79 protein-coding genes, 2 pseudogenes and 1 riboswitch are annotated in these 85,736 nt (G+C 71.8%); of the genes and pseudogenes, 42 read left to right on the forward strand and 39 right to left on the reverse strand.

Annotated elements, in window-relative coordinates:
• Positions 1 to 54: 54 nt before the first annotated feature.
• The 6 genes from ACWD5Q_RS20255 to ACWD5Q_RS20280 form a co-directional block, all read right to left on the reverse strand.
• Positions 55 to 867 (reverse strand): enoyl-CoA hydratase/isomerase family protein, encoded by an 813-nt coding sequence (locus tag ACWD5Q_RS20255; protein WP_451428394.1) that lies wholly within the window; start codon positions 865 to 867, stop codon positions 55 to 57.
• A 132-nt stretch (positions 868 to 999) separates the two neighbouring features.
• Positions 1,000 to 1,221 carry a helix-turn-helix domain-containing protein gene (locus ACWD5Q_RS20260; protein ID WP_010987827.1) on the reverse strand — a complete coding sequence of 74 codons (222 nt, stop codon included), beginning with the start codon at positions 1,219 to 1,221 and terminating at the stop codon, positions 1,000 to 1,002.
• Between the two features lie 366 nt (positions 1,222 to 1,587).
• Positions 1,588 to 3,186 carry an ABC-F family ATP-binding cassette domain-containing protein gene (locus ACWD5Q_RS20265; protein WP_451428395.1) on the reverse strand — a complete coding sequence of 533 codons (1,599 nt, stop codon included), beginning with the start codon at positions 3,184 to 3,186 and terminating at the stop codon, positions 1,588 to 1,590.
• A 316-nt stretch (positions 3,187 to 3,502) separates the two neighbouring features.
• Entirely contained in the window at positions 3,503 to 4,960 is a 1,458-nt protein-coding gene (locus ACWD5Q_RS20270) for a hypothetical protein (RefSeq protein ID WP_451428396.1), read from the reverse strand.
• A 284-nt stretch (positions 4,961 to 5,244) separates the two neighbouring features.
• Positions 5,245 to 6,372, reverse strand: a complete 1,128-nt coding sequence (locus ACWD5Q_RS20275; RefSeq protein ID WP_451428397.1) for an alpha/beta hydrolase family protein — start codon at positions 6,370 to 6,372, stop codon at positions 5,245 to 5,247.
• Between the two features lie 136 nt (positions 6,373 to 6,508).
• Complete coding sequence (locus tag ACWD5Q_RS20280) at positions 6,509 to 7,246, reverse strand: class II aldolase/adducin family protein (protein WP_451428398.1); 738 nt, start codon at positions 7,244 to 7,246, stop codon at positions 6,509 to 6,511.
• A gap of 382 nt (positions 7,247 to 7,628) precedes the next feature.
• Here ACWD5Q_RS20280 and ACWD5Q_RS20285 point away from each other — a divergent pair, with 382 nt between their 5' ends.
• The 4 genes from ACWD5Q_RS20285 to ACWD5Q_RS20300 all read left to right on the forward strand — a co-directional run bounded on the left by ACWD5Q_RS20285 (position 7,629) and on the right by ACWD5Q_RS20300 (position 10,828).
• Positions 7,629 to 8,978, forward strand: a complete 1,350-nt coding sequence (locus ACWD5Q_RS20285) for an anion permease (RefSeq protein WP_451428399.1) — start codon at positions 7,629 to 7,631, stop codon at positions 8,976 to 8,978.
• A gap of 15 nt (positions 8,979 to 8,993) precedes the next feature.
• Positions 8,994 to 9,206, forward strand: a complete 213-nt coding sequence (locus tag ACWD5Q_RS20290) for a hypothetical protein (RefSeq protein WP_451428400.1) — start codon at positions 8,994 to 8,996, stop codon at positions 9,204 to 9,206.
• Positions 9,207 to 9,460: 254 nt separating this feature from the next.
• Positions 9,461 to 10,318, forward strand: coding sequence for a helix-turn-helix domain-containing protein (locus tag ACWD5Q_RS20295; protein WP_451428401.1), 858 nt, complete (start codon positions 9,461 to 9,463; stop codon positions 10,316 to 10,318).
• 45 nt (positions 10,319 to 10,363) lie between these two features.
• A complete protein-coding gene (locus tag ACWD5Q_RS20300; protein WP_451428402.1) occupies positions 10,364 to 10,828 on the forward strand; it encodes a hypothetical protein in 465 nt (154 codons plus the stop codon).
• Between the two features lie 268 nt (positions 10,829 to 11,096).
• Here the strand turns inward: ACWD5Q_RS20300 and ACWD5Q_RS20305 are convergent, their stop codons facing one another.
• The gene (locus ACWD5Q_RS20305) at positions 11,097 to 11,573 is read right to left on the reverse strand and encodes a DUF397 domain-containing protein (protein WP_451428403.1); all 477 of its coding nucleotides are present in this window, start codon (positions 11,571 to 11,573) and stop codon (positions 11,097 to 11,099) included.
• 33 nt (positions 11,574 to 11,606) lie between these two features.
• Positions 11,607 to 11,749: riboswitch (cobalamin riboswitch) on the forward strand.
• A 106-nt stretch (positions 11,750 to 11,855) separates the two neighbouring features.
• Here ACWD5Q_RS20305 and ACWD5Q_RS20310 point away from each other — a divergent pair.
• The 13 genes from ACWD5Q_RS20310 (at position 11,856) to cobC (ending at position 29,227) form a co-directional block, all read left to right on the forward strand.
• Positions 11,856 to 12,824 (forward strand): cobalamin biosynthesis protein, encoded by a 969-nt coding sequence (locus ACWD5Q_RS20310; RefSeq protein ID WP_451428404.1) that lies wholly within the window; start codon positions 11,856 to 11,858, stop codon positions 12,822 to 12,824.
• Positions 12,821 to 14,329, forward strand: a complete 1,509-nt coding sequence (locus ACWD5Q_RS20315; protein WP_451428405.1) for a cobyric acid synthase — start codon at positions 12,821 to 12,823, stop codon at positions 14,327 to 14,329. The genes ACWD5Q_RS20310 and ACWD5Q_RS20315 overlap by 4 nt, the downstream gene beginning before the upstream one ends.
• A complete protein-coding gene (gene cobN, locus ACWD5Q_RS20320) occupies positions 14,326 to 17,979 on the forward strand; it encodes a cobaltochelatase subunit CobN (RefSeq protein ID WP_451428406.1) in 3,654 nt (1,217 codons plus the stop codon). The genes ACWD5Q_RS20315 and cobN overlap by 4 nt, the downstream gene beginning before the upstream one ends.
• On the forward strand, positions 17,976 to 19,991 hold the full coding sequence (locus ACWD5Q_RS20325; protein WP_451428407.1) for a putative cobaltochelatase: 2,016 nt from the start codon (positions 17,976 to 17,978) through the stop codon (positions 19,989 to 19,991). The genes cobN and ACWD5Q_RS20325 overlap by 4 nt, the downstream gene beginning before the upstream one ends.
• Positions 19,991 to 20,599, forward strand: coding sequence for a cob(I)yrinic acid a,c-diamide adenosyltransferase (cobO, locus tag ACWD5Q_RS20330; protein ID WP_451428408.1), 609 nt, complete (start codon positions 19,991 to 19,993; stop codon positions 20,597 to 20,599). Before ACWD5Q_RS20325 ends, cobO begins: the two co-directional genes overlap by 1 nt.
• A complete protein-coding gene (locus ACWD5Q_RS20335; protein WP_451428409.1) occupies positions 20,599 to 21,954 on the forward strand; it encodes a cobyrinate a,c-diamide synthase in 1,356 nt (451 codons plus the stop codon). The genes cobO and ACWD5Q_RS20335 overlap by 1 nt, the downstream gene beginning before the upstream one ends.
• Positions 21,951 to 22,700 carry a precorrin-2 C(20)-methyltransferase gene (cobI, locus tag ACWD5Q_RS20340; protein WP_451428410.1) on the forward strand — a complete coding sequence of 250 codons (750 nt, stop codon included), beginning with the start codon at positions 21,951 to 21,953 and terminating at the stop codon, positions 22,698 to 22,700. The genes ACWD5Q_RS20335 and cobI overlap by 4 nt, the downstream gene beginning before the upstream one ends.
• Before the next feature lie 212 nt (positions 22,701 to 22,912).
• Positions 22,913 to 23,731 carry a precorrin-4 C(11)-methyltransferase gene (cobM, locus tag ACWD5Q_RS20345; protein WP_451428411.1) on the forward strand — a complete coding sequence of 273 codons (819 nt, stop codon included), beginning with the start codon at positions 22,913 to 22,915 and terminating at the stop codon, positions 23,729 to 23,731.
• Positions 23,728 to 24,969: a precorrin-6y C5,15-methyltransferase (decarboxylating) subunit CbiE gene (cbiE, locus tag ACWD5Q_RS20350; protein WP_451428412.1), complete on the forward strand. Its 1,242-nt coding sequence runs from the start codon at positions 23,728 to 23,730 to the stop codon at positions 24,967 to 24,969. Before cobM ends, cbiE begins: the two co-directional genes overlap by 4 nt.
• On the forward strand, positions 24,966 to 26,648 hold the full coding sequence (cobJ, locus tag ACWD5Q_RS20355) for a precorrin-3B C(17)-methyltransferase (RefSeq protein WP_451428413.1): 1,683 nt from the start codon (positions 24,966 to 24,968) through the stop codon (positions 26,646 to 26,648). The genes cbiE and cobJ overlap by 4 nt, the downstream gene beginning before the upstream one ends.
• Entirely contained in the window at positions 26,645 to 27,229 is a 585-nt protein-coding gene (locus ACWD5Q_RS20360) for a precorrin-8X methylmutase (protein WP_451428414.1), read from the forward strand. The genes cobJ and ACWD5Q_RS20360 overlap by 4 nt, the downstream gene beginning before the upstream one ends.
• The gene (locus tag ACWD5Q_RS20365) at positions 27,226 to 28,164 is read left to right on the forward strand and encodes a sirohydrochlorin chelatase (RefSeq protein ID WP_451428415.1); all 939 of its coding nucleotides are present in this window, start codon (positions 27,226 to 27,228) and stop codon (positions 28,162 to 28,164) included. The genes ACWD5Q_RS20360 and ACWD5Q_RS20365 overlap by 4 nt, the downstream gene beginning before the upstream one ends.
• Entirely contained in the window at positions 28,154 to 29,227 is a 1,074-nt protein-coding gene (gene cobC, locus ACWD5Q_RS20370) for an Rv2231c family pyridoxal phosphate-dependent protein CobC (protein WP_451428416.1), read from the forward strand. The genes ACWD5Q_RS20365 and cobC overlap by 11 nt, the downstream gene beginning before the upstream one ends.
• Before the next feature lie 34 nt (positions 29,228 to 29,261).
• Here the strand turns inward: cobC and ACWD5Q_RS20375 are convergent, their stop codons facing one another.
• From ACWD5Q_RS20375 to ACWD5Q_RS20395, 5 genes are all read right to left on the reverse strand, one after another.
• Positions 29,262 to 30,197, reverse strand: a complete 936-nt coding sequence (locus ACWD5Q_RS20375; protein WP_451428417.1) for an SCO1860 family LAETG-anchored protein — start codon at positions 30,195 to 30,197, stop codon at positions 29,262 to 29,264.
• Positions 30,198 to 30,402: 205 nt separating this feature from the next.
• The gene (locus tag ACWD5Q_RS20380) at positions 30,403 to 31,494 is read right to left on the reverse strand and encodes an amidohydrolase family protein (RefSeq protein WP_451428418.1); all 1,092 of its coding nucleotides are present in this window, start codon (positions 31,492 to 31,494) and stop codon (positions 30,403 to 30,405) included.
• A 22-nt stretch (positions 31,495 to 31,516) separates the two neighbouring features.
• A complete protein-coding gene (locus ACWD5Q_RS20385; protein ID WP_451428419.1) occupies positions 31,517 to 32,308 on the reverse strand; it encodes an amino acid ABC transporter ATP-binding protein in 792 nt (263 codons plus the stop codon).
• Positions 32,305 to 33,141 (reverse strand): amino acid ABC transporter permease, encoded by an 837-nt coding sequence (locus ACWD5Q_RS20390; protein ID WP_451428420.1) that lies wholly within the window; start codon positions 33,139 to 33,141, stop codon positions 32,305 to 32,307. The genes ACWD5Q_RS20385 and ACWD5Q_RS20390 overlap by 4 nt, the downstream gene beginning before the upstream one ends.
• A gap of 4 nt (positions 33,142 to 33,145) precedes the next feature.
• Entirely contained in the window at positions 33,146 to 34,003 is an 858-nt protein-coding gene (locus tag ACWD5Q_RS20395; RefSeq protein WP_451428421.1) for a transporter substrate-binding domain-containing protein, read from the reverse strand.
• Between the two features lie 231 nt (positions 34,004 to 34,234).
• On the opposite strand from ACWD5Q_RS20395, the gene ACWD5Q_RS20400 reads away from it, so the two are divergent.
• Positions 34,235 to 35,341 (forward strand): pyridoxal-phosphate-dependent aminotransferase family protein, encoded by a 1,107-nt coding sequence (locus ACWD5Q_RS20400; protein ID WP_451428469.1) that lies wholly within the window; start codon positions 34,235 to 34,237, stop codon positions 35,339 to 35,341.
• A 224-nt stretch (positions 35,342 to 35,565) separates the two neighbouring features.
• On the opposite strand, the gene ACWD5Q_RS20405 is transcribed toward ACWD5Q_RS20400, so the two are convergent.
• The 4 genes from ACWD5Q_RS20405 to ACWD5Q_RS20420 all read right to left on the reverse strand — a co-directional run bounded on the left by ACWD5Q_RS20405 (position 35,566) and on the right by ACWD5Q_RS20420 (position 39,781).
• Positions 35,566 to 36,651, reverse strand: a complete 1,086-nt coding sequence (locus ACWD5Q_RS20405; protein WP_451428422.1) for an aminotransferase class V-fold PLP-dependent enzyme — start codon at positions 36,649 to 36,651, stop codon at positions 35,566 to 35,568.
• A 63-nt stretch (positions 36,652 to 36,714) separates the two neighbouring features.
• Positions 36,715 to 37,431, reverse strand: coding sequence for a DsbA family oxidoreductase (locus tag ACWD5Q_RS20410; RefSeq protein WP_451428423.1), 717 nt, complete (start codon positions 37,429 to 37,431; stop codon positions 36,715 to 36,717).
• 172 nt (positions 37,432 to 37,603) lie between these two features.
• A complete protein-coding gene (locus ACWD5Q_RS20415; RefSeq protein ID WP_451428424.1) occupies positions 37,604 to 38,212 on the reverse strand; it encodes a DUF1349 domain-containing protein in 609 nt (202 codons plus the stop codon).
• A 39-nt stretch (positions 38,213 to 38,251) separates the two neighbouring features.
• On the reverse strand, positions 38,252 to 39,781 hold the full coding sequence (locus tag ACWD5Q_RS20420) for an aldehyde dehydrogenase (NADP(+)) (RefSeq protein WP_451428425.1): 1,530 nt from the start codon (positions 39,779 to 39,781) through the stop codon (positions 38,252 to 38,254).
• A gap of 141 nt (positions 39,782 to 39,922) precedes the next feature.
• On the opposite strand from ACWD5Q_RS20420, the gene ACWD5Q_RS20425 reads away from it, so the two are divergent.
• The 3 genes from ACWD5Q_RS20425 to ACWD5Q_RS20435 all read left to right on the forward strand — a co-directional run bounded on the left by ACWD5Q_RS20425 (position 39,923) and on the right by ACWD5Q_RS20435 (position 42,749).
• Entirely contained in the window at positions 39,923 to 40,696 is a 774-nt protein-coding gene (locus ACWD5Q_RS20425; protein ID WP_451428426.1) for an IclR family transcriptional regulator, read from the forward strand.
• A gap of 1 nt (position 40,697) precedes the next feature.
• Complete coding sequence (locus ACWD5Q_RS20430; RefSeq protein WP_451428427.1) at positions 40,698 to 41,171, forward strand: GNAT family N-acetyltransferase; 474 nt, start codon at positions 40,698 to 40,700, stop codon at positions 41,169 to 41,171.
• A 120-nt stretch (positions 41,172 to 41,291) separates the two neighbouring features.
• Positions 41,292 to 42,749 carry a peptidoglycan D,D-transpeptidase FtsI family protein gene (locus tag ACWD5Q_RS20435; protein WP_451428428.1) on the forward strand — a complete coding sequence of 486 codons (1,458 nt, stop codon included), beginning with the start codon at positions 41,292 to 41,294 and terminating at the stop codon, positions 42,747 to 42,749.
• Between the two features lie 65 nt (positions 42,750 to 42,814).
• Here ACWD5Q_RS20435 and ACWD5Q_RS20440 read toward each other — a convergent pair whose 3' ends face one another.
• The gene (locus tag ACWD5Q_RS20440; RefSeq protein WP_451428429.1) at positions 42,815 to 44,014 is read right to left on the reverse strand and encodes a hypothetical protein; all 1,200 of its coding nucleotides are present in this window, start codon (positions 44,012 to 44,014) and stop codon (positions 42,815 to 42,817) included.
• Positions 44,011 to 44,952 (reverse strand): 5-dehydro-4-deoxyglucarate dehydratase, encoded by a 942-nt coding sequence (locus ACWD5Q_RS20445; protein WP_451428430.1) that lies wholly within the window; start codon positions 44,950 to 44,952, stop codon positions 44,011 to 44,013. Before ACWD5Q_RS20445 ends, ACWD5Q_RS20440 begins: the two co-directional genes overlap by 4 nt.
• A 302-nt stretch (positions 44,953 to 45,254) precedes the next feature.
• Here ACWD5Q_RS20445 and ACWD5Q_RS20450 point away from each other — a divergent pair, with 302 nt between their 5' ends.
• The 7 genes from ACWD5Q_RS20450 to ACWD5Q_RS20480 all read left to right on the forward strand — a co-directional run bounded on the left by ACWD5Q_RS20450 (position 45,255) and on the right by ACWD5Q_RS20480 (position 52,697).
• Complete coding sequence (locus ACWD5Q_RS20450) at positions 45,255 to 46,064, forward strand: NAD-dependent epimerase/dehydratase family protein (RefSeq protein WP_451428431.1); 810 nt, start codon at positions 45,255 to 45,257, stop codon at positions 46,062 to 46,064.
• Positions 46,065 to 46,371: 307 nt separating this feature from the next.
• The gene (locus ACWD5Q_RS20455; protein WP_451428432.1) at positions 46,372 to 47,142 is read left to right on the forward strand and encodes a DeoR/GlpR family DNA-binding transcription regulator; all 771 of its coding nucleotides are present in this window, start codon (positions 46,372 to 46,374) and stop codon (positions 47,140 to 47,142) included.
• A gap of 104 nt (positions 47,143 to 47,246) precedes the next feature.
• Complete coding sequence (locus ACWD5Q_RS20460) at positions 47,247 to 48,623, forward strand: ABC transporter substrate-binding protein (RefSeq protein WP_451428433.1); 1,377 nt, start codon at positions 47,247 to 47,249, stop codon at positions 48,621 to 48,623.
• Entirely contained in the window at positions 48,620 to 49,558 is a 939-nt protein-coding gene (locus tag ACWD5Q_RS20465; RefSeq protein ID WP_451428434.1) for a carbohydrate ABC transporter permease, read from the forward strand. Before ACWD5Q_RS20460 ends, ACWD5Q_RS20465 begins: the two co-directional genes overlap by 4 nt.
• A complete protein-coding gene (locus tag ACWD5Q_RS20470; RefSeq protein ID WP_451428435.1) occupies positions 49,555 to 50,415 on the forward strand; it encodes a carbohydrate ABC transporter permease in 861 nt (286 codons plus the stop codon). The genes ACWD5Q_RS20465 and ACWD5Q_RS20470 overlap by 4 nt, the downstream gene beginning before the upstream one ends.
• Positions 50,412 to 51,401: a zinc-dependent alcohol dehydrogenase family protein gene (locus ACWD5Q_RS20475; protein ID WP_451428436.1), complete on the forward strand. Its 990-nt coding sequence runs from the start codon at positions 50,412 to 50,414 to the stop codon at positions 51,399 to 51,401. The genes ACWD5Q_RS20470 and ACWD5Q_RS20475 overlap by 4 nt, the downstream gene beginning before the upstream one ends.
• A gap of 90 nt (positions 51,402 to 51,491) precedes the next feature.
• Complete coding sequence (locus ACWD5Q_RS20480; RefSeq protein ID WP_451428470.1) at positions 51,492 to 52,697, forward strand: TerD family protein; 1,206 nt, start codon at positions 51,492 to 51,494, stop codon at positions 52,695 to 52,697.
• Positions 52,698 to 52,784: 87 nt separating this feature from the next.
• Here the strand turns inward: ACWD5Q_RS20480 and ACWD5Q_RS20485 are convergent, their stop codons facing one another.
• Positions 52,785 to 53,351 carry a TetR/AcrR family transcriptional regulator gene (locus tag ACWD5Q_RS20485; protein ID WP_451428437.1) on the reverse strand — a complete coding sequence of 189 codons (567 nt, stop codon included), beginning with the start codon at positions 53,349 to 53,351 and terminating at the stop codon, positions 52,785 to 52,787.
• Positions 53,352 to 53,495: 144 nt separating this feature from the next.
• Here ACWD5Q_RS20485 and ACWD5Q_RS20490 point away from each other — a divergent pair, with 144 nt between their 5' ends.
• The gene (locus ACWD5Q_RS20490; protein ID WP_451428438.1) at positions 53,496 to 53,963 is read left to right on the forward strand and encodes a nuclear transport factor 2 family protein; all 468 of its coding nucleotides are present in this window, start codon (positions 53,496 to 53,498) and stop codon (positions 53,961 to 53,963) included.
• A 218-nt stretch (positions 53,964 to 54,181) separates the two neighbouring features.
• Here ACWD5Q_RS20490 and ACWD5Q_RS20495 read toward each other — a convergent pair whose 3' ends face one another.
• Positions 54,182 to 55,615, reverse strand: coding sequence for a hypothetical protein (locus tag ACWD5Q_RS20495; protein ID WP_451428439.1), 1,434 nt, complete (start codon positions 55,613 to 55,615; stop codon positions 54,182 to 54,184).
• A 404-nt stretch (positions 55,616 to 56,019) separates the two neighbouring features.
• On the opposite strand from ACWD5Q_RS20495, the gene ACWD5Q_RS20500 reads away from it, so the two are divergent.
• Entirely contained in the window at positions 56,020 to 57,846 is a 1,827-nt protein-coding gene (locus ACWD5Q_RS20500) for an endonuclease/exonuclease/phosphatase family protein (RefSeq protein ID WP_451428440.1), read from the forward strand.
• 25 nt (positions 57,847 to 57,871) lie between these two features.
• Here ACWD5Q_RS20500 and ACWD5Q_RS20505 read toward each other — a convergent pair whose 3' ends face one another.
• The 3 genes from ACWD5Q_RS20505 to ACWD5Q_RS20515 all read right to left on the reverse strand — a co-directional run bounded on the left by ACWD5Q_RS20505 (position 57,872) and on the right by ACWD5Q_RS20515 (position 60,475).
• Positions 57,872 to 58,606, reverse strand: coding sequence for an SRPBCC family protein (locus ACWD5Q_RS20505; RefSeq protein WP_451428441.1), 735 nt, complete (start codon positions 58,604 to 58,606; stop codon positions 57,872 to 57,874).
• 26 nt (positions 58,607 to 58,632) lie between these two features.
• On the reverse strand, positions 58,633 to 59,283 hold the full coding sequence (locus tag ACWD5Q_RS20510) for an ArsR/SmtB family transcription factor (protein ID WP_451428442.1): 651 nt from the start codon (positions 59,281 to 59,283) through the stop codon (positions 58,633 to 58,635).
• A 310-nt stretch (positions 59,284 to 59,593) separates the two neighbouring features.
• Positions 59,594 to 60,475: an NmrA/HSCARG family protein gene (locus ACWD5Q_RS20515; protein WP_451428443.1), complete on the reverse strand. Its 882-nt coding sequence runs from the start codon at positions 60,473 to 60,475 to the stop codon at positions 59,594 to 59,596.
• Positions 60,476 to 60,575: 100 nt separating this feature from the next.
• On the opposite strand from ACWD5Q_RS20515, the gene ACWD5Q_RS20520 reads away from it, so the two are divergent.
• The gene (locus tag ACWD5Q_RS20520) at positions 60,576 to 61,055 is read left to right on the forward strand and encodes a MarR family winged helix-turn-helix transcriptional regulator (protein WP_451428444.1); all 480 of its coding nucleotides are present in this window, start codon (positions 60,576 to 60,578) and stop codon (positions 61,053 to 61,055) included.
• A 38-nt stretch (positions 61,056 to 61,093) separates the two neighbouring features.
• On the opposite strand, the pseudogene ACWD5Q_RS20525 reads toward ACWD5Q_RS20520, so the two are convergent.
• A pseudogene (locus ACWD5Q_RS20525) lies at positions 61,094 to 61,336 on the reverse strand (hypothetical protein); the annotation flags it as partial.
• A 107-nt stretch (positions 61,337 to 61,443) separates the two neighbouring features.
• Between ACWD5Q_RS20525 and dapA the strand changes: the two are divergent.
• Positions 61,444 to 62,346, forward strand: a complete 903-nt coding sequence (gene dapA / locus ACWD5Q_RS20530) for a 4-hydroxy-tetrahydrodipicolinate synthase (protein WP_451428445.1) — start codon at positions 61,444 to 61,446, stop codon at positions 62,344 to 62,346.
• A 126-nt stretch (positions 62,347 to 62,472) separates the two neighbouring features.
• On the opposite strand, the gene dapD is transcribed toward dapA, so the two are convergent.
• The 11 genes from dapD to ACWD5Q_RS20585 all read right to left on the reverse strand — a co-directional run bounded on the left by dapD (position 62,473) and on the right by ACWD5Q_RS20585 (position 71,234).
• Positions 62,473 to 63,462 carry a 2,3,4,5-tetrahydropyridine-2,6-dicarboxylate N-succinyltransferase gene (gene dapD, locus ACWD5Q_RS20535; protein WP_451428446.1) on the reverse strand — a complete coding sequence of 330 codons (990 nt, stop codon included), beginning with the start codon at positions 63,460 to 63,462 and terminating at the stop codon, positions 62,473 to 62,475.
• Positions 63,463 to 63,578: 116 nt separating this feature from the next.
• Positions 63,579 to 64,118, reverse strand: a complete 540-nt coding sequence (locus ACWD5Q_RS20540) for a TetR/AcrR family transcriptional regulator (protein WP_451428447.1) — start codon at positions 64,116 to 64,118, stop codon at positions 63,579 to 63,581.
• Positions 64,118 to 64,438, reverse strand: a complete 321-nt coding sequence (locus ACWD5Q_RS20545) for a DMT family transporter (protein WP_451428448.1) — start codon at positions 64,436 to 64,438, stop codon at positions 64,118 to 64,120. Before ACWD5Q_RS20545 ends, ACWD5Q_RS20540 begins: the two co-directional genes overlap by 1 nt.
• 173 nt (positions 64,439 to 64,611) lie before the next feature.
• Positions 64,612 to 64,947 carry a metal-sulfur cluster assembly factor gene (locus ACWD5Q_RS20550; RefSeq protein ID WP_451428449.1) on the reverse strand — a complete coding sequence of 112 codons (336 nt, stop codon included), beginning with the start codon at positions 64,945 to 64,947 and terminating at the stop codon, positions 64,612 to 64,614.
• Complete coding sequence (gene sufU / locus ACWD5Q_RS20555; protein ID WP_451428450.1) at positions 64,944 to 65,411, reverse strand: Fe-S cluster assembly sulfur transfer protein SufU; 468 nt, start codon at positions 65,409 to 65,411, stop codon at positions 64,944 to 64,946. The genes ACWD5Q_RS20550 and sufU overlap by 4 nt, the downstream gene beginning before the upstream one ends.
• Before the next feature lie 16 nt (positions 65,412 to 65,427).
• Complete coding sequence (locus tag ACWD5Q_RS20560) at positions 65,428 to 66,684, reverse strand: cysteine desulfurase (RefSeq protein ID WP_451428451.1); 1,257 nt, start codon at positions 66,682 to 66,684, stop codon at positions 65,428 to 65,430.
• Complete coding sequence (sufC, locus tag ACWD5Q_RS20565; protein ID WP_451428452.1) at positions 66,681 to 67,445, reverse strand: Fe-S cluster assembly ATPase SufC; 765 nt, start codon at positions 67,443 to 67,445, stop codon at positions 66,681 to 66,683. The genes ACWD5Q_RS20560 and sufC overlap by 4 nt, the downstream gene beginning before the upstream one ends.
• A gap of 7 nt (positions 67,446 to 67,452) precedes the next feature.
• Positions 67,453 to 67,782, reverse strand: coding sequence for a non-heme iron oxygenase ferredoxin subunit (locus tag ACWD5Q_RS20570; RefSeq protein ID WP_451428453.1), 330 nt, complete (start codon positions 67,780 to 67,782; stop codon positions 67,453 to 67,455).
• Positions 67,779 to 68,963 (reverse strand): Fe-S cluster assembly protein SufD, encoded by a 1,185-nt coding sequence (gene sufD, locus ACWD5Q_RS20575; RefSeq protein ID WP_451428454.1) that lies wholly within the window; start codon positions 68,961 to 68,963, stop codon positions 67,779 to 67,781. Before sufD ends, ACWD5Q_RS20570 begins: the two co-directional genes overlap by 4 nt.
• A gap of 61 nt (positions 68,964 to 69,024) precedes the next feature.
• Positions 69,025 to 70,446: a Fe-S cluster assembly protein SufB gene (gene sufB, locus ACWD5Q_RS20580; protein ID WP_451428455.1), complete on the reverse strand. Its 1,422-nt coding sequence runs from the start codon at positions 70,444 to 70,446 to the stop codon at positions 69,025 to 69,027.
• Positions 70,443 to 71,234, reverse strand: a complete 792-nt coding sequence (locus ACWD5Q_RS20585) for a helix-turn-helix transcriptional regulator (RefSeq protein ID WP_451428456.1) — start codon at positions 71,232 to 71,234, stop codon at positions 70,443 to 70,445. The genes sufB and ACWD5Q_RS20585 overlap by 4 nt, the downstream gene beginning before the upstream one ends.
• A gap of 161 nt (positions 71,235 to 71,395) precedes the next feature.
• Here ACWD5Q_RS20585 and ACWD5Q_RS20590 point away from each other — a divergent pair, with 161 nt between their 5' ends.
• The 4 genes from ACWD5Q_RS20590 to ACWD5Q_RS20605 all read left to right on the forward strand — a co-directional run bounded on the left by ACWD5Q_RS20590 (position 71,396) and on the right by ACWD5Q_RS20605 (position 75,176).
• Positions 71,396 to 72,187, forward strand: a complete 792-nt coding sequence (locus tag ACWD5Q_RS20590) for an aminoglycoside N(3)-acetyltransferase (RefSeq protein ID WP_451428457.1) — start codon at positions 71,396 to 71,398, stop codon at positions 72,185 to 72,187.
• Between the two features lie 52 nt (positions 72,188 to 72,239).
• Positions 72,240 to 73,163, forward strand: coding sequence for an ABC transporter ATP-binding protein (locus tag ACWD5Q_RS20595; protein WP_451428458.1), 924 nt, complete (start codon positions 72,240 to 72,242; stop codon positions 73,161 to 73,163).
• Positions 73,164 to 73,343: 180 nt separating this feature from the next.
• Positions 73,344 to 74,114, forward strand: coding sequence for an ABC transporter permease (locus tag ACWD5Q_RS20600; RefSeq protein WP_451428459.1), 771 nt, complete (start codon positions 73,344 to 73,346; stop codon positions 74,112 to 74,114).
• 54 nt (positions 74,115 to 74,168) lie between these two features.
• Positions 74,169 to 75,176 (forward strand): COX15/CtaA family protein, encoded by a 1,008-nt coding sequence (locus ACWD5Q_RS20605; protein WP_451428460.1) that lies wholly within the window; start codon positions 74,169 to 74,171, stop codon positions 75,174 to 75,176.
• 57 nt (positions 75,177 to 75,233) lie between these two features.
• Here the strand turns inward: ACWD5Q_RS20605 and ACWD5Q_RS20610 are convergent, their stop codons facing one another.
• From ACWD5Q_RS20610 to ACWD5Q_RS20620, 3 genes are all read right to left on the reverse strand, one after another.
• On the reverse strand, positions 75,234 to 76,340 hold the full coding sequence (locus ACWD5Q_RS20610) for an amidohydrolase family protein (protein ID WP_451428461.1): 1,107 nt from the start codon (positions 76,338 to 76,340) through the stop codon (positions 75,234 to 75,236).
• Between the two features lie 68 nt (positions 76,341 to 76,408).
• Positions 76,409 to 76,765, reverse strand: coding sequence for a hypothetical protein (locus ACWD5Q_RS20615; protein ID WP_451428462.1), 357 nt, complete (start codon positions 76,763 to 76,765; stop codon positions 76,409 to 76,411).
• Positions 76,766 to 76,895: 130 nt separating this feature from the next.
• Entirely contained in the window at positions 76,896 to 77,849 is a 954-nt protein-coding gene (locus ACWD5Q_RS20620; RefSeq protein ID WP_451428471.1) for a heme o synthase, read from the reverse strand.
• 412 nt (positions 77,850 to 78,261) lie between these two features.
• Between ACWD5Q_RS20620 and tkt the strand changes: the two genes are divergently transcribed.
• The 6 genes from tkt (at position 78,262) to ACWD5Q_RS20650 (ending at position 85,270) form a co-directional block, all read left to right on the forward strand.
• A complete protein-coding gene (gene tkt, locus ACWD5Q_RS20625) occupies positions 78,262 to 80,364 on the forward strand; it encodes a transketolase (protein ID WP_451428463.1) in 2,103 nt (700 codons plus the stop codon).
• 33 nt (positions 80,365 to 80,397) lie between these two features.
• On the forward strand, positions 80,398 to 81,516 hold the full coding sequence (tal, locus tag ACWD5Q_RS20630) for a transaldolase (RefSeq protein ID WP_451428464.1): 1,119 nt from the start codon (positions 80,398 to 80,400) through the stop codon (positions 81,514 to 81,516).
• A 4-nt stretch (positions 81,517 to 81,520) separates the two neighbouring features.
• Complete coding sequence (gene zwf, locus ACWD5Q_RS20635) at positions 81,521 to 83,053, forward strand: glucose-6-phosphate dehydrogenase (RefSeq protein WP_451428465.1); 1,533 nt, start codon at positions 81,521 to 81,523, stop codon at positions 83,051 to 83,053.
• A complete protein-coding gene (gene opcA / locus ACWD5Q_RS20640; RefSeq protein ID WP_451428466.1) occupies positions 83,050 to 84,108 on the forward strand; it encodes a glucose-6-phosphate dehydrogenase assembly protein OpcA in 1,059 nt (352 codons plus the stop codon). The genes zwf and opcA overlap by 4 nt, the downstream gene beginning before the upstream one ends.
• Complete coding sequence (gene pgl / locus ACWD5Q_RS20645) at positions 84,105 to 84,887, forward strand: 6-phosphogluconolactonase (protein WP_451428467.1); 783 nt, start codon at positions 84,105 to 84,107, stop codon at positions 84,885 to 84,887. The genes opcA and pgl overlap by 4 nt, the downstream gene beginning before the upstream one ends.
• 86 nt (positions 84,888 to 84,973) lie before the next feature.
• On the forward strand, positions 84,974 to 85,270 hold the full coding sequence (locus tag ACWD5Q_RS20650) for a hypothetical protein (RefSeq protein ID WP_451428468.1): 297 nt from the start codon (positions 84,974 to 84,976) through the stop codon (positions 85,268 to 85,270).
• A gap of 115 nt (positions 85,271 to 85,385) precedes the next feature.
• Here ACWD5Q_RS20650 and ACWD5Q_RS20655 read toward each other — a convergent pair.
• A pseudogene (locus tag ACWD5Q_RS20655) lies at positions 85,386 to 85,736 on the reverse strand (glucose-6-phosphate isomerase); the annotation flags it as partial.

Here is an 85,736-nt window from a genome sequence, read left to right on the forward strand (position 1 = left end):
GCTCCGCCCGGCCCGCCGCCCGGTCCGGTCGGCGGGCCGGGCGGCTGCCGTGTCTCAGTCGCCGGTGCCGGCCAGGTCCCGCAGGCGTCGGGCCTGCGCGGCCCGCTCGGCGGCGCGCTGCTCCTCGTAGGACCGCCCCTGCGCCCCGCGCAGAAGTGCCTTGGTCTCGATGACCGCCTGCCGGTCCGCGGCGAGCAGGGCGGAGACCAGGTCGCGTACGGTGCCGTCGAGTTCCTCCCGCGGCACGGAGATGTTCGCGAGTCCGCTGGCCACGGCCTCCTCGGCCAGGACGAAGCGGCCCGTCACGCAGATCTCCAGCGCACGGGCGTATCCGACCAGGCCCACCAGCGGATGCGTGCCGGTGAGGTCCGGGACGAGGCCCAGGCTGGTCTCGCGCATGGCGAACTGCACATCGTCCGCGACGACGCGCAGGTCACAGGCGAGCGCGAGCTGGAACCCCGCGCCGATGGCATGCCCCTGCACGGCGGCGACGGACACGAGGTCGTTGCGCCGCCACCAGGTGAACGCCTCCTGGTATCCGGCGATGGTCGCGTCCAGCTCGGTGTCGCCGCTGCGCGCGAGATCGATGAAGGTCGGTTCGCCGGCGATCCCCTCGGGCGTGAACATCTGGCGGTCGAGCCCCGCCGAGAACGACTTGCCCTCGGCGCGCAGCACCACCACACGGACAGCGCCCGGCAGCGCGCGTCCCGCTTCCGCCAGCGCCCGCCACAGAGCGGGGCTCTGCACGTTGCGCTTGTCGGGGTTGGTCAGCGTCACCGTGGCCATCGTGCCGTCCACGGTGAGCCGTACGCCGTCCTGGTCGAGTACCGGGCCGTCCTTGTCGAGTTCCGGGTCGAGCGAAGCCATGCGGCGCCTCCGATGGGTGCGGTCAGGAGAGGATGCCGTACGAGGACATCCCAAAGTGACTGCACAGTAACCACCCGGCCGGTCGCCCAACCGACCGGGTGGCCACCGTCGAAGCCGATGAGCCGCCCGGTGTCAGGCCGTCGTGGCCTTCTTGCCCCGTGTCGCCCCGCCACGTCCTCGCAGCGTGACGCCCGACTCGCTGAGCATCCGGTGCACGAAGCCATACGAGCGGCCGGTCTCCTCGGCCAGCGCCCGGATGCTCGCACCGGAGTCGTACTTCTTCTTCAGGTCTGCCGCGAGCTTGTCGCGCGCGGCGCCGGTCACCCGGCTGCCCTTCTTCAGAGTCTCGGCCACCCGTGCCTCCTCATGGGAAGTGCGCTCTGGTCTCCTCATGATCACCCCTCGGGGGCGGGATGGCCACCCATTCGGCAAGGTCCGTGCCACAAGGTTGTGACGACAGGAGCGCATCCCCACGAGCGGAATCCGGGGTTCCGCCCGGTCGCGTCCGTACGCCCGAACGGGTTCATCCGGGAACTACCAGGTCAGCGACGCACAACGGCCGAGCCCTTGGGACAAAAGGGCTCGGCCGTCATGTGCGTGTAGGACACACCCTGGTATGAGGAGATCTCACACAGATGATGGATCACGGATCGGCCGAATGATCCATACGCAGTGGATCATCCGTGCGGTCAACCGGGGCTGACCCCATGGGTGCGGGCGTCAGGCGAGGGTGACGAGGTCGGCGTAGTCGGCGCCCCACAGGTCCTCGACGCCGTCGGGCAGCAGGATGATCCGCTCCGGCTGGAGTGCCTCGACCGCGCCCTCGTCGTGGGTGACCAGGACCACGGCGCCCTTGTAGGTGCGCAGCGCGCCGAGGATCTCCTCGCGGCTGGCCGGGTCGAGGTTGTTGGTCGGCTCGTCGAGCAGCAGCACGTTCGCGGACGACACCACGAGGGTGGCGAGGGCGAGGCGGGTCTTCTCGCCGCCGGAGAGCACAGCGGCCGGCTTGTCGACGTCGTCGCCGGAGAACAGGAAGGAGCCGAGCACCTTGCGGACCTCGACGAGGTCCATGTCGGGCGCGGCGGAGCGCATGTTCTCCAGGACCGTGCGGTCCGCGTCGAGGGTCTCGTGCTCCTGGGCGTAGTAGCCGAGCTTGAGGCCGTGACCGGGGACGACGGCGCCGGTGTCCGGCTGCTCGACACCCGCGAGCAGGCGCAGCAGCGTGGTCTTGCCGGCACCGTTGAGGCCGAGGATGACGACCCGGGAGCCCTTGTCGATGGCCAGGTCGACGTCGGTGAAGATCTCCAGCGAGCCGTACGACTTCGACAGGCCCTCGGCCATCAGCGGGGTCTTGCCGCTGGGCGCGGGATCCGGGAAACGGAGCTTGGCGACCTTGTCGGACTGGCGGACGGCCTCCAGGCCGGCCAGCAGCTTGTCCGCGCGGCGGGCCATGTTCTGCGCGGCGACCGTCTTGGTGGCCTTGGCGCGCATCTTGTCCGCCTGCGCGTTCAGCGCGGCCGCCTTCTTCTCGGCGTTCTGCCGCTCGCGCTTGCGGCGCTTCTCGTCGGCCTCGCGCTGCTGCTGGTAGAGCTTCCAGCCCATGTTGTAGATGTCGATCGCGGAGCGGTTGGCGTCCAGGTAGAACACCTTGTTGACGACCGTGTCCACCAGGTCCACGTCGTGCGAGATCACGATGAAGCCGCCGCGGTAGGTCCTCAGATAGTCGCGCAGCCAGACGATCGAGTCGGCGTCGAGGTGGTTGGTCGGCTCGTCGAGGAGCAGGGTGTCCGCGTCGGAGAACAGGATGCGGGCCAGCTCGACACGGCGGCGCTGACCGCCGGAGAGCGTGTGCAGGGGCTGGCCGAGCACCCGGTCGGGCAGATTGAGCGCGGCGGCGATGGTGGCGGCCTCGGCCTCGGCCGCGTACCCGCCCTTGGTGAGAAACTCCGTCTCCTGGCGTTCGTACTGCTTCATCGCCTTGTCGCGGGTGGCGCCCAGACCGGTGGCGATCCGCTGTTCGTTCTCGCGCATCTTGCGGATCAGCACGTCCAGGCCGCGCGCGGAGAGGATGCGGTCACTGGCCAGCACGTCCAGGTCGCCGGTGCGCGGGTCCTGCGGCAGATAACCGACCTCGCCGGAGCGGGTGACGGTGCCGGCGGCGGGGATGCCCTCGCCCGCGAGGACCTTGGTGAGGGTGGTCTTGCCCGCGCCGTTGCGGCCGACCAGGCCGATGCGGTCGCCCTTGGCGACACGGAAACTGGCGTTCTCGATGAGGATGCGGGCACCGGCGCGCAGCTCGATACCGGAGGCGGAGATCACGGACAGACTCCTGGACTGGCGGTCCCCCGCTCGAACGACGTCGCAGGCGTGGGGAGGGTGGCGGGATGGGCGGCTGAGGACGTTCCCGCCGTCTAATGCGCGAGGAGAATGGCCATGGGCCCCAGTCTAACGGGGACGTGCAAGCGCATTCTCAGTACGCACTCGTTCCGCACTGTGATGCTCGCTGCACGGTGCGGAGACTCCTATGCCCCCGAGGGGCCAGGAGTACGGCTCACGGAAGTGCATGGCCCGCGACGCCGAGGGCACCATCCCGAGCTCCGGCACCTACGCCCCGGGACGGCCGTCCGAGCGGCGGTCAGCTTCCTCCGGTGTGCACCTGGAACGCGGCGCGGCGCACGGCCTTGGCGAGCGCCGGGTCCGGGTGGGCCGCCGCGAGGGCGACCAGGACCTGCACGGTGCGGGGGTGCCCGACCGCGCGGACCTCGTCGAGGAGCGCGGGCACGGTGGGCTGCACGGCGGATTCCAGGTGCCGCACCAGCAGCGGGGCTTCGCCGTGGTCGGCGACCGCCGCGGCGGTGTCGACCCACAGCCAGGTGGCCTCCTCCCGGGTGAGCACCTCATGGGCGTCCTCCGGGTCGGCGCCCTCCTGCTCGGCGAGCCAGATCAGGGCGTAGGGGCGCAGCGTGGTCTCCTCGGCGGCGGCGCGCACGTCGGGTTCGGCCGGCGCCCCGACCACGCGCAGGGCCTCGAAGGCCAGGCCGCGCAGCAGGGCGTCCTCACCGCGGGCGGCGTCCAGGAGTTCGGTGACGGCACCGCCGACGGGGCGGGCGGCGAGCCAGGCGCGGTACTCGGCGCGGGCCGCGTTCGGGCGGAGCCCGGCGCAGCCGCGCAGCATGTCCTCCGCGTTCTGCTCGATGTTCCCGGCGGGGCTCTGCGCGGCGACGCAGATCTGCTCCAGCTTGACCCAGACCGCCCAGCTGCCGAGCGGTGTCAGGGTGGCCTGCCCGTCGGCGCAGGTGAGGGCGCCGACGGAGGCGAGCGCGCCGAGGGCCCAGTCGAGCAGAGGGGCGAGCGGGGTGTCCTCGACGGGCTCCTGGCCCGGTGCCAGGGCCGTGTCGGGCCCGGCGGGGGTGGCGCGGAGCTGCTCCTCGTAGGGGTGCGGGGCGGCGGGCGGGACGTAGGCGATCTCGCACCGTTCGGTGCGCAGCTCGGTGACCCGCTGTTCGAGGAGGTCGAGAAGCTGCTCGACGGGGACGGGGCCCGCGGAGAGCTGAAGGAAGGAGAGCACCTGGGGCATGGCCGAGACGACCTCGGCGACGGCGGCGTGCTCGCGGTCCGCGGGCTCCGGGCAGGCGAGCGACCAGGCGTCGAAGAGGGCGACCCAGCCGCGCAGGACCGCGGAGTCGTCACGGTTCCAGGCGCGCAGCCGCCAGCCGGGGCGGGCGATGTCGCCGTGGACCTCGACGAGACCGGCCAGGCGCGCGGTGTCCCAGTCGGCACGCACCTGAGCGGTGGTCAGGCCGAGGTCGGCGGCGGCCTGTTCGGCGGCCGTGTCGGAGAGGGTGCCCTTGCCGTCGGAGGTCGCGCCGTCACGGCCCGGTCCGGGCGAGGCATCGGCCCAGCGGGCGACACGGGCCGCGCCGGCCAGTACCGCACGGGCCATTCCGGCCAGCTCCGCGGGTGGGGGCGTGCCCTCGGGGGGCCGGGGGGCGGGGCGGCGCGAGCGGCCCTGGGCCACCGCTCGGGGGGCGGCGGCCAGGGGCCGCGGGCGGACGAGTCGGAGCCTGGAGTCGCGCGGGGTACGGGACGTCACAGGTGCAGTCTTCCGGTTGACGGTCCGAAAACCCAAACGGAATGTCACGGGGGGCGACAGGGCTGGCCAACGCACGGGGTCCGGAAACCGGGTATGGCGGGGTTGGGGCCCTGGGTCGGGACCCCTTGGGAGGGGCTAAACGGAAGGGTTGCGGCGGGGCGCGGCGCGGCGGTGCCGCGGGGTGGGCGGGGTCCGTTCGCGGTCGCGGTCGCGGTCCCTGCGCGGTCGCGGTCCCTGCGCGGCGGTGGGGGGCGCGGGTCTGTGCGGCGGTGGTGGGAGCGGGCCTACATCAGCGGGGTCAGGAAGCGCCGCAGGGCCTCTTCGTAGGCCTTGGGGTCCGCGTTCCACATCGCGCCGTGCGGGGCGTCCCGCACGGTGTGCAGCGTGACGAGGTCCGAGCGGCGTTCCGCGAGACGGCGTGAGGGCGCCCAGGGCGCGACGGCGTCGTCGGGGCCGTGGAAGATGAGGGTCGGCACCCTGAGCCGATGCGGGTCGAGGGGCCCGTGGCCGTGGTCGCCGTACAGACCGGTGCGGCCCTGAGCGGCGCGGACGGCCAGCGGCAGCAGCGCGCCCGGAGTGCGGCGGGCCGTGGCGAGGGCGCGCAGCGTGGCCTCCCAGTTGAGCACCGGCGAGTCCAGGACCAGCCCGGAGATCCGCTCGCGCAGCGCGGAGTACGCGGCGGCGCGCAGGGCCATGGTGGCGCCGGTGGACCAGCCGTGCAGGACGACGCGCCCGGCGCCGTGGCGCACGGCGTGGCCGATGGCGGCCTCCACGTCGCGCCACTCGGTCTCGCCGAGGTGGTTCAGGCCGTCCAGGGGGCGCGGTGCCCCGGGGTCGCCGCGGTAGGCGAGGTCGAGCACCGGGAACTGGTGCCGGTGGAGGAACCCCATGACGTTCATCGGGTGTTCCCGGGTGGCGCCGAGCCCGTGCACGGTGATCACCCAGGTGTCGCGGACGCCCGGCACGAACCAGGCGGGCAGCGCCCCGAGTTCGCCGGGCACCTCGACGTCGGCGTGGTCGAGGCCGAGGGCGGCGCCCGGATCGCCGATGTACAGGTTCGGGGTGAGCCACGCCCGGTCGCCGGGTTCCAGCGTGCCCTGGATCACACGCTCCAGACGGCGTACGACGGTGTCGGCGGAGTGGGGGGCGGTGTTCAGCACCGGTCCGACGACGGCGTGGGAGCCGTCACCGGACAGGCCGTAGACGCCGGGGCGCTGGGAGGCCAGGGCGCGGGTGAGCGTGATCCGTCCGGCCGCCGTGGAGTGCACGGTGAGCCGGGGTTCGGTGGGCAGCGGGCGGCCCGGCGGCGCCTTGAGCGCGGCGTTACTGGCGAAGCGTCCGGCGGCGACGCCGGCAGCGCCTGCGGCTATGGCTACGGTGACGGCTGCGGCCGCCGCTTTCACAGTGCGCACTGGTCCAGTCTCCCGTCGGGGGCCGCCCCCGGCCAGCGGGAGGACGGCACGGGCACGGTGCGGGGCGTGCCGCTGCGCGGTCCCGGCAGCGGCCTTCCCGGTGGCCGCCCCCTCTCCTGCCCCTCCTGCCTTCCTGCTACTGCTGCCCGTACCCCCGCAAGCGCCCCTCAGCCTCCGCCAGCTGGGCGCGGGTGAGGAGGGCGGGGGTCAGGCCCGGCACCGACGACGCCGTCAGCCACACCCGGCACATCCACTCCAGCTGTGCCGTGCGGTCGTACGCCTGGGCGAGCGAGGACCCGTAGGCGATCGTGCCGTGGTTCTGCAGGAGGCACGCGGTGCGGTCCGCCAGGGCGCCGAGCATGTTCTCGGCCAACTCCTCGGTGCCGTAGGTCGCGTAGGGGGCCACCCGGACCGCACCACCGAGCGCTCCCGCCATGTAGTGGATCAGTGGCAGCTCCGGTACCAGCGTGGAGACGGCCGTCGCGTGCACGGCGTGCGTGTGGACGACGGCCCGCGCCCCGGTGGCGCGGTAGACGGCGAGGTGCATCGGCAGCTCGCTCGTCGGCCGCAGGGAGCCGAGCACCTGCCGGCCGTCGAGACCGACCCCGACGACATCGCCGGGCGCCAGCCGCTCGTACGGCACTCCGGTGGGCGTGACCAGCACGGTGTCGCCCACGCGGACGGAGACGTTGCCCGACGTGCCGACGACCAGTCCGTCGGCCACGGTCCGGCGGGCTGTGGCGACCAGCTCCTCCCAGGCGCGGGCCGCCTCGTCCGCCGTCCGGGGCACCACCGCCCCCGCTCCCCCGCGTCCGTCCTCCCGCGCAATCCGCGCATCCCGCGTGTCCCGTGCGTCGCGTCGCTGCTCTGCCATGCCGCGATCCTCCCAGGCGGGCGGCCGGGCACGCGTCGTGGATCGCCCGCTGTGGCGGACCGGGCGCGGGGCTCTACCGGCGGGGTGGTCGCCCTGGACGTTCCGGCAGTACGACCACAGCGGCAGCCTGCCGGGTGACCGAAATCTCTTCACCGGCTCGCCGGCCCGGCTGAGGGCGTTCACCCGGAGCGGCCGAGGGCCCACCGGGGCTTCCGCAGGCTGAAATTCCGGCTGTGTTCGAGAACGTGACCGGTGTCACTTCACCTAAACAGGGAAGCGACACGCCGATTGATACACCTTCAGGTATCTGTTAGTTCATCTTCCGTTCATCCAGGTTGCCTACGGTCCACCAGCCACTGACCTCCCATAGAAGCCTGGGTAAATGGAACACATCACGCTCCTCCTCGGAATCGTGATCGCAACCGCTCTCGTGTTCGATTTCACGAACGGTTTCCACGACACTGCCAACGCGATGGCGACGACCATCTCGACCGGCGCCCTGAGGCCCAAGACGGCGGTGGCGATGTCCGCCGCGCTGAACCTCGTCGGCGCCTTCCTCTCCGTCGAGGTCGCCAAGACGATCTCCGGCGGCATCATCAACGAACAGGGCATCCGCGTCGAAGTCATCTTCGCGGCCCTGGTGGGCGCCATCCTCTGGAACCTGCTGACCTGGCTTCTCGGCCTGCCCTCCAGTTCCTCCCACGCCCTCTTCGGAGGTCTGATCGGCGCGGCCGTCTCCTCGGCGGGTTGGTCCGCGGTCAACGGCTCGACGGTCGTCACCAAGGTTCTGATCCCCGCCGTCGCCGCACCGATCGTGGCGGGGCTCGCCTCGTTGCTGGCGACGCGCCTGTCCTACGCCATCGGCAGCCGCGCCGACGACAAGGCGACCGCGAAGGGCTACCGTGCCGGGTCGATCGCCTCGGCCGGTCTGGTCTCCCTGGCGCACGGCACCAACGACGCCCAGAAGACGATGGGCATCATCACCCTCGCGCTCGTCACCGGCGGTGTCGTCGCCCCCGGTTCGAATCCTCCCGTCTGGGTCATCGTCTCCGCCGGCCTGGCCATCGCCCTCGGCACCTATCTGGGCGGCTGGCGCATCATCCGCACCCTGGGCAAGGGCCTGACCGACCTGGCGCCGCAGCAGGGCTTCGCCGCCCAGACCAGCGCGGCGACCGCGATCCTCGCCTCCTCGCACCTCGGCTTCTCGCTGTCCACCACCCAGGTCACCTCCGGTGCCGTCATGGGCGCGGGCCTCGGCCGCAAGGGCGGTGTGGTGCGCTGGTCCACCGCGACCCGGATGCTGGTCGCCTGGGCCCTGACGCTCCCGGCCGCCGGCCTGGTCGGCGCGGGCGCCGAACTCCTGACGAAGCAGGGCACCTGGGGCACGGTCGCCACCGGTGTGCTGCTGGTCGCCGGCGCCGGCGTCATCTGGATCCTGTCCCGCCGCACGCCGGTCACGGTCGACAACGTCAACGACGCCGGCACGGAGCCCGCGGGCGTCGTCACGACGGCCATCGCCGCGGTGATCCCGCCGCCGGCGGGCCAACTCACCACGGCCCACACCGCAACGGCCTCCGATCCGAGTGACCCGAGCGACCCGAGCGACCCGAGCGACCCGAGCGACCCGAAGGCCACGATCCCGGCCCGGTCCACCGGCCCGAAGGCCACCACCCCGGACCAGTCCACCGGCCCTGCCGCGGAGGCGGAGCCGACCCGCCCCGCGACGGTTTAAGGAAGCACACCTCTCATGAAGATCGACTGGGCAGCACTCGGCTCCGTCTTCGGCGTCAGCCTCGCGGTCACCGTGGCCCTGGTGAGCCTGTTCACCCTGGGCGTGGTGGGCCTCACGAAGAAGGAGTCGTCCCAGGGCGGCGGCGTCCTCGCGGTCACCGGCGCGTACGCCTGCTTCGCGGCGTGCGCGGCGGCGGTGGCGTACGGGATCTATCTGATCGTGTCCTGAACCCCGCCCCGACGCGTCCGCCCGCCCGGGCCCCCACGTCAAGCCCCGCAGTGATCCTCACTGCGGGGCTTGTTCTTTGGTGGGAGATGTAACGGTTTGCTACGTTCTAGACCGCATCGCGACCACGTCGAAAAGACAGGTGGCAGAACGCAGGTGTCTGGCCGCCCACGCCCAACTCACCTAGTCTAATGGGTGAGTTGCTGCTCGACGTCGGCCGCCCGACCAGTCGAAGACGACGTGTAGCAGGGAGCGACATGGCCAGGGACATCGATCCGAGCCTGAACCGACGCAGGCTCCGCATCGAACTGCGCAAGGCGCGCGAGCAAGCCGGCCTCACCCAGCGGGACGCCGCCGACGCGCTGGAGTGGTCCCTGTCCAAACTGATCCGGCTGGAGGCCGGGACGGTCAGCCTGAGCGTCACCGACCTGCGCGCCCTGCTCCAGTTGTACGGCGTCACCGACCCCGGGGTGGTGACCGGACTCGAAGAGGCCGCCCGCGGGTCGAAGGGCCCGTCCTGGTGGGCGCCGTACAACGACATGGTGCGACCGCAGTTCGCCCAGTACCTCGGCTACGAGAGCGCCGCGACCTCGATCCGCTTCTACCACCCCTCCGTCATCTACTCGCTGCTGCAGATCGAGGACTACACACTGGCCCAGCTCGCTCCCCGCGAGAACGGGGAGCTGGCCCGTCGCTCGGCGGAGCTGCGCACGACCCGCCAGGAACGGATCTTCGACGGGGACAACGGCCCGGACGTGCAGATCGTCCTGGACGAGGCGGTCGTCCGGCGGGTCATCGGCGGGCCGGGGGTGATGCGCCGGCAGCTGGAACACCTCAAGACGATGTCCCGGCATCCCCGGGTGAGCCTGCGCCTGCTGCCGTTCACGGCCGGCGCGCACTACAGCATGGGCGCGTCCTTCACTCTGCTCGGCTTCACGGACGGCGACGACCTGCTCTACCTCGAAGGCGCCACCGGAAGCGTCGCCAACCGTGACGACCTCGGCCTCACGGCCCGCTACCAGGAATGCTTCGAGGACATCAGCACCAAGGCGTACGAGGGCGACCGGATGATCGAGCTGATCGACGCGGTCAAGGAGAGTCTCGACAACAACTGAAGCCCGGGACGGACAGCCCGGGCGGACAACGGGGAGGAAAGACCCATGGCGGTCCTCGGGTTCTTTGCGTGGTACAGGCAGCTACGCGCGTTCCGCTTCCCGGCGGCGGGTGACCCGCCCGGCTCCCCCGCGGGTTCCGCCCCGGCCGGGGCGGGGCCCCTCGCGGAGGAGAGGGACTCCTCCGGCGAGGGCGGAACACGCCCGTCCGCGACCCGTCTGCTGCTGGGCACGACGTGCGGCAGCGTGCTGCTGCTGTGCGTCGCCGTGTCGGCCCGGGTGGCGCCCCACCTCGGGCCGGACGCCCTGACCCCCCTGACCGAGACGGTGCTCGGAGCGCTCGGCGCGGCCGTCGTCACCGCCCTCGCCGCACGGGTCGGCCGGGCGCTGCGCGGCCGCCCGGAAGCGGCGCGCGTCGCGGAGGTCAGCGGGTCCCCGAGCCCCGTGGACGACCCGTCGCCGCAGCCCGGCCGAGAACGCCGAGAACGCCGAGAACACGGAGACGTTCCGTGACCGGGGTGAGGCCCCACCAGAGACCGGCGCAGGCCGCCGCGACGATCGTCACCACCAGCCAGACGAGGACTCGTGCCGTGGACCCCGGCACGAGCAGTGCGGCGAGCGCGCCGACACCCACCGCGAACACCCCCGTGGTCAGGGAGAAGAGCGCCAGCGGGGCCGCCGCCCACAGCGCGGATCGCGGGGTGCGGGAACCTCCCGCGCGCTCCGGGACTTCCCTAGCACCGTCCCCCATGCGGGTTCCTCCCGTCCTCTGGACGGACCTTCAGAAACCGTCCACTGCCGGGTCCTTAAGTCCAGCCAGCAAACCACACCACGCGGTACGGCGAAAGACGAGCACCGGCCCGGTACGCCGTTTCGAGTCACGCACCAGAACGTGCGCCCCCTGGACGGCCACTTCGACACAGTCGGTGTTGTCACCTCCCGAATGACTGCTCTTGCGCCACACACGCCCCAACGCCACCCTGCCGACCACACCGACCTCCGTCTCACCAGTCAGCGCACCGACACCGGCGTCCTCACCGCGACGCTCCCGAGCGCCGTGCCCCACCGCTGCCGGGGCAGCGAAGGCCGGCCACACCAGGGTCGTCTCCCCGCAACGAATCACCCAATGCCGCTCGTCGGCGCTCTCCGCGTTCGTGCTGCCGTTCCCCTGAGTCTTCCCCGGTTCCCCGCCGGGAAAGAGAACAGATAGCGCCGATTCCAGCGGCTGACGATATTTCAGCGGTGTGGGCCTCGGCACACCGCAGCATCGCAGGTCAAGAGCCAGTTGACGGGTGTTCGGGGGGCGTGGTGGACTGCCGGGGCCACTACGGCGGCAGGAGAGGAAGCCGGTGCGATTCCGGCGCGGTCCCGCCACTGTCACCGGGGCATCCCATGCCCCGGGAGCCAGGAACTCTCACCGCCGGTCTCGTCGAACCAGGGCGTGGACACCCTGAGTGAGGACATATCGCCATGCGCGGCTGCCGTTCGAGGTCCCGTACCCGTACCCGGATTCTGCCCTCCCGCACGCTCGGCTGAGCCGATGGATGCCGATCGCGTCTTCGCGTACGGCGCCGCCGCCGGCCTCCTCGGCGACCTGCTGCTCGGCGATCCGCGCCGGGGGCATCCGGTCGCCGCGTTCGGGCGGGCCGCGGGTGCCGTGGAGCGGGTGCTGTGGCGGGACGACCGGGGATGGGGCGCGCTGCACACCGCCGTGTGCGTGGGAGGTGCCGTGGCGCCCGCGGTGCTCGCCGCGTCGGCCGTGCGTCGCTCCCGTACCGCGTCCGTCGCGCTGACCGCCGCCGCCACCTGGGCCGTCGTCGGGGGGACTTCGCTGGCGCGTGAGGCCCGGGTGATCGGGCACGCCCTCGCGGCCGGGGACGTCGAGGGTGCCCGGGCGCGGCTGCCGCATCTGTGCGGGCGGGATCCTCAGGCGCTCGACGCCGACGGGATCGCCCGGGCCGTGGTCGAGTCCGTCGCCGAGAACACCTCGGACGCCGTGGTGGGCGCGCTGGTGTGGGGAGCCGTGGGCGGGGTTCCCGGGCTGGTCGGCTTCCGGGCCGTCAACACCCTTGACGCCATGGTCGGGCACAAGTCGCCGCGCCACCGGCGCTACGGCTGGGCCTCGGCGCGCCTCGACGACCTCGCGGGCTGGCCCGGGGCCCGGCTGACCGCGCTCCTCGCGGCGGCGACGGGCCCGGACCGGCGGGGAGCCCTGCGCGCCTGGCGAGCGGACGCCGGACGGCACCCGAGCCCCAACGCCGGTCCCGTGGAGGCCTCGTTCGCGGGGGCGCTCGGGGTGCGGCTGGGCGGCACGCTGTCGTACGGGGGGCGCGTCGAGCACCGGCCGCTGCTCAATGCGCCTGGGCGCGCCGTGCGCGCCGACGACATCGAGCGGGCGGTGCGGCTCTCCCGCCGGGTGACCGCGCTCGCGCTCGGCGTCACGGTCGCCGGCCGTCTCGTCGCCCGGCGGTTCACCCGAAGGTTTCTCGCGAAGGGACGTACCTCATGAGCGGCGGTCTCCTTGTCGCCGGCACCACCTCCGACGCGGGCAAGAGCGTCATCACGGCCGGGATCTGCCGCTGGCTGGTGCGGCAGGGCGTCAAGGTCGCGCCGTTCAAGGCGCAGAACATGTCCCTGAATTCGTTCGTCACGCGCGAGGGCGCCGAGATCGGGCGGGCCCAGGCCATGCAGGCGCAGGCCTGCCGTGTCGAGCCGACCGCGCTCATGAACCCCGTGCTGCTCAAGCCGGGCGGTGAGCAGAGCAGCCAGGTCGTGCTGCTCGGCAAGCCGGTCGGCGAGCTGAGCGCGCGCGGCTACCACGGCGGGCGGCAGCAGCGGCTCCTCGGCACGGTCCTCGACTGCCTCGCCGAGTTGAGGGGCACGTATGACGCGGTGATCTGTGAAGGGGCCGGCAGTCCCGCCGAGATCAATCTGCGGCGGACGGACATCGTGAACATGGGCATCGCCCGCACCGCGCGGCTGCCCGTGCTGGTCGTCGGCGACATCGACCGCGGCGGGGTGTTCGCCTCCTTCTTCGGGACCGTCGCCCTGCTCTCCCGCGAGGACCAGGAGCTGGTCGCGGGGTTCCTGGTGAACAAGTTCCGCGGGGACGTCTCCCTGCTGGAACCGGGGCTCGACATGCTGCACGGGCTCACCGGGCGGCGGACGTACGGAGTGCTGCCGTTCCGGCACGGCCTCGGGATCGACGAGGAGGACGGGCTGCGGGTGTCCCTGCGGGGCGCTGTGCGCGAGTCGGCGGTGGCCGCGCCCGTCGGCGAGGACGTGCTGCGGGTCGCCGTGTGCGCGATCCCGCTCATGTCCAATTTCACCGACGTCGACGCCCTGGCCGCCGAGCCGGGCGTCGTCGTGCGGTTCGTGGACCGGCCCGAGGAGCTGGCCGACGCCGATCTCGTCGTCGTCCCGGGCACCCGGGGCACGGTCCGGGCCCTGGAGTGGCTGCGCGAGCGGGGGCTGGCGCAGGCCCTTGCCCGCAGGGCCGCCGAGGGGCGCCCGATCCTCGGCGTCTGCGGCGGTTTCCAGATCCTCGGCGAGCACATCGAGGACGACGTCGAGAGCCGCCGGGGGCGGGTGGACGCGCTCGGGGTGCTTCCCGTGCGGGTGCGGTTCGCCCGCGAGAAGACCCTGGCCCGGCCGGTCGGCGAGGCGCTCGGCGAGCGGGTCGAGGGCTACGAGATCCACCACGGGGTCGCCGAGGTGACGGGCGGTGAGCCCTTCCTGGACGGCTGCCGGCTCGGCCAGAGCTGGGGCACGCACTGGCACGGCTCCCTGGAGTCGGACGGTTTCCGGCGGGCGTTCCTGCGTGAGGTGGCGGCCGCCGCGGGCCGCCGGTTCGTGCCGGCCGCCGGAACGTCGTTCGCCGCGCTGCGCGAGGAGCAGCTCGACCGGCTCGGCGACCTGATCGAACAGCACGCGGACACGGACGCGCTGTGGCGGCTCATCGAGTCGGGCGCGCCGCAAGGACTGCCCTTCATTCCACCGGGAGCGCCCGCATGAGCACAGTGTTGTTGTTGTCGACCGCCGACACCGATCTGCTGGCGGCCCGTGCCTCCGGCGCGGCCTACCGGATCGGCAACCCGGCCCGCGTGGACGTCGCGGAGGAGCTGCCGGGGCTGATCGAGGGCGCGGACATCACCGTCGTACGGCTGCTGGGCGGAAAACGCGCCTGGGAGGACGGGCTCGCCGCCCTCAGGTCCGCCGGCCTGCCGACGGTGCTGCTCGGCGGGGAGGCCGTGCCGGACGCCGAGTTGATGGCCGAGTCGTCCGTGCCGGCGGGCGTCGTGGCGGAGGCGCTGCGGTATCTGGTCGAGGGCGGCCCCGCCAACCTCACCGAACTGGCCCGTTTCCTGTCCGACACCGTGCTGCTGACCGGCGAGGGCTTCGCCGAGCCGCAGAAGATGCCCGAGTACGGCCTCCACGGGGAGCGTGCGTACGCCGAGGGCCGTCCCACCGTGGGCGTGCTCTTCTACCGCGCCCACGAACTCAGCGGGAACACCGCGTTCGTGGACACACTGTGCGACGCGATCGAGGAGCGGGGAGCCAACGCCCTTCCGGTGTTCTGCGGTTCGCTGCGCGGCGCCGACCCGGGGCTGTACGAGCTGCTCGCGAAGGCCGACACGCTCGTGGCCACCGTTCTCGCGGCGGGCGGCACGCACGCCTCGCAGGCGTCGGCGGGTGGCGATGAGGAGGCCTGGGACATCGGGGCGCTCGCCGACCTGGACGTTCCCGTGCTGCAAGGGCTCTGCCTGACCTCGTCCCAGAGCGCGTGGGAGGACTCCGACGCGGCCCTCTCCCCGATGGACGCGGCGATGCAGGTGGCGATCCCGGAGTTCGACGGCCGCCTCATCACGGTCCCCTTCTCCTTCAAGGAGCAGGGGCCGGACGAGGTGGCGGTGTACGTCGCCGACCCGGAGCGGGCCGCGCGCGTCGCCGGAATCGCCGTACGGCACGCGCTGCTGAAGCACAAGCCGAACGCCGAGAAGAAGCTCGCGCTCGTCTTCACCGCCTACCCGACCAAGCATTCGCGGGTCGGCAACGCGGTCGGCCTGGACACGCCCGCGTCGGCCGTACGGGTGCTGGACGCGCTCCGGGACGCCGGGTACGGCCTCACCGAGTACCCGGCGGGCGGCGACGAATTGATCCACCGGCTCATCGCGGCCGGCGGCCACGACGTGGAGTGGCTGACGGAGGAGCAGCTGGCCGCCGCGCCCGCGCGGGTGCCGCTGGCCGACTACCGGGCGTGGTTCGACACCCTCGACCCCGGGCTGCGGGACGCGATGCTCCAGGCGTGGGGGGAGCCGCCGGGCTCGCTGTACGTCGACGGCGACGACATCGTCCTCGCCTGCCTCCGGTTCGGGAACGTCGTCGTGATGATCCAGCCGCCGCGCGGCTTCGGCGAGAACCCGATCGCGATCTACCACGACCCCGACATGCCGCCGTCGCACCACTACATGGCGGCGTACAGATGGCTGGAGAACTCGTTCGGCGCCGACGCGATCGTCCACATGGGCAAGCACGGCACCATGGAGTGGCTGCCGGGCAAGGGCCTCGGGCTGTCGCGCGGGTGCGCGCCGGACGCGGTCCTCGGCGAACTGCCCCTGATCTACCCGTTCATCGTCAACGACCCCGGTGAGGGCACCCAGGCCAAGCGGCGCGGGCACGCCACGGTCGTCGACCACCTCGTGCCGCCGATGGCGCGCGCCGACACCTACGGCGACCTGGCCAAGCTGGAGCAGCTCCTCGACGAGTACGCGCTCGTCTCCGACCTGGACCCGGCCAAGGCGCCCGCCGTACGCGCCCAGATCTGGACCCTGGTCAAGGCCGCGGAGCTGCACCACGACCTGCACGTGGACGAGCAGCCCGGAGACGACGACTTCGACGGGTTCGTCATGCACATCGACGGCTATCTGTGCGAGATCAAGGACGTGCAGATCCGCGACGGTCTGCACATCCTGGGCGGCGGCCCGGTCGGGGAGCCCCGGGTGAACCTCGTGCTCGCCGTGCTGCGCGCCTCGCAGGTGTGGGGCGGGCAGGCGAACGCCCTGCCGGGGCTGCGGGCCTCGCTCGCCGGGCACTTCGGGCTGGTGGAGAAGGAGCTGCTCGCCGAGCCGGGCGCGCCGGTGAAGGTGCCGGCGGAGCTGACGGATCTGGTGGACGGGCCGTCGCGGAGCGCCGCCGACGCCGTCGACCTGCTGGAGCAGCTCTGCCGGCGGATCGCGGAGGGCATGGAGGAGCGTGCCTGGGACGCGGCCGCCGTCCCCGCCCTGGTGCGTGACGTCCTGGGCGCCGAACCGCCGGACGCCGTGGCCGTCCTGGAGTTCGCGTGCACCGAGGTCGTGCCCCGGCTCGCCCGTACCACCGACGAGATCGGCCACATCCTCAAGGCGCTCGACGGCGGCTACGTCCCGGCCGGTCCCTCCGGCTCCCCGACCCGCGGGCTCGTCAACGTCCTGCCGACCGGCCGCAACTTCTACTCCGTCGACCCCAAGGCCATTCCGTCCCGGCTGAGCTGGGAGGTCGGGCAGTCGCTGGCCGACTCCCTGGTCGCGCGGTACCTCCAGGACACCGGCGAGTTCCCCAAGTCCGTCGGCCTCACCGTCTGGGGCACCTCGGCCATGCGGACCCAGGGCGACGACATCGCCGAGATCCTCGCGCTGCTCGGCTGCCGCCCGGTCTGGGACGACGCCTCGCGCCGGGTGACCGGTTTCGAGGTGATCCCCCTGGCGGAGCTGGGCCGTCCCCGGATCGATGTGACGGTGCGCATCTCCGGCTTCTTCCGGGACGCCTTCCCGCATGTGGTCGGTCTCATCGACGACGCCGTACGCGCCGTCGCCGAACTGGACGAGCCCGCCGAGCGGAACTTCGTCCGCGCCCACGCCGACGAGGACACCGCCGAGCACGGCGACCGGCGGCGCGCGACGGCCCGTGTCTTCGGCTCCAAGCCGGGCGCGTACGGCGCCGGTCTGCTGCCGCTGATCGACGCCCGCAACTGGCGCTCCGACGCCGACCTCGCCGAGGTGTACGCGGTGTGGGGCGGCTACGCGTATGGGCGCGGGCTGGACGGGCGGGCGGCGCGCGGGGACATGGAGACCGCGTTCCGGCGGATCGCCGTCGCGGCGAAGAACGTGGACACCCGTGAGCACGACCTCGTCGACGCGGACGACTACTTCCAGTACCACGGCGGAATGGTCGCGATGGTCAGGCATCTGACCGGTACGTCCCCCGAGGCGTACGTCGGCGACTCCGCCGTGCCCGACCAGGTGAAGACCCGCACCCTCGGCGAGGAGACCCACCGGGTCTTCCGCGCCCGCGTGGTCAACCCGCGCTGGATGGCGGCCATGCGGCGCCACGGCTACAAGGGCGCCTTCGAGATGGCGGCGACCGTGGACTACCTGTTCGGCTACGACGCCACGGCCGGAGTCGTCGACGACTGGATGTACGAGAAGCTCAGCGCGGAGTACGTCTTCTCGCCGGAGAACCAGGAGTTCATGCGGAAGTCCAATCCGTGGGCGCTGAGGGGCATTGCCGAGCGCCTGTTGGAAGCCGCGGAGCGCGGCCTGTGGGCGGAGCCGGACGCGGACACGCTGGAGCGGCTGCGCGCCACCTATCTGGAGCTGGAAGGCGACTTGGAGGGCGACGAGAAGTGAGTACCCCCTTTCCGTTCACGGCCGTCGTCGGCCAGGACGATCTACGGCTCGCGCTGCTGCTGAACGCCGTGTCCCCGGCGGTCGGCGGCGTGCTGGTGCGCGGCGAGAAGGGCACCGCCAAGTCCACGGCGGTCAGGGCGCTCTCGGCGCTGCTGCCGCAGGTGGACGTCGTCGTCGGCTGCCGGTTCTCCTGTGACCCCGCCGCACCCGACCCGGCCTGTCCCGACGGGCCGCACGAGCCGGGGCCGGGCATGCGCCGGCCCTCCCGCATGGTCGAACTCCCCGTCGGCGCCTCCGAGGACCGGCTGGTCGGGGCCCTCGACATCGAGCGTGCGCTGGCCGAGGGCGTGAAGAGCTTCGAGCCGGGCCTCCTGGCGCAGGCCCACCGCGGCATCCTGTACGTCGACGAGGTCAACCTCCTCCACGACCACCTGGTCGACCTGCTGCTCGACGCGGCCGCGATGGGCGCCTCGTACGTCGAGCGCGAGGGCGTCTCCGTACGGCACGCCGCGCGTTTCCTGCTGGTCGGCACCATGAACCCGGAGGAGGGTGAGCTGCGGCCGCAGTTGCTCGACCGGTTCGGGCTGACCGTGGAGGTGTCCGCCTCCCGGGAGCCCGAGCAGCGTGTGGAGGTCGTACGGCGGCGGCTCGCCCACGACGACGACCCTGACGGCTTCGCGGCGCGGTGGGCGGACGAGGAGACCGCCGTACGGGCGCGGATCGTGGCGGCGCGCGAACTGCTGCCGTCCGTGCGGCTCGGGGACGGGGCGCTGCGGCAGATCGCGGCGACGTGCGCCGCGTTCGAGGTGGACGGCATGCGCGCGGACATCGTGATGGCGCGTACGGCGACGGCGCTGGCGGCCTGGGCGGGGCGCACCGACGTGCTCGCCGAGGACGTGCGGCAGGCCGCGCTGCTGGCGTTGCCGCACCGCAGACGGCGCAACCCCTTCGACGCGCCGGGGCTCGACGAGGACAAGCTCGACGAGACGCTGGATCAGTTCGGGGACGGAGACGAGGACGGGGACGGCGACGGCCCGGATCCGGACGGGCCCGGCGGCGGGGGCGGGCAGCCCGCGCCGGACGACGGTCCCCACAGCGGCGGTGACACGGCCGCGCGGCCCGAGGCCGGGGAGAGCGGGCAGCCGCAGTCCTCGGGTGCCGGGGAACAGCAGGCCGTGCGGGCGGCGGAGCCCTTCCGCACCAGGGTGCTGACCGTGCCGGGGCTCGGCGACGGTGCCGCGGGGCGGCGCTCGCGGGCGCGCACCGAGCACGGGCGGACCACTGGGGCCCGACGGCCCCGGGGTGCGCTGACCACGCTGCATCTGGCGGCGACCGTGCTGGCCGCGGCGCCGCACCAGCGGGCGCGCGGGCGCTCGGGGCCCGGGCTCGTGGTGCGCCGGGACGATCTGCGGCAGGCGACGCGGGAGGGGCGCGAGGGCAATCTCGTGCTGTTCGTGGTCGACGCCTCCGGATCGATGGCGGCCCGGCAGCGGATGGTCGCCGTCAAGGGCGCTGTGCTGTCGCTGCTGCTCGACGCCTATCAGCGGCGGGACAAGGTGGGGCTGGTGACCTTCCGCGGCAAGGACGCACAGGTCGCGCTGGTGCCGACCTCATCGGTGGACGCGGCGGCGGCCCGGCTTCAGTCGCTGCCGACGGGCGGCCGGACGCCGCTGGCCGCCGGGCTGCTCAAGGCCCATGACGTGCTGCGGGTCGAGCGGCTGCGGGATCCCGCGCGGCGCGCCCTGGTCGTGGTGGTGACCGACGGGCGGGCCACCGGGGGCGCCGAACCGGTGGCGCTCGCGGGGCGGGCGGCCTTGCTGCTGGCCGCCGAGGGCGTCGCGTCCGTGGTCGTGGACTGCGAGTCGGGGCCGGTGCGGCTGGGGCTCGCCGGGCGGCTCGCCGGGGAGCTGGGCGGTACGGCGGTGACGCTGGACGAGCTGCACGCGGACAGCATCGCCGGGCTCGTACGGAATGTGCAGGGGACGCAGAGGACCGCGAGGAGGGCCGCGTAATGCCGCAGGGGCAGCCGAGTGTCGTACCGGACGACGGACTGACGACCCGTCAGCGCCGTAACCGTCCGCTCGTCGTCGTGCACACGGGCGTCGGCAAGGGCAAGTCGACCGCCGCCTTCGGGCTCGCGCTGCGCGCCTGGAACCAGGGCTGGCCGATCGGGGTGTTCCAGTTCGTCAAGTCGGCCAAGTGGAAGGTCGGCGAGGAGAACGCGCTCAAGGTGCTGGGGGCGTCGGGGCAGGGCGGGACCGTCGACTGGCACAAGATGGGTGAGGGCTGGTCGTGGGTGCAGCGCGACCTTCAGGGTGACAACGCGACCAACGAGGAGAAGGCCCGGGAGGGCTGGGAGCAGGTCAAGCGCGACCTGGCCGCCCAGACGTACCGGCTGTACGTGCTGGACGAGTTCGCGTACCCGATGCACTGGGGCTGGGTCGACACCGACGAGGTCGTCGAGGTGCTGCGGGCCCGCCCCGGCACCCAGCATGTGGTGATCACCGGGCGGAACGCGCCCGAGGGGCTCGTGGAGTTCGCCGACCTGGTGACCGACATGTCCAAGGTGAAGCACCCGATGGACGTGGGGCAGAAGGGCCAGAAGGGCATCGAGTGGTGATGTCCTCCCTCTCTTCCGTCCCCCGGCTGGTCATCGCCGCGCCGTCCTCGGGCAGCGGCAAGACCACCGTGGCCACGGGGCTGATGGCGGCCTTCGCCGGGCGGGGGCTCGCCGTGTCCCCGCACAAGGTGGGGCCCGACTACATCGACCCCGGGTACCACGCGCTCGCGACCGGGCGCGCGGGACGGAACCTCGACGCGTATCTGTGCGGGCCGGAGCTGATCGCTCCGCTGTTCCTGCACGGCGCGCGCGGCTGCGACCTGGCCGTGGTCGAGGGCGTGATGGGGCTGTACGACGGGGCCGCGGGCGAGGGGGAGCTGGCCTCCACGGCGCAGGTCGCGAAGGTGCTGCGGGCGCCGGTGGTGCTGGTCGTCGACGCGTCCTCGCAGTCGCGGTCGGTGGCGGCGCTGGTGCACGGGTTCGCATCCTGGGATCCGCAGGTGCGGATCGGGGGCGTGATCCTGAACAAGGTCGCCTCGGACCGGCACGAGGAACTGCTGCGGGACGCGCTGGACGCGTCCGGGGTGCCCGTGCTGGGGGTGCTGCGCAGGGTGGCCCGGGTGGACACGCCGTCGCGGCACCTGGGGCTGATACCGGTGGCCGAGCGGCGGGCGGAGGCGGTCGAGGCGGTCGAGGCGATGGCCGCGCAGGTGCGCCAGGGCTGCGATCTGGACGCGCTGTGGGCGCTGGCGCGGAGTGCGGGTGCGCTGCCGGACGCGCCCTGGGAGCCGCCGGTGTACGACACCCGCGCGCGGGAGGTGGTCGCCGTGGCGGGCGGTCCCGCCTTCACGTTCTCCTACGCCGAGCACACCGAACTGCTCACCGCCGCCGGTGCCGAGGTCGTCGTGTTCGACCCGCTGCGCGACGAGCGGCTGCCCGACGGCACGGCGGGGCTGGTCGTCGGCGGCGGCTTCCCGGAGGTGTACGCCGCCGAGCTGTCCGCGAACGAGCCGCTGCGCACGGCGGTCGCCGAACTGGCGCTCGGGGGCGCCCCGGTCGCCGCCGAGTGTGCCGGACTGCTGTATCTGTGCCGGGAGTTGGACGGGCAGCCCCTGTGCGGGGTGCTCGACGCGAGCGCCCGGATGAGCGAACGGCTGACCCTCGGCTACCGGGACGCGGTGGCCGTGAGCGACAGTGTCCTCGCCGCGGCCGGGACACGGATGCGGGGCCATGAGTTCCACCGGACCGTGGTGGAGCCCGCGGCGGGGACGGCTCCCGCCTGGGGCGTACGCGCCCCCGCGCGGCGCGTCGAAGGTTTCGTACAGCAAGGTGTGCACGCCAGTTATCTGCACACGCACTGGGCCGCCACGCCCGGTGCGGCCCGTCGGTTCGTGGAGAGGTGCCGGACGTCATGAGCAGCAGGCTGATCGGAGTCGGGGTGGGTCCCGGCGACCCGGAGCTGGTGACCGTCAAGGGCGTCAACGCGCTGCGGGAGGCCGACGTGGTCGTCGTCCCCGTGATGGGCGACGCCGACGGGAACGACGGCGGGGAGCGCGGGCGCGCCGAGGCGACCGTGCTGCACTACGTGCCCGAGGAGAAGGTCGTGCGCGTCGTGTTCGCGCTCAACGAGCGCACCGACCGGGCGCGGCGCGAGGCGGCCTGGGACGCGGCCGGGGAGCATGTGGCGCGGCTGCTCGGGCGCCATTCCGCCGTCGCCTTCGCCACCATCGGCGACCCCAACGTGTACTCCACGTTCACCTATCTCGCGCACACCGTCCAGGAGTCGGTGCCGGGCGTCCGCGTCGAGACCGTGCCCGGCATCACCGCCATGCAGGACCTCGCCGCGCGGTCGGGGGCCGTACTGACCGAGGGCACCGAGCCGCTCACGCTGGTGCCCGTCACGGCCGGCTCCTCCGTGCTGAAGGACGCCCTCAGCGGTCCGGGGACCGTCGTGGCCTACAAGTTCGGGCGGCGGGCGCACGAGGTGGCCGAGGCGCTGCGCGAGACCGGGCGCATCGACGACGCCGTGTGGGGAGCCTCGCTCGGGCTGCCGGAGGAGACCGTCCGGCCGGCCGCGGACCTCGACGACGGTCCGCTCCCCTATCTGTCCACCCTCATCTCGCCGGCCCGGCGCGACGGCACCCGCGGCGGCAAGCTGTGACCGGGGGCGGACCGGCCCGCAGGGCCCGCCGGCAGCCACCCGACCGCCGCGCCCCCGACCGTGCGCGGCGGGGTCGTTGAGCCGCGTGGGCGCGACGAAGGACGCCCTGGCCCTTCGCTGTCCGGCCGCCCCCGGCGCGCGCCGGACCGGCGGCCGCGTGCGCACCCGTGTTCCGCACCGCCCGAATTTTCCGTAGGAGAGGACCGATTCCCATGGCCGATGCCCCCACCGGCAAGGTGACCTTCGTCGGTGCCGGCCCCGGCGCCGCCGACCTGCTGACGTTCCGTGCCGCGCGCGCCATCGCCGAGGCCGACATCGTGATCTGGGCGGCCAGCCTGGTGCAGGCGGAGGTCCTGGAGCACGCGCGCGAGGGCGCCGAGATCCTGGACTCGGCGACCATGTCCCTGGAGGACGTCGTCGCCGTGTACGAGCGGGCCCGTGCGCAGGGCCTGCGGGTGGCCCGTATCCACTCCGGCGACCCGGCCCTGTGGGGCGGCACCCAGGAGCAGCTCGACCGGTGTGCCGGGATCGGCATCGAGACCGAGGTCGTGCCGGGTGTCTCCGCCTTCTCCGCCGTCGCCGCGCTCGCCCGGCGGGAGCTGACGATCCCCGAGGTCGCCCAGTCCGTCGTCCTGACCCGGCTCGGCGGCGGCAAGACGCCGATGCCGCCCGGGGAGGAGGTACGCGAGTTCGCCCGGCACGGCACCACGATGGCGATCTTCCTGTCGGCGGCCCGCAGCGGCCAGCTGGTGCGGGAGCTGCTGGAGGGCGGCTATCCGACGACCACCCCGGTCGTGGTCGCCCACCAGGCGACCTGGCCGGAGGAGCTGCTGGTCACGTGCACCCTCGGCACGCTGGAGGAGACCGTCAAGGAACACCGGCTGTGGAAGCACACGCTGTTCCTGGTCGGCCCGGCGCTCGACGCGCACGGCACCCGCTCGCATCTGTACCACCCCGGTCACTTCCACGGTTACCGCAAGGCCGATCCCGAGGCCCGCAAGGTCCTGCGCGCACAGGGTGCGAGCACGTGATCACGGTCGTCGGTACGGGCACGGGGGCGCCCCTTCCCGCCGAGGCGGTCGCCGGCGCGGACCTGGTGGTGGGCGCCCGGCGGCATCTGGCGGCCGCCCGGCTGCCGAAGGACGCGGAGCGGATCGTCCTCGGGCCGCTGGCGCCCGCCCTCGACGCGATCGAGCGGCACCTCGGCCAGGGGCGGCGGGTCGCGGTGCTCGCCTCCGGGGACCCCGCCTTCTTCGGGATCGTCCGCGCGCTGGCCGAACGGTTCGGGCCCGGGCGGCTGGACGTGCGGCCGGGTGTCTCCTCCGTGGCCACCGCCTTCGCACGGCTCGGGCTGCCGTGGGACGACGCGGTGGTGGTGAGCGCGCACGGCCGTGACCTGCGGACGGCGGTGCGGGTGTGCCGGGCGCGGCCGAAGGTCGCCGTGCTGACCGGTCCGGGGGCCGGCCCCGCCGAACTGGGGGCGGCGCTCGCCGGCGGCCCCGGCGGGCGGGTCCTCGTCGTGGCGAGCGCGCTCGGCGATCCGGAGCACGAGCGCGTGGAGCGGGTGACGCCCGCGGAGGCCGCGGGGCGCTACTGGGGTACGGCGGTCAGCGTGGTGCTGTGCCTGGATCCGGCGGCGGCGCTCGGACCGGTCCGCACGGTGGCGGGGCCGGGACCCGGCCCGGTCGCCTGGGCCCTGGAGGAGAGCGCGTTCACCCACCGTGACTCGATGATCACCAAGTTCGAGGTCCGTGCGCTGGCGCTGGCCCGGCTGGGGCCGCGCCTCGGCGATCTGGTCTGGGACGTCGGCGCGGGCTCCGGGTCGGTGGCCGTGGAGTGCGCACGGCTCGGTGCGGCCGTCACCGCGGTCGAGAGGACGGCGGACGGTGCCGCACGGATCCGCGCCAACGCCACGGCGCACGGCGTCGACGTCCAGGTGGTGCACGGCGCCGCACCCGACGCGCTGGCCGGTCTGGACGAGCCCGACGCCGTGTTCATCGGCGGCGGCGGACGCGAACTGCCCGCCATCGTGACGGCGTGCGCGCGGCGGGCCCGTCGGGCGGTCGTGATCGCCATGGCCGCGCTGGACCGCGTCCCCGCGGCGCGCGAGGCGCTCCTCGCGGCCGGGTTCGGCTGCGACGGCGTGCTGTTGCAGTCGTCACGGCTCGCACCGCTGCCGGGGGACGTGACCCGGCTCGCGGCGACCAACCCTGTCTTCCTGCTGTGGGGCACGCGGCCTCCGGCGCGTACCGAAGGAGTTGCTCAGTGATCGGCCTCATTTCCGCCACCGCGGCGGGGGCGGCTGCGCGGGACCGGCTGGCGGCGGCCTGGCCCGGCCGGACGCGGGTGTACGACGGCCCGGTCGGGGACGCCGTACGGGCCGCGTTCGCGGAGTGCGAGCAGCTTGTGTGCTTCCTGGCGACCGGCGCGGTCGTCCGGCTGATCGCCCCGCTGCTGGGGGACAAGGTGTCCGACCCGGGTGTGGTGTGCGTCGACGAGGGCGGGCGGTTCGCGGTGTCCCTGGTCGGCGGCCATGCGGGCGGCGCCAATGAACTCGCCCGCGCGGTGGGGGAGGTGCTGGGCGCCGGGCCCGTGGTGACGACCGCGACGGACGCGGTGGGACTGCCGGGCCTCGACACGCTCGGCTTCCCGGTCGAGGGCGATGTCGCCGGGGTCTCGCGGGCGCTGCTCGACGGGGAACCGGTGGCCCTGGCGGCGGAGGTGAGCTGGCCGCTGCCGCCGCTGCCCCTCGCGGCCGAGGGCCGGTACACGATCCGGGTCACGGACCGGGCCGGCGCGCCCGCCGAGCGCGAGGTGGTGCTGCGGCCGCCGTCCCTGGTCGTCGGCGTCGGCGCCTCCAGGGGCGCTCCCGTCGACGAGGTCCTGGGGCTCGTCCAGGGCGCGCTGCGGGACGCCGGGCTGAGCGCCGCGTCGCTCGCCGCGCTCGCCACCGTCGACGCCAAGGCCGGCGAGCCCGGCATCCTGGGGGCGGCCGAGCGGCTCGGGGTGCCCGTGGTGACGTACCCCGCCGAGGAGTTGGCGGAGGTCGAGGTGCCCAACCCCTCCGACGCGCCGCTCGCCGCGGTCGGCACGCCGTCCGTCGCGGAGGCCGCCGCGCTGGCTCAGGGCGGTGAACTCCTGGTCCCCAAGCGCAAGTCGGCCGGGACTCCGGCGATGGCGACCTGTGCCGTCGTACGCAGACCGGGGCGCGGGCGGCTCGCCGTCGTCGGCCTCGGCCCCGGTGCCCGGGACCTGCTGACGCCGCGCGCGAAGGCGGAGGTGCGGCGCGCGGCGGTGCTGGTCGGGCTCGACCAGTACGTCGACCAGATCCGCGATCTGCTGCGCCCCGGCACCCGAGTCCTTCAGTCGGGGCTCGGCGCCGAGGAGGAGCGGGCACGCACGGCGGTCGCCGAGGCCCGCAAGGGGCATGCCGTGGCGCTGATCGGCAGCGGGGACGCCGGGGTGTACGCGATGGCGTCGCCCGCGCTGGCCGAGGCGTCCGACGACATCGACGTGATCGGGGTGCCCGGGGTCACGGCGGCGCTCGCGGCCGGGGCGATCCTCGGCGCGCCGCTCGGCCACGACCATGTGTCGATCAGCCTCTCCGACCTGCACACCCCCTGGGAGGTCATCGAGCGTCGGGTGCGGGCCGCGGCCGAGGCGGACCTCGTCGTGACCTTCTACAACCCGCGCAGCCGGGGCCGCGACTGGCAGCTTCCGAAGGCGCTCGCGATCCTCGCCGGGCACCGGGCGCCGACGACGCCGGTCGGTGTCGTACGCAACGCGTCCCGGCCGGGCGAGTCGAGCCGGGTGACGACCCTGGCCGGTCTCGACCCGGCGACGGTCGACATGATGACGGTCGTGACCGTGGGCAACACGGCGACCCGTGAGATCGCGGGGCGCATGGTGACGCCGCGCGGCTACCGCTGGCAGGAGGAGTCCCGGTGAACCGTGTGGTCCACCCGATCGAGCAGGAGTCGTTCCGGCGGCTGCGCGCCCGCCTGGACACCTCGCACTTCCCCCCGCTGACGCGGGCGGTGGTGGAGCGGGTCGTCCACTCGGCCGCAGATCTGGAGTACGCGAGCGATCTCGTGCTGGACGAGGCCGAGCTGGTCCGGGCGCACACCGCGCTGCACGAGGGGGCGCCGGTGGTCGTGGACGTGGAGATGGTGGCCGCCGGGATCACCCGGCGCGAGACGGTCTGCCGTCTGAAGGACGCCCGGTCCGGCCCCGGAATGACGCGTTCGGCGCACGCGATCCGGCTGGCGTACGAGGACGTGGGCCCCGGAGCGCTCTGGGTGATCGGCTGTGCGCCGACCGCTCTGGAGGAGCTGCTGACCCTGGACGCCTCCCCCGCGCTCGTCATCGGTCTGCCTGTCGGCTTCGTCGGCGCGGCCGAGTCCAAGGCCGCGCTGCGCGAGAGCGGGCTGCCCGCCGTGAGCAACGTGTCCGAGAAGGGCGGTTCGGCGGTCGCCGCCGCCGCGCTCAACGCCCTGCTGTACCACCCCACTGCGAAGGAGACCCTGTGACCACCCCGCCGCCCGCCCTGCTCATCGCCGGCCATGGCACCCGGGACGAGGCCGGAGCCGAGGCGTTCCGCGACTTCGTGCGGGAGCTGGGGCGCCGTCACCCCGAACTGCCCGTCGCGGGCGGCTTCATCGAGCTGTCGCCGCCGCCGCTGGGGGAGGCGGTGACCGAGCTGGTGGAGCGGGGGGTGCGCCGGTTCGCCGCCGTGCCGCTGATGCTGGTGTCCGCCGGGCACGCCAAGGGGGACATCCCGGCGGCCCTGGCCCGCGAGAAGGAGCGGCACCCGGGGATCTCGTACACCTACGGCCGTCCGCTCGGCCCGCACCCGGCGCTGCTGTCGGTGCTGGAGCGGCGGCTGGACGAGGCGCTGGGCGGCTCGTCCCGCGTGCCCGGGGACCGGGCCGGGGTGACGGTGCTGCTGGTGGGCCGCGGCTCCACCGATCCCGACGCCAACGCCGAGGTCCACAAGGCGGCGCGGCTGCTGTGGGAGGGGCGCGGGTACGCGGGCGTGGAGACGGCGTTCGTGTCGCTGGCGGCGCCGGATGTGCCGAGCGGCCTCGACCGGTGCGCGCGGCTGGGCGCCCGGCGGATCGTCGTCCTGCCGTACTTCCTGTTCACGGGCATCCTGCCGGACCGGGTGCGGCGGCAGACCGAGGGCTGGGCGGCGGCCCACCCGGACGTCGAGGTGCGCTCGGCGGACGTCATCGGGCCGGAGCCGGAACTGTTCGACCTGGTGAGGGAGCGGTACGAGGAGGCGGTGCGGGGGGATCTGCGGATGAACTGCGACTCGTGCGTGTACCGGATCGCGCTGCCGGGCTTCGAGGACAAGGTAGGGCTGCCGCAGCAGCCGCACTTCCACCCCGACGACGACGGCCACCACCACGGTCACGGGCATCACCACCACCACGGTGGGCACAGCCCCTCCCATGCACACTGACCACGACGGTGGCCGGCACGACCTGCGCCACCATGGGGACGCCGAGGTCCGGGACGACGGGGCGGCGCTGACGGATCTCGCGGTGAACGTGCGCGCGGACACGCCCCCGGGATGGCTGCGCGAGGTGATCGCCGGGTCGCTGGACGGGCTCGCGGCGTACCCCGACGGGCGGGCCGCCCGGGCGGCGGTGGCGGCGCGGCACGGGCTGCCCGCCGAGCGGGTGCTGCTCACGGCGGGCGCGGCCGAGGCGTTCGTCCTGCTCGCGCGCACCCTGAAGGTGCGTCAGCCGGTCGTCGTGCACCCGCAGTTCACGGAGCCGGAGGCGGCGCTGCGGGACGCCGGGTATGCGGTGGACCGGGTCCTGCTGCGGCAGCGGGACGGCTTCCGCCTGGATACGGCGCTGGTACCGGAGGACGCGGACCTGGTGCTGATCGGCAACCCGACGAACCCCACGTCGGTGCTGCACCTGGCGGCCTCGATCACCGAACTGGCCCGCCCGGGGCGCACCTTGGTGGTCGACGAGGCGTTCATGGACGCGGTGCCCGGGGAGCGGGAGGCGCTGGCGGGCCGCACGGACGTGCCCGGTCTGGTGGTTCTGCGCAGCCTGACCAAGACCTGGGGACTGGCGGGCCTGCGCATCGGCTACGTCCTGGCCGACCCCGCGACGATCGCCGGACTGCAACGGGCGCAACCGCTGTGGCCGGTGTCCACGCCCGCGCTCGCGGCGGCCGAGGCGTGTGTGTCGCCCCGGGCGCTGGCGGAGGCGGCGCACGCGGCGCACCGGGTGGCGGCGGACCGCGCCCATCTGGTGGCGGGGCTGCGGGAGTTCGGGCCCGACGGACTGCATGTGGTCGAGCCGGCCGAGGGCCCGTTCGTGCTGGTCCGCCTGGCGCGGGCGGCGGCCGTGCGGCGCCATCTGCGCGACCTCGGTTTCGCGGTGCGGCGCGGGGACACCTTCCCGGGCCTGAACGAGGAGTGGCTGCGGCTGGCGGTACGGGACCGGGCGACGGTGAACCGCTTCGTGCAGGCCCTGGACCGTGCGGTGACGCTGGCAGGGCGGTGAAGGCGGCGCCGGACGGGCCGGCGCCGGCCTGAGGTCAGCCGCGACGGCGGCGGCGCGCCAGCGTCACCGCTCCCCCGCCCGCGACGAGCAGCACGACCGCCCCGCCCAGGAGGTACGGCGTCATCGCGCTCCCGCCGGTCTCCGCGAGCCCCTCCTCCTTCACGGGCGCCCCCTGCGGCCTCAGGTTCTCGGCGGAATGCTCGCCGGAGGCGGTGGGGGCCGCCGATGCGCCGCCCGTCGTGGCGGGGGCCGCCGGTGCCTCGCAGGTGACGCCTCCCAGAGTCACCTGCCCCCGCACCTCCGCCACGTTCAGCTTCAGCGGATTCACGGTCACCGTCAGCCGCAGCGCGGCGGCCGCCGCCGTCCGCGAGGTCGTGCTGGCCGGCGACACCTCCAGCCGTACCTCCCCGACACCCGGCACCTTCACGTCCGAGGGGCCGCCCGCCGTCACCCTCACCTTCCGGCCGAGCACCGTCACCGCGCCCAGCAGGTTCGCCGTGGCGACGGGCTTCTTCCCGGCCTCGCACACGGCCTTCGAGGTGACGCCGTCGACCTCGATCAGGGACAGCAGGGGCAGCCCGGGCACATGGACCCGGGCGTGCGCGAGGCGGGTGGAGCCCTCCGCCCTGGTGGCGGACACCTTCGCGCTCGCCGTGGCGACATCGGCGGTGAGCACGGGGAACGGCTGTCCGCCGTCGACGCCGTCGAGACGGGCCGACAGCGCGGTCCGGTCCGCGCTGTCCGGCGCCTCGACGGCGTTGAGGGAGACGGTGAGCGGGACGTTCACGGTCTTGTCGAGCAGGGACACCTCGAGTCCGGTGCGCAGGACGGCGGCGCTCGCCCGCCCGTGGTTCTCGGTGGCGCCTGCGGAACCGGCGCCGGCGAGCACGGTCGGACCGGCGGCCAGCGCGGTGGCCAGTGCGACGGTGGCCAGACGGCGGGCGGGCAGGCGGGAAGTGGTGCCGTTCACGGGTGGGACCCCCAGGGAAGTCGGTCTTGGGACCCGGAAAGAATCGCGGCACCGGAAGCACACCGTCAGCGATACGGCATGACTTCACCCGATCGTGGATCTTTCGTGCACCTTTTCGAAAAGAGCGACACGTCTGTTCACCGGTGTCCCCCGGACATCCCCCACACCGGGGGCGCGAGCGGGGCGCGCGCCGCCCGCCTCGGCACTACCCGACGATCCGCCCGTTCAGCACCACGCGCCGCGGCGCCGCCAGCACCCGGACGTCCGCGCGGGGATCCGTCTCGTACACCACGAGGTCCGCCGGGGCCCCCTCCTGAAGGCCGGGCCGCCCCAGCCAGCGCCGGGCGCCCCACACGGTCGCGGACAGGGCCGCCACCGGCGGGATGCCCGCGGTCACCAGCTCGGCCACCTCGCCGGCCACCAGACCGTGCGGCAGCGAACCGCCCGCGTCGGTGCCGACGTACACGGGGATCCCGGCGTCGTACGCGGCGCGCACGGTGTCGTACCGCCGCTCGTGCAGCCGTCGCATATGGGCCGACCAGCGCGGGAACTTCGTCTCCCCGCCCTGGGCGAGCCGCGGGAAGGTCGCGATGTTCACCAGGGTCGGGACGATCGCGACGCCCCGCTCCGCGAACAGCGGGATCGTCTCCTCCGTGAGGCCCGTCGCGTGCTCGATGCAGTCGATGCCCGCCTCGACCAGGTCGCGCAGTGAATCCTCCGCGAAACAGTGCGCGGTGACCCGCGCCCCCAGCCGGTGCGCCTCCTCGATCGCCGCCTGGACCGCCTCGCGCGGCCAGCAGGCGGACAGGTCCCCGGACTCCCGGTCGATCCAGTCGCCGACGAGCTTGACCCAGCCGTCGCCGCGCCGGGCCTCCCGGGCGACGTACGCGACCAGGTCCTCGGGCTCGATCTCCCAGGCGTAGTCGCGGATGTAGCGGCGGGTGCGCGCGATGTGCCGGCCGGCCCGGATGATGCCGGGCAGGTCGTCGCGGTCGTCGATCCAGCGGGTGTCCGACGGGGAGCCCGCGTCACGGATCAGCAGGGTGCCCGCGTCCCGGTCGGTCAGCGCCTGCTTCTCGGCGACGTCCTCGCAGACCGGTCCGTGGGTGTCGAGGCCGACATGGCAGTGCGCGTCGACGAGGCCGGGCAGCGCCCAGCCCTCGACGGTACGGACGTCCCGCGCCCCGGACGGCCGGTCGTAGGAGATCCGGCCGTCGACCACCCACAGCCCGTCCCGGACCTCCTCCGGCCCGACGAGCACCCGCCCCTTCACGTGCAGCACCGCGCGATCGCTCATGTACCGCACCCTAGTCCGCCGGTTACCCGCCCCGGCCCGCCCGGTCGGAGGTCTCCTCGGACATCTCGGCCATCGCGGGGTCGAGCAGGCGGGAGAGGAAGTGGCGGGTGCGCTCGTGCTGCGGGTCGCCGATGACCTGGTCCGGTGCGCCGTCCTCGACGATCACGCCGCCGTCCATGAAGACGACCCGGTCGGCGACCTCCCGGGCGAAGGACATCTCATGGGTGACGACCATCATCGTCATGCCCTCGGTGGCCAGCATGCGCATGACGGCGAGGACGTCACCGACCAGCTCGGGGTCGAGGGCCGAGGTCGGCTCGTCGAAGAGCATGACCTCGGGGCCCATCGCCAGTGCCCGGGCGATGGCCACGCGCTGCTGCTGGCCGCCGGAGAGGGAGGAGGGGTAGGCCTCCGCCTTCTCGGACAGGCCGACCCGGGCGAGGTTCTCGGCGGCGATCTTGGCTGCGGTCGCCTTGTCCCGCTTGAGCACCCTGCGCTGGGGCAGCGTGAGGTTCTCGGTGACGCTCAGGTGCGGGAAGAGGTTGAACTGCTGGAAGACCATGCCGATGCGGCGGCGTACGGCGTCGATGTCGACGTCCGGGTCGGTGAGCTCGGTGCCGCCGACGAAGACCTGGCCCTTGCTGGGCTCCTCCAGCAGGTTCACGCAGCGCAGCAGCGTGGACTTGCCGGAGCCGGAGGGGCCGATGACACAGACGACCTCGCCCTGGTTGATCTCCAGGTCGATGCCGCGCAGGACGTGGTTGTCGCCGAAGGACTTGTGCAGATCCTGGACACGGATCTCGGGGCGGGTCACCGGATCTCCCTCTTGGCCTTGGACTCCATCCGGCGCACGACGAGGCTGAGCGGAATCGTGATCAACAGGTAGCACAGGCCCGCGACCAGGATCGGCGTGGAGTTCGCGGTCGTACTGGCCAGGTCGTTGCCGAACTTGGACAGCTCGCGCTGCTCCAGGGTGACACCGAGGAACAGCACCAGCGAGGAGTCTTTGAAGAGCAGGACGAGTTCGTTGGTCAGTGGCGGCAGGATGATGCGGAAGGCCTGCGGCAGGATGATGGAGACCATGGCCCGGGCGGGCGAGAAGCCGAGGGAACGGGCCGCCTCCATCTGTCCCTTGGGCACGGCCTGGATACCCGCGCGGATCGTCTCCGCCATGTAGGCGGCGGAGACCAGTCCGAGCGCGACGGCGACCTTGCCGTAGATGCCGCCCGGGTACTGGATGTCCGGGAAGGCCAGTGGCACGCCGGTGCCGACGAAGATGAAGATCAGCAGTGCGGGCAGGCCGCGGAAGATCTCGATGTAGATGCCGGCGAGCCAGCGGTAGGGCCCCACGGACGACAGGCGCATCAGGGCGATGACCATGCCGAGGGCCAGGCCGACGACGAACCCGGACAGCGTGAACAGCACGGTGTTCTTCAGGGCCACCGTGATGAGGTCCGGGAACATCTGCTGCGCGATGTGGGCCTGCGCGAACTGATTCTTCAGCCGCCCCCAGTCCGCGGAGGCCGCGAACGCGATCACCGCGGCGACGAAGACGACGTACTGCGCCCCGCGCGCGAGCCGACGTCTCTGACGGGGCGTCACACCGGTTTTCCCCGGCTGGATGCGTGTGTCCGTGTCAGTGGTCATGGAGTCAGGAAGCCGAGGGGGCCGGGGACGCGACGGAGGCGTTGTACGGGCCGATCCACTGCTCGTAGATCTTCTTGTACGTGCCGTCGGCCTTGGCGTCCCTCAGAGCCTTGTTGATGGCGTCGAGCAGGGCCTTGTTGCCCTTCTTGACCGTGAAACCGTACTGCTCGCCGGTCTTGAGGTTGTCGACGACCTGGAAGGCGTCCGCGTTGGCCTTGTCCTTCAGCCAGCCCTGGACCACCGGGTAGTCGATGATGACGGCCTGGACCTGGCCGGTGCGCAGGCCGTCGAGGACCGCGTCGGAGGAGGCGAAGGAGACCGGGTCGAGGCCCTTGCTCCTGGCGTAGTCCTCACCCGTGGTCTGGGCCTGGGCGCCGAGCTTCTTGCCCTTGGCCTTCAGGTCGGCCAGCGAGGTGACGCCGCTCTTCTTGTCGGCCAGGACGGCCTGGGTGGCGTCGAAGTACGGGTCGGAGAAGTCGACGTTCTTCTTGCGTTCGGCGGTGATGGTCATGCCGGCCGCGGCCAGGTCGCACTGGCCGGAGTTGAGGAACGCGCCGGTCTTGAAGTTCTCGAACGGCGTGTCCAGGATCTGCTGCTTCACCCCGAGGTCCTTGGCGACCAGGTCGATCAGGGACACGTCGAAGCCCTGCACCTTGCCGCCGATCTCCGACTGGAAGGGGGGGTAGGGCAGGTGCGTGCAGGTGGTGATCTGACCCGCCTTGACGAGGTCGACCCCGCCGACGGCCGACTTGCCTGCACTGCCGCCACTGCCGCTCGAGGTGCAGCCGGCCACGAGCACGGCGCCGGCCGTCGCGGTGATGGCGGCCAGGAAGCGGGCCCGGCGCCCGAGGAGCGTCTTCACGGAGGACCTCTCTGAGGGGATGTGCGGTGATGTGCGGATTCTGATTATAAGGAGATGTTTGAGCCCCTCAAATTAAACCGATGGTCCCACAGTCGTCCAACCTAAGAACCAACCAGCTCAAAGAGTGAAACACCCGCCGGTTACCCTCGACTCCGTCCACTGCGCGATCTACCCCGTGATCCGCCCCCCGATCCGTCCCGCGATCCATCCGTGACCAAAGAGAGCACCGCCGTGACGCACCCCTTCCTGGACCTCCCTCCGCTGAGCGCCGCCCGCTTCGCCTCGATCGAGGACCGCGTGGCACGGCTCATGTCCACCGAGCAGGACGTCGTGATCATGCAGGGCGAGGCGCTGCTGCCGCTGGAGGGCGCGATCCGCGGGTGCGCCGGACCCGGCACGACGGCACTGAACGTGATCACCGGCCCCTACGGTCAGACCTTCGGCGACTGGCTGCGGGACTGCGGGGCGACCGTGTACGACCTGGCCGTGCCGTTCCACACGGCGGTCACGGCGGCCCAGATCCATGAGGCCCTCACCGAGCATCCGGAGATCGACCTCGTGTCGCTGGTGCACGCGGAGGCGGCGACCGGCAACACCAACCCCGTCGAGGAGATCGGTGCGGTGGTGCGGGAGCACGGCGCGCTGCTCTATCTGGACGCCGTCGCGTCCATCGGCGCGGAGCCGGTGCTGCCGGACGCCTGGGGCGTGGACCTGTGCGTGATCGGGGCGCAGAAGGCCCTGGGCGGGCCGGCGGGGGTGTCGGCGGTGTCGGTGAGCGAGCGGGCGTGGGCCCGGATGGCGGCGAACGCGGGGGCGCCGCGCCGCTCGTACCTGTCGCTCCTGGACTGGAAGGAGCGCTGGATCGACGGCGGCCGTACGGCGCTGCTGCACGCGCCCGCACAGTTGGAGATGCTGGCCCTGGAGGCGTGTGCGGAGCGGATCGAGGCGGTGGGCCTGGACACCGTGACGGCCAGGCACCGGTTCGCCGCCGCGGCGACCCGGGCGGGCGCGGTGGCGCTGGGCGGGGGCCTGGAGCCGTATGTGTACAAGGACGCGGAGGCGGCTCCGGTCGCCACGACCCTGCGGGCACCGTCGGGTGTGGTCGCGGCGGAGCTGGTCGCCGCCGCGCTGAAGTCGGAGCCCGCCCTGCCGTTGGCCGCGGGCGGGGGCGCGCTGGCGAGGGAGATGATCCGGGTCAACCACTACGGGTCCGACGCGACGCCGGAGGCCGTGCAGGCGAGCCTGGCCGCGCTGGGGGCCGCGCTGCGCCGGTCCGGGGCCGCGGTGGACCTGGACGCGGCCCGGCAGGCGGCCGCCCGGAGCTGGCCGCAGGGCTGACGGCGCGCGGGCCGCGGAGGGCGGGCGTTCACCGCCCGCGGAGCAGACCGCGGGCGGGTGGCACCGCCTCCCGGTCCACCCCCGCGCCACCCCCCGAGGACTTCTTCGCCGGCGCGGGCTCCCTCGACCACGGCCACGACAACCCCGTCGAGTCCGCCCTCGAGCCGGCCCGCAAGGTGAAGGGCCGCGCGTCCGTGGGGGACGACAGGCCCCGGCCCGGTGCCTCACCCGGCCAGCGCCGCCAGCAGCCGGTCGACGTCCTCGGACGTGTTGTACAGGTGGAAGGCGGCGCGCAGACGGCCCGCGCGCTCGGAGACCTCGATGCCCGTCCCGCTCAACTCGCTCTGCCTCGGGCCGAGTCCGGGCACGGAGACGATCGGGGAGGCCGGCGCGGGGAGCGGCTCGTGGCCGAGGGAGGTGAGGCCGGTGCGGAATCGCTCGGCGAGGGCGAGGTCGTGGGCCCGTACGGTGTCCACGCCGAGTTCCTCCAGAAGTCCGAGGGAGTGGCGGGCGCCGGCGTAGGAGAAGAGGGCGGGGCTCTCGTCGAACCGCCGGGCGGAGTGGGCGAGTTCGCCGATCGGACCGTAGGTGCTGTCCCAGGGCCGCTCCCCCGCGACCCAGCCGGCGAACAGCGGGGTGAGGCCGCCGAGGTCCTCCGGGACCACCAGGAAGGCCACGCCCCGCGGGCACAGCAGCCACTTGAAGGCGACGGCGGCGACGTAGTCGTACGCGCTCGCGTCGAAGTCCAGCCAGCCGGCGGCCTGCGACGCGTCGACATAGGTGCGGGCCCCGTGCTCGTGGGCCGCGGCGCGGATCGCGGGCAGGTCGGCGATCCGGCCGTCCGCCGACTGCGCGCCGCTCACGGCGACCAGCGCCGTGCCGGGCCGCACCGCCCCGGCGATCTGCTCCAGGGGCACGGCGCGCACCTTCAGATCGCGGCGGACGTGGAAGGGGTTCACCACGGAGCTGAAGTCGCCCTCGGCGGTGAGCACCTCGGCGCCCTCGGGCAGCGAGGCGGCGATCAGCCCGGTGTAGACGGCGACCGAGGCCCCGGCCGCCACCCGGCGGACGGGGACCCCGGTCAGCCGGGCGAAGGAGGCGCGGGCGGCCTCGACGTCCGCGAACATGTCCGTCGGCTGCCCGACGGCCGCCGACTCGACGGCGATCCGCAGGGCCTGCACCGTGCGGGCGGGCAGCAGCCCGGTGCTCGCGGTGTTCAGATAGGTGTTCTTCGGGGCGAACTCGGTACGGACGAGGGTCTCGAAGGTCTCCATGGGACCACTGTGCGGCCGCGGGAAGTCACCGTCCATCGCGCATTCCTCCACAGTCCCCTGAAGGAATGCTTATACGACCGCCCTGACCCGCGTCTTCGCTCAGCTCTGCGGAACCGCGCACCCGTCCGGGCCGCAGGCCTCCGCGCCGCCGTCCTCGATCAGCCGCAGCGGGGAGCGCTCGCCCCACGCCTGCGTCAGTGCCTGGGTGAAGACCTCGGCGGGCTGGGCACCGGAGACGCCGTACCTGCGGTCCAGGACGAAGAACGGCACGCCGTTCGCGCCCAGCTCGGCGGCCTCGCGTTCGTCGGCGCGCACGGCGTCCGCGTACGCGGTGGGGTCGGCGAGCACCCGTCGGGCGTCCTCGGCGTCGAGCCCGGCCTCCACTGCCAGCTCCACCAGCCGCTCGTCGCCCTCGGAGTAGAGCGAGCGCTCCTCGGCGAAGTTCGCGCGGTACAGGATCTGGATCAGCTCGTCCTGCCGGCCCTGCTCCTTGGCGAGGTGCAGCAGCCGGTGCAGGTCGAAGGTGTTGCCGTGGTCACGGCCGGTGGTGCGGTAGTCCAGCCCCTCGGCGGCCGCCTGCGCGCCCAGGTTGTTCTCCCCGGCCTGCGCCTGCGCCGCGCTCATCCCGTACTTCTTGGACAGCATCGTGAGAACCGGCTGCACGTCACCCTTGGCGCGGTGCGGGTCCAGCTCGAAGGAGCGGTGCACCACCTCGACCTCGTCCCGGTGCGGGAAGGCCCCGAGCGCCTTCTCGAAGCGGGCCTTGCCGACGTAGCACCAGGGGCAGGCGATGTCGCTCCAGATCTCGACGCGCATGTGTTCGACTTCTCTCCGGTCCGTACGGCCGCGGAGACTCTCTCCGCAACCGTAGGTGAACGTTCAAGCGTCCGGTTTCATTCCCCCGGGACGGCGTACCGGAGGAAGAGGTGGTGGTCGCCCTCGGCCGGGGACGGTACGCGGACGGCCGGCCGTCGAGCCGGGCGGCGGGTCAGGAACCGTCCCGCAGGCTCTCCGGCCAGGAGTCGCGGTACTCCAGGTGGTCGAAGGTGGCCACGCACCCCTCCCCCACCGGCGACTGGGTCATGAAGCCCACCAGGGCCGCGCCCGTCTCCTTCTCGTCCGCCAGGGTGAACAGCCGGACGAACGTCCACCGCTTCCCGTCCAGGGAGGCGTGGAAGGCGAACGCCCGGCCCGTGCGGCTGACCCGGAGCCATACCGAACTGCCCTCCACGGTGAAGGAGTTCACGTCGTCGGAGTGCCCCCGCGTCACCACGGTGCAGACCGTGGGCACATCCGGCGAGTACTCCAGGCACAGCTTGGCCCATGCCCGCTCCCCCACGTGCACATAGAGCACGCCCGCGTCGAAGGACGCGTTGAAGCCGACGGTGACCCGGGCGATCAGCTGGAAGTCGCCCTCGGGCGCGCCCAGCAGCCGGGGCGCGTCCGAGGCCGGGTCCAGCTCCTCACCGGTGGGCGGAACGAAACGATCCTGCCCGGCCCCCGCCCAGCCGGTGAGGGCCCCGTCCTCGTAGGCCCAGTTGCCGTGGGGCCCGTAGGTGCGCAGCGGGAAGGGGAGTTCGGGAAGTTCGAGGTCCATGGGGAGAGTGTCTCAGGCCTGGCCCGCCGGACAGGACCGTCAGCGCTCCAGATGCCCGTCGAACCGCCGCGGCAGCCCCAGCGGGTTGTCGTCCCGCAGCTCCGGCGGCAGCAGCGCCTCGGGGGTGCCCTGGTACACGACGGGCCGCATCCACCGCTCGATCGCCGTGCCGCCGACCGAGGTGGACGTGGAGGTCGTCGCCGGGTAGGGACCACCGTGGTGCTGGGCGGGCGCCACCGCCACCCCCGTGGGCCAGCCGTTCACGAGGACGCGGCCCGCGAGCGGGGTCAGCTCCGCGAGGATCTCCGCGCCGCGGCCCTCGCCGGCGGTCTCCCGCGTGGACAGGTGCACGGTCGCCGTGAGGTTGCCGGGGAGGCGGGACAGCACGGTGTGCGCCTCGGCCTCGTCCTCGTACCGGGCCACCACGGTGACCGGGCCGAAGCACTCCTCCAGGAGCAGGTCGTACGCGCCCTCGGCGGTCAGCCTCTCGGCCGGGACGGTCAGGAAGCCCGGGCTCACCGTGTGCTCGCCGTCGGCGCCGGGCGCCACCGGGGACTCCACATCGGGCAGTCCGGCACGCTCGGCGACCCCGGCGAGGAAGTTGTCACGCATGCGCTGGTCCAGCAGCACTCCGGCGCCGACGTCGCCGACGGCCTCCGTCAGGGACTTCACGAGCCGGTCGCCGGCCGCGCCCGCGGGGGCGAGGACCAGACCGGGCTTCACACAGAACTGGCCGACGCCCAGCGTCATCGAGCCCGCGAGCCCCGCGCCGATCGCCTCGGCGCGCTCGGCGGCCGCCGCCTCGGTGACCACGACCGGGTTGAGCGAGCCCAGTTCGCCGTGGAACGGGATCGGCACGGGGCGCGCGGCCGCCGCGTCGAAGAGCGCACGGCCGCCGCGCACGGACCCGGTGAACCCGGCCGCCGCCACCAGCGGGTGCCGGACCAGCTCGACGCCCGCGGCGAAGCCGTGGACGAGTCCGATGACGCCCTCGGGGATCCCGTGCTCGGCGGCGGCCTCGCGCAGGGTCGCCGCGACCTGCTCGGACAGGGCGGGGTGGTCCGGGTGGGCCTTGACGACCACCGGGCAGCCGGCGGCCAGCGCGCTCGCGGTGTCCCCGCCGGCGACCGAGAAGGCGAAGGGGAAGTTGGAGGCGGAGTAGACGGCGACGACGCCGAGGGGGACCTTGTAGCGGCGCAGGTCCGGGATCGGCGGGGTCGCCGTGTCGTCGGGGTGGTTGATGATCACGTCGAGGAAGGCGCCCTCGTCGACGATGTCCGCGAAGGCCCGCAACTGGTAGCAGGTCCGGGCGAGTTCGCCGGTGAGGCGGACCGGGCCCAGCGCGGTCTCGGCGTCGGCGGTCTCGACGAGCCGGTCCTGCCCGGCTTGCAGCCGGTCGGCCGCGGTGCGCAGGAAGGCGGCGCGGACCGTGCGGTCGGCGAGGGCTCCCCGCGTGGCGTGGGCCGCGCGGACGGCGGCGTCCACCGTCTCGGCCGTGGCCTCGACCGCAACCTGTTCCCGCTGCTTCCCGGTTCGGGGGTCGACACTCCAGACTGGTGCTGCTGCCACCGCGGGTCCCTCCAGATGTCATGCCGCAGTTCGTCCGTCAGTCATCAGTGGCGTTCGATATACTGAACGCCGTCTCTGATGATGAATAGCTGCTCGGAGACTATATCTCCGGCTTCCCGTCGAACGAAGGGGTCAAGGGCGATGTCGGCAGGCGAGACAGGCGGCGGGGCACAGGTCAAGTCCGCGGTGCGGACGGTCGAGTTGCTCGAGTACTTCGCCGGACGCCCCGGTATGCACTCCCTGGCCGCGGTGCAGGAGGCGGTGGGCTATCCGAAGTCCAGCCTGTACATGCTGCTGCGCACGCTCGTGGAGCTGGGCTGGGTGGAGACGGACGCGACCGGCACGCGCTACGGCATCGGCGTGCGGGCGCTGCTGGTGGGCACGTCCTACATCGACGGCGACGACGTGGTGGCGGCGGCCCGCCCCACCCTGGACCGGCTGTCGGACGACACGACGGAGACGATCCACCTGGCGCGGCTGGACGGCACCAACGTGGTGTACCTCGCGACCCGCCAGTCGCAGCACTATCTGCGCCCGTTCACCCGGGTCGGCCGCCGGCTGCCCGCCCACTCGACCTCGCTGGGCAAGGCGCTGCTGAGCACCTACCCGGACGAGCAGGTGCGCAAGATGCTCCCCGAGACGCTCCCCGCGCTGACCGAGCACACCATCACGGACCGGGAGAAGCTCATCGAGGAGCTGCACCAGGTCCGCGAGCAGGGCTACGCCGTCGACCGCGAGGAGAACACGCTCGGTCTGCGCTGCTTCGGGGTCGCCATCCCGTACCGCACCCCGGCCCGCGACGCGATCAGCTGCTCGGTCCCGGTGGCCCGCTTGACCTCGGCCCATGAACAGATGATCAAGGACGCGCTGTTCGACGCCCGGGACCGGCTGACACTGGCGACGCGGAGGCTGTGACGTGGAGGTCGTGCTGCGCGAGGTCCACGACAGCGACCTGCCGGTCTTCTACCGGCAGCTGAACGATCCCGTGGCGCTCCGGATGGCCGCGTTCACCCCCGAGGACCCGGCCGACCGGGCCGGTTTCGACGCCCACTGGGCACGGCTGCGGGACTCCGGTGACGTCGAGGTGCGCACGGTCCTGGCGGACGGTGACGTGGTGGGCACCGCGGGGGTGTACGGCGAGCCGGGCGAACGCGAGGTGACGTACTGGATCGACCGCGCCGTCTGGGGCCGCGGCATCGCGACGGCCGCCCTGCGGATACTGCTGGAGCAGATCCCGGAACGCCCGCTGTACGCCCGGGCCGCCGCCGACAACGTGGCCTCCGCCCGGGTCCTCGGCACGTGCGGCTTCGAGGAGACGGCCCGGGCCAGGGGGTACGCCCACGCCCGCGGGGAGGAGATCGAGGAGATCGTCCTCGTTCTGAAGGCGTGAGGACGTGAGGACCGGTCCCCTGAATCTGAAGGTGTGAGGACCGGCGCCTTCATGAAGTCCCGATGAGAAAACGGGGCGGAAGGGAACCATCCGCACGATCCCGCTCGTCTTCGGGTCGGGATGAACAAGACGATCAGACGCGCATCGGTCTTCGCACTGCTCCTCGTGGTCTCTCTGCTGGTCAGGGCGACCTGGGTGCAGTTCTACGAAGGCAAGGCGCTAGCGGACGACACGGACAACCGGCGGAACGCGATCAACACCTATGCGGGACCGCTCGGAAACATCATCGTGGCCGGCCGGTCGATCACGGGCTCGGCGCGGACCGACGGCAGCGACCTCGCGTACAAACGCACGTACACGGACGGCGAGCTGTACGCGGCGGTGACGGGCTATGCCTCGCAGAGTTACGCGCCGACCCAGCTGGAGGGCGTCTACCAGGACCTGCTCAACGGCACGGACACCCAGCTGAAGACCACCATGGACTCGATCACCAACAAGCGGGCCGACCCGGGCAACGTGGTGACGACCATCGACCCGGACGTGCAGAAGGCGGCCTACCGGGCACTGGGCGGCAAGAAGGGCGCGGCCGTCGCGATCGACCCCGCCACCGGCCGGATTCTCGCGGTCGTGTCGACTCCGTCCTACGACCCGTCGTCGCTGACCGACGCCGGCACCGCCGGGGCGGCCTGGAAGCGGCTGAACAGCGACCCGGGCAAGCCGCTGACCAACCGCGCGCTGCGCCAGCCGCTGCCGCCGGGCTCCACGTTCAAGCTGGTCGTCGCGGCGGCCGCGCTGGAGGACGGGCTGTACTCCTCGGTGGACCAGAGGACGGACAGCCCCAACCCCTACCCGCTGCCGGGCACGACCCGCGTACTGGCGAACGAGAGCGCGAACGCCCCCTGTGCCAACGCCTCGATCCGGGTGGCCCTGCGCTACTCGTGCAACAACGTCTTCGGCAAGATGGCCGTCGACCTCGGCCAGGACAAGGTCCGGGCGATGGCCGACAAGTTCGGCTTCGACGACGACCAGCAGGACGTGCCGGTGCGGGCGTACCCGAGCGTGTACCCCAAGGGCATGGACCAGGCGCAGACGGCCCTGTCGGGCATCGGGCAGTTCGATGTCACGGCCACCCCGTTGCAGATGGCCATGGTGTCGGCGGCGATAGCCAACGACGGAAAGCTGGTCTCACCGCACATGGTCGCGCAGATCACCGACAGCGGTGGCGATGTGCTCAAGAACTACGACGACAGCCCCGGGAGCCGCCGCGTCATCAGCTCGTCGACCGCCGAGCAGCTCCAGTCCGCGATGCGGACGGTCGTCGAGCAGGGCACCGGCACCAACGCGCAGATCCCGGGCGCGACGGTGGGCGGCAAGACGGGTACGGCCCAGCACGGCGAGAACAACAGCAAGACGCCGTACGCCTGGTTCACCTCGTACGCGAAGTCCGACACGAACGGCAAGGAGGTCGCCGTCGCGGTGATGGTCGAGCAGTCGGACGCGGCCCGGTCGGAGGTCAGCGGCAACGGACTGGCGGCGCCGGTCGCCAGGGCCATGATGCAGGCGGCGCTGAAGAACTAGGAGTCATCCCGTGATGGGATGCCGTCCGACCAGTTCCTGTTCGGGTGTGCCGCCGCCGGGCCGGTTCAGAGGCCGGCGAGCGCCTTCCGTACGGCCTCCAGGTCGCCGTCGGACGCCAGCCCGGCGTGATAGAGCCGCAGTTGCGCGGCGCCCAGCTCCGCCGCCGCCCACGCGTCCCGCTCCAGAGTCGCCGGGCTGCCGCCCATGCCGGAGACGACGGTGAGGTTGGCCGCGAGGACCGCGCCCGCCCGGCGCTGCTCCGCGAACGGCGTCAGCAGCTCCGGGCCGCCCGTGCAGGGCACCACCACGCCGTCCGCGACGGACAGGATGTGCGCGGGGTCGACGCCGGCGTTCGCCCCGCAGTGGTACGACACCGGGTCCGCGTGCAGCAGCACCTGGAAGCCGTCGGGTGCGGCCGCGCGAACCGCCGCCACCGCCGCCTCCTGGAGGGTGCGGGCGGTGTCGTCGCGCCACGCGCGCGTGGCGGTCGCCCGTCCCTCGCCCAGGAGCTTCTCGACCACCGCCCAGCCTCCCCGGGTCCCGGCTCCGCCCGATCCCGCGCTGCCGCCGCCGGGGGACGCGCCGCGCCACAGCGGCTCCAGCGCGGCCCGTACCGCCGCCGCCAGTTCGTCGGCGTCCGCGCCCCGCGCTCCGTAGCCCTCACGGCACACGGCGCAGAAGCACAGCGACATCAGGTACTGCCCGGCGTCCCCGAGCCCCACCCCGCCGATCTTGTCGTGGGCGTGCAGATGCGCGAGTCCGTACCAGCCGAGCGACTCCAGTTCGGTGCCGTGGGCGCCCGGCCGCACGGCCGCCTCGGCGGCGAGGTCCACGAGGTACGCGCGCGTGCCGGGCTGCGCGATGCAGGGCGCCCAGGGGTAGCGGTCGCCGTAGGCGTTGACGACCGAGGTGTCCGGATGTTCCTCGCCGAGGCGGGAGTTGTGGGCGAGGACGACCCAGGAGTGGACCTCGACGCCGGCGTCGGCGAGTGCCTTCGCCGCCTCGCCGAACGCGTCGCCCGGGGCCCAGTCCCCGGCCGGGTACGGCCGCAGGTCACGGCCGTCCCAGCGCCCGTCCGGCGGGTAGAGCACGGCGGCGTGGCGGGCCGTCACGACCCGGTGGCGCGGGTGGCGGGGCGTGAGCGCGCGCGTGGAGTGGTACGCGGACGCGAGGGTCGCCTGGCGGACGCCGAGCGCGGCGACGCGGCCGGCCGCTTCCGGGTCCCCGTCGACGTCCCAGGGGTAGAGGAACGCCGACGCCCTCACATGCCCTCCCGCAGCAGGGCGTGGCCGCGGTCGATGAGGCGGGCGAGCCGTTCGACGTGTTCCGCGGCCGGCTCGTGCAGGGGCGGCCGTACCTCGCCGACGTCGAGGCCGCGCAGCCGGACCCCCGCCTTGACGAGCGAGACGGCGTAGCCGCGGCCTTCGGCGCGCAGTTCGACGAACGGCCGGTAGAAGCCGTCGAGGAGGCGGTGGACGGTGGTGTCGTCACCGGCGTTCAGCGCCTTGTGGAAGGCGAGGGCGATCTCCGGCGCGAAGCAGAACACGGCGGACGAGTACAGCGTGATGCCGATGCCGCGGTAGGCGAGCTGGGTCTGCTCGGCGGTCGGCAGGCCGTTGAAGTAGAGGAAGTCACCGGGGACCTCGGTCCGTACGGCGCTGACGATGCGCTGCATCAGGTCCAGGTCGCCGAGTCCGTCCTTGAAGCCGATGATGCCGTCCGTGCGGGCCAGTTCGACCACGGTCTCCGGGGTGAAGACCGCGTTGTCGCGCTGGTAGACGACGACCGGCAGCGAGGTCGCCGCGGCCAGTTCCCGGTAGTGCCGCAGCAGGCCCTCCTGACCGGCGACCACCAGGTAGGGCGGCATGGCGAGCAGTCCGTCGGCCCCGGCCTCCTCGGCGAGCCGTGCGTAGCGCACGGCGAGCGCGGTCCCGTATCCGGCGCCCGCCACGACCGGCACCCGCCCGTCGGCCGCCTCGACGGCCGCCCGTACGCAGTGCTCGAACTCCTCGGGCGTGAGCGCGTGGAACTCGCCGGTGCCGCAGCCGGCGAAGACGGCGGCGGCACCCGCCTCGACCCCTTTGCGCACATGCGCGCGGTAGGCGTCGAGGGCGAGGGAGCCGTCGGGCCCGTACGCGGTCACGGGGAAGAACAGCGGCCCGCTGGGGATGCTGAGTCGAGAGGCGAGAGGGGCTGACGTCACGGGCTCTCCCTTGAACAGGCGCTGACACGCGGACCGGTCCCGCTACAAGTGCACGTTTCTGATCCATGTCCATATTTCTGAACGCGACCACGCTAAGGCGCCACCTCAGGGCGGGTCAAGCGCGCAAACGCGCAACACGGAGGCGGATTCCGCGTCCGCGCGCGACACTTGACGGGCCGGATCAGGGATCCCTAGCGTGTCCATGAATGTGAATGCTGTGCATGAATACGGCCGTCCACTCCGCGAGTGAGCCGTAGGGGCGCGCCGGAGGCGAACGAGCCATGGACAGAGGAGACCCGAGGATGCCCGCTCCCCGCACCGTTCTGCTCACCGGCGCCGCCGGCGGACTCGGCACCCTGATGCGGGACCTGCTGCCCCGGTACGGCTATGAGCTGCGGCTCCTGGATCTGAGGCCCATCGCGGAGGAGCCGGACGCGATCACCGCGGACCTCGCGGACCGGGAGGCCCTGCGGGAGGCCGTGCGGGGCGTCGACGCGATCATCCATTTCGCTGGCATCTCCCTGGAGTCCACGTTCGAGAAGATCCTGAAGGCGAACATCGAGGGCACGTACCACCTGTACGAGGCGGCGCGCGAGGAGGGCGTGCGCCGGATCGTGTTCGCCTCCTCCAACCACGCCGTCGGCTACACCCCGCGCCCCCGGGGGGACGACCCGCTGATCCCGGTCGGCACACCGCGCCGCCCGGACACCTTCTACGGCCTGTCGAAGTCCTTCGGCGAGGACCTCGCCCAGTTCTACTGGGACAAGCACGGCCTGGAGACGGTCTCCGTGCGCATCGGCTCCTGCTTCCCCGAGCCGACCAGCGTGCGCATGCTCTCCGTCTGGATGAGCCCCGAGGACGGCGCCCGCCTCTTCCACGCCGCCCTGACCGCCGAGAACGTCGGGCACACCGTCGTCTACGGCTCCTCCGCCAACACCCGCCTGTGGTGGGACCTGACCACCGCGCGAGCGCTCGGCTACGTCCCGCAGGACGACTCCGAGCCCTACGCCGCGAAGCTCATCGCCGAGCAGGGCGAGCTGGACCCGGACAACCCGGCCCATGCGCGCCTCGGCGGCCACTTCGTCACCGACCCGCCGATCTGGCCGTACTGACAGAACGCACATCGGGGCGGGCGGGCACCAAACGGGCCCGCCCGCCCCGCTTTTCGGGCACGGTATGTGCCCGATCTCACGGACCACCTCACTTCGCCGCAGGTCCGAGACGGGCATACATTCAGCCACACGGGCCGCATCGGGCACACTCGGGCAAGTAACAGGCCTGGTCAGAGCCCCACGACCGCTGTAGAACTTCCCCCATGGGCCTCACCGGGCCCGAACGGGCCCGAACGGGCAACGCCGGTTCGGGTGCCACGAAGGCGAAGGAGCACAAGGCGCAGCGCGCAGCAGGGAGGTGTCGGCGATGACGGCGAAGAACGCGGAAGAACGCCAGCGCGAGATCGTCATGGCCGCCCGCCGCGCGGGCTCGGTCGATGTCACCGCGCTCGCCGCCGAACTGGGCGTGGCCAAGGAAACCGTACGCCGCGATCTGCGCGCCCTGGAGGACCACGGCCTGATCCGCCGCACCCATGGCGGCGCGTATCCCGTGGAGAGCGCCGGCTTCGAGACGACCCTCGCCTTCCGCGCCACCAGCCACGTACCCGAGAAGCGCCGCATCGCGGCCGCCGCGGCGGAACTGCTCGGGGACGCCGAGACCGTCTTCGTGGACGAGGGGTTCACCCCGCAGCTCATCGCCGAGGCCCTGCCGCGGGACCGACCGCTGACCGTGGTCACCTCGTCCCTGGCCACCGCGGGCGCCCTGGCGGAGGCCGAGAACACCTCGGTCCTGCTGCTGGGCGGCCGGGTGCGCCCCGGCACCCTCGCCACCGTCGACCACTGGACGACGAAGATGCTCGCGGGGTTCGTCATCGACCTGGCGTACATCGGCGCCAACGGCATCTCCCGCGAACACGGGCTCACCACGCCGGACCCGGCGGTCAGCGAGGTCAAGGCCCAGGCGATCCGCGCCTCGCGCCGCACGGTCTTCGCGGGTGTGCACACCAAGTTCGGGGCGGTGAGCTTCTGCCGGTTCGCGGAGGTCGGCGCCCTGGAGGCGATCGTCACGAGCACACTGCTGCCCGCGTCCGAGGCCCACCGCTACTCGCTGCAGGGCCCCCATGTCATCCGCGTCTGAAACAACCCGGTAAACACCCCGACCACCAACCCGACACCGTCCCCCAGGGGGCACACCCCTACCCGTACGCCCCCGTTATCTCCCGATATGCCCAGGAGCACGCCATGCGAACCCAGAGCCGACGAACGCCCCGAACCCTGTGTGCCGTGGCCGCCGTAGGGACGCTGATCACTCCACTGCTCGCCGGCTGCTCAGGCGCCGGCGGCGCCGGCGGCGGAGGCTCCTCCGCCCACGCCATCAACGTCCTGATGGTGAACAACCCGCAGATGGTGGAGCTGCAGAAGCTCACCGCCGACCACTTCACCAAGGACACCGGGATCAAGGTGAACTTCACCGTCCTCCCGGAGAACGACGTCAGAGACAAGATCAGCCAGGACTTCGCCAACCAGGCGGGCCAGTACGACGTCGCCACGCTCAGCAACTACGAGATCCCGATCTACGCCAAGAACGGCTGGCTCCACCCGATCGACTCGTACGTCAAGAGCGACACCGCCTTCGACCAGCAGGACATCCTCCCCCCCATGCGGCAGGCCCTCACCGCCGCGGACGGCAAGCTCTACGGCGAGCCCTTCTACGGCGAGTCCTCCTTCCTGATGTACCGCAAGGACGTCTTCCAGAAGAAGGGCCTGACCATGCCGGCCCAGCCCACCTGGCAGCAGGTCGCCGACCTGGCCGCCAAGGCGGACGGCGCCGAGTCCGGGATGAAGGGCATCTGCCTGCGCGGGCTGCCCGGCTGGGGCGAGGTCATGGCGCCGCTGACCACGGTCGTCAACACCTTCGGCGGCACCTGGTTCGACAAGGACTGGAAGGCCCAGGTGGACTCCCCGGAGTTCAAGAAGGCCACGCAGTTCTACGTCGACCTGGTCCGCAAGCACGGAGAGTCCGGGGCCGCGCAGTCCGGCTTCGCCGAATGCCTGAACAACATGACGCAGGGCAAGACGGCGATGTGGTACGACGCCACGTCGGGCGCGGGCTCGCTGGAGGCCGCCGGCTCCCCGGTCAAGGGCAAGATCGGCTACGTTCCGGCCCCGGTCGAGAAGACGAAGAGCTCCGGCTGGCTCTACACCTGGGCCTGGGGCATCCAGAAGGCGTCCCAGCACCCCGACGACGCCTGGAAGTTCATCTCCTGGGCGTCCGGCAAGGACTACGAGAACCTCGTGGGCAAGACGGCGGGCTGGGCCAACGTGCCGGCCGGCAAGCGCTCGTCGACCTATGACATCCCGGAGTACCGCAAGGAGGCGTCCGCCTTCGCCGACGTCACCCGGAACGCCATAGCCAGTGCCAAGCCGAACGACCCGGGTGTGCAGCCCCGCCCCGCCCCCGGCATCCAGTTCGTCGACATCCCCGAATTCACCGACCTCGGTACCAAGGTCTCCCAGGAGATCAGCTCCGCCATCGCCGGCCGGGAGTCCGTGGACAGCGCGCTGACGAAGTCGCAGGCGCTCGCCGAGGCCGTTGCCAAGAAGTACGAGGGATCATGAGCGTCACCACCTCCGCCCGGATCGCCGCCGCCACCGCGCGGCCGGCGACCCGGCCGCCGAACCGCATGCGAGCCTGGGCCACCCGAGCCCCTCTGCTGCCCGCGCTGGTCTTCATGATCGTCGTGACGCAGCTGCCGTTCGTGGCGACCCTGGTGATCTCGTTCTTCGACTGGAACGCCCTCTACCCGAAGGACCGTCACTTCACCGGCGTCGACAACTACCGCCAGGTCCTGACCGACCCGGACCTGCGCCACTCGGTGTGGACGACGGTCCTGCTGACGGCCACGGTGGTCCTGGTCAGCCTGATTCTGGGCCTCGGCATGGCGTTGCTGCTCAACCGGAAGTTCCGGGGCCGGGGCGTGGTCCGCACCCTGCTGATCGCCCCCTTCCTGGTGGTCCCGGTCGCCGCGGCCCTGCTGTGGAAGCATGTGCTCTACAACCCCGAATACGGTCTGCTCAACGGGCTGTTGCACTATGTGGGCGGCCCCCAGCCGGACTGGATCTCGAACACCCCGCTGCTCGCGGTCGAGGCCTCGCTGATCTGGCAGTGGACGCCGTTCATGATGCTGATCCTGCTGGCCGGCCTGCAGAGCCGCGACCAGCAGCAGATGGAGGCCGCCCGGGTGGACGGCGCGAGCGACTGGCAGACCTTCCGCTATCTCACCCTTCCGCATCTGCGCCGCTACCTCGAACTCGGCGCTCTGCTGGGTTCGATCTACATCGTCCAGAACTTCGACGCGGTGTTCACCCTCACCTCCGGCGGGCTGGGCACCGCGAACCTCCCCTACACCGTCTACCAGAGCTTCTACCAGGCCCACGAGAACGGCCTGGCCTCGGCCGCCGGCGTCCTGGTCGTCATCGGCTCGATCATCATCGCGACCTTCGCCCTGCGCGTGGTGTCGTCCCTGTTCCGCGAGGAGGTGTCCCGCGCATGAGCGCCGTCGCCGGACGCACCGCCACCGTACGCACCCGCAGCCGCCGGGGAGCCGGGCTCGGCCTGCTGGCCTGGCTGGTCGCCCTGGTGTTCTTCCTGCCCATCGCCTGGATGGCCCTGACGTCGTTCCACTCGGAGGCCGACGCCGCGACCAACCCGCCGTCCTTCCTGGCCGGCCTGACCCTGGACAGCTACCGCGACTTCTTCGGCGTGGGCGGCGGCGCGAGCCCCTGGCCCGCGCTGATCAACTCGACCATGGCGTCGGTGGTGTCGACGCTGTGCGTCCTGCTGCTGGCCCTCCCGGCGGCGTACGCGCTGTCCATCCGCCGGGTGAAGAAGTGGACGGACGTCCTGTTCTTCTTCCTGTCCACCAAGATGCTGCCGGTGGTGGCGGGACTGCTGCCCATCTACCTGTTCGCGAAGAACACCGGGATGCTCGACAACATCTGGCTCCTGGTCATCCTCTACACCTCCATGAACCTGCCGATCGCGGTGTGGATGATGCAGTCCTTCCTCGCCGAGGTCCCGGTGGCGGTGATCGAGGCGGCGCAGATCGACGGCGCCCGGCTGCCGACGGTCCTCGCGCGCGTGGTGGCCCCCATCGCCCTGCCCGGCATCGCCGCCACCGCTCTGATCTGCTTCATCTTCAGCTGGAACGAGCTGCTCTTCGCCCGGGTGCTCACGGGAGTGGTCGCCGAGACCGCCCCCGTCTTCCTGACCGGCTTCATCACCAGCCAGGGCCTGTTCCTGGCGAAGGTGTGCGCCGCGTCGCTCGTCGTCTCCCTGCCGGTGCTCGCCGCGGGGTTCGCCGCCCAGGACAAGCTGGTCCAGGGCCTGTCGTTGGGAGCCGTGAAATGAAGGCCGCCGTCATCGAGTCCGTGGGCCACGCCGTCGTCACCGAGGTCCCGGACCCGACGCCCGGGCCCCGCGAGGTCGTCGTCGAGGTCGCGGCCTGCGGGCTGTGCGGCACGGATCTGCACATCCTCCAGGGCGAGTTCGCGCCCAAGCTGCCGATCGTGCCCGGGCACGAGTTCGCGGGTGTGGTGGTCGGCACGGGCACGCAGGTGACCGAGGTGTCGATCGGCGACCGGGTGGCCGTGGACCCGTCCCTGTACTGCTTCGAGTGCCGGTACTGCCGCGCAGGCCACAACAACCTCTGTGAACGCTGGGCCGCGATCGGCGTGACGACGGCCGGCGGGGCGGCGCAGTACGCGGTCGCGCCGGTGGCCAACTGTGTGAAGCTCCCCGAGCACATCCGCACCGAGGACGCGGCGCTGATCGAGCCGCTGTCCTGCGCGGTGCGCGGTTACGACGTCCTGAAGTCGCAACTGGGCTCGCACGTGCTGATCTACGGCTCCGGGACGATGGGCCTGATGATGCTGGAACTGGCCAAGCGCACCGGCGCGGCGAGCGTGGACGTGCTGGACGTGAACCCGGCACGCCTTGAGACCGCGCGCCAGCTCGGCGTCTCGGCGACGGCGGCGAACGCCGACGAACTGGACCGCCCGCAGGGCTGGGACCTGGTGGTGGACGCCACGGGCAACGCGGCGGCGATCCAGGACGGCCTCGGCCGGGTGGCGAAGGCGGGCACGTTCCTGCAGTTCGGCGTGGCGGACTACGCGACACGGGTCACGATCGACCCGTACCGCATCTACAACCAGGAGATCACCATCACCGGTTCGATGGCGGTGCTGCACAGCTTCGAGCGGGCGGCCGAACTGTTCGCGGGCGGGGTGCTCGATCCCGGCGTGTTCATCAGCGACCGCATCCCGCTGGACCGGTACCCGGATGCGCTGGAGCAGTTCGCGGCGGGAGTGGGGCGCAAGATCGTGGTCGTGCCGTAGGGAGCGGACCGGGGGTCGGCCGTCTCCGCCATACGGTCGTCGGTAAGGGAACGGTAAAACGGTCTCGCTCGTTCACCCGGCATGACAGCTATGACCCCCGGCTCGAACATCCCGCTCGGAGCCACCCGCGTGTCGGTCGACGTCGCCGCGCCGGTGCGGCTCGATGTCTCGGCCCTGCTGCTCACCGCCGACGGCAAGGTGCGCTCCGACGACGACTTCATCTTCTACAACCAGCCCTCGGGCCCGGGCGTCACCTACCGCTCCGGCGGTGGTACGAGCCCCGACTCGATCACGGTCGACACGGCCACCGTCCCCACGGGCATCGAGAAGATCGTCGTCACGGCGAGCCCGGACGCCGCGGGCCAGAGCTTCCAGGGCGTCGAGCCGACGGCCACGATCCGCGACGCGGACGACAACAGCGTCCTGGCCACGTTCACGCCGCCGCAACTCGGCACCGAGACGGCCCTGGTGGTCGTGGAGGTCTATCGCAGAGGCGACGCGTGGAAGGCCCGCGCCGTCGGACAGGGATATGCGAACGGGCTGGCGGGCATCGCCACCGATTTCGGCGTCACGGTGGAGGAGCCCGCCGCGCCCCCGCAGCCCGTGTCCCCGCCCGCGCCCGCGACGCAGCCCCCGGCCGTCCCGCCGGCTCCGGCCGTCGCCGCTCCCCCGGTGCCCGCCGCGCCCCCGGCTCCGCCCGCCCCGGTCCCCGGCGCCGGAAAGATCAACCTCGACAAGGGCCGCGTCAGCCTGCAGAAGAACCAGACCGTGTCCCTGGTCAAGGGCGGCCGCCCGCTGCTGTCCCGGGTCAGGATGGGCCTCGGCTGGGAGCCCGCGTTCCGGGGCAAGGACATCGACCTGGACGCCTCGGCCATCGCGTACGGCCCCCAGCGCAACCACATCGACAGCTGCTACTTCGGCAAGCTGACCATTCTGAACGGCGCGGTCCAGCACTCCGGCGACAACCTCACGGGAGAGGGCGGAGGCGACGACGAGGTCATCACCGTCGACCTCGGACGCCTTCCCCAGGAGGTCACGGCCCTGGTCTTCACCGTGAACTCCTTCTCCGGACAGAAGTTCACGGAGGTCGCCAAGGCCTACTGCCGTCTCGTGGACGCCGAGACCGGCGAGGAACTGGTCCGCTTCGACCTCACGAACGCCGAGCCGCAGACGGGCGTGATGATGGCCAAGCTGATCCGGCAGTTCTCCGGGGAGTGGGACATGACCGCCATGGGCGACTTCGTCAAGGCGCGCACGGTGCGGAACATGGTGAAGCCGGCGGCGCTGGCCCTGTAGCCCGTCGTACGACACCCGCGGGCCCCCGGCACCCGCGAGCCCACGGCCGGGGGCCCACGGATACAGCCGGTGGACCGGCCGCCGGTGTCAGGGCCGCAGTCCCTCCGTCAGCAGCGAGAGATAACGGCGGATGCGCGTGCCCTCCCCGTCCGCGAGTTCCGACGCCGTCGCCACCCCGTGCGCCAGCCTCAGCACCTCGATCGGCTCGATGTCCGCACGCAGCGTCCCCTCCCGCTGCGCCGCCTCCACCAGACGTGCAGCCGCCCCCTTGATCGAGGTGCCGCAGACCGTGAGCGCCGCCGAGCCGCCGTCCGCGACGGCCGACCTCAGCAGCGCCTTGAGCCCGCGCACCTGGATCGTCCCGACGCAGAGTTCGTACAGCCACTCCGTCAGCGCCTCGCCCGGCGGGAGTTCGGCCGCGAGCGTGCCGGCCCTGGCCGCGATCACCTCGATCCGGTCGACGTAGGCCGCCTCCAGCAGCGCCTGACGCGTGGGGAAGTGCCGGTACAGGGTGCCGGATCCGACTCCCGCCCGCTTGGCGATGTCATCGAGCGACGCGTTCTCGCCGTGCTCGGCGAAGGCGACGGCCGCCGCCTTCAGCAACCGCTCGTAGTTGCGCCTCGCGTCCGCTCGCATGGGCCTGACCTGTGACATCCGGACACTCCTTGCGAACCGGGAACCCCTTCCGTACTTTAACGGGCACCAACCGGAGAGACTCCCCGTTTAATTCCCGGGACCGTACGCCACCGCCCCGGGACGGGACCGCTCCGCGACGACGACCGAAGGGACCCCGACGGCATGTCCCCCACTCCCCCGGCCGGCCCCGGCCCTCTGGGCATACTGACCCGCTACCGCCGCGCGATACTCGACAGGTCCGCGGACGACCTGGCCGACCTGTACGCGGTCGACGCCGTGCACGAGTTCCCGTTCCTCTTCCCGGGCATGCCCGCCCGCTTCCACGGACGCGAGGAGGTACGCGCGGGGTTCCAGGCCGCCTGGGCCGCAAGCCCTGCGGTGCCCGAGCAGGTTCTGGAGGTGGCCGTCCACATGTCCACCGACCCCGAGGTGATCACCGTCGAGCAGACCGTCACGGGGACCGTGGCCGCCACCGGCAAGCCGTTCGCGTTTCCGGGTCTTGTGGTGATGCGCGTCCGCGGTGGCGCGCTCGTGCAGGTGCGGGACTACATGGACGGCCTCGGCGTGGCCCGGGCGCTGGGCCGGCTGCCCGCCGTGGCCGCCCTGCTCGACGGCCATGGGCCCGGATGAGCGGCGGGCACCCGGCGGAGCGCCGCGGGCCGCGACGGCGCACGGCAGGGCGGGCGTCCGCCCACGAGGCAGGGCCCGCACCGGAGCGCGGGCCCTGTGGGGACGGACGGGCCCGGAACCGCGCGGAACCCGGACCGGAGGGATGCGCCCGGAGGTCAGTGACGCTTCTGGCGTTTCCAGGAGCCGGTGATGGCCGGCACGATCGGCCCCCTCGGCTCTCAACCCCCGTGCTGGCTGCGCGCCTTGAACGCCGCCTTCCGGGCCTCCTTCGCCATCTTCTTGTCCGGGTGCAGACGCCCCATCGCCTCCAGGACGTCCGGGGTCGCGGGGTGGTCCACCCGCCACGCCGTGGCGAAGAAACCGCTGTGCTGTGCCGCCAGACCCTCCACCAGGCCCTGCAACTCCGCGGAGTTGCCCTCCGCCGCCAACTGCGCCGCCACGGTGTCGATGGTCAGCCAGAAGACCATCGACTCCGACGGCGCGGGCACATCGGCCGCTCCCCGCTCGGTGAGCCAGACCCGTGCCAGACCGCCCAGTTCCGCGTCGTCCAGCACTTCGCGCAGCGCGGGCTCCGCCTCCGGACCGATCAGGGAGAGCGCCTGCTGACAGCGCAGCCGGCGCAGTGGCGCACCGGCGTCCGAACCGCGCGCCGCGGCGAGCAACTCCCGCGCCGCCGCGAGCGGTTCCCGGCGGGCCAGCCACTGCTCGGTCTCGGCCTGCGCCGCCGCCGGAGGAAACGCCGACGTGCCGTCGAGCAGCGCGTCCGCGCCCTTGTCCGCCAGTTCCCCGACCGCGGGGGCGGCCACCCCGTCCTCCAGCAGCAACGCGCGCATCCCGTACAGACCGAGCGGGGTCAGCCGTACCATCCCGTACCGGCTGATGTCCGTCTCGTCGACGGGTTCGGCCGGCTCCTCCTCGGGGTCGGCCATCAGCGCCTCGTCGACCGGCTGGAAGTCGACGAGCCCGATCGGTTCGAGGATCCGGAACTGCTCGTCGAGCCGCATCATGGCGTCCGACACCTGTTCGAGAACGTCGTTGGTGGGTTCGCCCATGCCGTCGGGCACGATCACCGACGCCGCGAGCGCGGGCAACGGCACCAGGCCGTCGCCGGGCCCCTCCTCGCTGACCGACAGCAGGTAGAGGTTGCCGAGCACGTCGTCGAGGAAGTCGGCCTCCGCCTCCGGGTCCCAGCCGAGGGAGGAGAAGTCGATCTCGCCACCCTCGTCCAGAGAGTCGCCGAGACCGCCGAGACCGTCGAGGTCGGGCACGCTCGCGTCGGCGATCACCGTGTCCAGCGCGCCGAGCCACACACCGAGCACGTCGTGCGGGCTGCCGGAGGTGAGCAACGCGAGGTCGGCGCCCGGGGCGACCGTCCCCTCCTCGTCGACGATCTCGACGAGTCCGGTGTCGGCGGCTACCCGCCAGGCCTCACTGGCGAGGGCGGCGGCGTCCTCGCCGGTCAGTGCGAGAACCTCGGCCGCGGCGGGCAGCTGCTCCTCGACGAGTTCGCCTCCGGCGCCGACGCGGGTGTCCGGCCCGGCCCACCGGGCGAGCCGGGCGGCCCGGGAGAGCAGCGGTGTGGCGAGCGCGTCCCGCGCGAGCTCCGCTTCGGAGCGCAGCCGAACCGGCGGCAAGGGGGAGCTGTCTGACATCGGCTGGGTCTCCTTGGGACATACGTAAGGGCCGAGGGGGCGCCCCCGAAACACACGGCTCAGCCTAGACGGATTTCCACCCATGCCGCCTGGTTCATCTCCCGGCCAGGCACCGTACATGGCCGAAACCTTGACAACTGACCTGACCGCGCAGGAGATTTACGCGCGTAGAAGTCGGCGGGCACCTGATCACCAGGATGCGTTCGGTGACCGTCGGCGTACGTCGCGTTCACCGATGCTCGCCGGAGGCCATCGACGGTTCATCGGTGTTGACCTGCGCTCACAGGCACCATCGGCGCCTTCCGGCTTCTCCGCGCGTCGCCACCGCCTCACGGGTCGCGGCCGCCACGGCTCCACGCTCCATCCTCGTCCCGGCACCCACGCATGTCCCCGGAGGGATCCCGTTGCCGAGCAAGTCTTCCTCGCGCCTCGCCGCGCTCACCGTCGCCGCCGTCTGCTCCACACTGTCCGCCGTGGTGCTCACCGCACCGGCCCACGCGGACACCGTACGCATCCACGACATCCAGGGCACCACCCGCATATCGCCGCTCACGGGCCAGAAGGTCACGGACGTGGCCGGAATCGTCACGGGTGTGCGGACCTACGGTTCGTCGAAGGGGTTCTGGATGCAGGACCCGAACCCGGACGACAACCCGGCCACCAGTGAGGGCGTCTTCGTCTTCACCAGCTCCACCCCGAAGGTCGCCGCGGGCGACTCGGTCACGGTGACGGGCACGGTCTCGGAGTACGTCCCGGGCGGCGCCTCGTCCGGCAACCAGTCGGTCACCGAGATCACCAAGCCGACGGTGACGGTCCTCTCCAGCGGCAACGCCGTCCCGGCGCCGGTCGTCATCGACGCGACATCGGTGCCCGCCGCGTACGCCCCGGCAGGCGACCCGGCCGCGAACGGCTCGGTCAACGGCCTCCCCCTGAAGCCCGCGACGTACGCCCTGGACCACTACGAGTCCCTGGAAGGCATGAACGTCCAGGTCGCCGACGCCCGTGTGGTCACCGCCACCGACCCGTACACCGAGCTGTGGGTCACGGTGAAGCCGCACGAGCACGCCAACCGCCGCGGCGGCACGGTCTACGGCTCCTACACGTCCCAGAACTCCGGCCGGCTGCAGATCCAGTCGCTCGGACCGACCGCCGGCTTCCCGGCCGCGAACGTCGGTGACACGCTCACCGGCACGACCACCGGCCCGCTGGACTACAACCAGTACGGCGGCTACACCCTCGTCGCGAGCAAGCTCGGCACCCTCGAGAGCGGGGGTCTGAAGCGCGAGACGACCCGTAAGCAGGCGCACGACGAGCTGGCCGTGGCGACGTACAACGTGGAGAACCTGGACCCGTCCGACGCCACCTTCGCGGCCCACGCCGCCGCGATCGTGAACAACCTGCAGTCGCCGGACATCGTGTCCCTGGAGGAGATCCAGGACAACAACGGTGCCACCGACGACGGCACGGTCGACGCGAGCCAGACGGTGAACAAGCTGATCGACGCGATCGTCGCGGCGGGCGGCCCGAAGTACGAGTGGCGCTCGATCAACCCGGTCAACGACCAGGACGGCGGCGAGCCCGGCGGCAACATCCGCCAGGTCTTCCTCTTCAACCCCGGGCGGGTCTCGTTCACCGACCGTCCGGGCGGCGACTCCACGACCGCCGTGGGGGTCACCAAGGTGCACGGCAAGGCGCAGCTGACGGCCTCCCCCGGCCGGATCGACCCGGCGAGCGACGCCTGGAAGTCCAGCCGCAAGCCGCTCGCCGGCGAGTTCGTCTTCCGCGGCAGGACGGTCTTCGTGATCGCCAACCACCTCAACTCCAAGGGCGGCGACCAGGGGCTGACCGCGCAGTACCAGCCGCCGACGCGCAGCTCCGAGACCCAGCGCCACCTTCAGGCGACCGAGGTGCACACCTTCGTCAAGGACATCCTCGACACCCAGAAGAACGCCGAGGTCATCGCGCTCGGCGACATGAACGACTTCCAGTTCTCCGACACCACGAAGATCCTCGAGGGTGACGGCGAGCTGTGGTCGGCGATCAAGTCGCTGCCGAAGAGCGAGCGGTACACGTACGACTACCAGGGCAACAGCCAGGTCCTCGACCAGATCCTGGTGAGCCCGTCCGTCCGCCGTGACGGCGACCTCGACTACGACAGCGTGCACATCAACTCGGAGTTCCACGACCAGATCAGCGACCACGACCCGCAGGTGCTGCGGTTCCGCCCGTAGCACCCGCGGGGTGTGCTGGACGGGGTCAGGCGTAGACCTCGTCCAGCCACTGCTGCCAGGCGAGTTCGTTCGCCTTGGCGTCGGCGTCCGGGGCGAAGTCGTGGACGCTGATGCCCACCGGGGCACCCCAGTGGTTGCGGCCGAAGAACCGGAGCAGGGCGCCCTCGGTGCGCAGCCCGATGAAGTACGGGTTGCGGAAGTCCAGCACGGCGTCCAGGGGTTGTCCGCCGGGTCCCCGGACGCTGACCGTCGCCCCCTCGATGGCGTCCTCGGGCAGGCCGAGGGCCCCGGCGACGGCGGTGAAGGCGTCGGCCGCGGTGGACGCCCCGGGGCCGTTCAGGGTCGCGAAGGCCACCGGGCGCGGTGCGAAGTGGGTCAGGTACTCGCGCAGGGTGTGCAGATAGAAGTCGGTGTGCTTGCTCGCCCCGTCGTACTGGTTGTCCCAGTCGTCGACGAAGATGCCGCTGTGCACGTACCGCACCCAGGCGCGACGGCCCTCGTCACGCGGCTCGATGGTGTGGTCGAGCTGGTTGAGGGTCTGCTGGGAGATGCCCTCGACGTTCTCGACGCGGTTGGTGTAGCGGTGGGGCGGGTCCCAGGCGATCACCTCGGAGCCGAAGGGTCCGGTGCCGCCGACGCGGGGCTCCGGGGGCTCCATCGGCCACAGATAGCCTCCGGTGCCGCGGGTGATCGCCTCCCACACCTCCTCGGGCGTCGCGTCGACCTCGAATTCGCGGACGATCTCGAATTCCTCGGACATGATGGCTCCTGCGCGAAGTGGGCGGTTCAGTCGGTGAGTTCGGCGGCTTCGGCGGCCGGGGGCGCGGCGGGACCGGGCTCGGGTTCGGCGGGCCCCGGCTTGAGGGTGGGGTGAACGGCGACGACGATCCGGTGGTCACGGCCGCCCTCGGCGTCCGGGGCGTCGTACTTGCGGATCAGGGCGGTGACGCCCGCCGTCAGCTCCTGGATGAACGCGGCGCGGTCGGCGGCCGAGGCGAACCGCACCTCGCCGTCCAGCGCGTAGGTCGCGAGCCGCTTGCGGGCCTTCGCCGCGCCGGTGATCAGCGAGCCGACGTCCCGCACCAGCCGGGCGCCGAGGGCGAGCAGCCAGCGGGCGGAGAGCTGGTCGCGGAACCGGTCCGGGTCCGGCTGCACGGAGGCGAGTGCCAGCGGGCTGATCACATACGAGGCGGCGGTGGCCCGCATCAGCCGCTCGGTGACATTGCCCTTGCGGCGCTCGCCGGCCAGTTCGACGAGGCCGTGCCGCTCCAGGGCCTTGAGATGGTAGTTCACCTTCTGGCGAGGCAGTCCGACCCGGCCCGCCAGCATGGCGGCCGACGCGGGACCCGCCGCCAGCTCGGCGAGCAGCCGGGCCCGCACGGGGTCCAGCGACACGGCTGCGGCCTCGGCGTCCTCGATCACGGTCACATCCAGCATGGAACCCACTCTTCCACCGGACACTTTTTTTGTCCAGACGGTTGAAGTGTTCGGTTGGGGGATGGAGTGCCGGGGCGGACGGGCGCGGTGGAGCCTGATGGAGATCGCTTACGGCACCACCGACATCAGGGCCGGCGACTGGCGACCGCCGCCGTCTCGACGTGGCGGGCCATGCGCCCCAGGACGAGCACGGCCGCGCGGAACTCGTCCGGGGTGATACCGCTCACGACCTGGCGGACTCTCTGCGTGATCACCCGCGCAGACCCGGGGCCGGGGCGGGGGCGGCGGGGGCGCCAGTCCCGGACGGATGTCACCTTCGGGCGGGCGCGGAGGCGAGGCGTGCGGCCCAGTCCTGACCGCCGGCCCAGTCGGTGAAGTCGTGCCAGTCGACCTCGGGGTAGTCACGCCGCAGCCCGGCCACATCGACATCCAGGCCGGAGGCGGTGATGTACTCGAACATCGCGGCCAGGTCGGTGGACCAGGTCCGCACATCACTCAGGGGCACCTCCTGGTGGACGATCGGGCGGCCGGTGGCCGCGGCGAGAGTCTCCGCGATCTGGCTCGGGGTGCGTACGTCGGAGGCGATGTCGATGCGCTGTCCGGCGAACTCGTCGCGGCGCTGAAGGGCCAGCGCGGCGAACGCCCCGATGTCCTCGGCGGGGATGAGCGTGAACGGCCGGCCCGAGGGCATGGGCCAGGCGAGGACGCCTTCACGCAGGGTTTCGAGCGACCAGCCGCCGGAGTAGTTCTCCATGAACGCCGCCGGAGCGATCACGGTCCAGGGCACGTCGACCGTACGCAGATGCCGCTCGACCAGGTACTTGCTCTCGTAGTGCGGAATACCGGTGCCGCGGTCGGCGTGCGCGGCGGAGGTCAGCACGATGTGCCCGAGGCGGGCGGCCACGGCGGCGTCGACGAGGGCCTTGCCCTGTCGGGTCTCGACGGCGGTGTCGGCGCCGAACGGGGTGGTGACGGCGAAGAGCGAGTCCGCCCCGGCGAGCACCGCGTCGAGGGACGCGCGGTCGCCGAAGTCTGCGCGGCGCACCTCGGCACCGAGGGTGCGCAGGGTGTCGGCGGCAGGCGAGTCGGGGTCGCGGGTGAGTGCCCGCACCCGATGGCCCGCAAGGAGAAGGGCGCGGACGGTGGCCCCACCCTGGACTCCGGTGGCTCCGCTGACGGCGACGGTGAGCATGGCTCTCCCCCAGAATAGAATGATTGCGCGGCGCATCAACTGCGTCGCGCAGCAGAATACAGAAACACTGCGTCGCGCAGCAAAGGGAAGTGTGAGCCGGATGGCGGAGTCGCGTCGGGAGCGGTTGTACGAGGAGCTGTCGTTGGAGTCCCGCCGCTATCTCGCGGCGTACGTGCTGTTCAACCAGGCCGTCGCCGATCACCTCGGTCTGCATCCGACCGATGTGCAGTGTCTGAGCCTGCTGACGACCGAGCCCGGGCCGCTGACGGTACGGCAGATCGCCGACATGACGGGTCTGACCACGGGCTCGGCCACGCGGCTGGTGGACCGGCTCGAACGAGGGGGCTATGTGGCCCGCACCCCCGACCGGCAGGATCGTCGGCGAGTGCTGGTCGCCCCGGTCCCCGAGCGCATCGCCCGGGTCACCGCGGTGTGGGACGACCTCGGGCAAGCCTGGCAGACCCTGCTCAACGGCCACACCGAGGACGAACTGGAGGCGATCACCCGCCATATGCGGCAGGCCTATGACCTCAGCCACGCCCAGATGGAGCGCCTGCGTTCCCTACCCAAGCCAGACTGATCGCCGGGCCCCGGTCCCGGGGGCATCGCGCGGCGGCCCTACCCCTTCGGCCCCCGCTCCTCCAGACGGGCCAACCGGGTCTGGAACCAGTCGAGCCGCGCCTGGAGCAGGGCCGCCTCGGCGACCAGTTCGGACACATCGAGGCCGACGGCGGGGTGGCCCCCGCCTCCCCGGTCGGTCCGCACCCGCAGCCCGTCACCGGCGAGCCGCGCGAACACCGCGAGCGACAGTGACGTACGACCGCGCACGCACCCCGCGCACGCCGCCCGGAGCGCGCGCCAGCGCCGAGGTCGATCCGCTCGATCTCACTCACGCAGCAGAATCTCTAACCAATACCATGTAGAAGAATTAAGTGGAGCTTCACAAACGCGCTGTCGACACTACTCCCATGACGACAACTGCTTCCCCGCGCCCGCCCTTTGGCCGCGCCCTGTGCGCCATGGTCACGCCCTTCACCGAGGCCGGCGCGCTTGATCTCGACGGGGCCCAGCGACTCGCGGACTGGCTGGTGTCCGAGGGGTGCGACGGACTGGTGCTGAACGGAACGACGGGCGAGTCGCCGACCACGACGGACGCCGAGAAGGCGGCACTCCTCGGGGCCGTCCGGGAGGCGGTCGGCTCCAGGGCGTCACTGGTGGCGGGCGTGGGCACTTTCGACACCCGGCACACCGTCGAGCTGGCCCTGGCGGCCGAGAAGGCGGGTGCGGACGGCCTGCTGGTGGTCAGCCCGTACTACAGCAAGCCCCCGCAGGACGCCCTTGCCTGGCACTTCCGCCAGGTCGCGGACGCGTCCGGGCTGCCGCTCGCGCTGTACGACATCCCCGCCCGCACCGGCACCCGCATCGAGCCCGACACGATGCTCCGTCTCGCCGACCATCCCAGGATCGTGGCGGTCAAGGACTGCTCCTACGACCTCCTCGGCATCCAGAAGGTGCTCTCCCGGACGGACCTGGCCTGCTACGCGGGCTGCGACGAGCACATCCTCGCCCTGTACGCGGTGGGCGGCGCGGGCTACGTGAGCACGGTGGCGAACATCGCCCCGCGCGCGATGCGGTCCGTCGTGGACGCGTACGACGCGGGCGACACCGCGGAAGCCATCCGGCTGCAGCACCGGACCCTCCCCCTTATCGAGGCGATGATGGCAGCGGGCCTGCCCGGCACGGTCACAGCCAAGGCCCTGCTCGGCGCCCTCGGCCTGCCCGCGGGCCCGGTCCGGGCACCGCTGCGGCCCGCGGGCCGGGAGGCGGTCGACGGGCTGCTGACGGCATATGAGCGGCTGATCACCGGCTGATCGGCACTGGGGGAGAGAAAAGCACCCGGGGCGCGCGCCGCGGGTGCCGTACAGCTCCTGGCATCCTTCGGACGCCCACCCGGCACCCCAAGCCGACAGGCGGCCGCAGATCACGGCCGCCGTGCGTCAGTTGTGGCTGTGCAGGATCTCGTTCAGGCCGCCCCAGACCGCGTTGTTCGGGCGGGCCTCGACCGCGCCTGTGACCGAGTTGCGGCGGAAGAGGATGTTGGAGGCGCCGGAGAGTTCACGGGCCTTGACGATCTGGCCGTCGGGCATGGTCACCCGGGTGCCGGCGGTGACGTACAGGCCGGCCTCGACGACGCACTCGTCGCCGAGGGCGATGCCGACGCCCGCCTCCGCGCCGATCAGGCAACGCTCGCCGATGGAGATGATCACGTTGCCGCCGCCGGAGAGCGTGCCCATGGTGGAGGCGCCGCCGCCGATGTCCGAGCCGTCGCCGACCACGACGCCCGCGGAGATACGGCCCTCGACCATGGAGGTGCCGAGCGTGCCGGCGTTGAAGTTCACGAAGCCCTCGTGCATGACGGTCGTGCCCTCGGCGAGGTGGGCGCCGAGGCGCACCCGGTCCGCGTCGGCGATCCGGACGCCCTTCGGGACGACGTAGTCCGTCATGCGCGGGAACTTGTCGATGGACGTCACCTGGAGGTGCAGGCCCTCGGCACGGGCGTTGAGGCGCACCTTCTCGAGGTCGTCGACGGCGACCGGGCCGAGCGAGGTCCAGGCGACGTTGGCGAGGAAGCCGAACATGCCGTCCAGGCTCAGGCCGTGGGGCTTGACCAGGCGGTGCGAGAGCAGGTGCAGTCGCAGGTAGACGTCGTGCGCGTCGATCGGCTTGTCGTCGACGGAGGCGATGACCGTGCGGACCGCGACCACCTCGACGCCCCGCCGGACGTCCGGGCCGATCGCCCTGGCGGCGCCTTCGCCGAGCAGCTCCACGGCACGCTCGGGGGACAGCCGCTCGGTGCCGGACGGGCCGGGCTCGGCGACCGGCTCGGGCGCGGGGAACCAGGTGTCGAGAACGGTGCCGTCGGTGGCGACGGTGGCGAGGCCGGCGGCCACGGCACCGGTGGTGCGGGGAGCAGTCGTGTCGGTCATGAGGGAAACCTAACGTGGCAGGGGGCACGCGGGCGAACCGGTGAACGGACCGTCTCACGAGCCGGGCCGGCACCGGCACCGGCAGAACGGCACCGCGCACCGGGTGCCCGCTGGCGTCAACCGTCCAGTACCCGTCGGAGCATCTCGCGCGCGTACCCCTCGTCGTACTCCGCCCCCGTCAGCAGCACCTGCAGACAGATCCCGTCCATCAGTGCGAGCAGTGCCCGCGCGGTGACCGGGTCGGTGCCCCGGGACAGCAGCTTCGCGGTCTCCTCCGTCCACTCGGCGGCGACCGGGCGCAGGGCGGGTCGGCGCAGGGCCGCGAGATACAGCTCGTACTCCAGCTCCACGCCGGTGCGGTCGCGGCCCAGCCACTCCCCGAGGGCCCGGGCGAGGTCCGCCGCGAGGTCGCCCTCCGCGGCCTGGGGCAGACCGCTCTCGGCGAGCATCGTGGCGAATCCCTCGTTCGTCTGCCGCAGCGCGGCGACCATCAGCTCGTCGAGGGTCTTGAAGTGGTACGTCGTGGAGCCGAGCGGTACGTCCGCCTCGGCGGCGACGGAGCGGTGGCTCAGTCCGGCCAGGCCCTTCCTCCCCGCCACCCGGATCGCCGCGTCCACGATCCGCTGCCGTCGCTCGGGGTCGTAGCGTCGGGGCATCAGTGCGCACCTCCCAGGTTCAGGACCACCACCCCGCCGACGATCAGCACGATGCCGGCGATCTTCGCGAGACCCAGCCCCTCCCCGAAGAGCACCAGCCCTATGGCGGCCACGGTGGCGGTGCCGATGCCCGACCAGATCGCGTAGGCCGTGCCGATCGGCAGGGTCTTCAGGGCCCGCGCGAGCAGCGTGAAGGACACGATGTACCCGAGGAGGGTCACCAGGGACGGCCCCAGCTTGCTGAACCCCTCGCTGTACTTCATGGCGGTGGTGGCGACGACTTCGGCGGCTATGGCCCCGGCGAGGAAGGCGAATCCCATGTGTACGAGTGTACGCAGTGATGTGTACGGTCGTACACATCACTGCCGGAATCTGAGCACGAAACCGGAATCTGAGCACGAAAAAGGCGACGCCCGTCGGGCGTCGCCGTTCTCCGCGGCCAGGGAAGGCCGAGGGACCCAAGAGCTCGGGGCTCCAAGGAGACCAGGGCGTCTCAGACGTTGAAGCCGAGCGCCCGAAGCTGTTCCCGGCCGTCGTCCGTGATCTTGTCGGGGCCCCACGGCGGCATCCAGACCCAGTTGATCCGCAGCTCGCTCACGAGACCGTCCGTGGCGGACTTGGCCTGGTCCTCGATGACGTCCGTCAGCGGGCAGGCCGCGGAGGTCAGGGTCATGTCGACGGTGGCGATGTTGGCCGACTCATCGATGTGGATGCCGTAGATCAGGCCGAGGTTGACGACGTCGATGCCCAGTTCGGGGTCGACGACGTCCATCAGGGCCTCACGGAGTTCCTCCTCCGAGGCCGGTTTCATCTCCAGGGTGTCGCTCATGCCGTCTTCCTCTCGGCGTCGGCGCCGCCCAGCGCCTGGGCCGTCGCGTCCTTCCACGCCATCCAGCTCAGGAGGGCGCACTTGACCCGTGCCGGGTACTTGGAGACCCCCGCGAACGCGACCGCGTCCTCCAGGATGTCCTCCATCGCGTCGTCGGGTTCGATCCTGCCCTTGGACTGCATCAGCTCCAGGAACGTCTCCTGGACCTTCTGCGCCTCCGCCAGGTCCTTGCCGACGAGGAGCTCGTTCAGTACGGAGGCGGAGGCCTGGCTGATGGAGCAGCCCTGGCCCTCGTACGAGACGTCCTTGATCGTCGTACCGTCGTACTTCACACGCAGCGTGATCTCGTCGCCGCAGGTCGGATTGACGTGGTGCACCTCGGCGTCGCCATCCCTCAGACCACGCCCGTGCGGGTGCTTGTAGTGGTCCAGGATGACTTCCTGGTACATCGAATCCAGCTTCACGGTTTCAGCACGCCCTTCAGCCGAAGAAGTTCCGTACGTGCTCCAGCCCCTCGACCAGCGCGTCGACCTCGGTCGGCGTGGAGTACAGATAGAACGACGCTCGCGTGGTCGCAGGAATTCCGTACCGCAGGCAGACGGGGCGGGCGCAGTGGTGGCCGACCCGGACCGCGATGCCCTGCTCGTCCAGGACCTGCCCCACGTCGTGGGGGTGGATGTCGCCGAGCGTGAAGGAGATCGCCGCGCCCCGGTCCTCGGCCGTGGTGGGGCCGATGATCTTCAGGTCGGGGACCTCGCTCAGCCGCTTGACCGCGTACTCGGTGAGGGCGTGCTCATGGGCGAGGATCTTGTCCATGCCGATCGAGGTCAGGTAGTCGATCGCCGCCCCAAGACCGACCGCCTGGGCGATCGGCGGGGTGCCCGCCTCGAACTTGTGCGGGGCGGGGGCGTACGTCGACGAGTGCATCGACACCGTCTCGATCATCTCTCCGCCGCCCAGGAACGGAGGAAGGTCCTCCAGCAGCTCCTGGCGGCCCCAGAGGACGCCGATACCCGTCGGACCGCACATCTTGTGGCCGGTGAAGGCCACGAAGTCGGCCCCGAGGGCCTGGACGTCCAGCGGCATGTGCGGCGCGGCCTGGGAGGCGTCGATGCAGACGAGCGCGCCGACCTCCTGGGCGCGGCGGACTATCGCGTCGACCGGGTTGACCGTGCCGAGGATGTTGGACACCAGCACAAAGGAGACGATCTTCGTCTTCTCCGTGATGATCTCGTCGATGTTCGACAGGTCGAGCCGGCCGTCGTCGGTGAGGCCGAACCACTTCAGCTTCGCTCCGGTGCGCTGCGAGAGCAGCTGCCACGGCACGATGTTGGAGTGGTGCTCCATCTCCGTGATGACGATCTCGGTGTCGCGGTCCACCCGGTAGGGCTCGTCGGCCCAGCCGAGCATGTTCGCGACGAGGTTGAGCGACTCGGAGGCGTTCTTGGTGAAGATGACCTCGTCGCGGCTCGGCGCGTTGATGAACGCGGCGACCTTGTCACGCGCGCCCTCGTACAGCGCCGTGGCCTCCTCGGCGAGCACATGCACACCGCGGTGGACGTTGGCGTTGTACCGCTCGTAGTACTCACTGAGGACGTCGAGCACCTGGCGCGGCTTCTGCGAGGTCGCCGCGTTGTCCAGGTACACGAGCTTCTTGCCGTCGTGGACCAGTCGGTCCAGGACGGGGAAGTCCTTACGGATCGCCTCGGTGTCGAGGAGGCCCGGCAGCTGTGTCACGCGGATGCGCCACCCTTCACGTAAGCCTCGTAGCCCTCGTTCTCCAGCTTGTCCGCGAGCTCGGGGCCGCCGGACTCGACGATGCGGCCGCCGGCGAACACGTGGACGTGGTCGGGCTTGATGTAGCGCAGGATGCGCGTGTAGTGCGTGATCAGCAGGGTGCCGACCTCGCCGGTCTCGCGGACGCGGTTGACGCCCTCGGAGACGATGCGGAGCGCGTCGACGTCCAGACCCGAGTCGGTCTCGTCGAGGATCGCGATCTTCGGCTTGAGCAGTTCGAGCTGGAGGATCTCGTGGCGCTTCTTCTCACCGCCGGAGAAGCCCTCGTTGACGTTGCGCTCGGCGAAGGACGGGTCCATGTTGAGGCGCTCCATGGCCCCCTTGACCTCCTTCACCCAGGTGCGCAGCTTCGGCGCCTCGCCGCGGATCGCGGTGGCGGAGGTGCGCAGGAAGTTGGAGACGGAGACGCCGGGGACCTCGACCGGGTACTGCATGGCCAGGAACAGGCCCGCGCGGGCGCGCTCGTCGACGGACATCTCCAGGACGTCCTCGCCGTCGAGCAGCACGGTGCCGCTGGTGATCGTGTACTTGGGGTGACCCGCGAGCGAGTAGGCGAGGGTCGACTTGCCCGAGCCGTTGGGGCCCATGATGGCGTGCGTCTCGCCCTGCTTCACGGTGAGGTCGACGCCCTTGAGGATCTCCTTCGTGGCGTTGTCGGCCTCGACGGTGACGTGCAGGTCTCGGATTTCAAGCGTTGCCATGGGTGCCTCAGGACTCCTGGGTGAGGGAGACGAGCACATCGTCCCCTTCGATCTTTACGGGGTATACGGGGACGGGGCGCGTCGCGGGAAGGGCGTCGGGCTTGCCGGAACGGAGGTCGAAGCGCGAGCCGTGCAGCCAGCACTCGATGTGGCAGTCGTCGACCTCGCCCTCGGACAGTGAGACGTTCGCGTGCGAGCAGATGTCGTTGATGGCGAACACCTCGCCCTCGGTGCGCACGACGGAGATGGGCGTGCCGTCGAGTTCCACCCGCTTCGGGGTGTCCTCCGCCAGCTCGCTCAGTCCACAGACGCGTACGAACTTCGACGGGTCAGTCATGCGACCGAGGCCTCCAGCTCCTCTTCGATCTTGGCGAGCAGTCGCTCCTCGATGTCCGCGACACCGATCTGCTGGACCAGCTCGGCGAAGAAGCCGCGGACCACCAGCCGGCGGGCCTCGTGCTCCGGGATACCGCGGGCCATCAGGTAGAAGAGCTGCTCGTCGTCGAAGCGGCCGGTGGCGCTGGCGTGGCCGGCGCCGACGATCTCGCCGGTCTCGATCTCCAGGTTGGGGACCGAGTCGACGCGGGCGCCGTCGGTCAGCACGAGGTTGCGGTTCATCTCGTACGTGTCCGTGCCCTCGGCCTTGGCCTCGATGAGCACGTCGCCGACCCACACGGCGTGCGCGTCGTCGCCCTGGAGCGCGCCCTTGTAGACGACGTTCGACTTGCAGTGCGGGGTGTTGTGGTCGACGAAGAGCCGGTGCTCCTGGTGCTGGCCCTGGTCGGTGAAGTAGAGCCCGAACAGCTCGGCCTCGCCGCCGGTGCCCGCGTAGGTCACGCGCGGGTGCAGCCGGACCACGTCACCGCCGAAGGTCACGACGACCGACTTGAAGGAGGCGTCCCGGCCGACCAGCGCGTTGTGCTGGGCCGCGTGCACCGCCTTGTCGTCCCAGTCCTGGACGGAGACCACGGTCAGCTTGGCGCCGTCGCCCAGCAGGTAGTCGACGTTGGCGGCGAGCACCGCGTCACCGGTGTGGTCGATGACCACGACGGCCTCGGCGAAGGCGCCGAGTTCGATCACCTGGTGGCCGAAGGCGGTCCCGCCCTGGCCGTGCACGGCGATGCGGATCGGCTCGGTGAGCACGGTCTCCTTCGGGACGGTCACGACCGAGGCCTTCTCGAAGCCGGAGTACGCCTGGGCGGCGACGCGGTCCACCGGGGCGCCCGCCTTGCCGAGCCGGGCGTCGTCACGGCCGACGGTCTCGACGGTGACGCCCTCGGGGGCCTCGACGGTCACCTTCACACCGTCGCCGTTCGCGACGGCGGTACCGTCGTGCAGCCCGCGCAGGCGCTCCAGCGGCGTGAACCGCCACTCCTCCTCACGGCCGTGCGGCACCGGGAAGTCCGCCACGTCGAAGGACGGCGGAGCGCTCATGCGCGTGGCGACGGTCGACTCGGCGGCGACCGCGATCTGGCCCGCGGTGGTGGAGCCCACGGGGATGTTCTGAGCCTCAGCCATGGCTGTCGGTCTGCTCTCTTCCTACGTCAGAAATCTGCGTGCTGCTGTCGGGGGGCGGGTCTTAACCGACCGCGCCTTCCATCTGCAGTTCGATCAGCCGGTTGAGTTCGAGCGCGTACTCCATGGGCAGTTCCTTGGCGATCGGCTCGACGAAGCCGCGCACGATCATCGCCATCGCCTCGAACTCGGAGAGGCCACGGCTCATCAGGTAGAAGAGCTGGTCCTCGGAGACCTTGGAGACGGTCGCCTCGTGGCCCATGGACACGTCGTCCTCGCGGACGTCGACGTACGGGTACGTGTCGGAGCGGGAGATGGTGTCGACGAGCAGCGCGTCGCACAGCACGTTCGACTTGGAGCCGTGCGCGCCCTCGCCGATCTCGACGAGACCTCGGTAGGACGTACGGCCGCCGCCGCGCGCCACGGACTTCGACACGATGTTGGACGAGGTGTTCGGCGCCATGTGGACCATCTTGGAGCCGGCGTCCTGGTGCTGGCCCTCGCCGGCGAAGGCGATGGAGAGCGTCTCGCCCTTGGCGTGCTCGCCCATCAGGTAGACGGCGGGGTACTTCATCGTCACCTTGGAGCCGATGTTGCCGTCGATCCACTCCATGGTCGCGCCCTCGTAGGCCACGGCGCGCTTGGTGACCAGGTTGTAGACGTTGTTCGACCAGTTCTGGATGGTCGTGTAGCGGCAGCGGGCGTTCTTCTTGACGATGATCTCGACGACCGCGGAGTGCAGCGAGTCCGACTTGTAGATCGGGGCCGTGCAGCCCTCGACGTAGTGGACGTAGGCGCCCTCGTCGACGATGATCAGGGTCCGCTCGAACTGGCCCATGTTCTCCGTGTTGATCCGGAAGTAGGCCTGGAGCGGGATCTCCACGTGCACGCCCGGCGGCACGTAGATGAAGGAGCCGCCGGACCACACGGCGGTGTTCAGCGCGGCGAACTTGTTGTCGCCCGCCGGGATGACCGTGCCGAAGTACTCCTTGAACAGCTCCGGGTGCTCCTTGAGCGCGGTGTCGGTGTCCAGGAAGATGACGCCCTGCTCCTCCAGGTCCTCGCGGATCTGGTGGTAGACGACCTCCGACTCGTACTGGGCCGCCACACCGGCCACGAGGCGCTGCTTCTCCGCCTCGGGGATGCCGAGCTTGTCGTAGGTGTTCTTGATGTCCTCGGGCAGGTCCTCCCAGGACTCCGCCTGCTTCTCGGTGGAGCGCACGAAGTACTTGATGTTGTCGAAGTCGATGCCCGACAGGTCCGAGCCCCAGTTCGGCATGGGCTTCTTCTCGAAGAGCTTCAGACCCTTGAGGCGCAGCTTGGTCATCCACTCCGGCTCGGACTTCTTGCCCGAGATGTCACGGACGACCTCTTCGCTCAGGCCGCGCTTCGCCGCGGCACCGGCCTCGTCGGAGTCGGCCCAGCCGTATTCGTACGTGCCCAGGCCCTCGAGTTCGGGGTGGGCAGTCTCCGTGGGGAGAGTCATGCGGGGTTCCTCCCGGCCGTGCTGGCAGATGCGTTGTGGGTGGTCTTGGAGATCTTTGAGGCTTTGTTCGAGGCGTCGGCCGCTGGGGGCGCCTTGGGGATGAACGTCGTGCAGACGCCGTCGCCGTGCGCGATCGTCGCCAGTCGCTGGACATGCGTGCCGAGCAACTCGGAGAAGATCTCCGTCTCGACCTCGCACAACTGGGGGAACTTTTCCGCGACGTGGGCGACCGGGCAGTGGTGCTGACAGAGCTGTTCACCGCTTTGCGGAAGGGGCGCGCTGCGCGCCGTAGCAGCGTACCCGTCCGCACTCAAGGCCTTGGCCAGAGCCTCGGTCCGCTGTTCGGGGTCGGCGGCCTCGATGGCCTGGCGGTACGCGCCCGCCTGCTCGGCGATCCTCGCGCGCGCGAAGGCGACGACGGCCTCGTCCCCGCCGAACCGCTCCCGGATCCAGCGCAGCGCGTCCGCGGCGAGCGCGTCGTAGGACTGGTCGAAGGCGTCACGACCGCAGTCGGTGAGCGCGAACACCTTGGCGGGACGGCCTCGCGTACGCGCCCCGTACACACGCTGCTCGCGCGCCTGGACGACGTCGTCCGCGACCAGGGCGTCCAGATGCCGTCGCACGGCCGCCTGGGTGAGTCCCAGCCGTCCGGCCAGCTCGGCGACGGTCGACGGGCCGTGGTCCAGGATGGAGCGCGCGACCCGGTTGCGCGTGGAGTGCTCCCCGGTCGCGAGTTCCTCCTGCGGGGCCCCCATGGGGGCCTCCCGAGCCTCGCCGACGTTTTTCACAACGCCATTGTTGCGTAATTCCTCGGAGCCTGACAAGCGCCACCGGAACCGTCCACCGATGCGGTAGATCACTTAGGTATACCTAAGTTGACCTGCGCAAACGATCTCCGATCAATCAAATGAGTGGCGGTTCGCAACGGTCTCCGCGAGACTCCCCGGCCATGCTCACACCCTCTTCGACCGGCCCTCTTGTCACCCGGGGCACGGTCTGCGCCCAGCTGCGCACACTCGGCGTCAGGCCCGGCGAGACGCTTCTCGTGCACTCCTCACTCAGCGCGCTCGGCTGGGTCTGCGGAGGCGCCGTCGCGGCCGTCCAAGGACTGCTCGACGCGCTCGGCCCGGACGGCACCCTGGTGGTCCCCACCCAGTCCGGGGACCTCTCGGACCCGGCGACGTGGTCCCGTCCGCCCGTGCCCGAGGAGTGGTGGGACACGATCCGCGCCACGATGCCCGCGTACGACCCGCTCGTCACCCCCTCGCGCGGAGTCGGCGTGATACCGGAGACCGTCCGCCGATGGCCCGGGGCCCTGCGCAGCGCGCACCCGCAGACCTCGTTCGCGGCCGTCGGAGCGCGGGCGCCGGAGGTGGTCGCGGGGCACGCGACCGACTGCCGACTCGGCGAGCGCAGCCCCCTGGCGCGGCTGGAGGCGATGGCCGCCCGTGTGCTGCTGCTGGGCACGGGCTACGACACCTGTACCAGCTTCCATCTCGCCGAGTACCGCATCCCGTCCCCCCTGGTCCGGGTGGGACGACCCGGACCGGACGGCTGGGAGGTGGTGACCGAGGTCTCGATCACCTCGGAGCAGTTCGACGAGCTGGGCCACGACTTCGAGCGGGACCGTCCGGTGGTCCGCGGGACGGTGGGCGCGGCCGACGCACGGCTCTTCCCGGTGGCGGACGCGGTGGCCTACGCGGAGCGGTGGCTGACCGTGCACCGGCCACGTGAGGAGTAGTTTTCGGACCCCCGCGTCCGGCGCCCGGCGCGCCTACCTAGACTCTGGACCCATGCGAAGTGAGCCGGTCATCCAGGTGCAGTCCCTGGTGAAGCGGTACGGCACGAAGACCGCGGTGGACGGCCTCGACCTGGTGGCCCAAGCGGGTGTCACCGCCGTACTCGGCCCCAATGGGGCGGGCAAGACGACCACCGTGGAGACCTGCGAGGGATACCGGAAGCCGGATTCGGGAACGGTACGCGTCCTCGGCCTCGACCCGGTCCGCGAGGCCGCCGCGCTGCGCCCCCGGATCGGCGTGATGCTCCAGTCCGGCGGCGTGTACGCGAGCGCACGCGCCGAGGAGATGCTCCGCCACGTCGCGAAGCTGCACGCCCACCCGCTGGACGTGGACACGCTCATCGAGCGGCTCGGGCTCGGCAGCAGCGGACGGACGCCCTACCGGCGGCTGTCGGGCGGCCAGCAGCAGCGGCTCGCGCTCGCGATGGCCATCGTCGGCCGCCCCGAACTGGTCTTCCTGGACGAGCCCACCGCCGGCCTGGACCCGCAGGCCCGCCGGGCCACCTGGGACCTGGTGCGCGATCTGCGTGCCGATGGCGTCTCGGTGATCCTGACCACCCACTTCATGGACGAGGCCGAGCAACTCGCCGACGACGTCGCGATCATCGACGCGGGCCGGGTCATCGCCCAGGGCTCCCCGGAGAAGCTGTGCCGCGGCGGCGCCGAGAACACGCTGCGCTTCTCCGGCCGGCCGGGCCTCGACGTGGAATCCCTGCTCAAGGCCCTCCCGGCGGACTCCATGGCGGCGGAACTGGCGCCGGGCGCGTACCGCGTCGTCGGCAAGATCGACCCCCAACTGCTCGCCACGGTCACCTCCTGGTGCGCCCAGCACGGCGTGATGCCGGACCGGATCTCCGTCGAACGGCACACCCTCGAAGACGTTTTTCTGGAGCTGACCGGCAAGGAGCTGCGTTCGTGATGGCGGTACGTGTGACCTTCGGCCGGGGGTCCGGGGGTTGCCCCCCGGAAGAACACAGCCTGGAGCTGACCGGCAAGGAGCTGCGTTCGTGATGGCGGTACGTGTGACCTTCGGCCGGGGGTCCTGGGGTTGCCCCCCGGAAGAACACAGCCTGGAGCCGACCGGCAAGGAGCCGCGCTCATGACCACCGCCGGTACCTACACCCCCGAGCCCGGCGCCGCGCCGCTGCCGCGGATGATCACGGCGCAGGCCGCACTCGAGACGAAGATGCTGCTGCGCAACGGCGAGCAGCTGCTTCTGACGGTCGTCATCCCGACGCTGCTGCTGGTCCTCTTCAGCTCCGTCGACATCGTGGACACCGGCGCCGGCAAGGCCGTCGACTTCCTCACCCCCGGCGTCCTCGCGCTCGCCGTGATGTCGACCGCGTTCACCGGGCAGGCCATCGCGACCGGGTTCGAGCGCCGCTACGGCGTGCTGAAGCGGCTCGCGTCCTCGCCGCTGCCCCGCTGGGGACTGATGACCGCGAAGACGGCCTCCGTGCTGGTCACCGAGGTCCTCCAGGTGATCCTGCTGACGGTCATCGCCTTCGCGCTGGGCTGGTCGCCGCACGGCAACCCGTTCGCCGTGCTGCTCCTGCTGATCCTCGGTACGGCGGCCTTCTCCGGGCTCGGCCTGCTGATGGCCGGCACGCTGAAGGCGGAGGCGACCCTGGCCGCCGCCAACCTGGTCTTCCTGCTGCTGCTCGTCGGCGGCGGCGTGATCGTGCCGCTGGACAAGTTTCCCCCCGGCGCCCAGGACGTCCTCGGCCTGCTCCCGGTCTCCGCGCTCTCGGACGGCCTCAGGAGTGTCCTCCAGCACGGGGCCGGCCTGCCTCTCGGCGACCTGGGGATCCTGGCCGGGTGGGCGGTCGTGGGGCTGGCCGCGGCCGGCCGGTTCTTCCGCTGGGAGTGAGCGGCCGGGGTATGGCCCCACCCACGTGAATTCATGCACAAGCTGCCCCCTACCATGAAGGACGTGCCAAACGTGACCCGCGCCGATGCCGTAGCGGCCGTGCGCAACCCGCTCGCCTTCATCGCCGCACGCTGGACCCCGGAGCCCCGGACGGTGCAGCGTGCGGCGTTCGCCGCGCTCGTCATGTCGGTGGTCCTCGTGGTCACCGGCGGTGCCGTGCGCCTGACCGGCTCCGGGCTCGGCTGCCCGACCTGGCCGCAGTGCACGGACGACTCGCTGACCACGACCAGCGCCATGGGCGTGCACGGCGCCATCGAGTTCGGCAACCGCATGCTGACGTACGTGCTGTGCGCGGCGGTCGGCTGGGCCATCATCGCCGCACGCTCGCAGAAGCCGCGGCGGCGCAGCCTCACCCGGCTCGGCTGGGCACAGTTCTGGATCGTCATGGGCAACGCGATCCTCGGCGGCATCGTCGTCCTCGTCGGTCTCAACCCGTACACCGTGGCCGCCCACTTCCTGCTCACCACCGCGCTCATCACGGTGGCCGTGCTCATGTGGCAGCGCACCCGCGAGAGCGACGCGGCCCCGCGCCCGCTGGTCGGCAAGGCCGTGCAGCAGCTCGTGTGGTTCCTGGTCGTCGCCTCGGCGCTGCTGATCGCGGTCGGCACGGTCGTCACCGGCGCCGGACCGCACGCCGGTGACTCCAGTGACGTCAAGCGCATCCCGATCGACTGGGAGACCGTCAGCAAGCTGCACGCCGTGCTCGCCTGGATCGTGGTGACGCTGACCTTCGCGCTGTGGTTCGTCCTCAAGGCGGTCGACGCGCCCAAGGGGCCGCTGCACCGCACCCGCGATCTGTTCGTGGTGCTGCTGTGCCAGGGAGTCGTGGGCTATGTGCAGTACTTCACGCACCTGCCCGAGGTACTGGTCGGCGTCCACATGTTGGGCTCCTGCCTGGTGTGGATCGGGACGCTCCGCGTGCTCCTGTCGCTGCGCGAGCGCCCCGAGGTGACGGCCGGTCTTCCGGGTCCCTCCGCGAAGTCGGCGCTCACCACGGCGTGACCACGGGCCCCGGAGCCGTTCGGCCCCGCTGATCCGGGCCGCCCGAGGGACGTACGGTCACGTGAGCCCGTACACCCGCCGTGCGTTCCCCGCGGCGATCATCCCCGCCACCCGCTGCGCGTCCTCCAGCGACCAGGCGCCCTCGGCGACCCAGCCGCCCAGCACCCGGGAGAGCGCCTCGCGGAACAGGCGGGCGCCGATCACATGCAGCTCGGGCAGACCGTGGGCGCCGCTGGAGAAGAGGAGCTTGCCGAAGGGAGCCAGCTCCAGGAGTTCGGCCAGGACGGCGGCGGCCCGGGCGCCGGTGCGGGCGAGCACCGCGCCCAGGTCCGCGTACACATGCGGGAACACTCCCGCCAGATGCGCCGCGTGCCGGTGGTACGGATAGCCGTGCAGCAGCACCAGGTCCGTGCCGAGCCCGGCCGTGGCGCGCACGAAGTCGGTGAGCAGGACCGGGTCGGTGCGGTCGATGCGCAGACCCGGTTCGCCCAGGCCCGCGTGGAGCTGGAGCGGGCGGCCCGAGGCCACCGCGCTCCACAGCAGATGCCGGAGCAGAACCGGATCCGACAGGGCGCCGCCCACCCGGCGCGCGGCGAGCCAGCGGCCCGCCGCGCCCCGCACCTCCCCCGGCCCCGGCGGCTCCGGCGCGAGCGCCAGACCGTGCCGTACGCCTGCCAGGGACGTGAACGCCACCGCGTGCGCCGCCACGCCGTGGATCGACTCGGCCAGATTGGCGAGGAACGCCTCCACCGTGCCGGAGGTGTCGGCCACCTGTTCGGCGAGCAGTTCCAGGCGGACGATCTCGTGGGCCTCGGCGTCCGACGCGGAGGCCATCTCGACCGGCCCGGTCAGATCGCCGGGCAGCCCGGTGTCGACGAGGTACGTGGTGATGCCGCTGCCCCGCAGAAGTCGGCGGCCCGCCTCCAGGACACCGAGTTCGCGGCGCCGGGCGAGATAGCGGGCGGGCGGGCAGTGCGGCTCCAGGCCGAGCAGCGGGGGACACCAGCGGCGTACGGCGAAACCGGTCTGGGTGTCGAAGAGGGTGGTGCCGGCGGCCGGCGGGCCCTCGGTGCGGGCCAGGTGGGCCTCGAACGTGCCGAGGCCCAGCTCGGTGCGGAGCACGCCGTGGCAGTACTGGTCCACCAGGGACGGCGTTTCGATCATCCGGACTCCCCGCGACTGGACCGTGTCTGCAAAGGTCCTAACGGGTGAAGCGGCGTGAAGTGTTGCTCTCAGGCGGTGCGCTTGCCGCCCACCTGGATCCCCGCCATCCGGGTCCACTCGTAAGGGCCGGTCTTCACCTTGCCCGCGAACGCACCGTCGAAGCTCTCGTGGACGGTGATTCCCGCCTTCCGCACCGCCTTCTCGGCGATGTCGTACGTCGGTGCGACGAGGTCGCCCCAGCCGCCGTCCCCGCCGACGAGCACGATCCGGGCGCCGCGCTCCCCGATGTACGCCACCTGGCCCTCGGCGCCGCCGTGCGCCTTGGCGAAGGCGTCGATCTCCTTGGCTAGCCGGGCCGCCCTGCGCTCGGCCCTGGCAACCTGCCTCGCGTCGGTGCCCTCGTCAACCTGCTGCGTGTCTGCCATGGTCAGGATGCTACCGACGGGTAGATCAAACGGCGACGGGAGGGGTGCGTGGCCTTGACCACGTACGCTCGCGCTCTCGGCTTCGCCCGAGCGGGGCGCACCCCGTCTCCCGCGGGTTTTCCGCGGACGGCTACCGCAGGAACGGGTCCACGGCCACCGCGACGAACAGCAGCGAGACATAGGTGATGCTCCAGTGGAAGAGGCGCATCTCCTTCAGCTTCGCGCCGGCGGCCTCGGCCTTCGCGCGGTTCTGCAGCGCGTGCGCCTCCCACAGCCACCAGCCGCCGGCCGCGAGGGCGACCGACGTGTAGAACCACCCGGTGTAGCCGAGCGGCGTGAGCAGCAGCGAGACCGCGACCATCACCCAGCTGTAGATCACGATCTGCCGGGCGACCACCTTGTTGGAGGCGATGACCGGCAGCATCGGCACGCCCACGCGCGCGTAGTCCTCCTTGACCTTCATGGACAGCGGCCAGTAGTGCGGCGGCGTCCAGAAGAACATGACGAGGAAGAGGATGACCGGCGCCCACGACAGGGAGTCGGTGACGGAGGACCAGCCGATGAGGACCGGGAGGCAGCCGGCGATGCCGCCCCACACGATGTTCTGCGACGTACGCCGTTTGAGGATCATCGTGTAGACGACGACGTAGAAGAGCAGCGCCCCGAGCGACAGCCAGGCGGACAGCCAGTTGACCGTAAAACCGAACAGCAGCGTCGAGACGACGGCCAGCGTGACGCCGAAGGCGAGGCACTCACGGGGGCTGACCATGCCGGTGACCAGGGGCCGCTGCGACGTGCGCTCCATGAGCGCGTCGATGTCACGGTCGATGTACATGTTCAGCGCGTTGGCGCCGCCCGCGGAGAGGTAGCCGCCGAGGCAGGTGAGCACCACCAGCCGCAGGCTCGGCACACCCTGCTGCGCGAGGAACATCACCGGAACGGTGGTGATCAGCAGCAGTTCGATGATCCGCGGCTTGGTCAGCGCCACGAACGCCTTGACACGGGCCCCAATCGGCCGCTGGCCCCGGCTGCTGCTCGTCCCGAGCACTCCCGGCGGACGGGATTCGACGGCCGTCACGTACACCCCTGACAGAGACATCCCAGCGAGCCCAGGCTGTGAAATTGCGGTACAAGGCTCGCGCGTACCCACGCAACTCTAGACGTTGCCCCCAGCCCGCCCTTCGCGGGGGTCGGTCGTGTTGGGGCCGCCGCCCGGTGCGCAGGTGAGCGGCGGGGCCCGGGCACTGAGCAGTCGCCGAGGCGGAATTGCCCGAGCCGGGGACCGCTCGATTGAGCAGTCGGATGAGCAGCTGCGTATTCCTCTTGTTTCCCCTTGCCGCATACCGTTCAGGCCGGTCGGGAGGCGGATCGCAGCGACTCCCGGCAGTCTGGAATGACTCGAAAAGACGCACGTGCCTACAAGGGTAGGCTCAGCAACGGCCGGTGGGCGCACAGTGCACCGGCATTCGACATGTGGAGAGGAGCCCTGACTCAGGGTGAGCACCAAGCCGACCACCACAGACCTCGAGTGGACCGAGTTGGACCAGCGGGCCGTGGACACCGCCCGTGTTCTGGCCGCCGACGCCGTACAGAAGGTCGGCAACGGCCATCCGGGTACGGCGATGAGCCTGGCTCCGGCCGCCTACACCCTCTTCCAGAAGGTGATGCGCCATGACCCGGCGGACACGCACTGGGTGGGGCGCGACCGTTTCGTGCTGTCCGCCGGTCACTCGTCCCTGACCCTCTACACCCAGCTCTACCTGGCCGGTTTCGGTCTGGAGCTGGACGATCTGAAGGCGTTCCGCACCTGGGGTTCGAAGACCCCCGGCCACCCGGAGTACGGGCTCACGGTGGGCGTGGAGACGACGACCGGCCCGCTGGGCCAGGGTGTCGCCAACGCGGTGGGCATGGCGATGGCCTCCCGTTACGAGCGCGGCCTGTTCGACCCGGACGCCGCGCAGGGCGCCTCGCCCTTCGACCACTTCATCTACTGCATCGCCGGTGACGGGTGTCTGCAGGAGGGCATCTCCGCGGAGGCGTCCTCGCTGGCCGGCCACCAGAAGCTCGGCAACCTGATCATGCTGTGGGACGACAACCACATCTCGATCGAGGGCGACACGGAGACCGCGATCTCCGAGGACACGGTCAAGCGGTACGAGGCGTACGGCTGGCATGTGCAGCGCGTGGCGCCGAAGCCGGACGGCGACCTGGACCCGCACGCCCTCTACGACGCGATCGAGGAGGCCAAGAAGGTCACCGACCGGCCGTCCTTCATCGCGATGCGCTCGATCATCGCCTGGCCCGCCCCGCACGCCCAGAACACCGGGGCCGCGCACGGCTCGGCGCTGGGCGAGGAGGAGGTCGCGGCCACCAAGCGCGTCCTCGGCTTCGACCCCGAGAAGCACTTCGAGGTCACGGACGAGGTCCTGGCGCACACCCGCGAGGCGCTGGAGCGGGGGCGTGAGGCCAAGGCCGCGTGGGAGAAGACCTTCCAGGCGTGGCGGACGGCCAGCCCGGAGCGCGCCGCCGAGTTCGACCGCATCAGCAAGGGCGAACTGCCCACCGGCTGGGAGGAGAAGCTCCCGGTCTTCGAGGCGGGCACGGCACTGGCCACCCGCGCCGCCTCCGGCAAGGTGCTGGGGGCCCTCGGCGCGGTGATCCCCGAGCTGTGGGGCGGCTCCGCCGACCTGGCCGGCTCCAACAACACCACCTTCGACAAGAACAGCTCCTTCCTGCCGGCGGACAACCCGCTGCCGGGGGCGGACCCCTACGGGCGCACGATCCACTTCGGCATCCGCGAGCACTCCATGGCCGCGGAGATGAACGGCATCACGCTGCACGGCAACACCCGCGTCTACGGCGGCACCTTCCTCGTCTTCTCCGACTACATGCGCAACGCGGTGCGTCTGTCGGCCCTGATGCACGTGCCGGTGACGTACGTGTGGACGCACGACTCCATCGGTCTCGGCGAGGACGGCCCGACCCACCAGCCGGTCGAGCACCTGGCCAGCCTGCGCGCCATCCCGGGCCTGAACGTCGTCCGCCCGGCCGACGCCAACGAGACCGCGATCGCCTGGCGCGAGATCCAGCGGCGCTGGACCAAGGAGTTCGGCAAGGGCGCTCCGCACGGTCTCGCGCTGACCCGTCAGGGCGTGCCGACGTACGAGCCCAACGAGGACACCGTCCGCGGTGGTTACGTGATGTTCGAGGCGGAAGGGCCCGCGGGGCAGAGCGCGGAGCCGCAGGTGATCCTGATCGCCACCGGCTCCGAGGTGCACCTCGCCGTCGAGGCCCGTGAGCAGCTCCAGGCCGAGGGCGTCCCGACGCGGGTCGTGTCGATGCCGTCGGTGGAGTGGTTCGAGGAGCAGGACCAGGGGTACCGGGACAGCGTCCTGCCGCCCTCGGTGAAGGCGCGGGTCTCGGTCGAGGCCGGGACCGGCCTCACCTGGCACCGGTTCGTCGGGGATGCGGGCCGCATCGTTTCCCTGGAGCACTTCGGTGCGTCGGCCGACGGCAAGGTGCTCTTCCGCGAGTTCGGTTTCACTGCCGAGAACGTCGCATCCGCCGCCCGGGAATCGATCGCCGCAGCCCAGCGCTGACGCTGATAACGACATGTAGGAGATGCATTTCCCATGACAGACGCACTCAAGCGCCTCTCCGAGGAAGGCGTCGCGATCTGGCTGGACGACCTGTCGCGCAAGCGGATCACGTCCGGCAACCTCGCCGAACTGATCGACCAGCAGCACGTCGTGGGCGTCACCACGAACCCGACGATCTTCCAGAAGGCGATCTCGTCGGGCGACGGCTACGAGCAGCAGCTCGCCGATCTCGCCGCCCGCAAGGTCACGGTCGAAGAGGCGATCCGCATGATCACCACGGCGGACGTCCGTGACGCCGCCGACATCCTGCGCCCGGTGTTCGACGCCACGCAGGGCCAGGACGGCCGCGTGTCGATCGAGGTCGACCCACGTCTGGCGCACAACACCCGGGCCACTGTCGCCGAGGCCAGGCAGCTCGCCTGGCTGGTCGACCGGCCGAACACGCTCATCAAGATCCCGGCCACCGAGGCGGGTCTCCCGGCGATCACCGAGACGATCGCCAACGGCATCAGCGTCAACGTCACGCTGATCTTCTCGCTGGACCGCTACCGCAAGGTCATGGACGCCTACCTGACCGGCCTGGAGAGGGCCAAGGAGCGCGGCCTGGACCTGTCCAAGATTCACTCGGTGGCGTCCTTCTTCGTGTCCCGTGTGGACAGCGAGGTCGACAAGCGGATCGACGCGCTCGGCACCCCCGAGGCCAAGGCGGTGCGCGGCAGGGCGGCCATCGCCAACGCCCGGCTCGCCTACCAGGCGTACGAGGAGGTGTTCGGCAGCGACCGCTGGCTCGCCCTGGACAAGGAGCAGGCCAACAAGCAGCGTCCGCTGTGGGCGTCCACGGGCGTCAAGGACCCGGCCTACAAGGACACCATGTATGTCGAGGACCTGGTGGCGCCGAACACGGTGAACACCATGCCGGAGGCCACCCTGCTGGCCACCGAGGACCACGGCGAGATCACCGGCAACACCATCGCCGGTACCTACGAGCAGGCGCGCGCCGACCTGGACGCGATCGAGAAGCTCGGGATCTCGTACGACGACGTGGTCCAGCTCCTGGAGGACGAGGGCGTCGAGAAGTTCGAGTCGTCCTGGATCGACCTCCTGAAGTCAACCGAGGCGGAACTCAAGCGCCTCGCGCCCTCGGAGGGCTGACATCGTGACATCCGTACACGGAGCGAATCCGCTTCGTGACGCCGCGGACCGACGGCTCCCGCGTATCGCGGGGCCGTCGGGCCTGGTGATTTTCGGCGTTACGGGCGATTTGTCACGTAAGAAGCTGATGCCCGCGGTTTACGACCTGGCGAACCGCGGACTGCTGCCGCCGGGCTTCTCGCTCGTCGGCTTCGCCCGTCGCGAATGGCAGGACGAGGACTTCACGAAGGAGGTGCACGACGCGGTCAAGGAGCATGCCCGTACCCCCTTCCGCGAGGAGGTCTGGCAGCAGCTCATCCAGGGCATGCGCTTCGTCCAGGGCACCTTCGACGACGACGACGCGTTCGAGCGGCTGCGCGCCACCATCGACGAACTGGACAAGGCACAGGGCACGGGAGGCAACTTCGCCTTCTATCTCTCGGTGCCGCCGCGCTCCTTCCCGGTGGTCATCCAGCAGCTGAAGAAGCACGGTCTGGCCGACCAGAAGGAAGGCTCCTGGCGCCGGGCGGTCATCGAGAAGCCCTTCGGCCACGACCTGAGGTCGGCCGAGGAGCTGAACGCGATCGTGCACGAGGTCTTCGCCCCGGACCAGGTCTTCCGCATCGACCACTACCTGGGCAAGGAGACCGTCCAGAACATCCTGGCGCTGCGGTTCGCCAACCAGCTCTTCGAGCCGGTCTGGAACCGGTCCTTCGTGGATCATGTGCAGATCACGATGGCCGAGGACATCGGCATCGGCGGCCGGGCCGGCTACTACGACGGCATCGGCGCCGCCCGCGACGTCATCCAGAACCACCTGCTCCAGTTGCTGGCGCTGACCGCCATGGAGGAGCCCTCCTCCTTCGGCGCGGACGCGCTCGCCGCCGAGAAGACCAAGGTGCTCGGGGCCGTCCGGCTGCCCAAGAACCTCGGCCGTGACACCGTGTTCGGCCAGTACACGGCCGGCTGGCAGGGCGGCGAGAAGGTCACCGGCTACCTCCAGGAGGAGGGCATCGACCCGCAGTCGAAGACCGACACCTACGCCGCGATCAAGCTGGGGATCGACAACCGCCGCTGGGCGGGCATCCCCTTCTACCTGCGCACCGGCAAGCGGCTCGGCCGCCGGGTCACCGAGATCGCGGTCGTCTTCCAGCGCGCCCCGCACTCCCCCTTCGACACCACCGCCACCGAGGAACTCGGGCAGAACGCGGTCGTCATCCGCGTCCAGCCGGACGAGGGCGTCACTGTCCGCTTCGGCTCCAAGGTGCCGGGCACCTCGATGGAGATCCGGGACGTGTCCATGGACTTCGCCTACGGCGAGTCCTTCACGGAGTCCAGCCCCGAGGCGTACGAGCGCCTGATCCTGGACGTCCTGCTCGGCGACTCGAACCTGTTCCCGCGCACCGAGGAGGTCGAGCTGTCCTGGAAGATCCTCGACCCGATCGAGGTGCACTGGGACAAGCACGGCAGGCCCGCGCAGTACCCGGCCGGCACCTGGGGGCCCGTCGAGGCCGACACGATGCTGGAACGAGACGGACGGAGCTGGCGCCGCCCATGAAGATCGATCTCACGGACACCACGGCCAGCAAGATCAACAAGGCGCTGGTGGAGGGCCGCCGTGCCATCGGCACCCCCGCCGTCGGCATGGTGCTCACGCTGGTCATCGTCACCGACGAGGAGAACGCCTACGACGCCCTGAGGGCCGCCAACGACGCGTCCCGCGAGCACCCCTCGCGCACCCTGGTGGTCGTCAAGCGCGTCTCGCGTTCCCCGCGCGACCGCACGTCCTCGCGTCTGGACGCCGAGGTGCGGGTGGGCGCGGAGGCGGGCACCGGCGAGACGGTGGTCCTGCGGCTGTACGGCGAGGTGGTCCACCACGCCGACTCGGTGGTGCTGCCGCTGCTGCTGCCGGACGCCCCTGTGGTCGTGTGGTGGCCGGTGAACGCACCGCTGGACCCGGCCAACGACCCGCTCGGCGCGCTCGCCCAGCGCCGGGTCACCGACTCCTACACGGCCGAGGCGCCGGTGCGGGAGCTGAGCGCCCGCGCCGACGCCTACACACCCGGCGACACCGACCTGTCGTGGACCCGCATCACGCCCTGGCGCTCGATGCTGGCCGCCGCCCTCGACCAGGTCACCTGCAAGGTCAAGGCCGTCGAGGTGGAGGGCGAGGAGTTCAACCCGAGCTGTGAGCTGCTCGCGATGTGGCTCGCGGACCGGCTGGACGTCCCCGTCAAGCGCTCCCTGTCCGCCGGCCCCGGCCTCACGGCCGTCCGACTGGACACGAGCTGCGGCGCGATCGTCCTCGACCGGGCGGACGGTGCGCTGGCGACGCTCTCGATCGAGGGGCAGCCGGACCGGGCGGTGGCGCTCAAGCGCCGCGACACCTCCGAGCTGATCGCGGAGGAGCTGCGCCGGCTCGACCCCGACGACACCTACGCCGCGGCGCTGCGGTACGGCGTGCACCGGCTGACCACTCCGGCCGCGCCGGCCTCCGCCGGGGAACCCGGCGCGGCGGAGTCGGCCGCCGAGGCCCCCGCGCAGGGCGCCGCGAAGGCCCCCGGGAAGCGGGCCGCCCAGAAGGCCCCGGCGAAGAGGGCGGCGACGAAGTGAGTACCCCCCAGCTCGTGGTGCACCACGACAAGGAGCTGATGGCCCAGGCCGCGGCGGCCCGGCTGATCACCAAGATCGTGGACGCGCAGGCCTCCCGGGGCTTCGCCTCGGTGGTGCTCACCGGCGGCCGCAACGGCAACGGCCTGCTCGCCGCGCTCGCCGCCGCGCCCGCCCGGGACGCCGTCGACTGGGCCCGGCTCGACCTGTGGTGGGGCGACGAGCGCTATCTGCCGGAGGGAGACCCGGAACGCAACCACACCCAGGCGCGTGAGGCGCTGCTCGACGCCGTCCCGCTGGACCCGAAGCGCGTGCACCCCATGCCCGCGTCGGACGGCCCGTACGAGGCCGACGTGGAAGCGGCGGCCGAGGCGTACGCGGCGGAGCTGGCCCGGGCCGCGTGTCCCGAGAACCACGGCTCGGTGCCCACCTTCGACGTTCTGATGCTGGGCGTCGGCCCGGACACCCATGTGGCCTCGCTCTTCCCGGAGCTGCCCGCGGTGCGGGAGACGGAGCGGACGGTCGTCGGCGTGCACGGCGCGCCGAAGCCGCCGCCGACCCGGGTCTCCCTCACGCTGCCGGCGATCCGCTCGGCCCGTGAGGTGTGGCTGCTGGCGGCCGGCGAGGACAAGGCGCAGGCCGTGGCGATCGCACTGTCGGGCGCGGGCGAGATCCAGGCCCCGGCGGCCGGGGCGTACGGCAGGTCCCGCACGCTGTGGCTGCTGGACTCGGCGGCGGCCGCCCGACTGCCGAGATCGCTGTACCCGCCGGCATCCGCCTGACCGGCGCGTTCGTGGTGGCACGCCGGACGGACCCGTCACCGCCCGTCCGGCGTGCTGTCCTCGGAGCGGGGACTGCTTGACCGACCGTGGCACTGCTCGCGGTGCCCGTGGCCGCCGTGCTGCTCATCGTTGCCACCACCGGGCTCGCGGCCCGGCGCGCGGGACGGGTGACGGCGTTCGGCATTCCCCTCACCCACTGGCTGATCGGCGCTCGGGGCCGGTCCAGCGGTATCAGCGCCTGGCTGCTCGCCCAAGGCCCGTCCCCGGTCCTTCCGGTCCCCTTCGGGGCTCTCGTCGTACTCGGTGCCGGCGCTCCCGCCGCCCTGCCCGCGTCCCGCGCGGCATGCGGACGGCCCGCGGACACGGTGAGCGCGGTGGCCTGAACGGGGAGCGCCCCGGCCGGTCGGCGCGGGACGACGACGCACCGGCTGTCATGATCACCCGGGCGCCCACGGGAAGCGGACGGTACCGCACCGCCCGCTTCCCGATCCGTTCCTGCTAACGGCCGCGCAGCGCCCGGTACTTGGCGACCAGCGCCTTGGTGGACTCGTCCAGGCCCGGAACCTCGGCGCCCTCGGTCAGCGCGGGCTCCACGCGCTTGGCGAGGACCTTGCCGAGTTCGACGCCCCACTGGTCGAAGGAGTCGATGTTCCAGACCGCACCCTGGACGAACACCTTGTGCTCGTAGAGGGCGACGAGCTGGCCGAGCACCGAGGGGGTCAGCTCGGTGGCGAGGATCGTGGTGGTGGGGTGGTTGCCCTTGAACGTCTTGTGCGGCACCAGCTCCTCCGGGACGCCCTCGGCGCGCACCTCGTCCGGGGTCTTGCCGAAGGCCAGCGCCTGCGTCTG

The sequence above is a fragment of the Streptomyces sp. NPDC002513 genome, from assembly GCF_053595355.1.

What these genes read in the sequence shown, in the direction of transcription:
- ACWD5Q_RS20255 (WP_451428394.1), bottom strand. Translation starts at nt 867, where the DNA reads ATGGCTTCGCTCGACCCGGAACTCGACAAGGACGGCCCGGTACTCGAC.
- ACWD5Q_RS20280 (WP_451428398.1), bottom strand. Translation starts at nt 7,246, where the DNA reads ATGGCAGAGCAGCGACGCGACGCACGGGACACGCGGGATGCGCGGATT.
- ACWD5Q_RS20285 (WP_451428399.1), top strand. Translation starts at nt 7,629, where the DNA reads ATGGAACACATCACGCTCCTCCTCGGAATCGTGATCGCAACCGCTCTC.
- ACWD5Q_RS20290 (WP_451428400.1), top strand. Translation starts at nt 8,994, where the DNA reads ATGAAGATCGACTGGGCAGCACTCGGCTCCGTCTTCGGCGTCAGCCTC.
- ACWD5Q_RS20295 (WP_451428401.1), top strand. Translation starts at nt 9,461, where the DNA reads ATGGCCAGGGACATCGATCCGAGCCTGAACCGACGCAGGCTCCGCATC.
- ACWD5Q_RS20300 (WP_451428402.1), top strand. Translation starts at nt 10,364, where the DNA reads ATGGCGGTCCTCGGGTTCTTTGCGTGGTACAGGCAGCTACGCGCGTTC.
- ACWD5Q_RS20310 (WP_451428404.1), top strand. Translation starts at nt 11,856, where the DNA reads ATGGATGCCGATCGCGTCTTCGCGTACGGCGCCGCCGCCGGCCTCCTC.
- ACWD5Q_RS20315 (WP_451428405.1), top strand. Translation starts at nt 12,821, where the DNA reads ATGAGCGGCGGTCTCCTTGTCGCCGGCACCACCTCCGACGCGGGCAAG.
- cobN (WP_451428406.1), top strand. Translation starts at nt 14,326, where the DNA reads ATGAGCACAGTGTTGTTGTTGTCGACCGCCGACACCGATCTGCTGGCG.
- cobO (WP_451428408.1), top strand. Translation starts at nt 19,991, where the DNA reads ATGCCGCAGGGGCAGCCGAGTGTCGTACCGGACGACGGACTGACGACC.
- ACWD5Q_RS20335 (WP_451428409.1), top strand. Translation starts at nt 20,599, where the DNA reads ATGTCCTCCCTCTCTTCCGTCCCCCGGCTGGTCATCGCCGCGCCGTCC.
- cobI (WP_451428410.1), top strand. Translation starts at nt 21,951, where the DNA reads ATGAGCAGCAGGCTGATCGGAGTCGGGGTGGGTCCCGGCGACCCGGAG.
- cobM (WP_451428411.1), top strand. Translation starts at nt 22,913, where the DNA reads ATGGCCGATGCCCCCACCGGCAAGGTGACCTTCGTCGGTGCCGGCCCC.
- cobC (WP_451428416.1), top strand. Translation starts at nt 28,154, where the DNA reads ATGCACACTGACCACGACGGTGGCCGGCACGACCTGCGCCACCATGGG.
- ACWD5Q_RS20380 (WP_451428418.1), bottom strand. Translation starts at nt 31,494, where the DNA reads ATGAGCGATCGCGCGGTGCTGCACGTGAAGGGGCGGGTGCTCGTCGGG.
- ACWD5Q_RS20390 (WP_451428420.1), bottom strand. Translation starts at nt 33,141, where the DNA reads ATGACCACTGACACGGACACACGCATCCAGCCGGGGAAAACCGGTGTG.
- ACWD5Q_RS20405 (WP_451428422.1), bottom strand. Translation starts at nt 36,651, where the DNA reads ATGGACGGTGACTTCCCGCGGCCGCACAGTGGTCCCATGGAGACCTTC.
- ACWD5Q_RS20410 (WP_451428423.1), bottom strand. Translation starts at nt 37,431, where the DNA reads ATGCGCGTCGAGATCTGGAGCGACATCGCCTGCCCCTGGTGCTACGTC.
- ACWD5Q_RS20415 (WP_451428424.1), bottom strand. Translation starts at nt 38,212, where the DNA reads ATGGACCTCGAACTTCCCGAACTCCCCTTCCCGCTGCGCACCTACGGG.
- ACWD5Q_RS20425 (WP_451428426.1), top strand. Translation starts at nt 39,923, where the DNA reads ATGTCGGCAGGCGAGACAGGCGGCGGGGCACAGGTCAAGTCCGCGGTG.
- ACWD5Q_RS20435 (WP_451428428.1), top strand. Translation starts at nt 41,292, where the DNA reads ATGAACAAGACGATCAGACGCGCATCGGTCTTCGCACTGCTCCTCGTG.
- ACWD5Q_RS20450 (WP_451428431.1), top strand. Translation starts at nt 45,255, where the DNA reads ATGCCCGCTCCCCGCACCGTTCTGCTCACCGGCGCCGCCGGCGGACTC.
- ACWD5Q_RS20455 (WP_451428432.1), top strand. Translation starts at nt 46,372, where the DNA reads ATGACGGCGAAGAACGCGGAAGAACGCCAGCGCGAGATCGTCATGGCC.
- ACWD5Q_RS20460 (WP_451428433.1), top strand. Translation starts at nt 47,247, where the DNA reads ATGCGAACCCAGAGCCGACGAACGCCCCGAACCCTGTGTGCCGTGGCC.
- ACWD5Q_RS20465 (WP_451428434.1), top strand. Translation starts at nt 48,620, where the DNA reads ATGAGCGTCACCACCTCCGCCCGGATCGCCGCCGCCACCGCGCGGCCG.
- ACWD5Q_RS20470 (WP_451428435.1), top strand. Translation starts at nt 49,555, where the DNA reads ATGAGCGCCGTCGCCGGACGCACCGCCACCGTACGCACCCGCAGCCGC.
- ACWD5Q_RS20475 (WP_451428436.1), top strand. Translation starts at nt 50,412, where the DNA reads ATGAAGGCCGCCGTCATCGAGTCCGTGGGCCACGCCGTCGTCACCGAG.
- ACWD5Q_RS20480 (WP_451428470.1), top strand. Translation starts at nt 51,492, where the DNA reads ATGACCCCCGGCTCGAACATCCCGCTCGGAGCCACCCGCGTGTCGGTC.
- ACWD5Q_RS20485 (WP_451428437.1), bottom strand. Translation starts at nt 53,351, where the DNA reads ATGTCACAGGTCAGGCCCATGCGAGCGGACGCGAGGCGCAACTACGAG.
- ACWD5Q_RS20490 (WP_451428438.1), top strand. Translation starts at nt 53,496, where the DNA reads ATGTCCCCCACTCCCCCGGCCGGCCCCGGCCCTCTGGGCATACTGACC.
- ACWD5Q_RS20495 (WP_451428439.1), bottom strand. Translation starts at nt 55,615, where the DNA reads ATGTCAGACAGCTCCCCCTTGCCGCCGGTTCGGCTGCGCTCCGAAGCG.
- ACWD5Q_RS20505 (WP_451428441.1), bottom strand. Translation starts at nt 58,606, where the DNA reads ATGTCCGAGGAATTCGAGATCGTCCGCGAATTCGAGGTCGACGCGACG.
- ACWD5Q_RS20510 (WP_451428442.1), bottom strand. Translation starts at nt 59,283, where the DNA reads ATGCTGGATGTGACCGTGATCGAGGACGCCGAGGCCGCAGCCGTGTCG.
- ACWD5Q_RS20515 (WP_451428443.1), bottom strand. Translation starts at nt 60,475, where the DNA reads ATGCTCACCGTCGCCGTCAGCGGAGCCACCGGAGTCCAGGGTGGGGCC.
- ACWD5Q_RS20520 (WP_451428444.1), top strand. Translation starts at nt 60,576, where the DNA reads ATGGCGGAGTCGCGTCGGGAGCGGTTGTACGAGGAGCTGTCGTTGGAG.
- dapA (WP_451428445.1), top strand. Translation starts at nt 61,444, where the DNA reads ATGACGACAACTGCTTCCCCGCGCCCGCCCTTTGGCCGCGCCCTGTGC.
- dapD (WP_451428446.1), bottom strand. Translation starts at nt 63,462, where the DNA reads ATGACCGACACGACTGCTCCCCGCACCACCGGTGCCGTGGCCGCCGGC.
- ACWD5Q_RS20540 (WP_451428447.1), bottom strand. Translation starts at nt 64,118, where the DNA reads ATGCCCCGACGCTACGACCCCGAGCGACGGCAGCGGATCGTGGACGCG.
- ACWD5Q_RS20545 (WP_451428448.1), bottom strand. Translation starts at nt 64,438, where the DNA reads ATGGGATTCGCCTTCCTCGCCGGGGCCATAGCCGCCGAAGTCGTCGCC.
- ACWD5Q_RS20550 (WP_451428449.1), bottom strand. Translation starts at nt 64,947, where the DNA reads ATGAGCGACACCCTGGAGATGAAACCGGCCTCGGAGGAGGAACTCCGT.
- sufC (WP_451428452.1), bottom strand. Translation starts at nt 67,445, where the DNA reads ATGGCAACGCTTGAAATCCGAGACCTGCACGTCACCGTCGAGGCCGAC.
- ACWD5Q_RS20570 (WP_451428453.1), bottom strand. Translation starts at nt 67,782, where the DNA reads ATGACTGACCCGTCGAAGTTCGTACGCGTCTGTGGACTGAGCGAGCTG.
- sufD (WP_451428454.1), bottom strand. Translation starts at nt 68,963, where the DNA reads ATGGCTGAGGCTCAGAACATCCCCGTGGGCTCCACCACCGCGGGCCAG.
- sufB (WP_451428455.1), bottom strand. Translation starts at nt 70,446, where the DNA reads ATGACTCTCCCCACGGAGACTGCCCACCCCGAACTCGAGGGCCTGGGC.
- ACWD5Q_RS20590 (WP_451428457.1), top strand. Translation starts at nt 71,396, where the DNA reads ATGCTCACACCCTCTTCGACCGGCCCTCTTGTCACCCGGGGCACGGTC.
- ACWD5Q_RS20595 (WP_451428458.1), top strand. Translation starts at nt 72,240, where the DNA reads ATGCGAAGTGAGCCGGTCATCCAGGTGCAGTCCCTGGTGAAGCGGTAC.
- ACWD5Q_RS20600 (WP_451428459.1), top strand. Translation starts at nt 73,344, where the DNA reads ATGACCACCGCCGGTACCTACACCCCCGAGCCCGGCGCCGCGCCGCTG.
- ACWD5Q_RS20605 (WP_451428460.1), top strand. Translation starts at nt 74,169, where the DNA reads ATGAAGGACGTGCCAAACGTGACCCGCGCCGATGCCGTAGCGGCCGTG.
- ACWD5Q_RS20610 (WP_451428461.1), bottom strand. Translation starts at nt 76,340, where the DNA reads ATGATCGAAACGCCGTCCCTGGTGGACCAGTACTGCCACGGCGTGCTC.
- ACWD5Q_RS20615 (WP_451428462.1), bottom strand. Translation starts at nt 76,765, where the DNA reads ATGGCAGACACGCAGCAGGTTGACGAGGGCACCGACGCGAGGCAGGTT.
- tal (WP_451428464.1), top strand. Translation starts at nt 80,398, where the DNA reads ATGACAGACGCACTCAAGCGCCTCTCCGAGGAAGGCGTCGCGATCTGG.
- opcA (WP_451428466.1), top strand. Translation starts at nt 83,050, where the DNA reads ATGAAGATCGATCTCACGGACACCACGGCCAGCAAGATCAACAAGGCG.